Consider the following 114249-nt stretch of genomic DNA (forward strand, 5'->3'; position numbering starts at 1 on the left):
GCGAGGTCCCTTGCACCGAGCTTGCCCAGCCCTGCGGCGAGTTCCTCAGCCCGACCGGCACGCCCTGCCCAACCTTCGGGCCCGAGGAAGCTCGTCCCCACCACCGATGCCGCGGCGCCGGTAGCGATGCCCGGGTGCTCGCGTGCGTCCTTCCACCAGTCCTGCGCCGCGTCGCCCATCGCACCGAGCGTCTGCCCTGCCTGGCCCTTCGGGTTCACCGCCGCGTCGAACCATGCCATCGGGTCCACGAGCAGGCTGAACGCGACAGCGCCGTCGGCCGCACCCTTCCACGCCGACCCGAGGTTGCCCCAGCTCCAATCGCCGCTGTTGTCCCATCCACCCAAGTGCAGGAAGCCACTGAGGGTCTTCAGCAGATCGTCCGTGAAGCCGTCCTCGAACTGCTCGGCCCACGTCTTCCCCTCGGCTGTTCCGACGCGCGACCAGGGCAGGTCGACGCCTCGAGCATCGAGGTCGCTCTCGGACGGCGCCACGAAAGCCTTCTTGACGGAAGCACCCGCAGCCTTCTTGATCGCGAGTGCACAGTCCGCCTGCGCCGCCAGCAGCAACGCAACCTGTTCGTTGATCCGCTGGATCAGCTGGTCGTTCTCGTACCGGGTACCGATGTCCTCGTACCACGGCACCGTCTTCGACTGCGGGTGGGCTTCCTCAGGCTGGTACCCGTTCCAGGATCCGGACACCGGCGCTTCGGCCTTCGGCGTGAAGGCGGACTCGAACCGTGGAACGCCGTGCTCCACCTTCGCGACGAATGCAGCGGCCTCGACTCGCAGCTCGTCGAGCCTGCGCTTCGGCTCCGCTGCCACGGACGCGTAGGTCTCGAGCGCCGACGCGACCTTCCGTGCAACGGTCCCGATCGTGTGGACGTCGTCGGTCACGGGGTCCATCAGGGCGAACACCTGCTCGGACTCCGGCGACTCGTACACGCCGGACAGCCGCTGCCACTTCGACGGCAGGTCGTCTGCGACGGTCTTCATCGACTGGCCGCCGGCCTTGATGGTGCCGGCGCCGGAGGACACGGCCGTCAGGTCGAGGTCCGTGCCTGGGATGCCCTCCGGATCGACGAGCCCGTGATCGCCGTAGCCGACACCACTCACCGTCGCGCCTCCGCCGCTCGGATGAAGAACGACACGTCGTGGCTCTCGTGCGCCGACAGCCCGGCGCGCTGCGCGTTCGCCGCCATCTCGAGGTCCCCAGCACGGTAGGCGTCGACGGCGTTCGTCACACCCTGGACTCCGCCGATCAGCCGGTAGGTGACCTGGTCGACGTCGTCCTGCGTCTTCGTCAGGAACGCACCCAGTGCCTCGTTCACGAGGTCGCCCGCTCCGCCCGCGACCTCGGCCACGCCGCCCTGCACCGACCGCAGTGCACTCGCGGTGCCGTTCACCGACGTGCTGACGTCGTCCATCACGGCTTCGACCCCTGCCGGATCGATCCGCCACCTCGGTGCACCCATCACCGTCCCCCCGTACGGGTGCCATCGTGCCGGAGCCCGCCAGCCTCTCGCAAGTCCTCAGGATGCACAGCGTCCGCTTGCAGATCACGCAGGCCGCTGGCCAGCGCCGCAGCGCCGGACCAACGTTCCCGTTCCGTGCCGCCGAACCAGAAGACGAATCCCGGAGACGGACCCGGCCCGACCGCGTGGCCGCGGAGGGTCTCGGCCGCGCCCGCCAAGCCACGGGCGCGCGTCTCGCGCGCTCCGGAGAACACCCCGAGTGGGGTCGGCGGTCCCGAGGTGCCCGTGTCGACGACGCCGTCGACGCGCCCACGACTGGTCGAGAACCGCGCCGACCGCGGGTGGCGACCGAGCATGACGGAACGGAGGCCCGCCTCCAGGCCGTCTCGGACCACGCGGAGGTCGTCGCTCGCCTCCGGCAACGCGATCATGCACCGGAGCGTCTCGAAGACGGACCGGGGACCACGCTGGACGATCAGCACCCCGCCGAGTGCGCGCGAACCCGTGCCGGTGACGACGAAGGTGGCGTCACGTGGAGATCGGCGCTCGGCCATCGCCGTCAGGCGTGCCGGTGCGAGCGCGGACGAGCCCTCGGCGAGACTGCAAGCGAGGTCCGTCCCGAACGAACGTTCCATGAACCTCGCCGGCGTCACGGCAAGCACCAGTCCGGCGTGTGCGGCGTGCTCGATCGTGAGGTCGACGTGCAACCGCAAGCCTGTCGGGCCGGGCTCGACCGTGCTCGGGTCCTCCGGCGACCAACGGAACCCATGGGCGGCCAACAGGTGCAGCGCCGCCCAGGACACGACCGCACCGCTCGCCGTGTGCAGCGTCGCGCCGTCGCCGGCCTGCACCTCGGCGAGCAGCGCTGCGTCCGCGCGGATCACGTCCCCCATGCGCTCGACCCTACCGCCGGCCGGTGACATGCCGGATGTCCTCCGAACGACCCGCAACTGCTCCCCGCAACGACGAGTGCGCATCCCGACGCGACCGTGAGCGCCCCGAGCCCCGCGATGCCAGGATGGGCCCATGAACGACCGCGCCGGCACCCCCGCGACCGCAGACGACCTCGTCGACCTCGACGCCCTCCTGGCCGCGTACCACGAGCGTGTCCCCGACGTGTCGATCCCCGAGCAGGAGGTGGTCTTCGGCACCTCCGGCCACCGCGGGTCCTCGCTCGACACCGCGTTCAACGACACGCACATCGCCGCGATCACGCAGGCGATCGTCGAGTACCGCGCCGAGCAGGGCACCACCGGGCCGCTCTTCATCGGCCGTGACACCCACGCACTCTCCGCCCCCGCCGAGCAGACGGCACTGCAGGTCCTCGCCGCGAACGGCGTCCGGGTGCTCGCCGACGCCGAGGACGGCTTCGTCCCGACCCCGGCGCTCAGCCACGCCATCATCAAGTACAACCGCGAAGAGCACGGCGACACCGCCGACGGCATCGTCATCACGCCGAGCCACAACCCCCCGCGTGACGGCGGCTTCAAGTACAACCCCCCGCACGGCGGCCCGGCCGACAGCGACGCCACGTCGTGGATCGCCGACCGCGCGAACGCGATCATCGCCGGCGGGAACGTCGACGTCCGCCGCCTGGACGAGACCGCTGCCGAGGGCTACGACTTCCTCGGCTCGTACGTCTCGGACCTCGAGCACATCATCGACATCGACGCGATCAAGCGCGCCGGCGTGAAGATCGGCGCCGACCCTCTGGGTGGCGCATCGCTGCCGTACTGGGAGCGCATCCGCGACCACTACGGTCTCGACCTGACCGTCGTGAACCCCGAGGTCGACCCGACCTGGGCGTTCATGACCCTCGACTGGGACGGCAAGATCCGCATGGACCCGTCGAGCCCGTCCGCCATGGCCTCGGTGCTGGCCCACAAGGACGACTTCGACGTCCTGACCGGCAACGACGCCGACTCGGACCGGCACGGCATCGTCACGCCCGACGGCGGCCTGATGAACCCGAACCACTACCTCGCGGTCGCGATCGAGTACCTCTACGCACACCGTCCCGAGTGGCGCGACGACGCCGCGATCGGCAAGACCCTCGTGTCGTCGAGCATCATCGACAGCGTCGCGGAGTCGCTCGGCCGCCGCCTGTGGGAGGTCCCGGTCGGATTCAAGTGGTTCGTCCCGGGCCTGATCGACGGCTCCGTGGCGTTCGGCGGCGAGGAGTCCGCGGGCGCCTCGTTCCTCCGCAAGGACGGCACGGCGTGGACGACCGACAAGGACGGCATCATCCTGGCGCTCCTGGCGTCGGAGATCACCGCCGTGACCGGCAAGACCCCGTCGCAGCTCTACACCGAGCTCACGGAGCGCTTCGGCGCGCCGGTCTACCAGCGCGTCGACGCCGCGGCGAGCAAGGAGCAGAAGGCCCGGCTGTCGAAGCTCGACGGCGACGCGATCACCGCCGACACCCTGGCCGGCGACCCCATCACCGCCAAGCTCTCGAAGGCACCGGGCAACGACGCGGCCGTCGGCGGCGTCAAGGTCGTCACCGACAGGGCCTGGTTCGCCGCACGACCCTCGGGCACCGAGGACGTCTACAAGATCTACGCGGAGAGCTTCGTCGGCCAGGAGCACCTGGAGCAGGTCCAGCGCGAGGCGAAGGAGATCGTGGACGCCGCGCTCGGCGCGTAGTCACCGACGACCGACCAGGGGCGCCACCGGAACCGTCCGGTGACGCCCCTGGTCGTCTCCCCCGTCGCGCGCAACGGCGTCGCGCCGGGCTGCCTCTCCTGCACATCCGCCTGAGCACCCTGCCGATGTCCACAGGAACGAGGCGGATGGGAACAATCCGTTTGCGCTGGTTGTATTTTTGCAGTGCGCGCAACAACGCTCCCCCGCGCCCGGGTGCGAGCGACGCGCGAGCACCAGTACGCACGGGAGACCTGATGACCCAGACGGCGACCGCACCCGCGGCCCCCACCACGTCCTCGAACGCGGTGATGAACCACCGGCAGATCCTGCTCGTCATCTACGGGCTGATGGCCGGCATGTTCCTCGGCGCGCTCGACCAGACCATCGTCGGCACCGCCATCCGCACGATCGGCGACGACCTGCACGGACTCGACCAGCAGGCCTGGGTGACCACCGCCTACCTGATCGCATCCACGATCACGACGCCGATCTACGGCAAGCTCTCCGACATCTTCGGCCGACGCCCGCTGTTCCTCACAGCCATCGGCATCTTCATCCTCGGGTCGCTCGCCGCGTCGTTCTCGACCTCGATGCTCATGCTCGCCGGGTTCCGTGCGCTGCAGGGCCTCGGCGCGGGCGGTCTGATGTCGCTGCCCTTGGCGATCATGGGCGACATGCTCGCTCCGCGCGAGCGCGCCAAGTACCAGGGCTACTTCCTCGCCGTGTTCGGCATCTCCTCGGTCATCGGCCCGCTCGTCGGCGGTCTGTTCGCCGGTGCGTCCCAGATCCTGTTCGTCAGCGGGTGGCGCTGGGTCTTCCTGGTCAACGTGCCCGTCGGCATCGTCGCGCTGATCATGGTGACGACGTTCCTGCACCTGCCGAAGTTCGGCGACCGCGGGACGCCCCGCATCGACTGGTGGGGCGCCTCGCTGGTCATCGTGACCCTCGTGCCACTGCTCCTCATCGCCGAGCAGGGCCGCGAGTGGGGCTGGGACTCCCCCGGCGCGATCGCCTGCTACGCGATCGGCGCACTGGGCCTCGTGGCCTTCGTGATCGTCGAGCGCTCGATGGGCGACGACGCCATCCTGCCGCTCAAGCTCTTCGGCTCGCGGGTCTTCTCGATGGCCGCGGTGCTGTCCGTGCTCGTCGGCTTCGGCATGTTCGGCGCGATGCTGACGATCCCGCTCTACCTGCAGATCGTCAAGGGCGTCACGCCGACCGAGTCCGGCTTCGCGATGCTGCCGATGGTGCTCGGCCTGATGATCTCCTCGATCGCATCCGGCCAGATCATCTCGCGCACCGGACGCTACGGCGTCTTCCCGGTCACCGGCACGGCGTTCACCGCGATCGGCTTCACGCTGCTGACCTTCCTCACCGCGGACAGCCCCCTCTGGTTCCTCATGCTGGGCATGTTCGGCATCGGGCTCGGGCTCGGCCAGCTCATGCAGACGCTGACCCTCGCGGCGCAGAACTCGGTCTCGCCGCGGGACATCGGTGTGGCCACGAGTGCGGCGACGTTCTTCCGCCAGATCGGCGGCACCATGGGCACCGCGGTGCTCCTGTCGGTCCTGTTCACGCTCATGCCGACGAACATCACCGGCGCGATGCAGAACGAGACCACCCTGAAGTCGGCGCTGAACGCCGCGCTCACCCCATCGGTCGCGAGCGCGTCCGAGAACAAGGGCGTGATGGACCAGATCTGGTCCAAGATCGTCGACCCGGTGCAGCAGAACGTGCAGCAGGGCCTCGACAAGGGTGCCTCCGCCGCGAAGCAGGCTGCCGACCAGGCCGTGACGCAACGGGTCACCGCACAGGTGCAGCAGCAGGTCGCCGCCGGTGCGATCCCTGCCGCCTCCGCCGGCTCGGTCATCGCCGAGCAGGTCGCCGCGAACAAGTCGGCCGCCGAGCAGCAGGCGCTCGAGACCGCGGCGTCGAAGGCGAACGCCGAGGTCGTCGACGGCACGCTGCAGGTCGACTACAGCAACGCCGACCAGCGGAAGGCCGTGGTCGACGAGGTCGCCCCGAAGCTGATCGACCAGCTGAAGAGCGGCGACACGGCAGCGAGTTCGTCCGCCGGTTCGGCCACGAGCGACACGTCGTTCCTGAACGGCGCGGACCAGCGACTCACCCGTCCGTTCCTGGTCGGGTTCAGCCAGTCAGCCGTCGTCGTCTACTTCGTCGGCCTCGGCGTGATCCTGCTCGCCTTCGTCCTGACCTGGTTCTTCCGGGTCCCGCCGCTCCGCAAGGTGTCGGCGCTGCAGGAGCAGGCGAACGCCGCGAAGGGCGACTCCGACCGCCTGACGGCGGACGCGCAGCGGGTGGCGGCGAACACCGGGTCGCTGGTCACCCCGGACACGGGCTCGGTGCGGGCGGTCCCGACCTCGCCGGACGTCACGGTGCAGCAGCCGCAGGACCGGTCTGGAGGCACCGCCTCCTCCGCCGCACGGCGCACCTCCGACGCGGGTGCCGCCGACCGCACCGGTCACCACCCCGAGGCCGGCACGCGGGCCCCGCTCGCCGACGCGAGCACGCACGGCGCACACGCCGCAGCGGCACCGGTGGACGAGCCGCCGGCGACGACGTCGACCATCCGGACGCACCCGGCGCACGCGGCGACGGACGGGGCGCCTGCGCCGGCCGAGCACCACGGGCGGCACTCCGCGGAGTAGGCCGCCGGAGCCGCTGTGAGGCGACATCGCCGACGTCGTACGACGTCGACGATGTCGCCTTCGTCGTCCGAGCCATGACGAGCCCCGACGGGGTCGCCGCCGCTCAGCCCTGCCGGTCCGGTACCGACTCGACCGCCGCGTGCGGCAACCGCCGTCGCATCACGTCGACCGCAACCGGGTTGTCGTCCACGAGCACGAACCGCCGGCCCAGGTCACGAGCGACCGCACCGAGGGTGCCGCTCCCCGCGAAGAAATCGAGCACCCAGTCCCCCTCGCGCGACGACGCCTGCACCATGCGGCGGAGCACCCCCTCGGGCTTCTGCGTCGGGTAGCCGGTCTTCTCGCTGCCGGTCGGCGACACGATCGTGTGCCACCAGACGTCGGTCGGCAGCTTCCCGCGCTCCCGCTTCTCCGGCGTCACGAGCCCCGGCGCCATGTACGGCTCGCGGTCCACCGTCTCGGAGTCGAACCAGTAGCGCTCCGGGTCCTTCACGTAGACGAGGATCGTGTCGTGCTTCGTCGGCCAGCGCGAGCGCGACTTCGCGCCGAAGTCGTACGCCCAGATGATCTCGTTGAGGAACGCGTCACGACCGAAGAGCGCGTCGAGCAGCACCTTCGCGTAGTGCGCCTCGCGGTAGTCGAGGTGCAGGTAGAGCGTGCCGTCGTCGCTCAGCAGTCGCCACGCCTCGAGCAGCCGTGGCTCGAGGAACGCCCAGTAGTCCTCGAACCGGTCGTCGAACCGCATCAGGTCGCCGCGGATCCGTTCGTAGGTCCGACCCCGGAAGCCCGTGATCGTCCCGGCGTCACCGACGGTCCGGCGCTCGGCGGTCACCGCGTGGCGCCGCTGCTTCCGGCCGGTGTTGAACGGCGGGTCGAGGTAGACGACGGTGAACGATGCGTCGGGCAGCGTCGGCAGCACGTCGAGGTTGTCGCCCAGCACGACGAGGTCCGGGCTCCGGTCGTCGAGGCTGCGCACCGCCCCATCCTCCCGCACCGCCCCGCCCTCCCGCGGCGCGGCCTGCCGTCGGACCACGGCGCTCAGGACGCCTGCGTCGACCCGGTGTCCTCGGTCGCCCGGCAGGTGACGCCGCCCGCGACGACGTCCGACGCGTCACGTGTGCCGCCGACGAACACGTCGGTCGCCGTCCCGGCCCGCAGGGCGGTGACCACCGCGAGGTCGTGCGGCGCGTCCACGGTCCCGATCGCCGCGGCGACCCGGAACTGCACGGCCGCAGCGGCGCAGTCGGCCGGAGCGGTCACGGCGAAGGCGACGCAGTGCGCCTCGTCGCACCCCTCCGGCGCGTCCGCGTCGACGTGGTCCTCGGCCCGCTGCGTCGCGGTGACGCGGTCCGTGTCCGCCCCGCCGTCGGTGACGCAGGACACGTCGCCGACGTCGGAGAACGCTTCGTCGTGGTTCTCGACCAGCACGAGCGGCACGTCCGCCGTGAGCGTGACCGTCCGCTCCTCGACCCGGCTCGGTTCCTCGTCGTCCTCGCCCGCGAAGAACCCGACCGTGACGACCGCGGTGCAGCTCTCGTCGGTGTCGATCTCGTACGCATCGCAGTTCGTGGCGCCCGGCGTCGAGTCGCAGGTGCCCTCCCACTCGTCGTCGCCGGCCAGCCACGTCACGTTCGTGTGACCGTCGTCCGACGACCACTCCGGCACCTGGGCGTCGTCCGGCCCGCCGAACCCCGGGTCGGCGGAGCCGAACGCCGCCGCAGCGACGTCCTCCACGGCGGGGACGAGGGGCAGGAGCGACATCGAGGTCCCCGCCACGAGCACGGCCGCTGCGACCCCGGCGGTGACGGCGACCAGGGCACGCTGGACCCGGGGCACGACCCGGGAGGGCGGGCCCTCGACGAAGGGCCGGGCGGACGGCACGGACCACGCCTCGGCCGACCAGGCGGCGAGGGCTGCCGCCTGGCCCGGGTCCGCGTGGGCCGCGGCACCTGGACCGGACAGCGCCTGCGCACGACGGGCGGCGGACCGGTCGCGGACCCGGCCGACCGCTGCCACGACCCCGTCGCCGTGCCGGGAGGCGCCGACCACCCAGAGCGCGACACCCGCGATGAGCGGCGCCAGCGCCAGGACGGCCGGTCCGTCGGTGGCCCAGAGGACGGCGAGGACGAGGAAGGAGGCGAGCGCCACCGCTGCGCCGACCACCGTCACCGCGGTCGTGCCGCGGGACACCGAGCGACGCAACGGCCGCGTCGGCACCCAGAACACCCATCCAGCGGGCGCCGGCGGCAGGTCGTCAGCGGGGGTCCACCCGGTGGCGGGCTCGGCACCCTGGTACAGGTCGACCCACGCGGCGGACGGCGTCGGCCAGCCCGGCGGGGTACGGAAGCGGAGCGAGGGCGTCGAGTCGGGCACGAAGTGAGAGTAGTGCCCGCAGCGACGCCGCACGGCCCCTTGTTCGGGGCAGCCCCGGACGCCGGTCAGGCCCGCGGCGTACCGTCGCCGCCATGGCATCACCCGAGGTCCGCAACGACACCGACGCGCAGCAGTACTCCCTGGTCGAGGACGGCGAGGTCATCGGCTTCGCGGCGTACGAGGTCGACGGCGACGAGATCCGCTTCACCCACACCGAGGTCGACCCCGCCCACCGCGGTGGCGGCCACGCGTCGATCCTCGTCCAGCACGCGCTCGACGACGTCCGCGAGGGATCGCTCCGGGTCGTCCCGATCTGCACCTACGTGAAGGCCTGGATCGAGCGGCACCCGGACTACCAGGAGCTCACGACCCGCTAGCGCCGCGGGCGCGCCGGACTCAGTACGTCCGGTCGAGCGTGCCGGGTCGCGCCTCGTGCCGACCGGCCTGCCCGACCGACGGCACCCGGATGAGCACGTTCCCGCTGAGCAGGTCGTGGTCGTCGTCGGCGGGCGTCGGGGCCTCCTTCGGGAGGCGCGACTGCCGCTCGTACTCGGCCTGCGTCTCGTGACGGGTCGGGGCGAACACCTCGTCCATCATCGCGCCGACGCCGCCGGATCCGCCGGTGCGTGTGGCCTTGTTCGACAGGTCGATCCACCCCACGCGATCGGCGACCCACATCACGACGGCCGCCGCGGCCACCGCCCCCAGGAGGATCAACCAGTTCACGGACCCGACGCTACGTCAGTCGACCGGCCAGGACCTCCGCCGCGCGGATGATCCTGTCGATCCGACGGCCGATCAGGGGACCCGCTCGAGCCACTCCCGCGTTGCGAACTTCGTCTCGACGAGCTCCTGCGCCCGAGCACGCTCGGCCTCGGTCACGTGGCCCTCGTGCGCACCGTAGAGCTTCGTGAACGTACCGATCAGCCGGTCGATGATCTCGGCCCGGGTCAGGCCGGTCTGGGAGCGCAGGGGGTCGACGCGCTTGGCGGCCGAGGTCGTCCCCTTGTCGCTCATCTTCTCGCGCCCGATGCGCAGGACCTCGACCATCTTCTGGCCGTCCATGTCGTAGCTCATGGTGGCGTGGTGGAGCAGGGCTCCGGTGCCGAGGCGCTTCTGCGCGGCGCCGCCGATCTTGCCCTTCGTCGACGAGATGTCGTTGAGCGGCTGGTAGTACGCCTCGATGCCGAGGGACTTCAGGGCCTCGATCACCCACTCGTCCAGGTAGGCGTACGAGTCCGCGAAGGTCATGCCCTGCACGAGGTCGGTCGGCACGTACAGCGAGTAGGAGATGATCGCGCCGGCGTCCATGAACATCGCGCCGCCACCCGAGATGCGGCGGACGACCTCGACGCCGTACTTCGCCGCTCCGGCCGGGTCGACCTCGTTCTTCAGCGACTGGAACGACCCGATCACGACGGCGGGCTGGTCCCACTCCCAGATGCGCAGGGTCGGACCGCGGCGGCCGGCCCCGACCTCCTCGGTCAGGACCTGGTCGAGCGCGAGGTGCTCGTTCGGGCTGATCGGCCCCTCGTGGACGATCTCCCAGTCGTACTCCTGCCACGTCGACGCCCGTGAGAGCGCGCGACGGACGGCGACGCCGACCGACTCCGGGGTGAACCCGAGCAGCACGGCGCCCTCGGGCAGCGCGGCGCGGACCGCGGCGGCGATGCCGGCGGCATCGGTGGTCGCGGACAGGCCGTTCACGGCCTGGTCGATCAGCGGCAGCGCGTCGTCCGGTTCGAGGAAGAAGTCACCCGCCAGCCGGAACTCCTGGATGCTGCCGTCGACGACCTCGAGGTCGACGACGACCAACTTGCCTCCGGGGACCTTGTACTCACCGTGCACGGTCCGAGCCTACGCCGAGCCGGACGGGAGGCGCGGGTCGGCCCCGCCACGCGCCTCCCGTCCGGTGTGCGGTCGCCTCAGCCCGCGCTCGGCGACCCCGGGGAATCAGGTTCCGGACACCGCACCGTGGAACTGCGCGGTGCTGTGTCCGGAACCTGGTTCCGACAGCAGCGACCGACGCGTCAGCGACCGACGTGGCGGTCGAGCCACGCGACCAGGTCGGCGACTACCTCGTCGCGGTTCGTCTCGTTGTAGACCTCGTGCCGTGCACCCTCGTAGACGTGGACCTGCACGTCCGACAGCCGGCCGCGACGGCGGTAGGCCTGTGCGAGGCGCTCGACCGAGCGGGGTCCACCGAGGGTGTCGTCGGAGCCGACCTGCAGCAGCACCGGCAGGTCGTGCGGGACACGGCGACGCGGCACCCCGAGCAGCCGCAGTGCGTCCGCGATCCCGAACAGCTTGATCACGTCGGCCTCGACCGCGAGCGGGTCGGCCGCGATCGCCTCGATGACCGCCCGGTCGCGCGTGATCCACTCGTACTTCGTCGGTCCGGAGCCCGCGTGCCGGGCGTTCAGGTCGCCGCTGTTCATCCAGCCGGGCAGCCGGTACGCCGTGGCGGAGAGCACCACCCCGTCGTACCGCTCGGACGAGGTGTTCACGATCCGCTGCGCCATGAGCGAGCCCCACGAGTGCCCGAGCAGCACGAGGGGCAGGCCCGGGTCCTGCTCGCGGGCGACGACGCTCATCTGCTCGACGGCCGCGATCGCCGCTCGCAGACCTCCGGGGCCGAGTCGTCCGAGCTGCGTGTGGTCGCCGCCCCACTGCGCCAGCCCGGTCCGGCCGTGCCCGCGGTGGTCGTTCGCGTGCACGATGTACCCGGCCCGGACGAGGTCCTGCGCGAGCGGCTCGTACCGGAGCCCGTGCTCCCCGACGCCGTGCGCGATCTGCACGATGCCCTTCGGTCGCCCGGCCCGCCACGTCGAGTAGACGATCTCGACGCCGTGCGCGTCGGTGAACGAGGAGTCCCCTCGGGCGGCGGAGAAGGTGGGCACGGGACGATCCTCGCAGACGTGCAGGCGGTGCAGGTGATCCGTGGCGTGTTCATCCGGCGTTCACGCAGGCGGTTCGGAGCAGGCCTAGCGTCACGCCCATGGACGTCCTCGTCACCGTCGTGCTGGTGATCGTGGTGGCCCTCGTGTTCGACTTCACGAACGGCTTCCACGACACCGCGAACGCCATGGCCACCTCGGTCGCCACCGGGGCCCTGAAGCCCCGGACCGCCGTGCTCATCTCCGCCGTCCTCAACGTGGTCGGTGCGTTCCTCTCCACCGAGGTCGCCGAGACCGTCTCGCAGGGCATCATCCGCGAGGGTCAGGACGGCGTCCAGATCAGTCCGACCATGATCTTCGCGGGACTCGTCGGCGCGGTGCTGTGGAACCTCGCCACCTGGTACTTCGGCCTGCCGTCGTCGTCCACCCACGCGCTGTTCGGCGGCCTCATCGGGGCGTCGATCATCGGCGCCGGACTGCACTCGGTCGACTGGGCCACCGTCGTCTCGAAGGTGGTGCTGCCCGCGCTGCTCTCGCCCGTGATCGCCGGCGTCATCGCCCTCGTCGCGACATACCTGGCGTACACGCTCACGCGGAACGCGACCACGCACGGCGCTGCGACCGGCTTCCGGCACGGCCAGACGATCTCGGCGTCGCTCGTGTCGCTCGCCCACGGCACCAACGACGCGCAGAAGACGATGGGCGTCATCACGCTGACGCTCATCGCGGCGGGCTACCAGGCCGCGGGGACCGGACCGGCGCTCTGGGTGATCCTGGCCTGCGGTCTCGCGATCGGCCTCGGTACCTGGACGGGCGGTTGGCGCATCATGCGGACCGTCGGCAAGAAGATCTCCGACGTGCAGTCGCCGCAGGGGTTCGCGGCGGAGACGAGCTCGGCGGCGACGATCCTGGTGTCCTCGCACCTCGGTTTCGCGCTCTCGACCACCCACGTCACCAGCGGGTCGGTGATCGGCTCGGGCCTCGGCAAGAAGCTCGCCGACGTGCACTGGTCCGTGGTCGGTCGGATCGTGGTGGCCTGGGTGGTCACGCTGCCCGCGGCCGCGGTCGTCGGCGCCCTCGCGACCCTCGTGGCCTCGACGAGCACGGTCGGCCTGGTGGTCGTCGCGGTGCTCGCCCTGGTCGGGGGCCTCGGCTTCTTCCTCCTCGCGCGGCGGAAGCCGATCACGAAGGACACCGTCAACGACGAACAGCCGGCCACCGAGCCGGCCTCGGTCTAGGAGGCACCGTGGACATCGACCTCAGCAGCATCGGCATCGTCGCCGGCGTCGGGTTCGTCGCCGCGGTCGGCATCGTGCTCGTCTACACGCTCGGTCTGCGGCTGCTCGGGACCGGGCAGCCGCAGGACGGCGCAGGCGAGCGCACCGCCCACCGTGACGAGACCCCGCGGTCCGGCCACACCCCGCCGGTCGCACTGGCGGGGGCGATCGTGTGCTTCGCGGTCTGCGCGGCGGCGGTGCTCTACGGGATCTGGCTGACCATCCCGCAGTTCCACTGAGGCGGGGCGGCTGGGAGGATCGTCCGGTGACCTCCCACCGCCTCGATGCCTCGCTCGACACCGCCGTCGACGTCCTGACCGCCGAGCGCGCGCCCGTGCTCTGCGTGCAGGACGGCGACACCGTCACCGTCCGGACGCTGAGCGCCGCCGGCTACACGGAACGGCTCCCGTCGCCCGGTGCCGACGCCCCGACGCTCCTCGACGGCCGCCGCGGGCACTGCCTGGTCGGACCGATCGCGGTCGAGGGGGCGCGCCCGGGCCGGGTGCTCGCCGTGCGCTTCGACGCGCTCGTGCCCGACGACTGGGGCTACACCGGGTCCGGCGGGGTCGACACCCCCGTCAACCGGGCACTCGGGCTCGCCGACCCGGCGTCCCGCGGACCGCTGCTCTGGGACGTCGACGCGGCAGCGGGGACGGCGCGGAACCAGCTCGGGCTCGGCGTCCGGACGGCGCCGTTCCTCGGCGTGGTCGGGCTCCCGCCGGAACCGACCGGAGAGCACTCGACGATCCCGCCGCGGCCGCTCGGCGGGGGCAACATCGACTGCCGTGAGCTGGTCGCCGGCTCGACGCTCTACCTGCCCGTCACCGTGCCGGACGCGATGCTCTCGGTCGGGGACGGCCACGCTGCGCAGGGCGACGGCGAGGTCTCGGGCACCGCGGTCGAGTGCGGGATGACCACCACGATGACGCTCTCGTTGCTCGACGGCGCCCCGGTCGAGGGCATCCACGCCGACACCCCTGCGGGGCGGATCACGTTCGGGTTCGATGCCGACCTGAACACCGCGACGACCACCGCGCTCGACCGGATGGTGGACTGGGTCGCCCGGCTGCACGGGATCACCCGCGGCCAGGCGCTGGCGATGGCGAGCGTCGCGGTCAGCATGCGCGTGACCCAGGTCGCGAACCGCACCTGGGGCGTGCACGCGCTGCTCCCCCACGACGCGATCCTCGCGCCCGCCGCGCGCTGACGGGCGCGCGCGCTGACGCTTCGAGCCCATCGCCCCCGACCTGGGATGCCGAACCGCGCATCGGAGGCAAGAAGTTCCTGCTCCCGATGCGCGGTTCGTCCTCCCACGCGCGGAACGGCACTCCGCGTCCGCTCAGTGCGCGGAGTACCCGCCGTCCACCAGGTGGTAGCTCCCGCTGATGAACGAGGCCTTGTCGCTCAGCAGGAACAGCACGAGCGCCGCGACCTCGGCGTCGGTGCCGAGCCGCTTCGCCGCGTGCTCGCCCTCGAGCGCCGCGAGCTCCTCGGCCGACAGTGACGACCGCACGAGCGGGGTGTCGATGAACCCCGGGCCGACCGCGTTCGTCCGGACACCCTGCGCCGTGTACTCGAGTGCGGCGACCTTCGTCAGCCCGACGAGCGCGTGCTTCGACGCGACGTACGCGGCGTTGTGCGCGATCCCGACCGAGCCGAGCACCGATGCCATGTTGACGATCGCGCCGCCGCCGGCCGCCAGGATCGCCGGGATCTCGTACCGGAGCCCGTAGAAGACGCCGTCGAGGTCGACCGCGCGGACCCGGTCCCACGCCTCGACGTCGTACTCGCCGATGGGCTGCGGAGCGGCGCCGATGCCCGCGTTGTTCACGGCGAGGTGGAGCGCGCCGTACGTGTCCACCGCGTGCTGGACCATCCGCTCGTTGTCCCCGGCCACCGCGGAGTTCGCCTCGAACGCACTCGCCGTGCCGCCCGCGCCCTCGATCTCGGCGACGACGCGCTGCGCGGCCTCGGCCTGGATGTCGGTGACGACGACCTTCGCGCCCGCCGCGGCGAGCTCCTTCGCGATCGCGGCCCCGATGCCGCTGCCACCGCCGGTGACGACGGCGACCCTGCCCTCGAACTCGGACATGTCCTCCTGCTTCCTCGACGTTCCGTCGATCGTGTACTGAGCAACACCTGTTGCGCAATGAGCGTACACCTCGGACATCCAGTTCGTTCGCTGAACTAATGAGGTAGGCTAACGGCCATGCCCGACCCCTCCCTCGCCGCCGACCTGCGCGTCGCGGTGGCCCGGCTGTCGCGGACCCTCCGCGCGCAGAAGGTCGACGCGAGCATGACCGACGGACAGTTCTCGGCCCTCGCCCGACTCCACCGCGAGGGCGCCATGACCCTCGCCGAGCTCAGCCGCCAGGACGGCGTCACCCCGCCGAGCATGACGAAGTCGATCGCCGTGCTCGTCGACCGCGGCCTCGTGTCGAAGGTCGACCACGGCGACGACCGCCGCAAGGTGCTGCTCGCCGCGACCCCGGCCGGGGCGACCTTCGTGGAGGAGACCCGACGGCGCCGCGACGACTGGCTCTCCCCGCGCCTCGGCGACCTGACCGAGACCGAGCGACACACCCTGGCCGAGGCCACCGAGATCATGAGGAGGCTGGCCCAGCAGTGACCGCCGTCTTCCGCTCCCTGTCCGCCCGCAACTACCGCATCTGGTTCGCCGGCGCCCTGGTCTCCAACGTCGGGACCTGGATGCAGCGCACCGCCCAGGACTGGATCGTCCTGACGAAGCTGTCCGACAACGATGCGATCGCCGTCGGCATCACGATGGCGCTGCAGTTCGGCCCGCAGCTGCTCCTGCTCCCCCTGACCGGCCTCGCCGCGGACCGCTTCGACCGGCGCCGGATGCTCATGCTGACCCAGGGGCTGATGGGGGCACTCGGACTCGGTCTCGGCATCATGGTCCTCACCGACACGGCGACGCTCTGGTCGCTGTACGGCTTCGCCCTGGCACTCGGCATCGTGGCCGCCTTCGACACCCCGATCCGACAGGCCTTCGTCTCCGACGTCGTGCAGGGCGAACACGTGTCGAACGCCGTCGCCCTGAACTCCGCGTCGTTCAACGCCGCCCGGCTGATCGGCCCGGCGGTCGCGGGCGTGCTCATCGCCGCGATCGGGTCCGGGTGGGTGTTCGTCATCAACGCCGGCTCGTTCCTGGCCGTCCTCGTCGCACTCCGCTTCGTCGACCCGACGCAGCTCGCCGAACGGGTGCGGCCGAAGCGCGGCAAGGGGCAGATCATCGCCGGCTTCACCTACGTGCGGACCCGGCCGGACATCATCGTGGTGCTCTGCATGATCTTCGTCGTGGGGACCTTCGGCGTGAACTTCCCGATCTTCACCTCGACGATGGCGCGGGTCGAGTTCGGCAAGGGTGCCGGCGAGTTCGGCCTGCTCAACTCCGTCATGGCGATCGGCTCGGTCGCGGGCGCGCTGCTCTCCGCACGACGGGACCGCCCGCGGATGCGCACGCTCGTGATCGCCTCGGCCGGTTTCGGACTGGCGTGCACGGCAGCCGCGGTCGCCCCGACCTACTGGACCTTCGCGGTCGTGCTGGTGTTCGTCGGCCTGGCGTCGCTGACGTTCATGACCACGGCCAACGCGCTGGTGCAGACCACCACGAAGCCCGCGATGCGCGGCCGGGTGATGGCCCTCTACATGGCGATCTTCGCGGGCGGCACCCCGATCGGTGCGCCGATCGTCGGCGCGGTCGCCGACGCCTGGGGACCGCGCTGGGCGATCGTCGTCGGCGCCGCTTCCGGGTTCGTCGCGCTCGCGATCGCCCTGGTGTGGCTCATCCGCTGGGAGCACCTGCGCCTGCGGTACGACGCGGACGCGCGGCTGCACCTCGCGGTCACGCACGCGGTGCCGGTGGTCGGCACGCGGGCGTCCCGCGCCGCGGTGCGGCGCGACCTGGAGCGTGACGAGGCAATGGCGGACCGGTCCAGCTCGGTCTGACGGGCCGGGAGGCACGGGTCATCCCCGCCGTGTTCCCACCGCGACCACGTGCCGGCCGGGAGGCACGGATCACCCCGCCACGCACGCGCCGCGACCGCGTGCCGGCAGGGCGGGACGGGTCGACGTCACCACGAGCCTCCCGGCCGACCCGGCGGCGCCGCGCCGCAGTGTGTCGCAGGCCGCGTCGCCGGCCGCGTCGCAGGCCGCGTCGCCGCACGCGCGACGGCGGCGACGGCACTCAGTGCGTCGGGGCTGCGACCGCGAAGACGCGTGCCTCGAGCGCCTCGACGACGACGCCCACGGCGGCGGCGAGCCCCTCGGCCACGACACGGATCCCAGCCGGATCACCGACGTCCACTCGCCCGAGCGCCGACCGCGCGACCCGGAACGCCGCGACCTGGTCGTCCACGCACGCCGGCGCGACGTCGGACAGGCAGTCGTCCGCCCGCGCCGCGAGGAACGCGAGCGACCGCGGAGAGTGCGACTCGTGGAGCAGGAACCCGGCGGCCTCCTGCGGAGCGACGCCGCTGTGGTCGCGCCCTCGGCGGAAGGCCTCGCCCGCCCCGCAGGCCCGCAGCGCGGTGGTCCACGACGCCGCCGAGCCGGCATCCACGAGCGGGGACGCGAGCAGCCGCGCCGTCAGCCCGCACCGCAGCAGGGACCTGCCCAGGGTGAAGAACTCCCAGACCTCGTCGCGGCTGACGTCACCCTCGACGACACCGACCGCCAGCGCGCTGCGCTCCCGGACCCAGCCGAGGAACTCGTGCGCCCGGTCGACAGCCACCTTGCGGGGCATCCGCGAGCGGGTGACGTCGAGGCAGTCCCAGAGCTCCGTCGACACGACCTCGCGCGCTCGACGCGCGTGGTCACGCGCGACGCCGACGGCGTGGGCGACCGATGCCGGTTCGTGCCGGTCGAGTGCCAGCGACTCGACGACGGCCGCCCGGTCGCGACGACGCCCCGACGAGCGCGCCCCGACGACGCGGTGCAGCGCCGAGCCGACCACGGACTCGTCGTCGACCACGCCGGCATCGGGTCGGACGACGTAGACGTCGAGCATCCGCGCGACGACGTCTGCCCGTTCGACCGCGCTCCCGACGTGGAACACGCTCCCCGCGAGTCGGCTCAGCACGTCGGCTCCTGCATGCGGCGAAGCTACCGACCGGGCGTTGCGACAGTGTTTCGGAGCCGCGTCACGGGTGTTGCGACCACATCCGACAGCCGCGCTCCCAGCAGACGCTCGCTAGACAATCTAACTAGAGCGTCTAGCATTGTCCGTATGACGACCGAGGTGACGAACACCACCACGGGCTTCTGGTACGGGGCCGGTTCCAGGGTCGACGCGGTGGACGTACTGAACGCGCTCCGCAGGTACCGGAGCGCAGAGAGTGCCGCGCAGCGCCGAGCGCGCGAGGCACTGGGCATCGGGGAGAACGCCCTGCTCGGGCTGCGGATCCTGCTGGACGCCGAGTCCGAAGGGCGCTCCGTGAACGCGAAGGAGCTCGCCGACCGACTCGAGATCACGCCGGCGTCGACCTCGGCGCTCGTCGACCGGCTGGTCCGCAGCGGCCACGTCGAGCGGCACGCCGACCCCCACGACCGACGCGGAGTGATCCTGACGGCGTCGGGCGGATCGATGCGGCAGGTGCTCCAGGTGATCGACCAGCTCGACACCCGCGCGATCGAGGTCGCCGAGCACCTCCCGCAGCAGGACATGGGCGTCGTCATCGCGTTCCTCGAGGAGATGGCACGGGTCGTGGACCACGAGGACGACGAGACCGCGACGGAGCACTCCGCGTAGCCTCGGCACATGCGCAGCACGCCGGACGACCACGTGGGTGTGCCACCGCGCGGCCCGGAGGAACCGCAGCCGAGCGGACCGGTCGGCCACCACCCGCGCGACCCCGAGGACGACATGCCGCTGGCCGAGCTCGATGCACGCGCTCGGGCGGACGCCGCACTCCGGCGCATCCGGGACGGTGCCGACCCCGCTCGTGAGGCCTTCGACCTGGCGAACACGATGAACGACGAGGCGGTCGGGCGGCTGCGCGGAGCAGTCCTGCGCTGGTTCCGCCGCGGCTGACCCGTCGGTCCCCGGCCGGACCTCCGGTCCGGCGGTCGACGTCCGGTCAGTCGGTCGACGTCCGGTCGGTCGGTCCACGTGGGGTCAGTCGGTCGACGTCCCCTCGTCCGTGAACGCCGTACCGACGGCCGCGATGTCGTCCCCACCGTGGCCTGCGGCACTCGCCCGCCCGTAGACCCCGTCGAGTGCGTCGAGCAGGGTCGTCGACACACCTGCGGACCGAGCGGCCTCGCCGATCAGGCCGATGTCCTTCCGCAGGCCGTCGAGGGCGAACTGCGGCGCGAGGTCCCCGCCGATCATCGCGGCGCCCTTGGTGTGCGCGTAGGGCGAGTCGCTCGCGGTGCCGTCGATCGCGTCGAGGAACAGCTGCGGGTCGAGGCCGAGGGCTCGGGCGATCGCGAGCGACTGCCCCGTGGCGGCGGTGATCGACGCGATCCAGGCGTTGGCGGCGAGCTTCAACGCCGTCCCGTCGCCGACCCGCTCTCCCGCACGGACGGTCTTCGCACCGACGGCATCGAGCACCGGCTCCACGCGGTCGAGCACGTCCGAGGGGCCAGCGGCGAGCATCGTGAGCTTCCCCTGCTCCGCGGGGGCCTTCGTCCCGAGCATCATCGCCTCGACGAGGGTGATGCCGTACTGCTCCGCGAGCCGCACCACGGTCTCGGTGCCCGCGACTCCGACGGTCGACGCCTGCACCCACACGGCGTCCGCGGGAGCATCGCCCGCGGCGGCCTCGAGGACGTCGACGACCGCGTCGGTGTCGAAGAGGGTCAGCATGACGACCTCGGCGTCGGTGACCGCGGCGGCGGCGTCCGTCGCCACCGTCGCCCCGTCGTCACCCAGCGGACGAGCCTTGTCGGCGCTGCGGTTCCAGACGGTCACCTGGTGCCCGTCACGCAGCAGGGACTTCGCGACCCCTGCACCCATCGTCCCCGTGCCCAGCACCGTCACGCGCACCAGTGTCTCCGTCCTGCGTCCGGCACCCTGCCGACGACGACCTCGACGCTACGCCTGCGCGGGGAGGACGGGCCGTGCCGGACCGCTGGACCATGGATCACCGGGCAGGACGACGGCTCAGAACAGGCCGCGCGCTGCGAGCCAGGGCGCCGGGTCGACGGGTGCCCCGCCGATGATCACCTCGAAGTGCAGATGCGGTCCGGTCGAGATGCCGGTGCTGCCGACGGCGCCGACCTGCTCGCCGGCCGACAGCGACTGCCCGGGCAGGACGTCGATGCGCGACAGGTGCCCGTACCGGGTCTGCGTACCGTCCGGGTGCGCGAGGAGCACCTGGTTGCCGTACCCGCCGAGGGGACCGGCGGAGACCACACGCCCGGGCATCACGGCGACCACCGGTGTGCCGGCCGCCGCAGCGAAGTCGAGGCCGTGGTGGTTCGTCGAACAGGCGCCGCACCCGGCGACCTGGCGTCCGCCGAAGCCTCCGGCCGTCGGGATCGTGCCCGCGACCGGGCGGACCGCACCCGCGCCGGTCGTGATCTGCACCCCGCCGTGGCGGGCACTGCCCGCGCGGGTCTGCCGCACGTCGAAGCCGTCGCGGGTCACGGTGACGGTGACCCCGGACGCGACGCGGTAGTGCTGCTCCGGCGCGGGCGCGAGGTGCCGCGCGGGAGTGGGTGCAGCCGTCCGTGCGGCTCCGAGACCGAGCCCGGTCGGGTCGTCGAGTGCTGCGGCCGGCGTCGCTCCGGAGACGACCAGGCAGGCTGCGAGGGCGGACGCGGTCACCGGGAACAGGCGCGTCGTCGACCCTGCTCGTGCCGCCGGGAGCGCGGCGGGGCGCCGGGTCCGAGCTGCGACGACGGACCGACGAGGGCCGGGGACGTGCGGGAGCTCCGGGACGTGCGGGCCGGGTGCTCCACGCCTCCGGCGGCTGGCCGTGGTGCCCGGACGGAGGGCCAGGGCGCGCAGGCCGCCGCCGCGGAGGTCCGTCCGGCGCGGACCGCCGGAGGTGGCCGTCGACCTGCGGCGCTCGCGGAGCTCCCGACGGCGCGGCAGTGGTGCTCCGGACAGGGTGGGGTCGGGGGTGGGCACCGGGGCGGCGGCAGGGGGGACCGCCGCCCCGGTGGTCTGGTGGCCGACGCCGACGGGCCGTGCGACGGAGGCGTTCGCCGCCCGGCGGGCCGCTCCGCGGGGGCGGATCGGCGATGTCGCTGAGGGTTGTGTCGCGGTCGCGACGCGAGCGCTGTCGGTCGGGGTCATCGTGTCGGTGGTCGTGTCGGTGGTCGTGTCGGTGGTCGTGTCGTGACGGAGGTCGGGTCGGTGGTCGTACCGTGACGGAGGTCGTGTCGCGCCGGGTCGCGTCGTGATCGGGCGTTCCGTCGCTCCGACGTCCTCCGCCGGTGCCGTCGGTGTCCGCCGACTCAGCCGCGGACCACGCCGTCGCGGGTGATCCGCTCGAGCTCGCAGACGACGGCATCGACCACCGCGCGGGTGATCGCGTCCGTCACCGCCTCGACCAGGGCGAGCTGGTCGGGCGTCACGACGACCTCGTTCGGGAGCGCGGACCCGACCCGCTGCGGGATCTCGTCGATGGCGGCGACCAGGGCGGCCGGCACGAGGGCGGAGCGCATCGGGGGCACCGGGGCGGTCAGCGGCGAGGTGGGCGCGGGGACGACCCGGGTCCGTGCGGCGGTCACCGAGACGGCCGCGGCGGGGGCCGGCGGGGTCATCCGGGACCGCGACGACTGTTCCACCGCCGGGGGCTGGATCGGGGTCTGGCCGTGCGACGGCGTCTCGGCTCGGGCCGCTGCCGAGGCTGCCGCGGCACCGTGATGCGCGCGCTGCGAGATCGAGTCGAAGAGGGGCGTGGAGGACATGCTGCTTGCCTTCCGGTCAGTGGTGGATCGGTCCGTCCTGGGCGGTCCGACTGGGCTCGTGCCTCGGGCACGAGCACGATTCAACCACTGATATGCAGAATGTGCAATAGCGCGTGCGAGATCAGTCCGGTTCGACCGCCTGTGTCGGGTCGTCGCGCCGGAGCACCTGCTTCACCCGCTCGACGATCGTCGACGGCGGGTTGTTGTAGGCGTTCGCGGGCTCCTGCCCGCTGAGCGCCTGGATCGCCTCCATCACGGCGTCCGTCGCGTGTCGCCGGGCCCGTCCGGACGATGCCTCGCCGAAGTGGGACAGGTCCATCGGCGCTCCGAACTCGATGGTGACCCGGGCCAGCCTCGGCAGCCGTGACCCGACGGGCTGCACGTCCTCCGTGCCGGTGAGCGCGACCGGCACGACCGGTGCCCGGCTCGTCAACGCCAGCCATGCCACGCCGGTCCGTCCCCGGTAGAGCCGACCGTCGAGGGACCGGGTGCCCTCCGGGTAGATCGCGAAGGCTTCGCCCGCCTGCAGTCGCTCGAGCCCGAGGTCGAGGGCGTGCTGCGCGGCCGCTCCGGCCCCGCGTTCGACGCCGATGGCACCGATGCCGCCGAAGAACGCCCGCGAGACCGCGCCGCGCAGCCCGGTGCCGGTGAAGTACTCCTGCTTCGCCAGGAACGACACCTTGCGAGGCGCCATCAGCGTGATCGCCGGGGAGTCGATGAACGAGCGGTGGTTGCTCGCGAGGATGACCGGCCCGTGCTTCGGGACGTTCTTCCGCCCGACGATGCGCGGACGCCAGACGAGACGCGCGAGCGGTGTCACCACCGCACGGCTCATCGTGGTGGCGAACTTCGTCGTACCGGGCACCGGGCCTCCTCGTCGTGGGAGGTTCCGAGTGTAGTGAGCGCCGTCGGGACCACATTCCGACTGCGGAATGCGTCTGCGGTGACTGCCGCGGGCACCCGCTGCGGGAGCGTCAGCCGTGCGCGGCGACGACGTCGAGGACGGCTCGTCCGTAGCGCTCGAGCTTCGCCCCACCGATGCCGGAGATCTCGCTCAGGGCGTCCTCATCCGCGGGCTTCACCGCGGCGATCCCGCGTAGCGTCGCGTCGTTGAACACCACGTACGCCGGGACCCCCTGCTCGCGGGCCTGTGCCGCACGCCATGCACGCAGCGCCTCGAACAACCCCATCGCCTCCTGCGGAACGTCCGTGACCGCCTGGCGTCGGGCTCGTGAGGTCCGCGGAGCCTTGACCGGGTCACGGCGCATCAGCACGCGCGTCCGGCCGCTCAGCACCTCAGCGCTCGTCGGGCTGAGGACCACCGTGCCGAAGCCGTCGCCGGACACCGCGGCGTAGCCCTGCGCCAGCAGCTGCCGCGCGACGGCGCGCCACTCCCCCTCGCCCAGGTCGTTTCCGATGCCGAACGTGGCGAGCGAGTCGTGTCGGAGCTCCTGCACGCGCGGCGACTGCTTGCCGACCAGGATGTCCACCAGGTGCGCGACGCCGTACCGCTGGCCGCGCTCACGCTCGAGGCGCACCACCGTCGACAGGAACTTCTGCGCGGGCACCGTGCCGTCCCACGGCTCGGGCGGCGCGATGCACGTGTCGCAGTTGCCGCACGCCGTCGACTCCTGCCCGAAGTACGCGAGCAACCGGACACGGCGGCACTCGATCGTCTCGCAGAGCGCGAGCATGGCGTCGAGGTGGGCGCTGAGCTGTCGCCGGTGCGCCGCGTCGCCCTCGGACTGGTCGATCATGCGGCGCTGCTGCACGACGTCGTTCAGCCCGTACGCGAGCCAGGCCGTCGACGGCAGTCCGTCGCGGCCCGCGCGGCCGGTCTCCTGGTAGTACCCCTCGACCGACTTCGGCAGGTCGAGGTGCGCCACGAACCGGACGTCGGGCTTGTCGATGCCCATGCCGAACGCGATCGTGGCGACCATGACGACGCCGTCCTCGCGCAGGAAGGTCGACTGGTTGCGCTCGCGGACCTTCGCGTCGAGCCCGGCGTGGTACGGCAGCGCCGGGATCCCCTGGTCGGCGAGCGCCGCCGCGGTGCGCTCGACCGAGTTCCGCGACAGGCAGTAGACGATGCCGGCGTCCCCGCTGTGCTCGGTCTTGATGAAGGTCAGGAGCTGCTGCAGCGCGCCGGTCTTCGGCTCGATGCGGTACTGGATGTTCGGCCGGTCGAAGTCAGCGACGAAGTGCGCGGCGTCGTCGAGCCCGAGTCGGCCGGAGATCTCGCGGTGGGTCTGTGGGGTCGCCGTCGCGGTGAGGGCGATGCGCGGCACCGTCGGCCACCGCTCGTGCAGCACGCTCAGCTCGAGGTAGTCCGGCCGGAAGTCGTGCCCCCACTGGGCGACGCAGTGTGCCTCGTCGATGGCGAACAGGGCGATGCGCGCGCGGTCGAGCAGGGAGCGCGTGGACTCGAGCCGCAGCCGCTCGGGCGCGAGGTAGAGCATGTCGACCTGGCCGGAGACGACCGCCCGCTCGACCCGGGAACGCTCGTCGGGGCCCTGCGTGGAGTTGAGGAAGGCGGCGCGCACGCCGTTCGCGGCGAGGGCGTCGACCTGGTCCTGCATGAGGGCGATGAGCGGCGACACGACCACCCCGACGCCGTCGCGGACGAGCGCGGGCACCTGGTAGCAGAGCGACTTGCCGCCACCGGTCGGCATGAGCACGAGCGCGTCGCCGCCCGACACCACCTGGTCGATGATCGCGGCCTGCTGCCCGCGGAAGGCGTCGTAGCCCCACACACGGTGCAGGACGTCGAGCGCGGCAGCCCGCGACGGCGAGGTCGTGGTCGTCGTGCTCATGCACCCAGCCTACGAGCGCGGGGCGACACCCACCGCCTCGTCCACAGGCGCAGCGGCGGACGCACCGGCCACGGTCGTCGTCCGGTCCGTCTCGCGACCGCGAGCCGGCGTGACCGCCCAGCCCGTGCCTCCCGGCCGGGTCCACTGCCGGCCCCCTGCCCAGACCGGGACCGGACCGCGGAAACGGGGTGCCTCGTGTCCCGGGAAGCGACGATCGAGCTTCCGCCACGACGCGAGGAGCTCGATCAGGCCCCAGAAGACGAGCGACGTCGCGAACGAGAAGACGAAGCTCTCCGGCGTGCTGTTCGAGGAGTCGAGGTCGATCTTCGACCACCCGGGCGCCTGCAGCACGAAGATCATGATGTTGTTGAAGGCGTGCTGCAGGACGGTGGCCTCCATGCCGCCGGTGCGCAGGACGATGATCGCGGCGATCAGGCCGAACGAGCCGACGTCGAGGATGCCCCACACGTTGTAGCCGTTCGCGATGTGCCCCGCGGCGAACACCACGGTCGAGACCGCGACGGCGATGACGACGCCGACCACCCGGACCGGGATCCATGACGCGATCGTCTGGATGAGGAACCCGCGGAAGACGTACTCCTCGGCGGCGCCCTGGAACGGGACGAGCACCAGGACCATCACGATCGTGAACGTCAGGGTGGCGGGTGAGACGGTCGACTGCCCGATCGCGTCGTGGTCCCAGCCGAAGCCGCCGTCGAACGAGAACATCCCCCACGTCTGCAGCAGGAACATCGGGATCGCGATGACGATCGTGGGGAGCAGGCACCACAGCGTCCAGCGCCAGCGCACCCGGAAGCGCGTCGACGACAGGATGCCAGCAGGGCCGATCCGGGCGATCTTCACCGCGAGCAGGACACCGGGCAGCAGCACCACCAGGGAGAGCAGGGTCAGCGACAGGATGAGCGGGTCGGTAGGGTCGAGCGCACCGCTCGTCAGGTCGTCCTGGAAGCTCGTCAACCCCGCGGCGCCCTGGGTCGCACCGATCGGCACGAAGTACGCGAACGCGAGGACGACCTGGGTGGCGATGTAGTACCCGACCAGGAACGCGAGCGCGACGAGCGGACGCCACCAGCGCCAACGGGCATCGACGCGGGGCAGGCGGTGGTAGGGAACGCTCACCCGCGCAGGCTACCGGCCCGGGCAGGATGGGAGCCGTGCTCTCCGTCCTGCTCGGCCTGACCGGCGCGGTCGTGTACGGGGCGGCCGACTTCCTCGGTGGCCTCGCCGCCCGCCGGATCCGGGCCGTCACCGTCGCGGCCGTCGCGGCGGCGGTCGGGCTGCTCCCGCTGGTGCTCGGCGTGCCGGTCGTCGGGGCGGCCCTCTCCGGCGCGGCCGTCGCAGCCGGGGTCGCCGCGGGCGTCTCGGGGTCCGTGGCGGTGCTGCTGCTGTACCGCGCGCTGGCCGTCGGTCCGATGAGCGTGCTGTCCCCGCTGACCGCGGTGTTCGCCGCGGTCACCCCGGTCGCGGTCGCACTGCTCGGCGGGACGGTGCTGTCGCTCGCCGCGTCGGTCGCGCTCGTGGTGGCGGTGGTCGCGGTCGTGCTGGTCGCGGCCGTGCGGGACACCTCGGGAGCGCGGGTGACGGCGGTCGGGGTCGTGACGGCCGCGGTGGCGGGGTGCGGGTTCGGCGGGATCGTGCTCGCGTACGACGCGGCGCCGGCGGACGCGGGCGTCGCGACGCTCCTGGTCGGTCGGGTGGTGCAGACGGTGCTGCTCGGGGCGGTGGCGGTCGTGGTGGCGGTGCGGTCGGGAACGGTCCGGACGGGAGGCGCGGACCACGTCGCCCCGTCGGCGTCCGCCGGACGGCCTGCCGCGGGCGGTCCCCGTGGGCAGCGGCGGCAGGGCACGTCGCGGTGGTCGGGCCGATCGCGCTGGTCGCGGTGGTCGGGCCGGTCGCGCTGGTCGCGCTGGTCGGGCCGGTCGCGCTGGTCGCGGCGGACGGTGGTCGCCGTCGTGGCCTGCGGGGCACTCGACGCCCTGGCGAACGCGTGCATCCAGGCGGCGCTGCACGTCGGCTCGGGCGACGCTGCGCTCCCGGTGGTGAGCGTCCTCAACGCCCTCTACCCGATCGGCACGGTGGCGCTCGCGGGCGTGGTGCTGCGCGAGCGGCTGACCGCGGTGCAGTGGACCGGGATCGTGCTCGCCTTCGTCGCCTCGATCGGGTTGGCGCTGGCGTAGCGGAGGGTGCTGAGCCCGAGACCCGGCACGACCCGACCGTTTCGGGCTCCGACCCGGCTCAGTCGTCGGCGATGAGGCGCTTGCCGAGCGAGACCGCGCGGTCCGGGGCGTACCCGAGCGAGGCGTAGAAACCGAGTACCTGCTCGTTGCCCTCGCGGACCTGCACGTTGACCTTCGGGCACCCGCGCTCGGCCAGGAGTCGTTCGAACGCCGCCATGAACGCTCGTCCGAGCCCGGAGCCCTGCAGGTCGGGGCGGACCGCCAGGTAGTTCACCCAGCCGCGGTGCCCGTCGTAGCCCGCCATGCCGACACCGACGACCTCGGTGCCGTCCACGCCGTCGGGCTGTTCGGCGACCAGGAAGAGCTCCGGCTGCTCGGCGATCTTCCGCGCGATGTCCCGCCGCGGGTCGTTCCACGGCCGCAGCAGTCCGCAGGCGTCCCAGAGGGCGACGACCGCCTCCGTGTCGTCGGGGCGGAACGGGCGGAACACCGGGGTCATCCCGCCACGCTAGCGGGACACGTGTGCATCCACAGGTCCGAGGACTCGTCACCTGCTGGTCGCCGTGGTCTGATAGACCTGTCCGACCACCTCATCCGGATCAGGAGCACCGTGACCGCACACGACACCGCCCCGACGCGCCGGTCGGCGCGCGAGGACGAGGCCACGCGGCCGCCACGGCGCACCAGGCCCCGCCAGACCGTCGGCGGCGCACTCGTCTCGCTGCTGGCCGAGTTGCTGATCATCGCCGGTGCCGGTACCGGTCTCTACGTGGCGTGGACCGCGTGGTGGACCGACGTCGTCGCCGTGAACGAGCAGACGAAGCTCGTCGACGACCTCGGGCAGCGCGCGGCGCCGAAGGTCGAGGGCTCCGAGCACCGCGGCGAGGCCCCCGTCCTCCCCGAACCGCCGGACGTCACGAGCGTCTTCGGCACGATGCAGATCCCCCGCTTCGGTGCGGACTACCTCCGACCGATCGGCGAGGGCACGGACCGAGAGCGTGTGCTCAACACGATCGGTCTCGGGCACTACCAGGACACCGCCATGCCGGGCGCCGAGGGCAACTTCGCGGTCGCGGGACACCGCGTGACGTACGGGAAGCCGCTCAACCAGATCGCGGACCTGAAGACCGACGACGCCATCGTCGTCCGTGTGACGGACAAGGAGAAGGACTTCGACGTCTGGTACGTCTACAAGGTCACCGACTCGCAGATCGTCACGCCGGACAAGATCGAGACGATCGCACCGGTGCCGAACCAGCCGGGTGTCACGCCGTCGGCCCAGGACCGCTGGCTCACCCTGACCGCGTGCCACCCGATGTGGTCCGCCAAGGAGCGCTACATCACGCACGCCAAGCTCGACTACTGGATGCCCGTCTCGGAGGGCACCCCCAAGGAACTCTCGGAGACGCCGCAGTGATCTTCCCGTTCGTCTGGCGGATCCTGCCCGGACCCGCCGCCCTGAAGGTCCTCGAGCTGCTCGTGCTGCTCGCCGTGATCGTGTACGCGCTCTTCACGTGGGTGTTCCCGTGGATCGCGGCGGACATCCTTCCGCCGCCCGACGGCACGGTGGACGCACCACCGTCCCCCTGACCACGGTCGACAGCGGCCGAGGGGCCCGGACGACGCCGGTCGTCGGCCCGCGGTCCGTGCGGGTCGTCAGACGGTGGTCGTGACCCGCGAGCCGCCCTCGGCGGTGCGCCGCACGGCGATCCGCTCGGGGATGCGCTGCTTGAGCTCCTCGACGTGGCTGACGATCCCGACCTGACGTCCGCCGGCGGTGAGGCGGGCGAGCTGACCGATGACGTCGTCGAGGGTCTCGGGGTCGAGGGTGCCGAAGCCCTCGTCGACGAACAGGGTGCCGAGCGAGACGCCGCCCGCCTCGGCCTGCACGACGTCGGCGAGCCCGAGCGCCAGGCAGAGCGACACCGTGAAGGTCTCGCCGCCGGACAGGCTCCCCGGTGCGCGCCGGGTGTCGGTGGTGTGGTCGTGCACCGCGAGCGCGAGGCCGGTCCGTCGCGCCCGAGAGCCGACCTCACGCTCGTCGGAGGTCTCGAGCGTGAACCGCCCGCCGAGCATCCCCCGCAGCCGGTCGTTCGCGGCCGCGATGACGTCCTCGAAGCGCCGCATGAGCACGTAGGTGCCGAGGGTGATGCCGCTCGGGTTCACCGCGGTGGCGCCGTTGGCGACGTCGGCCAGGCGCACGATCGCCCGGCTCCGGGCGGACGTGTCGTCGCGGGCCCGGACGGCGCGGTCCACCTCGACGGCACAGCCGGCCGCGGCCTCGGCCCGGTCGGACGCCGAGACCGCCGAGCGCACGGCGTCGTCGGCCCGCTCGGCCGCGGCGACGTGGGCTGAACGAGCCGCGTCCAGGTCGAGCGCGGTGTCCGGCCCGGCGTCGAGGTCGTCGGCGGCAGCGACCACGGAGGGTTCCGCGAGGCCCGCGTCGACCACGGCGCGTTCTCGGTCGGCCGCGGCGACCTCGGCCTGCAGTGCGGTCGTCCGGTCGGGCGGGAGCAGCGCGGCCCGCGCCGCGTCGACCGTGTCGAAGCCCTGTTCCGCCAGCGCGCGGGCGACCTCGGCGGTCCGTTCGACCACGGTCTGCGCGGCCGTCGCCGCCTGCGCCTCGGCAGCGGTGACCTCGACGGCCCGGGCGGCGAGGTCGTCGAGCTGCCGCACCGCCTGCGCGAGCCCGCGGTCGTCCGGTGTCGCGGATCCGTCGGCCGGCACCCAGGGGCTGTCCGCGAGCGACGCTGCACGGACCCGCGCCTCCGTGACGGTGGCGGTGTCGTGGTCGAGCCGCTCTCCCTCGGCCGCACTCGTCCCGACGAGGACGGCGTGCTCGGCCTGCACCGTGGTGTGCTCGCGTTCGAGGGCCCGGGTCTCGTCGTCGTGCGCCGTGCGGCGCCGCTCGATCTCGGCGACACGGACGGCCGCGGCCCGAGCGGCCTCGACGCGCGCGGCGGCGACGGCGGCCTGCTCAGCGAGGGCATCGGCGTCCGTTCCGCCGACCGCGGCGCGCAGGCGGTCGAGGTCCGCCCGTTCGACCGCGAGGACCGCCGCTGCCTCGGCGAGGGCACCGTCGGCGGCACGCGTGGCGTCGGCGGCGGCGTCCACGGCTGCCGCATCCGGGTGGTCGTCCTGCGGCACGGCGACGTCCGGGTGCTCGCTCGCGCCGCAGACCGGGCAGGGATCGCCCGGGACGAGCGCTGCGCCGAGTTCGCCGGCGAGCCCGGCGATGCGTCGTGCCCGCAGGGCCTGCTCGGCACGCAGGAGTTCCTCGGCCCGGACCCGGCGGTCCGCCACCGTCCGTTCCGCCCGACGCACGGCCTCGGTCGCGGCGTCCCGAGCATCGAGGTCCGCACGGACGCGACGGAGGCGTTCGACCTCGGTTCGGGCGGCCTCGCCGTCGCCTGCTGCGGCGGCGGCGGTCCGGGCTTCCTCGACGAGGGCCGCCCGTCCGGCGGGACGCGCTCCGAGCACGCGGTCGAGCTCCGCCACCCGGTCGACGAGCAGCGCGGCCCGATCGGCGGCATCCGCGTGCGTCCGGCGGCGTTCGTCGAGCGTGGCCTCGACCGCGACGAGGTGTCGGACCGACGCGGCACACGCCGTCAGGTCGGCGAGCCGTGCAGCGACGTCGACGCCGGTGGGGACCCCGAGGCGCGTCCGGAGGTCGAGCGCCCGGCGGTGGTGCTCGTCCGCACGGACCCTGGCGGCATCGAGACCGTCGGCCGGCGTCGTGACCCGGGCGGCCCGGTCGGCGAGGGCGAGCCGGTCGCGAGCGACCTCGACCCGGGCTGCACCGGCGTCGAGGGCGCGGCGGCGTTCGAGGAGGGCCGCACGACGCGATCGTGCCTGGAGCCGCGCGGCCACGTCGTGCTCGTGCAGGCGCGCACGGTCCGCCGCCGCGACCGCCTCGGCGCGACGCGCTGCGGTGTCCTCGGCCCGGACCCGGAGCGCGTCGAGGGTCCCCGCCACCGAGGGCTCGGTCGCTTCCGACTCGCCGGCCGCCTGGGCGAACCGGTTGAGCGCGTCCCGGACCCGGGCGTCGGCAGAGTCGACCTCGGCCTGGACCTCGCGCCGGCGGGCGGCGAGCTCGTCGGCGGTGCGGTCGTAGACCTGGGTGCCGAAGAGCGACTGCAGGAGCTTCCGGCGGTCCTCGCCCGGCGCGCGGAGGAACCGGGCGAACTCGCCCTGCGGCAGCACGACCGTCTGCAGGAACTGCGCGCGGTCGAGTCCGACGACCCGCGTGACCTCGAGCCCGATCTCCGGGATGCGCGAGGACACCGGTTCGCCCACGGCGTCCGCCGGGCTCGCGAGCCGGAAGAGCTGTGCGGACGCCTGCTGCCGGACCGTGCCGGCACCACGTTGCTTCGGTCGGTCGTACTGCGGCGTCCGACGGACCCGGAACACGCCGGCCCCGGTCTCGAACACGAGCTCCACGAAGGGTTCGACACCGGGGTCCGCGTGCTGGCTGTGCAGACGGTCGTGCGTCGAGCCCTCGCCCGCGAGGCCGCCGTAGAGCGCGAAGACCACGGCGTCGATGATGGTCGACTTGCCGGACCCCGTCGGCCCCTCGAGCAGGAACACCCCGGAGGCGGCGAGCGCCGCGAAGTCGATCGAGACGAGCTCGGGGTACGGCCCGATCGCACGGAGGTCGAGTCGGTGCAGGTACATCAACGCCCCCGGTCGTCGTGCAGGGTGAGGACGGCGGCCTCGTACGCCTCGGTCAGGACCGCGCGGTCGTCCTCGGTCGGCGCCGTGCCCGTGGCGAACGCGACGAAGTCGGCGGCGACCTCGACCGGGTCGGAGGTCGCGGTCACCGCACGGGCGGTCTGCCGTTCCGGGCGGTCGGCCGGCTCGTGGGTGATCGCCAGGGCGTGCGGGAAGTGGTCCTTCACGCGGGCGTACATCCGCTCCGGGTGCACGGTGTCGGTCACCGCGACGCGGACCCACGCGTCGGCGTCGCCACGGTGCTCGCCGGCCTCGACCGCCGCGAGGGTGGTGCGGACGTCGACCAGGCGACGCGGCACCGGGGCGGGCACGAGCTCGACCGAGACCGCGCCGTCGGCGTCGAGGTCGACGAGGGTGACGCTCTTGCGCTGGTGCCGCTCCCCGAAGGAGAACGCCAGCGGTGAGCCCGCGTAGCGGATGCGGTCGCCGGTGCCCACGCGCTGCGGCCCGTGGAGGTGCCCGAGCGCGACGTAGTCGATGCCGTCGAACACCGACGCCGCGACCTGGTCGACCCCGCCGACGCGGATGTCCTGCTCGCTGTCGCTCGGTGCGGCGCCGCTGACGAAGGCGTGCGCGACGACGACGCTGCGGGTGCCGGGGCGCGTCGCGAGGTCGGCGCGGATGCGTCCGGTCGCCGCCCCGACCACCGCCTGGTGCGACCGGGCGAGGGGTTCGTCGGGCACCTCGGCCAGGGCGTGACGCGTCAGGTCGGGGTGCAGGAACGGGATGCCGTACACGGCGACCGGGCCGTCGTCGTCGGTCAGGAGCACCGGTGTGCCGATGCCCGCGGGCTCCGCCAGGATCCGGACGCGGTCGTGCATGACCCCCGCGCCGAAGCCGAGTCGGGCGGCGGAGTCGTGGTTGCCCGGCGTCAGCACGACCGTCGCCGTCCCCGCCAGGCGTTCGAGCGTCCGCGAGAGCAGCCGGACGGCGTCGACCGGTGGGATGGCCCGGTCGTAGACGTCACCGGCGATCACGACCAGGTCGACCGAGCGCTCGCGGACCGTGTCGACGAGGAAGTCCGCGAAGACCGACTGGTGTCCGAGCAGGTCCGCACCGAGCAGCGTGCGGCCGAGGTGCCAGTCGCCGGTGTGGAGGATCCGCATGCCGTCACGGTAGCGGCGGCCGGGGACATCACCGGCGACCCCGTGCCGCCCTGTGGAGGACCGGAGGCCACGGCGTTCCTGTGCAGGGCCGTCAGCGCACGCAGGTCGTGCCGGACCCGAGCCCGGCGACGGACGTGTACTGGATCGCCACCGGTGCGCTCTGCGCCGAGGTCCAGCTGCCCGGTGCAGCGGCGTTGGTCTGCACCTGCACGCTGCGCTGGGTGCCGAGGGCGAGCGCACCGGTGAGCCTGACGGTCGCGCTCCGCGCCTGCCCGTCGGTCGTGGTGACGAGCACGGCTCCGGTGTCGTCGGTCAGGGTGAAGGACTTCGGCCCGTCGCCCGAGTAGGCCCAACCGATCACGACCGAACCGCTCGCGTTCGTGCACGACAGCGACGTGACGACCGGTACCGTGGCGGCCGCGAACTGGACGGCCGTGCTCGTGGTCCGACCGAACGGAGCCGCCTCCGCATGCACGGTCGGCAGCAGCACGCCCCCGCCTGCGACGACGGCGACGACGGCGAGGACTCCGGGCGTCCCGCCTCGCCGGACCCGACGGACGCGCTGGACGGCGGCGCCGGGCAGGGAACGGCCGTGCACCTCGACCTGGCGCGCGACGGGACGGGGCGACCGGCGGTGCGGACCGGCCGTGCTGCCGACCGCAGGGGACGGGGCGGGGGCGAGCCGCGCCTCCCGGCCGTCGCCCGTCCGCCCGCGACCGCCGCTGCCCGCGGCCGGACCGTCGCCACGGTGCCGGGGGCCGCGGCGTCGGAGCGGAGCGTCGACCGTGCAGAGCAGCAGCACGGCGACGAGTGCGAGCGCGGCGGTCCCGACCTCGACCCAGCGACCCTCGCGGATCCAGAGCACCGGGGTGGCGACGGACGGCACCCGCAGGACGGCGACCCCGTGCACGGCGGACCGCTCGATCGGCGTCGAGTCCGCCTGCGGGTTGGCGTCGCCCTTCGTGACGACGGTGCCGTCCGGACCGGGTTCGACGAACCGGTGCATCCGCAGGTGTCCCGGCTGGTCGGGGTCGTCGGCGAGCAGGACCTGCCCGGGACGGATCTCGGCCGGCGTGACCGGGCGCGACACCACGACGTCCCCTGGCAGGAGCCGCGGGGCCATCGAGCCGGTCATCACCGTGGTCGGGTGCCAGCCGACGAACGCGGGGGCGGCCGCCCACAGCGCGAGTCCGAGGAGCGTGGCCACGACCGCCCTGGCCGCCGTGGCGACGGCGACACGCCCCCAGTCGACGGCGTCGTGCAGCACGTCGTGCGGGGTGTGACCACCGTGCACTGCGATGCTGACCATGACTGCCTTCGACCGGGGGCGTGCGTTCGGGCGGGACGTCCCGCTAGTTGTTCTGGGCCTCCCAGGTGAGGCCGATCGACGCGGTGGTGCCCTGCGCCGTGTTCGGGGTGTTCGCGGACACCGTGTACGTGACCCGGTAGACGCGGGTCTCGCTCGCGGCGCCGGTCGTGGTCCAGGCGCCGAGGCCCGACGCGAAGTTCGTCGCCTGCGTGCCGAGGGTCGGCAGCGTGTTCTCGAAGAGGGTCCCGCCGGTCGCCGCCGGGGTGAAGCCCGAGCACGAGGAGAACCCGCCGCCGGTGCCCTGCTCGATCTTGACCGTGGTGTTCTGCGCGAGCACGGACGAGGTGGACGGCGAGGTGGTGTACAGCTTCACGGTCGACGGCAGCGAGCCGGTCGAGGTCACGGTGATGCACTTGCTGTCGGTCGAGCCGGGCTTGAGGTTCGCGGCGGTGAAGAGCGCGGTGTTCGCGTCGTCGTCGGTCAGTGCGACGGTGCCGGCCGTCCAGTTGCTGGTGGGGTTGGTGGTGGTGGCCGAGAACGCCGAGTACGAGGCGGTCGACACGACGACGCCCGAGGCGACGAGGGCGGCGGGCACGGCGATCCAGGCGGCGAGACGAGCGGCGCGAGGGGACACACGGGACATGGTTGTCCTCCAGAGGAGAGAGATCCTGATCGGTGGCGGCTCCGGACCCGCGGTGGTTGGTCGCGCTGCGGTGCCTGTTTGGTACGACGATCAAGCTACTTGCTCGCCGTGATGATGACAAGTGAAGAAGTACCCCCTCTGTTGGGGGTAGCTTGATGGTCGAGACACCTGTTGCCTGGGACCGAGCACGAGGACCCCTGACCCGGGTCCGCTCACCACCCCCGACCGGCCCACGGTCACCACCCGAGAAGAGCACCCGTGACGGACACCTCCCCCGCACTGCCGCCGCTGACCCCGTCGCCGCTGGTACTGCCGCCCGCACCCGTCTCCCCCGACGTCGAGGTGACGGCTCCGGTCGAGGACGTCGACGACCCCGGCGTGGCCCGGCTGCTCGAAGCCTTCCGCGTGCTGCAGGTGCAGCACGGACGGGTGCTCGCGCACGAGAGCGCGACGAGGGGCCTCGGGACCACGGACACGCGCCTGCTGCTGCACCTCGCCGCCGCGGAGCCGGGGGGCACCACGCCGAAGCAGGCCGGCGAACAGCTCGAGCTGAGCACCGGTGCCACGACCTCACTGCTCGACCGGCTCGAGCGCCACGGGCACCTGGAGCGCCGCCCGAACCCCGACGACCGCCGGAGCATCCTCGTGCACCTGACGCCGTCGGGCACGGCGGTCGCGCGTGAGGTCGCGGCCACCTGGGCCGCGGCGTTCCGCGACGCCGTGGCGCCGGCCGCACGAGCGGGTGTCGCACTCGCGCTCGAGGGCGTCGGCGACGCCCTCGAGCGGCGTCACCGGGCGGCCACCGCGAGCTGAGCCCGCGTAGCGTCGGCCGCATGACCCCAGCGGAACTCCTCGCCGAAGCGTTCGCCCGCGTGCCCGAGACCGTCGAGCGCGCGGTCGACGGCCTGTCGACCGAGCAGCTCGCGACCCGACCGGCCGCCGGCGCGAACACCCTCGCCTGGCTCGCATGGCACACCGCCCGCGGACAGGACGCGCAGGTCGCGGACCTCGCCGGCACCGAGCAGGTCTGGACCGCCGACGGCTGGGTCGAGCGGTTCGGCCTGCCGTTCCCCGCCGACGCGCTCGGCTACGGGATGTCGAGCGAGGACGTCGGACGGGTGCGCGCCTCCGCCGAGCTGCTGACCGGCTACCTGCGGGCCGTGCACGAACGCACGGTCGCCTACCTCGGCACGCTCGCCCCGGAGGACCTCGACGAGGTGGTCGACGAAGCGTGGGACCCGCCCGTCACGCGGGGCGCCCGTCTCGTCAGCATCCTCGACGACTGCACGCAGCACGCCGGCCAGGCCGGCTACGTGCGCGGACTGCTCTTCTTCTCGCGCTGACGCGTCGCGTCCGGACGACGGACGGGAGGCGCGGTGCCAGCCGACACCGCGCCTCCCGTCCGTCCCGGCGTCGCCTTCAGGGCACGGCGAGACGCTGCCGGTTCCGCCGGACGCCGCCGGTCTCGCCAGACGCCGTCAGGTCCGGGGGCGTCTCAGGTCGACGGGGGCGTCTCGCGGAGACGCCCCCGTCTCTCGCGGAGCGAGACGGGGGCGTCGACGTGCCGGCGGTCAGCGCGCGGCGAGCTCCGCGACGATGCCGTCACCGGGGGCGGCGTCGACGAGTTCGGCCTCGATCTCGGCGTTCTCGAGGATGCCCTCGATCTTGCGGCGACGACCACGCGGCACGAGCGTGACGACGGTGCCCTCCTTGCCGGCACGACCCGTCCGGCCCGAGCGGTGCAGGTACGCCTTGTAGTCGTCCGGGGCGTCGGCCTGCACGACGAGCGACACGTCGTCGACGTGGATGCCGCGGGCGGCGACGTCGGTCGCGACGAGGACGTTCACCCGGCCGCTCGTGAGTAGCTGCAGGTTGCGCGTGCGGCGCGACTGGTTGAGGTCACCGTGCAGCGAGGTCGCCCGGATGCCGGCGTCCTCGAACTGGTCGGCCAGGCGCTCGGCGTAGGCGCGGGTGCGGGCGAAGACGATCGTCTTGCCGTCACCGGCGACGAGCTCCTCGAGCACCTGGTCCTTCTGGCGCTGCTCGACGACCAGCACGCGGTGGTCGATGGTCGAGGATGCCTGGTCCTCGCCGGCGACCTCGTGGACGCTCGGCTCGTGCAGGAACTCGGACACGAGCGACGCGACCTGGGCGTCGAGCGTGGCGCTGAACAGGAGCTTCTGCGCGCGGTCGCCCTGCGGCGTGACCTCGGCCGTCGCGGAGAGGATCTCCCGCACCGGCTCGAGGAACCCGAGGTCGCACATGTGGTCGGCCTCGTCGAGCACGGAGACGACGACCTCGCTGAGGTCGAGCTTCCCCTTGTTCATGAGGTCCTGCACGCGGCCCGGCGTGCCGACGATGATGTCGACGCCGCGCTCGAGCGCGCCCTCCTGTCGGCCGTAGGGCACGCCGCCGTAGATCTGCGTCGTGAAGAGGCCGACCGAGCGGGCGATCGGCTGCACGGTCCGGTCGATCTGCAGGGCGAGCTCGCGGGTCGGGGCGAGGATGAGCGCACGGGGGGCGCGGCCCATCCTGCGCTTCGTGCCGCCGCCGTGCTCCATGAGCTTCTCGACGAGGGGCGCACCGAACGCGATGGTCTTGCCGGAACCGGTGCGACCACGGCCGAGGACGTCCTTGCCGGACAGCACGTCGGGGATCGTCGCGGCCTGGATCGGGAACGGGCTCGTGGCGCCCATCTCGGCCAGGGTGCGGGAGATGTTGCCGCCGATGCCGAGGTCGGCGAAGGTCACGCCCTCGACGTCGGCCGCGACGGTCGCCTCGGCCTGGAGCTTCTCGAGCTTGACGTCGTCCGCGGGGACGTAGGCCGGACGGGCGTCCTCGCGGTCGCGACGGGGGGCGCGGTCGTCGTCGAAGGAGCGACGCTGTGGGCGGTCGTCGCGGTCGAACGAGCGACGCTGCGGGCGGTCGTCGCGGTCGAAGCGGCGGGCACCGCGGTCGTCACGGTCGAAGCGACGCGGGGCGCGGTCGTCATCACGGCGCGGGGCGCGCTCGTCACGGTCGAAGCGACGGGCACCGCGGTCGTCACGGTCGAAGCGACGCGGGGCGCTGGGCCCCTGCGAGCCGGTTCCGGCGCGACGCGGAGCCTGCGAAGCGTCGGGACGGCCGTGCGAGTAGGGAGCGTCACGGTCGAACCGACGAGCACCACGGTCGTCGTCCCGACGCGGGGCGCGGTCGTCGCGGTCGAAGCGACGGGCGCCACGGTCGTCGTCCCGACGGGGGGCACGGTCGTCACGGTCGAACCGTCGCGGGGCACGGTCGTCGTCACGGCGCGGAGCACGGTCGTCGCGGTCGAACGAGCGACGCTGCGGGCGGTCGTCCCGGTCGAAGCGACGGGCACCACGGTCGTCGTCGCGGCGCGGAGCACGGTCGTCACGGTCGAACCGACGCGGCGCGCTGGGCCCCTGCGAGCCGGTTCCGGCGCGACGCGGAGCCTGCGGAGCGTCGGGACGGCCGTGCGAGTAGGGAGCGTCACGGTCGAAGCCGCGTCCACCGCGGTCTCGGTCGAAGCCGCGCCCGCCGCGGTCGCGGTCGTACCCGCGTCCGCCGCGGTCGTCACGGCGCTGGCCGCCGTCGCGCGGCTCCCAGTTCGGACGCGCAGGGCGCTCGCCCTGTGCGGAACGCCCACGGCGCTCCTCGGCGTCCCAGCGCTGCTTCTGACGCGGCTGCGACGGATCCGCGGCGCGGTAGCCGCGGTGCTTGCTGCTGCGCGCGGCGGGGGTGCCGTTCGCGTGGCGGACTCGGTCGTCGGCACGCTGACGCGCGCCCTTGTCGTACGGGGCCATTGCTACTTTCCGGGGTGCAGACGTCCGCGCGCCCGGCAGCGACATCGGCGGGGGCTCTGAGGCGGAGAGGGGGTTCTTCCCGTCGCGGTCCGACGTGAATCCAGCCCTCGAGCGCACACACACCCAAACGAATCCCGCGGTCACGATGCCGCGGTGCCGAAGGCCGACCGAAGGAGTCTACGCGACACGGACGCGCCTGGCCAGCCCCGCGGCGGAGTGGGGCGACGGGGCGGAGGGGTGTCGTGCCTCCAGGCCGGAGCGGTCGTCAGGACTCGGCGAGCCGCCGACGCTGCTCGGCCACGTCGAAGTCCGCGGCGGGCCAGGTGAGCTGCATGTCCTCGAGCGCGCGGAGCAGGAGCTGCTGCACGGCGAGCCGGGCGTACCACTTGCGGTTCGCGGGGACGACGTACCAGGGTGCCCGGGCGGTCGAGGTGCGGTCGAACACCGTCTGGTAGGCCTGCTGGTACTCGTCCCAGAGCAGCCGTTCGTCGATGTCGCCGGGGTTGAACTTCCAGTGCTTGTCGGGGCGGTCCAGGCGGTCGCCGAGCCGTTCGCGCTGCTCGTCCTTCGAGATGTGCAGCATGACCTTGACGATCGTGGTGCCCTGCTCGACCAGCCGGTCCTCGAAGTCGACGATCGCGCCGTACCGGCGTTCGATCTCCTCGGGCGAGGCGAACGCGCGCACCTTCTGGATCAGGACGTCCTCGTAGTGGGACCGGTCGAACACCCCGAGCTGCCCGGCCGCGGGGAGCTGCCGCTCGATGCGCCAGAGGAAGTCGTGCGCACGCTCCTCGGCGGTGGGCGCCTTGAACCCCGCGTAGTGGACGCCGTTCGGGTCGACCGCGCCGACCACGTGCGAGACGATGCCACCCTTGCCCGCGGTGTCCATCGCCTGCAGCACGAGGAGCACGCGACGCTGGTCACCGGCGGTGCTCGCGGCGAACAGGCGCTCCTGCAGCGCGGCGAGGCGGTCGGCCCCTGCGGCGAGGGACTCGAGCCCGTCGATCTTCCGGCCGGGGAAGCCCGGCGTGCCGTCGGGGTCGACGCGGTCGAGGCGGAAGCCCTCCTCGACGCGGAGCAGCGGTTCGGGGTCGGTGTTCCAGGCCTTGCGACGGCTCACGGGTCCTCCTGCGGGTGTCGTGCCCATCCTGGCACCCGGCGGCACCGGACGCGGGGTGCGGACGCGCGAGGTCGCCGGGCGCTTCCGGGCGTACCTGCACCGCACTCGCTCCGGGGAAGCGCGGCGTCGAGCGGGCGGGGTTAGCGTGGACGGCGATGAGGTCCGGCCGCCGCACGCTGCTCGCGCTCCTCGCCGCGGTCGTGGCGACGGGTGCCCTCGGGTCGTGCAGCGGTGCCCCGGCGGCCGACCGCGACGACGTCGTGACCGCCGACCCCGTGATCTACCCGCTGTCGCTGCGCTACCCCGGCATCGAGGTCGTGGCCGACGTGCCGTACGGCCGGGAGCCGCTGCAGCGCCTCGACGTGTGCCTGCCGCCGGACAGCGCACCGGACACCACGGCGACCCCAACGGCGACCCCGCGCCCGTCGCCGTCGGGGTCCGTGTCGGACGTCGCGACCGAGGAACCGACCGAGGAACCGACCGACGGTGGTGCTGGTCGGGACGCCCGGGCCGACCGTCCCCGCGACGGCCGACCCGCGGTGATGCTCGTCCACGGCGGGAGCTGGTCGCACGGCGACAAGGCCACCGCGGCGTACCGGGCGGTGTGCCAGTACCTGGCGTCCGAGGGGTTCGTCACCGTGAACATCGACTACCGCCTCGCGCCGACGGACCCCTTCCCGGCGGGCCTCGACGATGCCCGACGGGCGCTCGACTGGGTGTTCCGACCCACGACGCTGCAGACGTACGACATCGACCCGGACCGCGTGGGGCTCTTCGGCGGCAGCGCGGGCGGCAACCTCGTCGCGATGCTCGCGGTGACCGACCACGAGTCGGCTGCGTGGGCGGCCGGGGATCGCATCCGGGCGGTCGTCGACCTGAGCGGTCCGACCGACCTCACGACGCGGTCGACCGAGCCGGACGGAGTGTCGGCCTCGTTCCAGCGCAAGCAGTTGCTGTACCTCGGCTGCCGGAGCTACGAGGACTGCCCGGCCGCACGGGCCGCCTCGCCCGGCCACCACGTCACCGACAGGACCGCACCGTTCTTCGTCGGCCACTCCATCGCCGAGTTCATCCCGCTGTGGGAGTCGCAGGAGTTCGTCGCCACGCTCCGCGAGCACGACGTCCCGGTGACGTTCGTCGCGGTGGAGGGGACGGCGCACTCGATCGCGCAGCTCGACCGGGCGATGAGCGAGCGGGTGGTGGGGTTCCTCCGCGACCGGCTCCGGTGACGGCCGACGGGACACGGTCGGGCCGTGCCCCGTGCGGGTGGCACCCGGACTCGGGTGTGCGGGGGTCGAGCGGCGACCGCAGACTCGGAGTGTGACCGACACCACGACCCGCACCGCGCGCCCCGTCACCGAGTGGCCCGCCCGGACGTCCGTCCGGACCTACGCGGAGCTGCTCCTCGGGCTGTCGTTCACCGCTGCCGTGGCCTTCGGCGGCTACTCGGCGGTCACCGGTCACATGGCGATCGCCGCGCAGGGCGCCGCGATCGTGTTCCTCGTCACCCTGACGTGCGTGCTCGTGTCGTGGTTCCGTCAGGTCGAGGCCGAGGAGTCCGGCAGCCGCGACTGACGGCAGCCGAAGAGCGGGTCGGCGGCCGCGCCGATCCGCGCGACCGCGACCGCCTCAGTGCTCCGTCGCGGCCTCCCGCTCCGCCTTCCGGTCGGCCCGACGCTCCCGGAAGCCCTCGACCACCGAGTACAGCGCCGGCAGCACCACGAGGGTCAGGAGCGTCGAGGACACCAGGCCACCGATGACGACCAGCGCGAGCGGCTGCGAGATGAACCCCGACTTGCCGGTCAGCCCGATCGCCATCGGCAGCAGCGCGAAGATGGTCGCGAGTGCCGTCATCAGGATCGGCCGGAGTCGACGGGTCGCGCCCTCGATCAGCGCCTCGCGGACGCGGAGCCCGCGGCGGCGGTACTGGTTGACCAGGTCGATGAGCACGATGGCGTTCGTGACGACGATGCCGACGAGCATCAGCAGACCGATGAGCGAGGCGACCCCGAGCGGGATGCCCGTCACGATCTGCAGGAGCAGCGCTCCGGTGGCGGCGAACGGCACCGACAGCAGCAGCAGGATCGGCTGGAGCAGGCTCCGGAAGGTCGCGACCATGATCACGTACACGATCAGGATCGCGACGAGCACGGCGAGCAACAGCTGGCTGAAGGCGGACGACTGGCTCGACGCCACACCGCCGATCGTCGCCGACGCGCCCTTCGGCAGATCGAGGGCGTCGACGGCCTGCGTCACGTTCTGCACGGCCTGACCGAGGTTCGTCGAGTCCGGCGTCACGGTGATCGTCGCGGTGCGCACGGCGTTCGACGTGGTGATCGTGGTCGGCCCGTCGGACTGCTCGACCGTCGCGACGTCGGTCAGCGGGACCTCGCCGCTCGCGGTCGGGATCGACAGCGACCTCAGCGCGTCGATCGTGGTCGGCGGCTGCGGGTCGGCGATGTACACGTCGAGGGTGGCGTCGTCGATCTCGACGCTGCCGGTGTCCCGCGGTGAGACCGCGGCCGCGACGATCCCGCCGACCTGGGTCTCGGTGAGCCCGCGCTCGGCGGCCTTCGTCCGGTCGACCCGTACCGCCAGGTACGGCTCGGCTGCCGACAGGTTGCTCGTCGCCGAGGTGGTCCCGTCGACGTCGCGCATCGTCGTCAGGACCTGCTTCGCCGCCGTCTCCAGCTCGGACTGGGTCGGTGCGGTGACGTCGACCTCGATGTCGCTCGACCCGCCGAATCCGCCGCCGGCGCTCGACAGGCTGACCTCGCCCACGCCGTCGATCCGCTCGATGCGGTCGCGGGCGGTGGACTGGATCGTCGTCTGGTCGGCGCCGGCGTCGGTCGTGACGTTGTACTGCACGGCCGCCGAGGCACCCCCGCCGAACGCAGCCTGGATGGACTGGCCGCTCGAGCCGATCGTGGTCTGCACGGTCTCGACGCCGGAGACGTCCTGCAGCACCCGCTCGACCTTGCGTGCGGCGTCCGACTGCTCGTCGAGGCTGGTGCCGGGCTCGAGGTCCTGCGTCACGGTGAAGGTGTTCTGCCCCGAGTCACCGAGGTAGTTCGTCTTGACGAAGGGCACGGCGGCAGCGGTGCCGCCGAGGACGACCAGGGCGAGCACGAGGACGAGCGCCGGACGGCCGACCGCCCAGCGGAGGACGGGCAGGTACCCGCGACGCAGCCGGTCGGACGTGCCGGCGTCGTGCAGGTCGTCGGCCGACGCCAGCGCCCCGGTCGACGATGCAGCCGCGGGTGACGCAGCCGTCGGCGACGCCGGCGTGCCCGACGACGCCGTCGGCGTCGACCCCGTGGTCGGCGTCGCCGCGTGCCGGTGGGTCCTCGGCGCCCGGAGCCACCAGTAGGCGAGCACCGGCACGATCGTCAGCGACACGAACAGCGACGCGAGCAGCGCCATCGTCACCGTCAGCGCGAAGGGCCGGAACAGCTCGCCGACGAGCTCCGCGACGAACGCGACCGGCAGGAAGACCGCCACGGTCGTGAGCGTCGAGGCGGTGACGGCCCCGGCGACCTCGCGCACCGCGTCGAGCACCGCCCGCCCACGGTCGACGCCGGGTTGCAGGTGCCGCTTGATGTTCTCGATGACGACGATCGAGTCGTCGACCACTCGGCCGATCGCGATGGTCAGCGCGGCGAGCGTGATGATGTTGAGGGTGTACCCGGCGGCCTGCATGCCGATCGCGGCGAGCAGCACCGACGTCGGGATCGAGATCGCGGTCACGAGCGTCGAGCGCCAGGACAGCAGGAACACCAGGATGACGACGACCGCGAACCCGAGGCCGAGCAGCCCTTCCTCGGCCAGGGAGTCGATCGACTGCTGGATGTAGGGCGCCTGGTCGAACACGACGGTGAACTGCGGGTCGCCGGTGACCTTGGCCTCGATGCCGGGCAGGGCGTCCTTCACGGTCTCGGAGACGTCGACCGTGTTCGCCTCCTGCGTCTTCGTGATCGCGATGGTGAGCGCGGTCTTGCCGTCGACGCGGCTGATCGAGGTGCGCGGCGACTCCTCGATCTGCACGGTCGCGACGTCACCGAGCGAGGTCGGCGTGGAGGCCGTGCTCGCGCCCGTCCCGCCCGTCACGGTCGTCCCGGTACCGCTCGCACCGGTCTGGCCCTGACCTGCGGCCGTCCCGCCCGCGGCCGTCCCGCCGCCCGGCGACCCGGACGAACCTGAGGAGGCCGACGAACCCGATCCGCTCGACGCTGTCAGGGGCAGCCCGCGGATGTCGTCGAGCGATGCGATGCGCTGCCCGGTCTGCACCGAGAGTGTCTTGCCGTCCTGGGTGATCGTGCCGCCGGGGATGAGCGTGCCGTTGTCGTCGAGGGCGTCCGAGATCGACTGCGTCGTGAGGCCGCGCGCCGCGAGCTCGTCCTCGTTCGGCGTGATCACGATGCGGCGCCCCGGGTTGCCGAAGACGTCGGCCTGGCGCACGCCGTCGAGCTTCTCGAGGTCGGGCACCGCCGTGGCGTTCAACCGGTCGACGAGCTGCTCCTGGTTGCCCGAGGCCGTGACGGCGAGCTGCAGCACGGGCAGGTCGTCGAAGGACCCGGTGACGATCTGGGTCTGCACGGTGTCCGGCAGCGACAGGGCGTTCACCGCGGTCTGGATCTTGTCCTCGGCGCTGGCCAGGTTCGACCCGTAGTCGAACGAGGCCGACACGACGCTCTGGCCGGTCGAGGACGTCGCACTCGTCGACTCGAGGTTCGGCACCACCTGGATCGCCTGCTCGATCTTCGTCGACACGTCGTTCGACACGACCTCCGGCGTGGCACCGGGGTATGCGCTGACGATCGCCACCTGGGGGAACTGGACGCTCGGGATGAGCTCCTGCTTGAGGTTCGTCAGCGCGACGCCGCCGAACACCGCGACGACGATCGTGACGAGCGCGATGAGGGCCCGGTTGCGGAGGCTGAAGACCGAGAGGAGGTGCACGACGCCGATCCTCGCAGTTCCACCTGCGAACCACACCGCCGGACGCGGATCCGTGGACGGACGTGCGACCGGTCAGACCACCGCGGCGAGCGACCCCCGGGTACCCGCACCCTCGCCGCCGATCCGCGACCATGCACGCCCGAGCACGTCGACCAGGCGCTCCCGGTCGGTCGGGCCCATCGTGAACGGCACGCGGAGGAACCGTTCGAACCCGCCGTCGGGACCGAACACCCCGCCGGAGGCGAGCACCACCCCCTCGGCCCGCGCCGCGAGCACGAGTGCGCTCGACACCGGCCGCCCGAGTCCGACCCACGTCGTCAACCCGCCGGCCGGTGACGGGACGTCCCACTCGGGCAGCCGCTCGCGCAGGCCGGCCACGAGCTCGTCGCGACCGGCGCGCAGGAAGGTGCGCCGTGCCTCCAGGACGGCCGCCGTCCGCGGGAGGAGCTCACGCGCGACGAGCTGGTCGAGGACCGGCGTGCCGAGGTCGCCCGTCGGACGGGCGAGCAGCAGGCGCTGCAGGAGCTCGGGGGCTGCCCGGACCCAGCCGATGCGCAGGCCGCCCCAGAAGACCTTCGCGGCCGACCCGATCATGACGACCGAGGCGCCCGACGGGTCGGCCACGGCGAGCGGGGGCGCGGGCTCCCCGTCGATGCGGAGCTCACCCATCGTCTCGTCGGCGACGACCGTCGTGCCGGTCGTCGCCGCGACGTCGAGGAGCAGCCGTCGGGTGTCGGCCGTCATGGTCGCCCCCGTCGGGTTGTGGAGTTCGGGCATGACGTACGCGACCGCCGGGGCCGTCCGGCGCAGGGTGGTCTCGAGCGCGGCCGCGTCCCACCCCGCGCGGGCGTCGACGGGCACGCCGACGAGGCGCGCGCCGGCCTCCCGGAAGGCCTCGTGCGCGTGCGGGTACGTCGGCGACTCGACGAGCACGGTGTCGCCGCGGCGGACGAGCACACGGGCGAGCAGCGCGATCGCGTGCTGGGCGCCGATCGTGACGACGACCTGCGAGGGGTCGGTGGGCAGCCCGCGCTCGGTGTAGCGCGCGGCGACGGCGGCGCGCAGCCCGGGGTCGCCGACGGTGTCGTACCCGATGCCGGCGAGTGCGGCGGGCACGTGCCGGACGGCCCGCTCGACGGCCTCGGCGACATCGGGTGCGGCGTGCAGCGCAGCCTTCCGCAGGTCCAGCAGGTCGCCGGGCACGACGCCGCCGAGCCACTCGGGGTCCGGGCGTCCGGCCAGGTCGCGTGGCAGGTGCACGACGCTGCCGGAGCCTCGCAGCGACACGACGAACCCGTCGTCCCGCAGCCGGGCGTACGCGTTGGCGACGGTCGTCCGCGAGACCCCGAGGGCCTCGGCCAGCCCGCGTTCGGCGGGGAGGCGGACGCCGAGCGGCACCCGCCCGTCGATGACGAGCACGCGGACGGCGTCGGACAGCGCCTCGTACGCGGGGGCGTCGGTGCCGTCCCGCCAGTCGGCGAGCAGCAGGGCGGCGGCGCGGGCACTGAGGGAGACCGGGGGCACGGAGCCACGCTAGCGCGATTGGCTCTCGACGGCCATGCCAATCTGGGCCCAGCATCGGGTCATGCCCCGATCCACCGCCCTCGTGCTCCGCTTCGTCCAACTCGCCGTCGGACTCTTCCTCTACGGCGCCTCGACCGCGCTGCAGGTCCGCGCGGTCGTCGGCGTGGGCTCGTGGACGGTGCTCACGCAGGGCCTGGAGAACGTCCTGCCGTGGTCGTTCGGCGTCGTCACGGTCGTGTCGAGCGTCGTCATCCTGCTGCTCTGGATCCCGCTCCGCCAGAAGCCCGGCATCGGCACGCTGTGCAACGTGCTGGCGATCGGACCGTCCGCCGACCTGGTGCTCTGGCTCGTGCCCGAGCCCGACGGCCTGGTCCCCCGCGTCCTGCTGTTCGCCGCGGGGCTCGCGCTGCTCGCGGTCGCGACGGCCTGCTACATCGGCGCCGGGCTCGGTGCCGGCGCACGGGACGGACTGATGGTCGGCGTGCACGAGCGGTTCGGCTGGCCGCTCTGGCTCGCGCGCACCGTCATCGAGGTCACCGTCGTCCTGGTCGGGTGGCTGCTCGGTGGCGACGTCGGGGTCGGCACGGTGGTCGCGGCGTTCGCGATCGGGCCGATGGTGCAGCCGCTCATGCCGCTGTTCCGCCGACTGCCGTGGTCGCCGACACGGACGGACGACGGGACGACCGGCTCCGTCCACGGTTCCGGGACGACCCCTGGTGGCGACGAGACCGCTGCCGCTAGGGTCGCGCCATGCGACTCGGAGTCTCGTCCTACAGCTACGCCCGCTCGCTCCAGCGCGGTGCGCTGACGATCTTCGACGTCGTCGACCGCGTCGCGGCGGCCGGCGGCCAGCACCTCGAGATCGCGGCGGGCGGGTTCGGCGACGACCTCCCCCGGCAGCCCGAGCTCGTCGACCGGCTGCGTGAGCACGCCGCCGCGCGCGGGATCGGGCTCGCGAACCACGTGATCGGTGCGGACTTCTCGGACCCGGCGACCGTCGACGCCGAGGTCGCCCGCGTCCACGAGCACCTCGACGTGGCGCACCGACTCGGCATCACGCACCTGCGCCACGACGTCGTCCCGTGGGCCTGGCGGGACGCCGACCACGCGGAGTTCGAGCGCGTGCTCGCGCAGGTCGTGCCGGTCTGCCGCGCGGTCGCCGAGCACGCCGCGACGCTGGGCATCACGACGATGGTCGAGAACCACGGCTTCGCCTTCAACGACAGCGAGCGCATCCTGCGGCTCGTGCACGAGGTCGACCACCCGGGCTTCCGCGCCCTGCTCGACGTCGGCAACTTCGTGTGCCTCGACGACGACCCGCTCCGCGCGGTGCAGCGGGTGCTGCCGGTCGCGGCGGTCGTGCACCTCAAGGACTTCCTGGTGCGCGAGACCCCGCCCGCGGCGGACGGCTGGCTCACCACGCTGGCCGGTCGCGCGGTGCTCGGCACGGTCGTCGGGCACGGTGACCTGCCGCTCGGCCGGATCGTGGAGCGGATCGTCGCGAGCGGGTTCGACGGACCCGTCTCGATCGAGTTCGAGGGGCTCGAGGACGACGTCGACGCCGTCGAGCGCGGACTCGCGAACGCCCGCCGTCTGTGGGCGGCGGCCGGCGGTTCCTGAGTCGGTCACTCGACGGACGGGAGGCGCGTGGCGGGGCCGCCACGCGCCTCCCGTCCGTCTTCGGTCGGGTCAGACGGACCGCACCCGCACCGTCTCGCCGGTCGCGGCCGACTCCTGCGCCGCCAGCACGATCGCCAGGGTGCGCAGTCCGACGGCCGCATCGGGCTGGGGCTGCTCGCCGGAGCGGACCGCACCGACGAAGGTGTCGAGCAGTGCCGCGTCGAAGTCCGGTCCGTACGGCAGGACGACCGAACGCCCGGTCGCCGCGTCGAGACCCCGCACGCTCGGCCGGAAGAAGTCGACGTCGACCGATCCCTCGGTCCCGACGACGGTGAGCGCGAGCCCACCCCACGTCGGCGAGGTGTCCGGACGGCTCCACGAGCAGTCGATCGCCGCGATCGTACCGTCCGCGTAGGTGATCGTGACCAGGCCCGCGGTCTCGGCCTGCGCGCGCTCGGCGTGCAGCACGCGGTTCGTCACGGCGGTGACGGTCTCGGCCGGCGTACCGTCCAGCAGCTCGTCGAGCAGGTCGGCGATGTGCACCACGTGGTCGACGATCGCGCCGCCACCGGACAGCTCCGGCTCGGTGAACCACGAGCGGGTCAGCGGCAGCATGCCGTTGTTCGCCCCGCGGACCGAGAAGACCTCGCCGAGACGGCCGGACCGCTTCGTCGCGGCGAGCCGGGCGAACGTGCTCGCGAACCGGACCGGGAAGGCGACCATGAGCAGCACACCCGCGGCCTCGGCGGCGGCGCGCATGGCGAGCCCGTCCTCCCACGTCGTGGCCAGGGGCTTCTCGCAGAGCACGTGTGCCCCCGCGGCGGCGGCCTGTTCGACGAGCGCACGGTGCCGGGCGTTCTCGCTCGTGACCACGACGGCGTCGACCCCGCTCGCCAGGAGTTCCTCGACGGTGTCGACGTACGCGACCCCGAGGGCGTCGGCGAGCTCGCGACCGCGCAGGTCGACGAGCTCGGTGCCCGTCGAGGTGCCGTCCGGGTCGGTGCCGACGACCTCGACGTCGAGCATCGCCTGCAGCGCCGACAGGTAGGACAGCGCGTGCGTGTGCGCGAACGACAGGACGCCGATGCGCAGGGCGCTCATGCCGTCGCCCCTTCGTGCGTCCCGGTGGCCCGGACGGGCTCGAGGTCGACGGGCTGCCCCGTCGCGACCGACCGCAGCGCGGCGTTGACGATGCGGACCGCGGTGGCGCCGTCCTCGGCGGAGACGCGGGGCACCGCGCCGCCCCGGAAGGCACCGAGGTACTCGCGGATCTCGAGGAAGTACGGGTCCTCGGCGGGGTCGAGCTCCGGCAGGTCCCCGCCGACCCCCGCCTCGTCGAGGAGCTCGGCGGTGTAGTTCCGCTCCGCTCGGGAGTCGTGCGACAGGCTGCCGAGCGTGCCGGTGGCGGAGAACTCGGTGACGAACGGCAGGTGCGCCGGGCCCCAGATGCCGGCGACGTGGCTGATCGCGCCGGACTCGTGGGTGAGCAGCACGTGCGCCGCCTCGACGGGGTGGTCGACGGTGCCCTTCCGGACGTGCACGGCGCTGACCCGGACGACGTCGCCGGCGATCCACCGGGCGATGTCCAGGTCGTGGATCATCTGGTCCATGATGATGCCGCCCGACAGCTCGGGGTCGGCGAACCAGGCGGACCGGGTCGGGAACGCGCCGGAGCGGACGAAGCGCAGGACGGCCAGTTCGCCGAGCTGCCCGGCCTCGACCGCGGCCTTCAGCCGGACGTACTCCGGGAAGTAGCGGACCACGTGCGCGGGGTAGAGCTGGCGACCGGTCTCGTGCGCCAGCCGGACCAGGTCGTCGGCGTCCGCGTCGGTGCGGGCGAGCGGCTTCTCGCTGATGACGTCCTTGCCGGCGGCGAGCGCGGCGCGCACGACCTCGGCGTGGGCGTACGTGGGGACGACGACGTCCACCACGTCGACACGGGCGAGGAGTTCGTCGAGCGAGTCGACCACCTCGCCGCCGTGTGCTGCGACGAGGTCCTCGGCGCCGACCTCGGAGTAGACGACGACGTCCCCGGTGCGGAGCAGGTTCGGCAGGTGCGCGTGGGCGATCACCCCCGCGCCGACGAGTCCGATCCGGAGTCGCTGAGCGGTCATGGGGTCCTCCTGGTTCGTGGGTGGAGCGGTGTCCGTGGTCATGGGGTGGGGTCCTGTCCGGCGGCGGGGCTCGACCCCGCGGCGGTGCGTGCGAGCAGGCCGGCTCCCGCCAGACCGGCGCCGGAGCCCGCGAGGGACTGCTCGATGCGGGGTGCGGGACGCCACCCGAGCCGGGCGTCCACCGCGGTGCGCAGCGGGGCGAGCAGGCGCTCCCCGGACTCACCGAGTCCCCCGCCGACGACGACCACGGCCGGGTCGAGCACGGCGGACAGGATCGCGATGCCGGCGGCGAGCGCGTCGACCGCGTCGTCCCACACCGCCGCGGCGACCGGGTCGGTGTCGACGGCGGCGACGATCTCGTCGGTCGCCCCGTCGATGGTGCCGCCGCCCTCGCGGTAGCGGCGCCGGATGTTCCGTGCGGAGGCGTACACCTCGACGCAGCCGCGCTGCCCGCACGTGCACTGCTCGCCGCCCGGTCGGACGCAGACGTGCCCGACCTCGCCGGCACCGCCCGCCGCGCCGACCACCAGGCGACCGTCGACCACCAGGCTCGCGGAAACCCCGGTGCCGATCGGGATGAAGACCATCTCGGCGACGTCCCGACCCGCTGCGGTGCGGGCGGCGATCTCGGCGGTCGCGGCGGCGCGGGCATCGTGCGCGACGGCGACGGGGACGCCGTACCGGTCGCGCAGGAGTGCGGCGAGCGGCAGGTCGCGCCAGTCGAGGTTGACGGCGACGAGCACGGTCCCGGTCTCGGCGTCGACGACCCCCGGCGTACAGAGGCCGATGGCGGCGAGCGGGTTGCCCGCGGCTGTGGCGGCCGCGGCGAGGCGGTCGACCACGGCGGTGACGGCGGCGAGCGCGGGGCCACCGACGGCGTCGGCGTGGTCGACCGGCCCGAGGGTGGGCACGACCACGCGGTCGAGGACGACCTCGCCGACCCGCACCATCCCCTTGACGGTCGTCCCGCCGACGTCGACGGCCACGATCGCCCCGGACTGCTCCGGGCTGCCGGGCCGCGCTGCGCTCGTCGCGCGCTGCGCTTCGCTCGTCACGCGCTGCGCCGGGTTCGTCGTGCGCTGCGCCGGGCTCCTCGGGCGACGCGCCGGGCTCGTCATGCGCTGCGCTCCGCCGCCGCTCGGGCGAGCTCGTCGATCCGCGCCGGTGCGAGGACCTCGTCGATCGCGAGCACCGTCGCACCACGGATGCCGGCGTCGCGCGGCGAGGCACTCGCCCGGACGTCGAGGGCGTCCGCCACCATCGGCAGGCACGACCGGTAGAGCTCGCCGCGGATCGTCGCGACCAGCACGGAGGACGCCGACATCGCACCCGCGAGCACGACCTCGCTCGGGTTGCAGAAGTTCACGATGCCGGAGAGCACCCGGCCGATGTGCTCCCCCGCCCGGCGGAGTTCGTCGAGGACGACCGCGTCGCCCTGCGCCGCGAGCGCGAGCACGTCGCTCGTCCCGCTCACCTGCCGTCCGGCCGCGCGCAGCCGGGCGACGATCGCGCCACCGGACGCCACCGACTCGAGGCAGTCCGGCACGCCGCAGGTGCAGCCGATCGCGGCCTCGCCGTCGACGGGCGTGTGGCTGATCTCGCCGGCGGCGCCGCTCACCCCGCGGTGCAGTCGCCCGTCGAGCAGCACACCCGAGCCGATGCGGGTGCCGAGCTTCACCGCGACGAGAGTGCCCGTGCGGTCGGGACCCGGACGCTCGGCCAGGGCGATGAGGTTCGCGTCGTTCTCCACGAGCACCGGGGCGTCGGTGTGCTCGGCGAAGAGCTCGGGCAGCACGGCGCCGTGCCACGACGGCTCGAAGGACGGTGTCGCGATGCTGCCGCCCGGGTACGACACGGGTGCGGGCACGCTGATCGCGGCACCCCGGAAGCGGGTCGTGTCCAGGCCGCTGTCGCGGGCGAGCTCGACGAACCGGTCCCACAGCGCGGCGACCGAGGCGCGCGGCCCCGCGGCGACCGGCACCGTCGCTGCGCCGTGCTCGAGCGCGTCGGTGTCGGCGACGATCCGGCCGGCCAGGTCGGTGAGCACGATGCGCACGTGGTGGGCGCCGAGGTCGGCCGCGGCGACGAAGCCGGCGTCCGCGACGAGTTCGAGGCGGCGAGCGCGTCGACCACCGCGGGACCCCTCGGCGCCGCTCTCGCGCACGAGTCCGAGCGCGGTCAGCGCGTCGACCCGGGCCGAGGCGGTGGAGGGGGCGAGACCGGTGCTCCTGGCGATGCTCGAGCGCGAGGTCGTGTCCGAGACGCGGATCAGTCGGAGGACGTCCCCGACGGACCCCGGACTCCGGTCCATGTCCTGGAAGTGCTGCTCGTGCATGCCGTCACTGTAGCGAGGAAACGGTCGATTGCCGAACGAAGTCGTTGCAGATTCGACTATTTACTTTTGGTGATCGAACGGTAATCTGCTCGAAACAGCCGATTCCTAGCGTTCAACGACGAGCCAAGAGGAGGTCCGCATGACGAGTGCGGTTCAGAACCCGACCAGGGTGCGCGTTCCCGGTCGACGGTCGTCCACCGCGGACGCGAGCCGGATGGAACGACGCGAGGGCAGGGCGGGCTACGTGCTCATCGCCCCGACGACGGTGCTGCTGGCGCTGTTCTACCTGTACCCGCTGGCGCAGACGGTCTACTACTCGTTCACGGACTGGAACCCCGCGTCCGGCGAGACGAACGGCTTCGTGGGCCTGTCGAACTTCACCGGGCTGTTCCAGGACGGCGAGTTCCTGCGGGCCGCCGGCAACACCGCGCTGTACGTGGTGGTCGTGGTGCCGATCACGATGGCGCTCGGGCTGTTCTTCGCGGCACTGCTCGCCCAGCCGTTCCGCGGCCGCGGGGTCTACCGCGCACTGCTCTTCGTGCCGTACATCGCCCCGATCGTCGGCAGCGCGCTGATCTTCAGCTTCATCCTGTCGCCGCTCGGCGGCCTGGTGAACGGTGTCGTGACCGCGCTCGGCGCACCCCCGATCGGCTTCCTGACCTCGGAGCCGTGGGCGCTGGTCTCGGTGATCGTGTTCTCGATCTGGCAGGGCGTCGGCTACACGATGATCATCTACTCGGCCGCGCTCACGAACATCCCGGCCTCCTACATGGAGGCCGCGACGCTCGACGGCGCCGGCCCGATCCGCCGCTTCTTCCGGATCTCGCTCCCCCTGGTCGCGCCGACCACCGGCTTCCTCGCCATCACCGGGGTGATCGGTGCCCTGCAGGTCTTCACGCAGGTCTACGTCCTGACCCAGGGCGGCCCGATCAACTCGAGCGAGACGATCCTCTACTACATCTACAACCAGGGCTTCGTGTTCTTCCACGGCGGCTCGGCCAGTGCCGCCGCCGTCCTCCTGCTCATCGTCGGCATCCTCGTCGCGGTCGTCCAGCTGCGGGTCATCAACCGCCGCGACCCCATCGAGCTGAACTAGGACCGCCACCGTGACCCAGATCGCCTCCCGTGCTCTCCCGTCGGACGCGCGCCGCGCCTCCCGTCCGCACCGCAGCCGCCCGTTCGGCGTGCTGTTCCGCAAGCACTCGCCCGCCGTCCTGCGGCACGTCATCCTGCTCGTCGCGGTCGTGCTGTTCTTCGGCCCGTTCCTCTGGATGCTGCTGACGAGCTTCAAGTCCTCGGAGGAGGCGCTCGCCTTCCCGCCGACCTTCCTGCCGCGCCAGTGGGAGCTGTCGAACTACACCGACATCTTCACCGTCGCCCCCTTCGGGCTGTACTTCTTCAACTCCACCGTCGTGGCCATCGCGACCACGGCCGGGCAGATCGTGACGAGCCTCGCCGCGGGCTTCGCGTTCTCGCGGCTGAAGTTCCCGGGCAAGAACATCGTGTTCGTCGTCCTGCTCGCGGCGCTCCTCGTGCCGTTCGAGGTCGTGTTCACGCCGCTCATCACCCTGCTGTCGTCGCTGCACTGGCTGAACAGCTACCAGGGCCTCATCGTCCCGAACATCCCGTCGATCCTCGGCACCTTCCTGTTCCGGCAGTTCTTCACCTCGTTCCCGAGCGAGATCGAGGACGCCAGCCGGGTCGACGGTGCCGGGGTGTGGCGGCGGATGTGGTCCGTCGTGACGCCGATGGCGACCCCGATGATCGGGTCCTTCGCGGTCCTGTCGTTCGTCTACAACTGGAACAACTTCTTCTTCCAGTTCCTCGTGGCGTCGCGCACCGAGTTCTTCACGGTCTCCGTCGGCCTCACGCAGCTGCAGTCCGCGAACGCGAGCCAGAGCTTCAACCTGCTGATGGCCGGCTCGACGCTGGCGATCCTGCCGGTCTTCATCGTCTTCATCATCTTCCAGAAGCAGATCGTGTCGGCCATGGCCGGCGGACTCCGCTGATCCCGTTCCACCCTTCCCGCACCACCCCTCGCTCCACTCCTCCTCATCACCCTTCGCTCCACCCGAAGTCCGAGAAAGGACGACTCATGCGCAAGCGACTGCTCGGTGCCACGGCCCTCGCCGTGGGCGCCGCACTGGCCCTGTCCGGGTGTTCCGGCGGCTCCGTCACCGGCAACTCCGGCGGCAGCGGCGGCAAGACCACGATCACGGTCTGGCACAACTACACGGGGCCCCAGGCCACCGAGGTGAAGAAGCTCATCGACGAGTACAACTCCTCGCAGGACGAGATCGACGTCCAGCCGCAGTACGCAGCCTCGTCCGACCAGTTCGACGCGAAGCTCATCAACGCGCTGAAGAACGACACCGGCCCCGACATGGTGCTCGGCGACAGCACGCCGCAGCAGACCGGTGAGGTCATCCAGACCGGCAAGGTCCTGCCGCTCGAGGACTACCTGTCCAGCGGTGACGTCACGAAGGACAGCTTCACCGAGGGCATGCTCTCGACCGGCGAGTTCGACGGCAAGCAGTACACGCTGCCGACCGACATCGGCGACTACGCCGTCGTCTACAACAAGGAGATGTTCAAGGAGGCCGGGATCACCGACACCCCGAAGACGTGGGCGGAGTTCCAGGACGACGCGAAGAAGCTCACGAAGGGCACGACCCAGTACGGCGCCTACCTGCCGATCGGCACCGGTGAGTGGCCGGTCTTCACCTGGCAGTCGATGCTCTGGGGCGCCGGCGGCGAGTTCCTCAACGAGGACAACACGAAGGTCGAGTTCAACAGCGACGCGGGCGTGAAGGCGCTCACGGCGTGGACGGACATGCTGCAGGACGGCTCGGCCTACCCACAGTCGCTCCTGACCACCTCGACGAACGGCGCCGTCCCCGCGCTCACGTCGAAGAAGGCCGCGATGGCGATCACCGGCGCGTACGACCTGTCGACCATCGACAGCACGCTCGGCAAGGACAACGTCGGCGTCTTCGCGCTGCCCGGCATCGAGCAGCCCGCGATGAACCTCGGCACGAACAACTCGTACATCATCAAGACGACCTCGGCGAAGCAGGACGCCTCGTGGAAGTTCCTGCAGTGGTGGCTCAGCCCGGACACCCAGGCGAAGTGGGACATCGCGACCGGCCTGCTCCCCGCGAACCAGGCCACGGCGGACAACGCCACGTGGAAGAAGTACCTGGAGGAGAACCCCCGTCTGAAGGCCTTCGCCGACGAGCTCGAGTACGCCAAGGCCCGCCCGTCGATCACCGCGTACGGCGAGGTGAGCGCCGCCCTGTCGACGCAGCTGCAGTCCGCGATGCTGCTGAAGACCAGCCCGAAGGAGGCCCTCGACGCAGCGGCGGAGAAGGCCCAGGCAGCACTGGACGACGCCGCGAAGTAGGCCCTGGCCACAGGACGGCCCCGCTCCCGACCGGGAGCGGGGCCGTTCCGCGTCCCGACCCGGTGGCGACCGGCCGTTCCGCGCCTTGACCCGGTGACAACTCGCGGAACGCGATGTATCGTGACTTCCACACGCGATACAACGCGAGTTCGAGGAGGCAACATGGCCCAGGAGAAGTGGCTCGTCGAGGAGCCCAAGGTGATCGACACCGGCATCGTCCGCGCCCTGCGCGTCGGACTCGCCGGCGGACAGGTCGACGTCGTCGCCCACGACGAACCGACCGCCCGGGTCGAGGTGCACGGCGTGTCCGGCAAGCCGCTCAAGATCGAACTGGACGGCGACACGCTCACCATCGACCACCCGCAGATCCGGTGGGACGACCCGCTCGGGTTCCTGAAGTCGTTCCGCGGCCGCGCCACAGCCGACGTCAGCGTGCTCGTCCCCCGCGACGCCCGCGTCACGATCGGCGTGGTCTCGGCCGGCGTCCTGCTCTCCGGCACGAACCGCGGGGCGTCGCTGAACACCGTCTCGGGCGACGTCGTCGTCGACGGGCTCGCGGGCGACCTCGCCGTGCACGCCGTCTCCGGGTCGACCACGGTCCGCGACCTCGACGGCGCGCTGACCCTCCGCACCGTGTCCGGCGACGTCGTCGCGACGGGAGCGATCCCCCGCTTCACGGCCGACGGGGTGAACGCCGACGTGGTGCTCGACCTGCAGGGCACCCCCGACGCCGCCCGCATCAACACGGTGTCCGGCTCGGTGAGCATCCGGCTCGAGGACGGCGTCCCCTACCGCTGCACCGTCAGCACGGCGTCCGGCAAGCTGCAGTTCGACGACTCCGAGATCCGCGGGGTGCGCGGCTCGTACGTCAAGCAGGGCGGGGAGCTGTCCGGGCAGTGGCTCGACCTGAAGGTCAACTCGGTCTCCGGCGACATCGCGGTCCTGCACGCGCCGCCCGTGTCCGCGACGGACGGAGCGACCGCGCCGACCGGCCCGACCAACAACGACGACGAGACGGTGGTGCCCGAATGAGCCCCGTGTTCGCGCACGGCCACCTGCGCCTGTCGCTGCTCGCCATGCTCGCCGACCGTCCGATGCACGGCTACGAGCTCATCCAGGCCCTCGGCGAGCGCTTCGGCGGCGCGTACGTCCCGAGCGCCGGCACCGTGTACCCGCGGCTCGCCAAGCTCGAGTCCGAGGGGCTCGTCACGAAGACCGTCGACGGCCGCAAGACCGTCTACGCCGTCACCGACGCCGGTCGCGCCGAGCTCGACGCCCGCGCCGAGGAGCTCGCGGCGGTCGAGTCCGGGGTCGCCGACTCCGTGCGGTCCCTGGCCGACGGCGTCCGCGCCTCGGTCGGCGAGGCCATGCGCTCCCTCCGCGCGGACCTCGCCGCGAGCGCGCAGGCCCCGCGCGGGCAGACCGCCGACGAGCCGGTCGACGTCCCGACGGAGGGCTCCCGCGCCCTGCGCGAGGTGGAGATGGCGATCGCGGCGTTCCGCCAGCAGGTCCGGGCGGACCTGCGTCGCCGGGCGACGCGCGGGACCCTCACCGAGGACACCGTGACGCGCCTGCGGGACGGTCTGGAGGCCCTGCGCCGCTCCGTCTGACGGCCGCCGGCGGACGGGTGGTGGCGATCCGCGCCTCCCGTCCGCTGCTCCGTCCGCTGCACCGTCGGCGCACGCCCGTCGCGCGGGCGGTACCGCCTGTCCGTTCCCACAGTGTTGACTCGGGCGCGCAACTGAGTAGGTTTGCCGCTCGTGACGAACGAGATCCGGTCGCTGAAGGCGCGACTGATCGGGGATCCCCTGCCCTCCGAGAAGCTCGAGGGACAGCTCCTCCCGAAGCACCTGGCGCTGCCGATCTTCGCGAGCGACCCACTGTCGAGCGTGGCGTACGCGCCACAGGAGCTCCTCATGATCCTGCTGCTCGGCGGGATGGCGTTCCTGACCTTCGCGCCGTGGGTGGCCGCCGTGGTCGTGCTGCTGCTCGTCGTCGTGGTCGCGTCCTACCGGCAGCTCGTCAAGGCGTACCCGTCCGGCGGCGGCGACTACGAGGTCGCCCACCGGAACCTCGGCGAGAAGGCCGGTCTCGTCGTGGCGAGCGCCCTGCTCGTCGACTACGTGATGACCGTCGCCGTGTCGGTGGCCTCCGGCGTGGACAACATCATCTCGGCGCTGCCCGGCCTCGACCCGTTCCGCATCGAGATCGCGGTCGCCTTCGTGGTGCTGCTCGCCGCGGTGAACCTGCGCGGCGTCCGTGAGTCGAGCAAGGCGTTCGCGGTACCGACCTACCTGTTCGTCGGCTCGGTGTTCGTCATGGTCGTCACCGGCCTGGTCCGCACCGCGGTCGGGAACGCCCCCGTCGCCGAGTCCGCCGCGTACACGATCGACAACGTCGAGCACACGACCCAGGCGGCCTTCGTGCTGCTGCTCCTCCGCGCGTTCGCGTCCGGCTGCTCCGCCCTGACAGGCGTCGAGGCGATCGCGAACGGCGTGCAGGCCTTCCGGCGGCCCAAGATCCGGAACGCCCAGACGACGCTGGTGCTCATGGGCTCGATCGCGATCGTGCTGTTCGTCGGACTCATCACGCTCGCACTCGTCTCCCGCGTGCACTACGCCGAACACGCCTGCGACCTGCAGGGCTTCACCGCGTGCGCGACCACACCGCAGCGCTCGCTCATCGCGCAGATCGCCGCCGCGACGTTCGGTGACGGCAGCATCCTGTTCTTCGTCGTGCAGGCGACGACGGCCGCCGTGCTGCTCCTCGCGGCGAACACCGCCTTCAACGGCTTCCCGCTGCTCGGCTCGATCCTGGCGCGGGACTCCTACGCGCCGAAGGCCCTGTCGACCCGCGGCGACCGGCTCATCTACTCGAACGGCGTCATCGTGCTCGCGCTCGTCGCGGTCGCGCTGCTCGTGGTCTACCGGGCGAACGTCACGAGCCTCATCCAGCTGTACATCATCGGCGTGTTCGTGTCGTTCACGCTCGGGCAGAGCGGCATGGTCCGGCATTGGTCGCGGCTGCTCCGCGCGGACCGCGACGGCACCGCCGACGGGCCCGTCGACCGGGGCCAGGTCTGGCGTTCGCTGACCATCAACTCGATCGGCGCGACCTTCACCTTCGTCGTGCTCGTCATCGTCACCATCACGAAGTTCACGCACGGCGCCTGGCTCGTGTTCGTGATCATGCCGGTGCTCTTCGTCCTCATGCTCGGCGTGAACCGGTACTACCGCGACGTCTCGCACGAGATCGAGGCCGACGTCGACACGCAGTTCGGCGCGACCGGCGACCACGCGATCGTCCTCGTCAACACGCTGCAGAAGCCGGTGCTCAAGGCGATCGACTACGCCATCGCCGCGCAGCACGCCGGACTCGAGGCCGTGCACGTCGCGATCGACGACGCCGAGGCCCGACGACTGCAGCAGCAGTGGGCCGAGCACGGCATCGAGGTCCCGCTCACCGTCGTGCCGAGTCCCTACCGCGACATCTCGATGCCGCTCATCCGCTACATCAAGGCGCACCGGGCCGAGCACGGGTCCGAGGTCGTCACCGTCTACACGCCGGTGTTCGTCGTCGGGCACTGGTGGGAGACGCTGCTGCACAACCACCGCGGCCGCCGCATCCGCAAGAAGCTGCTGCTCGTGCACGGGGTGACCGTGGCCCTGGTGCCGTGGCTGCTCGACTCGTCCGAACTGCTGTACGGCCGGCGCTCCAGGCCGCTGCCGGGCCAGGAGCGCCGCGGCGAACCGATCCGTCCGGCGCTCCGCCGCTCGCCGGAGGGCGTGTTCCACCACGAGGCGCAGGAGGACCGGGTGCTCCGTTCGGTGCAGCGGAACAGCCTGCAGCCCGTGCTGCGCGACGGCGCCCGGGCACGGCGCGCGATGCGACCAGCCGGGCCCGCCGAGGGCGTCGACCAGACCGAGTGCACGGGCGAGATGCGCCTCCTCGTCCCCGCACCTGCACGCCGTGACGGCGGCCGGTCGTAGCATCGTCGGCGACATGACGATCTCCGACCTGCGCACCTTCGCGACCTTCGACGGCCACGGCGGCAAGGTCTCGAAGCGCGTCGAGGTGCTCGACCACGAACCACCGGCGGCCGGCCCGTACGCCGGACTCGTCGCCGTACGGGGGGAGCACCCGCTCGGCGCCCTCGACGAACGACCCGCCGACGACGGTGCCGACCTCGCCCGCGGGGTCGCCAGCATCGGCTGGGTGGACCCCGCCACGCTCCGCGACTGGTACCGGCCCGACCGCGTCGTGGTCACCCGGCTCGAGGCACGCCGGTCCGGGCTCGAGCCCGGCCTGTACGCCGACTCGCGGGGCCGCGGTCGCGTCCGGATCGACGGTCTGGAGGCGCGGCTCGCCCCCGACGGTCGGCCCGCCTTCCGCGCGCTGGCCGGCCCGGTCGACGCCCCGGTCGTCGACGTCCCCCTGCCCACCGACCAGGCGGTCCGGCTGGTCGCGGTGCGCGCGGTCGAGGACGGACTCGAGGTCGTGACCACGCCGGTGTCGCCGTTCCTCTCCCCCGGCCTGCACGCCGCGTACGACGCGGACGTGGTCGGGCTCCCGCCGCGCGCGTCCACCGGGCGGGTGTCGGTGCGGGCGGCGGTGCTGCTCGACGGGTCGCTGCACGAGGTGGTCCGGATCGACGAGCAGGCGGCGACGATCTGGATCCGGCAGGGCGACGCCGAGGTGCCGATCGCGACGAGCGGCGTCGGGCCGGACCTGGTGCGGTACACGGCGACGCCCGCCTGAGCGTCCACGGCTGCCTCGGAGGGGTGCTGCCTCGGCAGGGCGTACTCGCAGCGGGGCGTCCTCTCTGCGGGGCGTCGCGTCGGCGGGGCGCCCGCCGCGGGGCGTCGTCCCGGCGGGGCGTCGTCCCGGTTGCTCGGCCCGGGTCCTCCGGGGGACGCCGTCGCTGCGTGTCGTGTCCGCCGTCGCGCGTAGGTTCGGCGCCATGACCGACGCAGCAGACCAGACCCCCGACGAGTCGCACCAGGGCGAGACCCTGGGCGGCGAGCGTCCCGACCCCTCGACGACCGCGAGCAAGGACCCCGAGCAGTGGGTGACCGGCGACGAGCCGATGACGGGTCCGCAGCGCAGCTACCTCGACACCCTCGCGCGTGAGGCCGGCGAGGAGCTGCCCGCAGACCTCACCAAGGCCGAGGCGTCCGAGCACATCGACCGCCTGCAGCAGCAGACCGGGCGCGGCGCGGACTCCTGACCCGCCGCCTCCCGCTCGCCCGACGCCGGTCCGCACTGCTGCGGACCGGCGTCGGTCGTTCCTGAGCACCGGTCCCCGCTTCGGTGGACCGTCGTCTGGACGACCCCTGGTGGAGTCCGGTCAATCCACCGAGGCCGCCAGGTCGATGACACGTCACCGCCTACCGTCGGCGTCATGCGAACGACATCGACCTCCATCGGCCTGACCGCGCTCCGCATCGTCCTCGGCGTGGTGTTCATCGCCCACGGCGCCCAGAAGTTCGCCCAGGGCATCCCCGGGGTCGCCCAGGGCTTCGCCGGGATGGGCGTCCCGCTCGCCGAGGTCGCCGCCCCCGTCGTGGCCGGACTCGAACTCGTCGGCGGTGTCCTGCTCGTGCTCGGTGTCGCCACGCGCGTCGCCAGCCTGCTGCTCGCCGTCGACATGGTCGTCGCGGGCCTGCTCGCCCACGCCACGGCGGGATTCTTCGCCCAGGACGGCGGCTTCGAGTACGTACTGGTGCTCGCCGTCGCGTCCCTCGCCGTCGCCTTCACCGGGCCCGGGCGGTTCTCGGTCGACGCCCTCGTGCTCCGGTCCGCACGCCGGAAGCGCGGCGTCCGCGAACCACTCCCGGCCTGAGTCCTGATCAGGTCTTCGGCCGACCCGCGGGTGACGCCGACGGGCAGGTGGGGAACGGGGTACATGGTAGAGTGATCGGCAGATTTCAAACCACGAACCGTTCGGTTCCCCGGGTGGCAACCACGCACCCGCCAGGACCGGACCAGAGCCGATCACGAGGGGGTCACGCATGGGGCGCGGCCGTCAGAAGGCAAAGCACACCAAGGTCGCCCGGGAGCTGAAGTACTTCAGTCCGGACACGAACTACGGTGCGCTCGAACGCGAGCTCTCCGCCGGGCAACACTCGGACGAAGACTCCTACGTCGACCGCTGGGCTGACCAGTACGGTGAGGAACCGGGCGACGACGAGGACGAGTTCGAGCCCCAGCAGGACCAGAACAAGTCCGCCTGACCTGGACCGTCGACGCCGCGCACCCCTCGGGGCCGCGCGGCGTCGTCGTGTGCGCGGGCGCCCGGACGTGGGTACGTCCAGCTCCCGCCACCCTGCGCTTCTGGTCGCACGACTTGCCGCTCAACTCCGAAGTGAGCGGCAGTTCGTGCGACCCGAACGACCGCACGCGGCAAGTCGTGCGACCCGAACGCTCACGCCGCCGACGGAGGGCGAGGTCGGCGGCCCGCCCGGATCCGCTCGACCCAGCAGCCCCCTCGGACGCGGCCGAGGCTCCTGGTTGCAAGACTTGCCGCTCAGTTCCGAAGTGAGCGGCACGTCGTGCGACCGGGACGACGGCGCGCGGCACGTCGTGCGACCGGAAGGGTCACGCCGCCGGCACCGCGATGGTTCGTGCGACCGGAACGACGGCGCGCGGCACGTCGTGCGACCGGAAGGGTCACGCGGCGGCGGCAGCCCTCAGCCGGCGTAGGAACCGACGAGCCGCACGGCCCCGCCGTCGACGCCCTTGGCACCCTGCTCGAACCCCGCCAGCTCCCGCACCGAGGTCGACACCGTGCCGACCGTCCACGCGGGCAGCCCCGCGGCACGCAGGTCCTCGAGCACCGCCGACGCCGAGGCCGCATCGACCACCGCGAACATCCCGATGCCGAGGTTCCACGTGCCCTCGGTGTCCTCGACCGGCGTCCCCGCCATGTCCGCGAGCACCCGGAACACCGCCGGGGGCGTCCAGGTCGAGCGGTCGACCTCGACCCAGGTGCCGACGGGCAGCACCCGCGCCAGGTTCGCGGCGATGCCACCGCCGGTCACGTGGGACAGCGAGTGGACGGCACCGGGTCGGGCGTCGAGCAGGTCGAGCAGCGGCGCGGTGTAGAGCCGGGTGGGCTCGAGCAGCGCCTCGCCCACGGAGACCCCGGCGCCGAACTCCGGCAGCTGGTCGGTGTAGCCGACGCCCTTGCCGGACAGGATGTGCCGGACGAGCGAGTACCCGTTCGAGTGCAGACCGGAGGACTCGATCGCCACGACGACGTCCCCGTCCTGCACCAGGTGGGCACCGAGCTGCCGGTCGGCCTCGACGACACCGGTCGCAGCGCCGGCCACGTCGTAGTCGTCCGGCCCGAGCAGCCCCGGGTGCTCCGCGGTCTCGCCGCCGACGAGCGCGGTGCCCGTCGCCGAGCAGCCACGGGCGATCCCGGCGACGATGTCGGCGATGCGGTTCGGCACGACGCGACCGCAGGCGATGTAGTCCGTCATGAAGAGCGGCTTCGCGCCGACCACGACGATGTCGTCGACGACCATGCCGACGAGGTCCTGGCCGATGGTGTCGTGCTTGTCGATCGCCTGCGCGATGGCGACCTTGGTGCCGACGCCGTCGGTCGAGGTCGCGAGCAGCGGGCGGTCGTAGTCCTTCAGGAACGAGACGTCGTAGAGCCCGGCGAAGCCCCCGACACCACCGAGCACCGAGGCGTTGTGCGTCGCCGAGACGGCGGACTTCATGAGCTCGACGGCCAGGTCACCGGCGGCGGTGTCGACGCCGGCGGCAGCGTACGGGTTCGGCATGCGTGGTCCTCCGCGGAGCATGGCAGACTTGTTCGGTACCACCCGATCCTACGGTCTGGAGCACTCCGCGAATGTGCGGCATCGTCGGCCTCGTTGCGCAGGGGCCCGTCAACCAATCCATCTACGACGCCCTGCTGCTCCTGCAGCACCGGGGCCAGGACTCGACGGGCATCGCCACGGTCGAGGGTCGCGTCCACCACATGCACAAGACGCGTGGGCACGTCCGAGAAGCCTTCCGCACCCGTGACATGCGTGCCCTGCTGGGCACGATGGGCCTCGGGCACGTCCGGTACGCCACGAAGGGTGCCGCGAGCAACGAGGAAGAGGCCCAGCCGTTCTACGTGAACGCGCCCTACGGCATCGTGCTCGTCCACAACGGCAACCTGACGAACACCCGCGAGCTGACCCGCGAGCTGTTCGACATCGACCGCCGTCACCTCAACACCACGAGCGACACCGAGCTGCTGGTGAACGTCCTGGCGCACGAGCTCCAGGGGCAGGTCCGCGGCAGCGAGCTCGACGCGGGCCAGGTCTTCGACGCCGTCGAGCGCGTGCACGAGCGCGTCGAGGGCTCCTACGCCACGATCGCGACCATCGCCGGGCACGGCCTGCTGGCGTTCCGCGACCCGTACGGCATCCGGCCGCTCATCCTCGGGCACAAGTTCGACGAGGCCGGGCAGCCGGAGTGGGTCGTCGCGAGCGAGTCCCTGGTGCTCGAGTCGGGCGGCTACGAGATCGTCCGCGACATCGCGCCGGGCGAGGCCGTCTTCATCGAGATGAACGGCCAGATGCACGCCCGGCAGTGCGCGAAGGACCCGCGCCTGGTGCCGTGCTCGTTCGAGTACGTCTACCTCGCGCGTCCCGACTCGGTGATGAACGGCATCTCCGTGTACGACGCCCGTCTCCGCCTCGGCAACCGCCTGGCCGACACGATCGCGCAGTACGCCCCGACCGGGGACATCGACGTGGTGATGCCGATCCCGGACTCGAGCCGGCCGGCCGCCATGCAGGTCGCGCAGAAGCTCGGCATCGACTACCGCGAGGGCTTCTTCAAGAACCGCTACGTCGGCCGCACGTTCATCATGCCGGGACAGGCCGAGCGCAAGCGTTCGGTGCGGCAGAAGCTCAACGCGATGTCGTCCGAGTTCAAGGGCAAGAACATCCTCATCGTCGACGACTCGATCGTCCGCGGCACGACGAGCCGCGAGATCGTCGAGATGGCCCGCGCCGCCGGTGCCAACGAGGTCACGTTCACGAGCGCCGCTCCCCCGGTGCGCTACCCGCACGTGTACGGCATCAACATGCCGACGCGCGCCGAGCTCATCGCGCACGACCGGAAGATCCCGGAGATCAACCGCGTGCTCGGCAGCGACCACCTCATCTACCAGGAGGTGGCGGACATGCGCGACGCGATCATCGAGGGCTCGGACGTCACCGACCTCGAGATGAGCTGCTTCACCGGTGAGTACGTCACCGGCACGGTGACGCCGGAGTACCTGGCCTGGGTGGAGGCGAACCAGCTCAGCTGAGTCGCGTCACGACGCGAGACGCATCGGACGGGAGGCCCGGTACCAGCTGGTACCGGGCCTCCCGTCCGTCGTGTGGTGGCGACCGTCAGCGGTCGGTGCGCTCCACGGGTCCGGTCGCGTCGCCGTGGTCCTCGACCTCGCCGTCCACGGTCTCCTCGGCCGGCTCGACCTCGACGCGCTCCGCCGTCAGGCGGGCGGCGCGACGGGCGAACACCCGGTCGAGCACGATCGCGACGACGGCGCCCGCGAAGGCGCCGATCGTGACGCCCCAGAGCGAGAAGTAGCCGACGAGCGTGCCGAAGCTCGCGTCCTGCTGGTCACCGCGGTCGATGTCCATGGTGAGCGTCACGACGAGCAGCGTCGCGAGGAAGCCGAGCACCGCGCCGCCGACGATGAACACGCCGAACTTCGGTGCGCGTCGGATGGTGACCTCGTCCGGCGAGCTGACGGCGCTCGGAGCCGGTGTCGCGGCCGGCGCTGCCGGGCGGTCTTCGGGTCGGTCGGTGTCGCTCACCGGACCATTGTCCCCCACTGTGGGACGTGCCGTGGCCTGTTGCGCGTCGGCCGATCCAGGGCATGATGTCCCTACCGGTCGGTATCCACGGAACGCATCCCGTGCGACACCGACCGCCCGGTCGAGGACGATGTCGGAGCCCGGGAACGGGATCCGTGAGCCGGGGGGAGCAGACGGACGACCAGGATCGGGAGGTGACGGGGTGCACGAGCAGTCCATCCGCGGGCGTCGCCGACCCCGCACGCCCGCACGTGTGCCGTGGCCGATCGTGCAGCGCCGCGAGGAGGACCGCGCGGTCTCCGTCGTCGCCGAGCATCGCTGGAGCGTCGCGATCGTCGGCGCGCCGGGGCTGGGCAAGACCTCGACCGCCGCTCGGGTCACCGACCGGGTCGCCCGCCGCGACACCACCGGCCGCACCGTCGTCGTGCCGATCACCGCGGTCGCAGCGGGCCGCTCGATGCCGTTCGGCGCCGTCGCGGACCGCTTCGGGGAGCTGCCGGCCGCCCTCGCCGAGCTGGTGGACGACGCTGCCGCCGCCCAGCGGCTGCGCGAGACCGACGACCTGGCCGACCGCGACGTCGTGCTGCGTGTCGACGACGCCGACCACCTCGACGCCATCTCGGCGCGCTACGTCGCCTGGCTCGTCCGCGACCAGGGCGCCCGGCTCGTGCTGACCTGCCGCGACTTCACCGCGCTGTCGGACCCGCTCCGCGCGCTGTGGCAGGACGACCTGCTCGAGCGGATCGACCTCGCACCGCTCGACCTGCACGAGACCGGCGAGGTCGTCGCGCAGGCACTCGGTGCGCAGCTCGAGACCGCGTCGACCGAGCGCGTGCACCGCGCGACCGCCGGCAACCCGCTCTACCTGCGGGAGGTGGTCCGGGCCGCGCTCGCCTCGGGTGCGCTCGACCAGACCGCGACGGGGTGGTACTGGCGTGGCCGGATCACGGCGTCGAACAGCCTGGCGGACATGTACCGCACCGAGCTCGGCACGCTGCCCGAGGACCTGCGCGACGTCGTCGACATCGTCGCGCTCGCCGATCCGATCCCGCTCGCCCGCCTGCTCGGTCTGGTGTCCGGCGGCGACGTCGACCGGGTCGTCGCGCTCGGACTGGTCGCCGTCGACTCCGCGGAGGACGGCACGAGCATCGTGCGGCCCTCGCACCCGCTCGTCGGCGAGGTCGTCCGCGGCCTCGTCCCGGTCGCCCGGCGCACGGCGCTGTTCGCCCGGGCCAACGCCTTCCGGACCACCCGGCCCGAGGGGGCACCGCCCGCCGCCCGGCTCCGCGCCGCGCTCTGGTCGCTCGAGTGCGGCGTGCTGCCCCCGGTCGGCCAGCTGCTCGACGCCACCCAGGTCGCCGTCCGGCTGCAGGAGCACGAGAGCGCCGTCGCCCTGGCCTCCGCCGCGCTCCGCACCGCGCTCTCGGCCACCGAGCGGGTCACCGCCCACTGCCTGCGGTCGCTCGCGCACTCGTACAGCACCGGGCGCGAGGCCGGACGCGTCGACGCCGAGGCCGCCTGGGACCTCGCCCGGAAGCGTGCCGGCGAGATCGACGACGCGGTCGTGGTCGAGGCGTGCGAGACCCTCGCGAACATCCGCCAGTTCCACGATGACGACGTCGACGCCGCGGTGGCGCTCTCCGAGGAGCTGCTGCCGCTGGTCGGCCCGGAGACGGCCGAGCACGTGCGGCTCCTCCGGCTCGCGCACCTGGGCTGGGGCGGACGGTTCGCCGAGGTCCGCGAGGAGATCGAGCGGTCCCGCATCCTGCAGCAGCCGACCGTCCCGGTGCCGTTCCTCTGCGTCGCGCCGTGCGTGACGATGGCCCTCGCCACCGAGGGTCGGCTCGAGGAGGCCGCCGCGTTCGCCCGTCGGGCGATCGCCACCGCGGTCGAGCACGTCGAGGTCGCGCCCTGGGGCGTCGGCGAGAACGTCTCCGTGCTCCACCAGGTCCAGGTCTGGCGCGGGGACATGGCCGACCTGGTCACCGAGATCCCGGTCCGGCGGGGCAGCCCGTTCCTGAAGTACGACTTCACGCTCGAGCTCATCGGGCTCGGCAACCACGCGATCGGACAGCGCCGGTGGGACGACGCGATCGCCGCGTTCTCGGCCGCGTGCGAGCGCTACGACGTGGCCGACCACGGCGGCTTCGCGGCGTACCCCTGGGCGCGCCTGGCCATGGCGTACGCCTACGCCGGGGACACGGAGCGCGCTGCCGAGGCCCTCGAGCGCGCGCGCACGACACCGGGCCGCGCGATGCGGATCACCGGCGAGCAGGTCGCGGTCTCGATCGCCTGGACCGAGACCGTGCTCGGCAACCCGGCAGGACTGCGGCACGCCGACGAGATCATCGAGCGCAGCACCCGCGAGGGCTCGTGGTTGCACGTGATGTACGCGGTGACGCAGCACTACACGCACGACATGACGACCGGACGGGACACCGCCGCGTCGCTCTCGCGGATGCGGGAGGCCGCAGCCCGCGTCGACGGTCCGCTCGCCGGCGCGATCGTCGAGTACGCCGACGCCGTGCTCGCCGACGACCGGTCGCGGATCGTCGCGGCGCAGGGGGTCCTCGCGTCGCACGGGATGGCGGTGTCCGCCGGACGCGTCCGTGCGCCGCTGACGAACCGGGAGTACGAGGTCGCCGGACTCGTGGCGCAGGGCCTCAGCAACCGACGCATCGCAGAGACGCTGAGCCTGAGCGTCCGGACGGTCGACGCGCACGTGTCGCGGATCTTCGCGAAGTGGGACGTGCACGCGCGGTCGGAGTTGGCGGAGCTGCTCGGCGCTCGCTGACCAGGGGCACTCCCGCGCGTGGGAACCTGACGTGCGATCAGGAAAGGTCCCTCGAGGGACCACGATCGTTGCGGTTTGCAGCACGACTCGCCGCACCGGTTGACAACGAACGCAGTATGTCGCGTACCTTTGACCCTGTCGCCGGGTTCGGACCCGTTCGGGTCGGGTCCGAATCCCGGCGACTTCCACGCTACGGGGGTGGACCTACCGACCACATCGGTAGGACCTACCTAAGTCGGTGAGCCAGGCTGCACGACCGCGCAGGCTCGGGGTGTCAGGCCACGGTGCGGACCGGCAGGAACGCCGTCAGGTCGGCACGCGAACCGGATGCACTGACGCGTGCCGCCGCGAGGGCCTCGTCCCACCGCAGCTCCCCCTGCGCCAGCGCCAACCACGTCACGGCGTCGGTCTCCACCACGTTCGGCGGGGTCCCGCGGGTGTGCCGCGGCCCGGGCACGGCCTGCACCGCCGCGAACGGCGGGACGCGGACCTCGACGCTGTTGCCGGGGACGTCGTCGGCCAGACGCTGCAGGGTCCACCGCACCGCCGTCGCGACGTCCGACCGGACCGACGACCCCGCGCGCACGGCGGCGAGCGCTGCGCGCCCCTCGGCGTCCTCGATCCTCTTCGGCGGCATGTCCACAGGCTAGCCCTCGCATCGCGGGCGGCGTGTCGCGCTCGGTAGGCTTGCCGGGTGCGAATCCTCGTCCTCGGTTCCGGTGCCCGCGAGCACGCGATCATCACGGCCCTCCTGGCGGAGCGAGCCGGACACGTCATCACGGCGGCCCCCGGCAACGCCGGCATCGCGGCCGACGTCGAGACCGTGTCGCTCGACCCCACCAACGGCGAACTGGTCGCCGAGTACGCGATCGAGAACGGCGTCGAGCTCGTCGTCGTCGGGCCGGAGGCACCCCTCATCGCCGGCGTCGCCGACCCGCTGCGGACACGGGGCATCCCGGTGTTCGGGCCGAGCCGTGCCGCCGCGCAGCTCGAGGGCTCGAAGGCCTTCGCCAAGCGCATCATGTCCGAGGCCGGGGTGCCGACCGGGCGCCCGGTCTACGCCGGCACCGTGGACGAAGCCGTCGCCGCGATCGACGAGCTCGGCGCCCCGTACGTCGTCAAGGCCGACGGGCTCGCCGCGGGCAAGGGCGTCCTGGTGACCGAGGACCGTCAGGCGGCGATCGACCACGCCACCTACTGGCTGCAGCACGGCCGTGTCGTGGTCGAGGAGTTCCTCGACGGCGAAGAGGTCTCGCTGTTCTTCCTCAGCGACGGGCACGACGTCCGTGCGCTCAGCCCCGCGCAGGACCACAAGCGCCTGGGCGACGGCGACACGGGTCCGAACACCGGCGGGATGGGCGCGTACTCCCCGCTGCCGTGGCTCGCCGACCGGTGGGAGTCCGAGCAGGCCTTCGTCGCCGAGGTCACCGAGCTCGTCGCACTCCCCACCGTCCGTCGACTCGAGCACGAGGGCACGCCCTTCATCGGCCTGCTCTACTGCGGGCTCATCGTGACCGAGCAGGGCGTGCGCGTGATCGAGTTCAACGCACGCTTCGGCGACCCGGAGACCCAGGTCGTGCTCCCCCGTCTGACCACGCCACTCAGCGGCCTGCTGACCGCGGCGGCGACGGGCCAGCTCGGCTCGGCGCCGCAGCCGACGTTCAGCGACGACGTCGCGGTGACGGTGGTGCTCGCGAGCGAGGGCTACCCGGAGAACCCGCACACCGGCCGGGTCATCACCGGCATCGACGCCGCCGAGGCGCGCGAGGGCGTGTCCGTCGCGCACGCGGCGACCGCGGTGCTCGACGACGACCTGGTCGCGACCGGCGGCCGCGTGCTGAGCGTCGTCGCGACCGGTGCCGACTTCGCCCAGGCCCGGGAGCGCGCGTACGCCGGGGTCGGCGACATCGCGCTCGAGGGCGCGCAGTACCGTACCGACATCGCCGCGAAGGTCGCCCGGTGACCGCCCCGCAGGAGCTGCCCGGCTGGCGGCACGTCTCGTCGGGCAAGGTCCGCGAGCTCTACGTCCCCGCGGGTGTCGACGACGTCGCGAGCGCATCGGAGCTGCTGCTCGTCGCCTCGGACCGGGTCAGTGCCTACGACTTCGCGCTCGAACCGCCGATCCCCGGCAAGGGCGAACTGCTGACGCGGCTGTCGCGGTTCTGGTTCGACCGGATCGCCGACGTCCCGAACCACCTCGTCGCGCCGGACACGGACGGGACCCCGGTGCCCGAGTCCGTCGCGGCCCGTTCGATGCACGTCCTGCCGCTCGCCATGTTCCCGGTCGAGTGCGTCGTCCGCGGGTACCTGGTCGGCAGCGGCTGGGCCGAGTACCGCGAGACGCAGAGCGTGTGCGGCGTCCCCCTGCCCGCCGGGCTGTCCGAGGGCGACCGTCTGCCCGAGCCGATCTACACGCCGGCGTACAAGGCGCCGCAGGGCGAGCACGACGAGAACATCTCGTTCGAGCAGACCGTCGAGCTCGTCGGTCGGGACGACGCCGAGGCCCTCCGCGAACGCTCGCTGCGCGTCTACGGCGAGGCAGCGGCGATCGCCCTCGAGCACGACGTCGTGATCGCCGACACGAAGTTCGAGTTCGGGCGGGACACGGACGGCACGATCCGGATCGCTGACGAGGTCCTGACCAGCGACTCCAGCCGCTACTGGGACGCCCGGTCCGGCAACCGGACGGACTCGTTCGACAAGCAGATAGTGCGCGACTGGCTCAGCGCGAACTGGGACCGGCAGGGCACGCCGCCGGTGTTGCCGCAGGAGATCGTCGAGCGGACGGCCGCACGCTACGCGGAGCTCATCGAGCGCCTCGGCGCCTGACCCCCACGGCGTCCGCAGCAGGGCGCGACGCGACCGCGTGACGGACGGGAGGCGCGTGGCGAGACCGCCACGCGCCTCCCGTCCGTCGGCCCGTCGCGTCCGGCGGCCGTCGCGTCCGGCGGCCGTCGCGACCGGCCGCAGACGCGTCAGTCGCGCGCGAGCACGACGACCGTCAGGTCGTCACCGGGATCGTGCTCGAGCGCGCGGGCGCGCACCCGGGCGAGGAACGGCTCGATCTCGGGCTCCTCACGCCACATGGCACCGAGCCGCGACAGCGAGGTCAGGGTCGAGTCCCAGAGCTCGAGCGCCCCGTCGCTGACGATCACGAGGACGTCGCCGGGCTCGAGCTCGAGCGACCCCGACGAGCGGGCGAACCCCGCGGGGTGCAGCCCGATCGGCAGGTCGCTCGACAGGAGGGTGCGCTCGCGACCGTCGGCACGCATCTGCAGCACGAGCCCGTGGCCGGCGTCTACGAAGTCCATCCGCCCGCTGCCCGTGTCGAGCCGACCGTGGAACATCGTCGCGAACGACTCGGCGCGGCCGAGGTCCGGCCCCACCTGCTCGTCCAGCGCGGCGACGACCTGCTCCGGGTCACCCGCCGGGCGGGCGAGGAGCGCACCGCGGATCGTCGCCGCCAGCAGCCCGGCGGACATGCCCTTGCCCATGACGTCGGAGACGGTCAGGTGCAGGGCCTCGCCGGTCAGGTGCCACTCGTGCAGGTCACCGGAGACGACGCCGTGCGGGACGGACATGCCGCCGATCCGGTACCCGGGCACCGTGACGGGTGCGGGCTGCAGGCCGGCGAGCACACCGCGCAGCCGGTCCTCGTCGGCGCCGGCGGCGAGTTCGCGCTCCGCCCAGACGCCGAGTTCCTCGAGGAGTGCCAGGTCGTCCGGTTCGAGCGTGCGGGGCTGCGGGTCGACGAGGCAGAGCGTGCCGACCTTGACGGAGTCGTCGCCGACGCGGAGCGGGACACCCGCATAGAAGCGGACGTTGGGGTCCTCGACCACCATCGGCATGTCCGCGTAGCGGTCGTCGGCCCGGGCGTCCGGCACCACCACCGGGCCAGCCTGGTCGAGCGTGCGGCCGCAGAAGGTGTCCTGCAGCGGGATCGTCGGGCCGAACACGGCGTCGCTCTGCTGCGACTTGATGGTGAGGACCTCGGCTCCGGCGAGGTTGAGGAACGAGCCCGAGACGCCGAACGCCTCGCGGGCGATGCGGGTGATGCGCTCGAAGCGCTCCTCGGGACCGCTGTCCACGACGTCGAGCGCCGCGACGAGGGCCGCGCGGCGCACGGCTGCTGGCGCTGATCCGGCGGAGGTGGGTGAGGTCCCCTGGTGCATGAGTCCACGGTACTGGCAACGCCCAGGAGCGCCCGTCCCCCGAACGGTGGACGTCGGGCCACGTCACCGGGGGCGCGTACCCTCGGCACGGTGATCCGTCGTGTCCCGCTCGTGCTCGTCCTCGGCGCTGTCGCCGCACTCTCGCTGACGGGGTGCGGCGCCCACGACTCGACCGGGCAGATCTCGGTCACCGTGTCCTCGAACGCGGCCGACCGTCCCTACGAGGTGAAGGTGTTCGCCGCGACGGGCAAGCTCTCCGAGCACCAGCGGGTGTTCCCCGGTGGGACCGCGGACTTCGCCGGGGTCCCGCTCGGCGACGTCACCGTGCGGGCGGGCGACCTGTGCCCGGCGAAGGCGACGGTCTCGAACGACGACGTGACACGGGTGACGCTGAGCACGACCGGCTGCTGACCACTCACGCTGAGCACGACCGGGCGCTGACCGACCGGCCCCACTGCGGCTCGACACGACCGGCTGCGCCCTGCGGGCTCACCGCGGGTCGGGCACCGCGTCCCACTCGTCGCCGTACCGCCCGAGCACGCCCCACCGCGTCACCGGCCAGGTGACGACGAACGCCCGCCCGACCACGTCCGCCGTCGGCACGGTCCCGTGGATCCGCGAGTCCGCCGACTCGTACCGGTTGTCGCCCATCACCCAGATGCGACCGGCCGGCACGGTGACGTCGAAGTCCTCCGCCGAGACCCGGTCCACGTCGGCGGGCCGCACCACGTACGGCTCGTCGACCGCGTGCCCGTTCACCGAGAGCCGCCCCCGCGCGTCGCAGCACGACACGTGGTCGCCCGGCAGCCCGATCACCCGCTTGATGAGGTCGTCGCCCTGCTCCGCCGTGAGCCACCCGCCCGGGTCGCGGAACACCACCACGTCGCCGCGGCGGAGCGGCACGACGCCCGGCACGAGCTCGTTCACCAGGACGTTGTCCCCGATGAGCAGCGTGCGCTCCATCGACCCGGAGGGGATCGAGAACGCCCGCACCAGGTAGGCCTTGACCAGGAACGACGCGAGCAGCGCGACGACCACGATGACCGCCAGGTCGCGCAGGAACCGCCACCCGGACCTCGATGGGCGCCCGGATCGGGACTCGTCCGTCTGCTCGCTCAATGCGTCAACACCACCTTCACCAGGCCGATCACGAAGGCCAGGGCCGCCAGCACGATGCCGCCCCAGAGCCCGAGGAAGGAGGGCCGCCGCCCGCTGAAACGCTGCAGGAACACCCCGACCAGCCCGATGCGGACGACGAGGATGACGATCGCCGCGGTCTGCGCCCACTGCGCCGGCAGCCAGTCTGCCCACGCCACGGCGTAGAGCACCGCCGGGATCAGGCCCGAGGTCGCGATCGGGTTCGCGTCGCGCAGGATCGCACCGAAGGTCTCCCGGTGCTCGGCGTCGTCCCCGGTGTCACCGATGGTGTGCGCGACGAGGTGCGAGAGCACGTGCGCCAGGTACGTCAGCACCGCCGTCGCCAGCACTGTCAGCACCGCGGCACCGTGCTCGATCTGCTCCGGCCCCACCGCGATCGCGACGGCGAGCACGGTGATGTTGCCGTAGATGTACGAGGACATGCGGTCGCGCAGGCGGTCGACGGGGAACGTCGCCAGGTCGGGTCGGCGGGAGCGCGGCATCCTCCCATCCTGGCCCTGTGCCGCCGTGCCGCGCCGACAGGACACCGGGTGCGATGCCATCCTGGTCGGGTCGGCGCACGGTCGCGCCGTCGGACGGGAGGCACGACCCATGACCCACGGACACCCCACCAGCGGGGCGGCCACCACCCGACCCCTCGCCCTGGTGACCGGCGTCGGTCGCCGTGCCGGTATCGGTGCGGCCATCGCCTCGCGGCTGGCGGCCGACGGCTGGGACCTCGCGCTGTCCTGGTGGGGGCCCTACGACGAGCGCGTGCACGGTGCGGCCGACCCCGACGGGGTGGACGCGGTGGTCGCGGAGGCCGAGCGTGCAGGGGCGCGGGTGACGCGCCTCCCGGTCGACCTGGCCGACCCGGAGCAGGCGGCCGCACTCGTCGGCCGCGCCGAGGCCGAGGCGGGCGCCCCGGTGACCGCCGTGGTGATGTCGCACTGCGAGTCGGTGGACTCGGACTTCGCGACCACGACGGTCGAGTCGTTCGACCGGCACCTCGCGGTGAACGTGCGCGCACCGTTCCTGATCGTGCAGGCGTACGCGCGGCGGCTGCGCGAGGGTGCCGCCGCATCGGAGGACCGTCGTCGCGTCGTCGCGCTCACGAGCGACCACGTCGGCTTCAACCTGCCGTACGGCACGAGCAAGGGCGCCCTCGACCGGCTGGTCGTCGGAGCCGCGATCGAGCTCGGGGACGTCCGGGTGAGCGCGAACCTCGTCAACCCGGGGCCGAACGACACCGGGTGGATGACCGACGAGATCCGCGAGGCGGCCGTCGCCCAGACCCCGCTCGGACGGCCCTCGATACCGACCGACACCGCGGCGCTCGTCGGGTTCCTGCTCGGACCGGACGGCGGATGGGTGAACGGGCAGCTCCTCAAGACGGACGGCGGGTTCAGCGCTCGCTGACGGATTTGGTTGACGCGTCAACCATTCGGGCGCACACTGGGGACATGCACACGCAGGACCTGCTCGCAGCCGACACCGGGATGGGCGCCGTCACGCTCCGGGTCGCCGACCTCGACACGATGGTCGCCTACTACCGGGACGGCGTCGGGCTCTCGGTGCTCACGAACACGGGCGGCACCGCCGTGCTCGGTCGCGGGACGACGCCGATCGTGGTCCTCGAGCACGCCCCCGCGATGCGGCACGCCGCTCCGCACGAGGCCGGCCTCTTCCACACCGCGATCCTCTTCGACACGCGGGCCGACCTGGCTGCGGCGCTGTACTCGGTCGCGACGAAGTACCCGCGGACGTTCACGGGCAGCGCGGACCACCTGGTGAGCAACGCGTTCTACTTCCAGGACCCTGAGGGCAACGGCGTCGAGCTGTACTGGGACCGCGACCGCACCGAGTGGTCGTGGACGCACGGCATGGTCGACATGGCGACGATCTACGTCGACCCGAACGCCTTCGTCCAGGAGCACCTGACCTCTTCGGCGCTCGAGTCGGCCAGCACACGCCCCGGCCGGGTCGGCCACGTGCACCTGTCCGTCGGGGACGTCGCCACCGCGAAGGCGTTCTACGTCGACCGGCTCGGCTTCGCGACGACCGCAGCGATGGGCGACCAGGCACTGTTCGTCAGCGCGGGCGGCTACCACCACCACATGGCGATGAACACGTGGAACTCCCGCGGTGCCGGGCGACGGCAGCAGGCCCTCGGGCTCGGGCTGGTGCGGATCGAGGTGCCGGGGTCGGACGACCTCGGGGCACTCGTGGCGCGGATGCACGACACCGGGGTGCAGACCGCGGACGACGGCCGGACCGTGGCGTTCGAGGACCCGTGGGCGAACCGCATCGAGGTGACGGCGCCCGGTCGCGGCTAGCGGGCCGCCGGCGCTGTGGCGAGACTCGGGCCGAGCGACACTCCTCGGGCTCGGTGGCACGAGAACGGTCGCTGCGCGCGAGACTCGGCCTGCCCTGTCGCACGTGGAGGCGCACCCGGCAGGATGGAGCTGTGAGCGAAGACATCCGGTGGGAGGTGGTCGAGGAGAGCGCACTGACGCTCCCCGACCACGAGGCGATCGCAGCGATGCTCGGGCAGGCGTTCCCGAGCTGGTCGCACTGGTACGTGGGCGGCCGTGACTACGCCGGCATGCAGCCCGAACGCCGGGTGGTCGGCTGGGGTGCGGACGGCACGGTCCTCGCGCACGTCGGCATCCGCCGGATGTTCATCACGGTCGGCGGGCAGGACGTCCTGGTCGGCGACACCGGCATCGTCGCCGTGTCACCGAGGCTGCAGGGCTCCGGCGTCGGCCGGGAGCTCCTCGTGCGCACCCACGCCGTCCTCGAGGGACTCCGCGTCCCGTACGGCTTCCTCGGCGCCGGCGAGGACCGCATCCCCTTCTACGCCCACATGGGCTGGCACGAGGTCGACGGCGCGGTCGGCACGTTCTCGGCCTTCACGGCCGACGGGGTCGGCGTGAACGAGACGGAGCAGGGCGGCTGGATGGTCCTGCCGGTCGAGGCGCAGCTGGAGGACTGGCCGACAGGCGACATCATGCTGAACGGCCAGCAGGTCTAGGAAGCACCGAACGACGGACGGGAGGCCCGGTACCAGCTGGTACCGGGCCTCCCGTCCGTCAGATGCTGGCGACTACGCCTCGACCGCGACCTTCTCCGGGTCCTCGTTCGAACCCGGCGCGCTCGGCGCGACCGCGGCGCGCACGCGCGCACCCAGGTCGGCGTCGACGCTCGTCCAGTACGCGAACACGCGCTCGCGGAGGTCGTCACGCGTCACCTTCGAGACGTGCCCGGCGATGTTGCCGACCAGGCGCTCACGGGCGGCGTCGTCGAGGACCTCGCGGACGAGGGTGCCCGCCTGGCCGAAGTCGTCGTCCTCGGGGTGCAGCGTCGCGGCAGCGCGCTGCAGGGCGCCGTCGGACTCCCAGCCCGGCACGTCGTCCGTCGCGGCCGGGTCGGCGTGCGCGCCGCCCTGGGTGTTCGGCGCGTACACCGGCACCTCGGCCTTCTGGAAGTCGAAGCGCATGGCGCCGTCCTTCGAGTACGAGTGGACCTCGTTCTTCGGGGCGTTCACCGGGAGCTGTGCGTGGTTCGTGCCGACGCGGTAGCGCTGCGCGTCCGCGTAGCTGAAGATGCGCGCGAGGAGCATCTTGTCCGGGCTCGCCGCGATGCCGGGCACGAAGTTCGACGGCGCGAACGCGGCCTGCTCGATCTGCGCGAAGTAGTTCTCCGGGTTGCGGTTGAGCTCCATCGTGCCGACCTCGATGAGCGGGTAGTCCGCGTGCGGCCACACCTTCGTCAGGTCGAACGGGTTGAAGCGGTAGCTCTCGGCGTCCGCGTACGGCATGACCTGCACCTTGAGGACCCACTTCGGGAAGTCACGGCGCTCGATGGCCTCGTAGAGGTCGCGGATGTGGAAGTCGGCGTCCTCACCGGCGATGCGGTCGGCGTCCTCCTGCGTCAGGGTCTTGTGGCCCTGCTGCGTCTCGAAGTGGTACTTCACCCAGAAGCGCTCGCCCTCGGCGTTGATCCACTGGTAGGTGTGCGAGCTGAAGCCGTCCATGTGGCGCCACGACGACGGGAGCCCGCGGTCACCCATGAGCCACGTGACCTGGTGGGCCGACTCCGGGGAGAGGGTCCAGAAGTCCCACTGCATGTCGTGGTTGCGGAGGTGGCTGCCCGGCAGGCGCTTCTGCGAGCGGATGAAGTCCGGGAACTTGATGCCGTCGCGGATGAAGAACACCGGGGTGTTGTTGCCGACGAGGTCGTAGTTGCCCTCCTCGGTGTAGAACTTCAGCGCGAAGCCGCGGGGGTCGCGCCAGGTGTCCGGGGAGCCCTGCTCGCCGGCGACGCTCGAGAAGCGGGCGAGCATCTCGGTCTGCTTGCCCGGCTGCAGGAAGGCGGCGCGGGTGTACTGCGACACGTCGTGCGTGACGGTGAAGGTGCCGAACGCACCGCCGCCCTTGGCGTGGACGACGCGCTCCGGGACGCGCTCGCGGTTGAACTGGGCAAGCTTCTCGACCAGGTAGTGGTCGTGCAGGGCGAGGGGGCCGTCGGCGCCGACACCCATCGAGTGCTGGTCGCTCGAGACGGGGGCACCGCTGTTGGTCGTGGTGGTGGGGGTGCCGGCCGGCTTGCCGGTCGTCGTGTTCTGGTCGGACACGGTTCCTCCTCAGGTGGAACGGTTGGTTCGGTCAGGATGGTTCGGGTTGCTCGTGGGGCGCGCCGGGTGGTCGTGGCGCGCCGGGGCGGGTCCGCGTGGTCGGGGCCGCACGGGGCCGTCGGGGTCAGGCGGTGACGGCCTCGGTGTCGTCGCGTTCCGCCGCTGCGCAGCGCTCGCAGATGCCCCAGTAGGTGACCTCCGCGGTGGTGACGGCGAAGCCGTGGGTCTCCGACGGGGTCAGGCACGGGGCGTGACCGACCGCGCAGTCGACGTCCTCGACCGCGCCGCACATCGTGCAGACGATGTGGTGGTGGTTGTCCCCGATGCGCCGTTCGTACCGCGCAGGACTGCCGGCGGGTTCGATGCGGCGCACGAGACCAGCCCCGGTCAGGGCTCCGAGGACCCCGTAGACGGCCTGGTGGCTCGTCGTGGGCAGCTCGGCCGAGACCGCGGTGAGGATGTCGTCCGCGGTCGCGTGCGGCATCGATCCGGAAGCGCGCAGGACCGCCAGCCGCGGCGTCGTCACCCGCAGGCCGGCGGACCGGAGCAGGTCGGCGTCGGCGTCCATCGGTCTCTTTCTCTTGCATCGGTCAAGACAAGGTCCACCGTACACGGTCGTCGGGCCGGAGCCCAGGGGGCTCGTGGACTGCGCGTGTCGGATCGCCGTTGCTCCGTCCGCCGGTGCATTCCGCTGGCGGCATGCGATGTGTCACGATCCGCTGGGACGACGCTGATCCCCGCGGTCCGGCGCTAGCGTCACGGCATGTCCACGAAGCAGGGGCCTTCGTCGCGGGTCGACTCCGCGCCGGCCAGCAGCGCTCAGGACGTCCGGGGGATCATCGCGCAGCGGGACCTGGTCGTCGACCTCATCCGGACGGCCTGCGTCGTCCTCGTCGTCGTCGTGCACGTCACGATGGTCGGGGTGGCGGTGTCATCCGAGGGCATCGGCGTCACGAGCCCGTTGCAGGAGTCGTCCTGGTACGTCCCGGCGACGTGGGTGGGCCAGGTCATGCCGCTGTTCTTCGCCGTCGGCGGGTTCGCGAGCGCGGTCGGGTGGCGGAGCACGGTCGCCCGGGGAGGCGGCGCCCGCGACTTCGTGGCGACACGGCTCGTGCGGCTCTTCCGCCCGTCGATCCCGCTGTTCGTGGTGCTCACGATCGGCCTCGGCATCGCGACCGCGCTCGGCACGCCCGCTGACCTGCTCGCCGAGGTCGCCTTCGGCATCGGCTCCCCGCTCTGGTTCCTCGCCGCGTACGGCATCACGCAGTGCTGCGTCCCGGTGATGGCACGCCTGCACGAGCGGGCACCGTTCCGCACCCTCGGCGTCCTGCTGCTCCTCGCGGTGGCGGTGGATGCGCTCCGCTTCGCCACCGGGACGGCGGAGGTCGGACTGCTCAACCTCGGCCCGGTGTGGCTGTTCGCGCAGCAGCTCGGGTTCCTCTGGGCGGACGGCTGGTTCGCACGCCGCTCGAGGGCGCTGCTGGCGGTCGTCGCGCTGGCGGGCTACGCGCTCCTCGTGCCCCTGACGTCGGTCGGGCTCTGGGCGCCGGACATGCTGCAGGACCTCAACCCGCCGATGCTCCCGTTGGCGCTGCTCGCGGTGTCGCAGGTCTGCCTCGTGCAGCTCGTGCACCGGCCCCTCACCCGGCTGATGCAGACCCGACCGGCGCAGGCGACGGTCTTCGTGCTCGGTCGTGACGGCATGGCGATCTACCTCTGGCACCTGCCGCTCTACATCGCGCTGAACGGTGTCGCGCTGCTGCTCGCAGTCCCGTTCCCCGACCCGGGCTCGACGACGTGGTGGGCGACACGGCCGATCGCGGTCGTCGTCGTGCTGGCCGCTGCGATCGGCGTCGCCAGGGCGCTGCGCCGGTGGGACCGTCCGCTCGCCCGGCTGTCCGACGGTGTGGACCGCCCCGGATGGCCGGTCGTGGCCGTCGCCGTGGTCTGCACGATCGGTCCCGCGTTCGTCGTCATGCAGTGGCACCTGTCGTTCGGTGTCGCGTTCCTCGGTGCGGTCGCGGTGCCGATCGGCGTGTGGTTGCTCGGCCGGACCAGGCCCGTCGCGGGCGCTCCGGTCGCTCCGGGCGCTCCGGGCGCAGGGCGGTCCGTGCACAGCTGAGTCGATCCTCACCGCTGCCGCCGCTGAGCGGGGTCGTCGCGGGGGCGAGTGGGCGGAGGATGACGGTGCCGGGCGGTCCCGCCCGGCCGCGCCGTGCCGCCCGGCCGGCCCGTCGCGCTGGTCCTGCGCGTCCGGCCCGTCCCGCTGGTCCGGCTCGTCCGGCTCGTCCCGCTGGTCCGGCTCGTCCGGCCCGTCTCCTGGAGGTCCCCCACGCCCGAACCCGCCGAGTTCTGGAGCACCTGGCACGTCGATCCCCTGGCCGCGGTGCAGCTGGCGATCGCCGTGGTGACCTACGGCTGGTGGCTCGTCGGTGCCCGACGCCGAGGTGCCCGGTGGTCCACCTGGCGCTCCCTGTCGTTCCTGGTCGCGCTGGTGCTCTTCGCCGTGCTGCAGTTCGGCATCGTCGGCCGGTACGACCAGGAGCTCCGCTGGGCCTTCACGCTCCGGCTCGCACTGCTCTTCTTCGCCGTCCCGACGTTCGCCGCCCTGGCCGCTCCGGTGTCGCTGCTCCGGCTCGGCGGCCCCGCGCGGTGGTCCGCCGCCGCCGACCGGGTGATGCACTCGCGTCCGGTCCGGGTGCTCGGCAACGCGATCGTCGCGCCCGTCGTCGGACTGGTGCTGTTCGCGGTGCTGCTCACCCCGCTGTCCGCGGGCATCCGGGAGTCGGGCGTCTGGGCAGCGCTCATCACGGTGCTCGTGCCGGCGCTCGGGTTCACCGTGCTCGGGCCACTGTCCGAGCCAGGGGTGCTGCGGAGTTCGACCTTCGTGACGGTCGAGTTCCTGCTCGCCTTCGTGGAGCTGCTGCTCGACGCGGTGCCCGGGATCGTGCTCCGGGTGTCGAACCACGTGCTCGACGGGTCGCTCGTGCACGCCGTCGGGCAGCCGTGGTTCCCGTCCCCGCTGCGCGACCAGCACCTGGCGGGCGACCTGCTGTGGTTCATCGCCGAGGTAGCCGACGTCCCGGTGCTCGTGATGCTGTTCGTGCGGTGGCAGCGGACGGACCGCCGCGAGGCCCGCTCGGTCGACGCCCTGTCCGACGAGGAGATGGCCGAGCTGACCCGGGCGCACCTGCAGCGCCGCGGGTGACGCGGGGCCGCGCTGCAGCGCCGCGGGTGACGCGGGGGCGCGCTGCTGGCGCGGCGCGGGGCGGTCGACGTCCTGCGACAGAACCGCTGTCGTACGACAACGCCTCTGTCGCGCTACTCGCGTCCGGACACCCTCCTTCCCCGAGCCGCGACGAGAACGACGAAGCCGCTGTCGTACGACAGCGGCTTCGTCGTCCTGCAGCATGACACCACGCCAGCGGCGCACCGAGGACGTGGCGACGGCCACGGCAGCGCCGCAGCGTCAGCAGCCCGGCCTCAGCGCGCGGCGGCCTCGGGCTCCGCTGCGCCCGGCTGCGTCTCGACCGCGCCGGTCTGCTTCCACGCCGTCGTCTGCTTCGGCTTCGCCAGGAACAGTGCCGCGACGATGGCCGCCACGAGCACCACGGCCGGCAGCACGAGCGACTGCCCCATCGCCGTGGCGAACGGCTGCTGCAGGAACTCGGGCAGTGCCCCGACCTGCTGCTCCGCACCGCCACCCGAGCCGGTGCCGGCACCGGACGGGAAGTTCGCCGTGATGCGCGCCTCGATCAGCGCCGCGATGCCGGCGGAACCGAGCACCGCACCGATCTGCCGCGTGGTGTTGTAGACGCCCGACCCGGCACCCGCGAGCGCCGGCGGCAGGTTGCGCGTCGCCGACACCGAGAGCGGGCCCCACATGCAGGCGTTCGCGAGCCCGAGCAGCGCACTCGGCAGCAGGGTCCAGCCCCAGCCGGCGCCCGACCAGAGCAGTGCGCCGAACCAGAACAGCCCGCCGGAGAAGCACGCGAGGCCGAACGAGCCGACCCAGCGCGGGTTCCACTTGTTGAGGTTCTTGCCCACGAGCGGCGCGAGCGCGGCGGACAGGACGGCCTGCGGCACGAGCAGCAGCGCGGCCTGGGTCGGCGAGAAGCGCAGCACGTCCTGCGCCCAGAGCATGATCGGCAGCGCGAACGACGAGATCGCCACGCCGACCGCCGTGATGGCGATGTTCGCGAGCGTGAAGTTGCGGTCCTTGAACAGGCCGAGCGGCAGCAGCGGCTCGCCCTTCTGCACGCCCTGCCACACCACGAACGCGGCGAGCACCACGATGCCGGTGATGATCAGCGACCAGACCGAGATCGGGCCCGTGATGGTGCCCCAGTCGTAGGTCTCGCCCTCCTGGATGCCGAAGACGAGCAGGAACATGCCGACTGCGCTGAGCACGATGCCCAGGTAGTCGAAGCGGTGTCCGTGCCGCTCGAAGCGGGGGACGAAGCGCTGCGCGAGCACGAACGCGACGACACCGACGGGGACGTTCACGAAGAAGATCCACTCCCAGCCGAAGCCGTCGACGAGCAGCCCGCCGACGATCGGCCCGACGAGCGAGGCGACACCGGCGACGGCACCCCAGAGCCCCATCGCGGCGCCGCGGTTCTGCGGCGGGAAGATGCGCGTGATGACCGCCATCGTCTGCGGCGTCATCATCGCGGCACCGAGGCCCTGCACGACGCGGGCGACGATGAGCACCTCGATCGACCCGGCCAGGCCGCACCACAGGCTCGCGAGGGTGAACACCACGAGACCCGTCTGGTACAGCACCTTCGGGCCGAAGCGGTCACCGAGCCGTCCGGTGATGAGCAGCGGCACCGCGTAGGCGAGCAGGTACGCGCTGGTGACCCAGATCACGGCGTTGATGTCGGCGTCGAGCGCCTGCGCGATCGTGGGCGTCGCGACCGACACGATGGTCGAGTCGACGAGGATCATGAAGAAGCCGACGACGAGTGCCCAGAGCGCGGGCCACGGCTTCTTCCCGTGCTGCAGGTCGGCGGACGTGGTGGAGGTCATCGAGTGGTGTCCTGGTCCTTCTGTGGTGCTGGGTCGGGGACGGCGGGGCCGTCCCAGGGGATGTCGCCGCTCGCGATCCGGTCGGCGGTGGCGGTCAGCCACTCGATCTGCGCGGTGAGCATGCCACGGACGTACGACACGTCCAGCCAGTAGCGCTCGGCGAGCTGCTTGGCCTGGAGGCCCGTGGCGGCCTCGTCGTACCCCGCGCGTTCCGCACGGAGCGCCTCGGCGCGGGCGCGCAACGCGGTCACCGCGTCGGTCGCGGTCAGGTTGTCGACGTGGGAGACCGCGAGCTGGAACTCGGGGTACTCGTCGGCGGGCTCGGCGATCATGCGGCGGAGCCCGGCGTCGAGCTCCGCACGGCCGTGGTCGGTGATGGCGTAGGTGGTGCGCTCGGGACGGTTGCCCTCGCGCGCGGTCCCGAGGGCCTCGGCGTACCCGAGGTCGACGAGCCGTCCGATCTGGTGGTACAGCGTGCTCGGCCGGACCTTCACGTTCTGGTCCTCGTGCCGGTGGAGCATCGTCTGGAACATCTCGTACGGGTGCATCGGCGCCTCGGCGAGCAGGCCGAGCGCGGCGAACGCGAGGGGCGTGAGCGACGCCATCGGTGCCTCCAGACCATGTTCGCGTGCGACTATTCGACTTGGAACATACGCCTTCGACGACTTGTCCACAAGCGGGCTCGGTGCGCCGCGCGCGGCCCGTAGACTGGTGCCGTCCCACCCAACCCACCCAAGCGCTGGAGTGAACACGTGCCAACCATCGTCGTCGAGGTCATGCCCAAGGCAGAGATCCTCGACCCCCAGGGCAAGGCGGTGGGCAACGCCCTCGCCCGTCTCGGCAAGGCCGACCTGACCGACGTCCGCATCGGCAAGCGCTTCGAGATCGCCGTCGACGGCCCGGTCGACGACGCGAAGCTGGCCGAGGTCCGCGACATCGCGGCGGACGTCTTCTCGAACGCCGTGATCGAGGACGTCGTCTCCGTCACCGTGCAGGACGCGTGACGCGCATGCGCATCGGCGTCATCACGTTCCCGGGCTCGCTCGACGACCGCGACGCCCAGCGTGCGGTGCGCCTGGCCGGAGCCGACCCCGTCGCACTCTGGCACGGCGACCACGACCTGCAGGGGGTCGACGCGATCGTGCTCCCCGGCGGGTTCTCGTACGGCGACTACCTGCGTGCCGGCGCCATCGCGGCGAAGGCCCCGATCATGGCCGAGGTCATCGACGCCGCCGGCAAGGGCATGCCCGTCCTCGGCATCTGCAACGGCTTCCAGATGCTCGCCGAAGCACGGCTCGTCCCCGGCGCGCACACCCGCAACGCGCACCAGCAGTTCATCCGGCGCGACCAGAAGCTGCGGGTCGAGACCACCGGTACCGCGTGGACCTCCGGGTTCAGCGCCGGGCAGGAGATCACGATCCCGCTGAAGAACGCGGACGGCCGGTTCGTCGCCGACGCCGACGAGATCAAGCGCATCGAGGACAACGGACAGGTCGTGTTCCGCTACGTCGGCGTGAACCCGAACGGGTCGATCGACGACATCGCCGGCGTCTCGAACGAGCGCGGCAACGTCGTCGGGCTCATGCCGCACCCCGAGCACGCGACGGAGCCCGGGTTCGGCCCGGACACCCCCGCGGCGATGGCCTCCGGCACGGACGGCCTCACCTTCTTCACCTCCGTGATCGAGTCGACGCTCGTCAAGTGACGACGACGCCGACTCCAGTGACAGGGAACGACACCACCGTGACGAACAACGTCCGCCCGAAGCCCGACACCGTCCAGGACGCCGCCGCGACGCCCGACAAGGAGCAGCCGTACGAGGCACTCGGGCTCAAGGCCGACGAGTACGCGAAGATCCGCGAGATCCTCGGGCGCCGCCCCACCTCGGGCGAGCTCGCGATGTACTCCGTGATGTGGTCGGAGCACTGCTCGTACAAGTCGAGCAAGAACTACCTCCGTCAGTTCGGCAAGAAGGTCACGCCGGAGATGACGAAGAACCTGATGGTCGGCATGGGCGAGAACGCCGGTGTCGTCGACGTGGGCAACGGCTGGGCGGTGACCTTCAAGGTCGAGTCGCACAACCACCCGTCGTACGTCGAGCCGTACCAGGGCGCCGCGACCGGCGTGGGCGGCATCGTCCGCGACATCATCTCGATGGGTGCACGCCCGGTCGCCGTGATGGACCAGCTCCGCTTCGGCGCGATCGACCACGAGGACACGGCGCGCGTCGTGCACGGCGTGGTCGGCGGCATCTCGTTCTACGGCAACTGCCTCGGCCTGCCGAACATCGGCGGCGAGACCTACTTCGACCCGGTGTACCAGGGGAACCCGCTCGTCAACGCGCTCGCGGTCGGCGTCCTGCGACACGAGGACCTGCACCTGGCGAACGCGTCCGGTGCCGGCAACAAGGTCGTGCTCTTCGGCGCCCGCACCGGCGGTGACGGCATCGGCGGTGCGTCGATCCTGGCATCGGACACCTTCACCGAGGGCGGCCCGACCAAGCGGCCGGCGGTCCAGGTCGGCGACCCGTTCGCCGAGAAGGTCCTCATCGAGTGCTGCCTCGAGCTCTTCCAGAAGGAGCTGGTCGAGGGCATCCAGGACCTCGGCGCCGCGGGCATCTCGTGCGCGACGAGCGAGCTGGCGTCGAACGGCGACGGTGGCATGCACATCTCGCTCGACGACGTCCTGCTGCGCGACCCCACGCTCACGGCAGAGGAGATCCTCATGTCCGAGAGCCAGGAGCGCATGATGGCGGTCGTCCGCCCCGAGAAGCTCGACGAGTTCCTCGCGGTCGTCGGCAAGTGGGAGGTCGAGACCAGCGTCCTGGGCGAGGTCACCGGCACCGGTCGGCTCGTCATCGACTGGCAGGGCCAGGAGATCGTGAACGTCGACCCGCGCACGGTCGCCGTCGACGGTCCGGTGTACGACCGCCCGGTCGCCTACCCGTCCTGGATCGACGCGCTGCAGGCCGACACCGCCGCCTCGCTCGAGCGTCCGGCCGACGGTCCGGCGCTCAAGGCGCAGTTCCTGCAGCTCCTCGGGTCGCCGAACCTGGCGTCGAAGAACTGGGTCACGAACCAGTACGACACCTACGTGCTCGGCAACACCGCGCTCTCCTTCCCCGACGACGGCGGCATGATCCGCGTCGACGAGGAGACCGGCCTCGGCGTCACCGTCGCGACCGACGCGAACGGCCACTACTGCCAGCTCGACCCGAAGCAGGGCGCACGCCTGGCGCTGGCCGAGGCGTACCGGAACGTCGCCGTCACCGGCGCCGTCCCCGCAGCGGTCACCGACTGCCTGAACTTCGGCTCGCCGGAGAACCCCGAGGTCATGTGGCAGTTCTCCGAGGCCGTCGAGGGCCTGGCGGACGGCTGCATGGAACTCGGCATCCCGGTCACCGGCGGCAACGTGTCGTTCTACAACCAGACGGGCACGACGCCGATCCACCCGACCCCCGTCGTCGGCGTGCTCGGCATCATCGACGACGTCGCCCTGCGCGTGCCCTCGGGCTGGCAGGACGACGGTCACAACGTCTACCTGCTCGGCACGACGAGCCTCGAGCTCGACGGCTCGGCGTGGGCCGGCACCGTGCACGGGCACCTCGGCGGTCGTCCGCCGGCGGTGGACCTCGCGCAGGAGAAGGCCCTTGCGGACCTGCTGTACGCGGCCTCCGGCGAACAGCTGCTGACGAGCGCCCACGACCTGGCGGACGGCGGCCTCGGCCAGTCCCTCGCCGAGTCGGTGCTGCGCTTCGGCATCGGCGTGCGTGTGGTGCTCGACGAGCTCGAGGAGCGTGACGGTGTCGACACGGCAACCGCGCTGTTCTCCGAGTCGACGGGTCGCGTCATCGTCACCGTCCGCCGCGAGGACGACGTACGGTTCCGCGGGCTCTGCGAGGGCCGGGGCTTCCCGGTGCTGCGCATCGGTGTGACGGACGCCGCGTCCGGCACGCTCGAGGTGCAGGGCGCGTTCGAGGCGTCGATCGACGAGCTGCGCGGTACGCACGACGCGACGCTGCCGGCGCGGTTCGGTGACGTCATCGTCGAGGACGTCACCGAGGGCTACGTCGGGCGCGGGCCGCTCGACGACCACGGCTCGTTCTCGCCGCGCACCGACAGCTGACACCGCCAGCAGACGGCTGACACCCGCTGCCGGCCGACCGCCGAGAGCGGGCAACCGGAAGCCGACAACACCCGCCGACGGCGGTCAGCGTGAGCTGACCGCCGTCGGTCCGTCACGACACCTCAGGAGCACCCCGCGCGCATGCCGATCGTCACCCTGCCCTTCGCGGACCTCGTCGACCGGTTCGGCCCGGTGCCGGACGGCGTCGAGCTCGACGTCTGGGACGTCGAAGGCCCCTACGACCGACCCGACGACGTGGCGATCACCCTGCTGCCGTTCTACTTCGCCGGCCGGCACCGGTGGCAGTTCGTGCACGACCTCCCGAACCTCCGGCTCCTGCAGCTCCCGAGCGCCGGGTACGAGCACGCGCTGCCGCACGCTCCGGCGCACGCCCAGGTCGCGAACGGCCGGGGCATCCACGACGACGAGACGGCCGAGCTCGCGGTCGGGCTCGCGCTGACCTCGTTGCGCGAGATCCACACGTTCCAGGCCGACCGCACGGCCGGGGTGTGGGACGTCCGCACCACCCGCTCCCTCGCCGATCGTCGGGTGACGGTCGTCGGGTACGGCGCGATCGGGGCCGCGATCGCCACCCGGTTCGAGGCGATGCGGTGCGACGTCACCGTCGTGGCACGCTCAGCGCGGGAGCAGGACGGTCGACACGTCCACGCCTTCGGGGATCTCCCGGAGCTCGCGGCCCACACGGACGTCCTCGTGCTCATCACCCCGCTCACCGACGAGACCGAGCACCTGGTCGACGCCGACCTGCTCGCCGCACTGCCCGACGGCGCCCTCGTGGTGAACGTCGCACGCGGGCGGGTCGTCGACACCGACGCCCTCGTCGCGGAGCTCGAGCGCGGCCGACTGTCGGCAGCGCTCGACGTGACCGATCCGGAGCCGCTCCCCGCCGGGCACCCGCTCTGGACGACCCGGAACACCGTGCTGACGCCGCACGTCGGTGGGAACACGGACCTCAGCGTGCCGCGGACCCTCGAGCTCGTGCGGCGGCAGGTGTCCTCGCTGGCTGCCGGTCACCCGTTCGCCAACGTCGTCCACGGCTGACGCCCGGCTCCGTCAGCGCAGCGGCAGCGCCATCCCCAGGCTCGGCGCGACGTCCTCGAACCCGAGTGACCGGTAGAGCCGCTGCCCGGGCGGATCCCCGACGAGCGTGATGTACGCCCCCTCGGGCGCACGGGACCGGATGTCCGCCACGAGCCACTCGACGACGGCCCTGCCGAGCCCTCGGCGCTGATGGTCCGGGTCGGTCGCGATGTCCGCGATGTGGAAGTACCACCCGCCGTCGCCGATCGTACGACCCATCGCGACGGGGACGTCCTGGCCGTCGACCACGTGCACCGCGGACCAGCTGCCGGCGATCGCCCCCGCGCCCTGCTCAGCGTTCTTCGGCGACAGGCCGGAGTCCCGCCGCAGGCGCAGGTAGTCCTCGAGCGGCGGCGGTCCGACCACCAGCCGGTACCCGTCGGCGAGCACCGCGGACACACCCGTCCCAGGCCCAGCCGCAGCGCCGGCCCCGGCCCCGGCCTCGGCCTCGGTCACGACCGCGCGCCCTCCGGCACCGGCACGATGCACGCGGGCGACCCGACGGCGATCTGGGCCACGGCGTCGCCCGGTACACCGTCGTCCCCCACGGGCAGCACGGCGATCGCGTCGGACATCTGGTTCGCCACCAGCAGGTACCCGGGCACCTGCGCGAAGTGCCGCGGCCAGACACCGCCGCACGACGTCGACCCGACGACCGTCAGCCCGTCGTCCGCGGTGTCGAGCACCACGATCAGGTCCCGCCCGCGGACGGCCACGACGACGCGTCCGGCCTGGTCGACCTCGACGTGGCTGAGGAGCGACTCCCCGACCTCACCCTCGAAGACCGGCGCCGAGGCGATCGGCCGCAGGGTCCCGGAGTCGTCGCGACGCAGGCGGTACACGCGCCCGTCGAGCTCCCCCGCGACGACGAGATCGGCCCCGTCCCCGGCACCGGCACCCAGACCGTCCCCGGCACCCGCACCGGCACCGGCACCGGCACCAAGACCGTCCCCGGCACCCGCACCCGCACCGGCACCGGCTCCGGCACCGAGCCAGGCCATGTGCCGCGGCCCGACCCCGGGTCCGAGGTGGTGCACGCGGACGAGGTCGATCGCCGGCTCCGCCGTCACCCGGAACTCGTGGAGCGCATCACCGCCGAGGTCCGCCACGAGCACGGTGCCGTCGGGCGTCGCGATCGACTGGTGCGCGTGCGGCCCCTCCTGACGGTCCTCGTCGGGACCCTCGACGTCGGGCAGCACGCCGGTGACGACCGCCGACTCGGGGACGACGACCCGGTCCCCGCTGCCGTGCGCGCCGACGACGCCGTCGCTCGCGGTGACCGATGCGGCATGGGACTCCGCAGCCTCGAGCGACACGGCGGTCACGGTGCCGGAGACGTAGTTCGTGACGACGAGCGCACCGGAGGGGTCGACCCGCACGTGGCAGGGGGCGTCACCGCCGGCGTCCGCGTCCCACCGGTGCTCGAGCGAGCCGCCGGCGTACCGGAAGGCCGAGACGCTGCCGTCGGCCGTCTCGGACACCGCGTAGACCCGGTCGCCGGACAGGGCGAGGAACGACGGGTCGTCCATGACGGCGACGGTGGTGGCCGTCGATCCGTGCACGACCGAGATGCCGGTCGCGTTCCCGCCGCCCGTCGCGGTGTACGACCCGACGAGCAGGTGCAGGTCGGCGAGATCGATCGGGAACCCGTCGGCCGTCGCGGCCGTGTCCCCGCTCACCGCTCGCCGCCGGCGATGCGCTCGTGGTGGTGGATGACCTCGGCGACGATGAAGTTCAGGAACTTCTCCGCGAACGCCGGGTCGAGGTGCGACTCGGCGGCGAGCTGTCGGAGCCGCGCGACCTGCACCTGCTCGCGACCCGGGTCGGCGGCCGGCATGCCCGCACCGGCCTTCAGGTACCCGACCCGCTGGGTGTACTTGAAGCGCTCGGCGAGCATGTGGATCACGGCGGCGTCGATGTTGTCGATGCTCTGCCGGATGCTCGCCAGCTCGGCGACCGCATCGTCGTGGACGGGCGTGGACTCGTCGGCACTCATGGCCCGAGCCTACCGGCGACACTCCGCCGCGAGGGCTCCGTGACGGGCGGACACGAGCACGGCTCCGGGGCTGCGAGAATGGAGGCCATGTCGGTCCTGCTCGTGATCTCGGGCGTGTGTGCGGTCCTCGCGGGCCTCGTGCACGTGTACATCTTCTTCCTCGAGTCCGTTGCGTGGACGAGTCCTCGCGTGCGCCGCGCGTTCGGCATCGCCTCGGAGTCCGAGGCGCAGGCCACCCGCTCCCTCGCCTTCAACCAGGGCTTCTACAACCTGTTCCTCGCCATCGGTGCGATCCTCGGTGTCGTCCTGGTCCTCGCCGGCAACGGTGCCACCGGCTGGACCCTCGTGGTGTTCTCGACGGCGAGCATGCTCGGTGCCGCGGTCGTCCTGGCCGGTACCGGCCGCCGCTACCTCAACTCGGCCTTCGTGCAGGGCTCGCTGCCGCTGATCACCCTGCTCTTCGCCTTCATCGGCTCCACCTTCACCGCCGCGTAGCCCCGCCACAACCTCCCGAAGCGCGGCGTTCGAGCCCATCACGCGTGCAATGGGATGACGATCCGCGCATCGGAAGCAGGAAGAACCTGCCTCCTACGCGCGGACCAGCCCCCGAGGCGCGGAACAGCCCCCTACGCGCGGAACGGCACCCGACGCGCGGAACGGGACCCGGCACCGGACGGGAGGCGCGGTACCGGCCCGCACCGCGCCTCCCGGCCGACGGTCGGTCACCGCTACCCCGTGCGAACGCAGCAGACGCCGGGTCGCGAACCGCGACCCGGCGTCTGCCGGACTCCCCCTGTGGCGGTCGGTCAGCCGACCTTCTTCGCGAACTCGTCCGGCAGGCGGTCGAGCGCCCACTCGATCGCGGCGGTCGTGCCGAGCGAGAACGCGTTCGACACATCGGCGTCGTCCACGACGATCGAGTGGCCCTCCTGCACCGACGGGACCTTCTGGAACAGCGGGTCGGACTCGGCCTTCGACGCGTCGACGAAGATCGGCAGGATGACCGTCAGGTCGGCGTTCAGCAGGTCGAGGTTCTCCTCGGACAGGCTCACCGAGAAGGCGTCACCGGCCTGCTGGTCGATGGCCTTCGGGATGGTGAAGCCGAGCTGCTGCATGAAGGTGGACCGGCTGTCCTTCGAGGCGTACGCGCCGAAGCCGTCCGCCGTGTAGGCGCCGACGACGGCGGTCTTGCCGTCGAACTCGGGGTGCGCCTTCCGCGCCGCGGCGTACGCGTCGTCGAGGTCGGTCAGCAGCTTCTTGCCCTCGGACTCCTTGCCGAGCGCACGCGACACGAGGTCGACCTGCTGCTCGGTGGTGGTGAGGTAGTTCTCGCCGCCCTTCGGGATCGCCACGGTCGGCGCGATGGCGGAGAGCTTGGCGTAGCGGTCCTTGTCACCCGAGCTCTTCGTGTCGAGGATCAGGTCCGGCTTGAGCTTCAGGATCTGCTCGTAGCTCGGCTCGAGCGTCTGGATGATCGTCGGCTTCTTCGTGTAGGCGTCCTTCAGCCAGGGGCCGACACCGTCACCGCCGAAGCCGAGCCAGTCGCTCGCGCCGACGGGCTGCACGCCGAGCTCGAGCGCGGTCTCCGCGTCACCCCAGCCGAGGGCGACGACGCGCTTCGGCTGCGAGGGGATCTCGGTCGTGCCGAGCGCGGTCTGGATCGAGACGGGGAACGCGCCGCCCGAGCTCGAGGCGCCGTCGGACGCGGCGGGCGACGAGGAGCCGGAGGTGCACCCGGCGAGGACGAGGGACGCGGCGACGACGGCGCCGGCGGCCGCGAGCACGCGGCGGACGCGGCGCGCTGAGGGGGAGGTTCGGATCACACAGGTAAGGCTACCCTAAGAACCGCTCCGGCGGACGCGGAACGGCTAGGCTCCGGACGTGGAGTTCACCGATCCCGACCGGACCCGGCTGGCCGTGCTGGGCTCCCCCATCGCGCACTCGCTCTCCCCCACGCTGCACGCGGCGGCCTACGACGTGCTCGGGCTGCCGTTCACGTACGGGAGGCACGAGGTCGCCTCCGGTGGGCTCGACGCGTTCGTCGCGGGGCTGGGTACCGACTGGCGCGGGCTCAGCCTGACCATGCCGCTCAAGCGGGACGTGCTGCCGATGCTCGACCGCACGACCCCGCTCGTCGACGAGCTCGGGGTGGCGAACACCGTCGCGTTCCGGCAGGAGGGCGACCGGGTCGTGCTGGCCGGCGCGAACACCGACGTCGAGGGCATCGTGCGTCCGGTCGAGGCGCTGGGGCACCTGCCGGGCGAGGCCACCATCGTGGGCGGAGGGGCGACCGCGGCGAGCGCCATCGCGGCTGCGGTGCGGCTCGGGGCCGTCGACGTGCGGCTCTTCCTGCGCGACACCGCGAAGGCCGGGCCCCTGGTGGAGCTGGCGGTGCGGCTCGGGGTGACGCTCGAGGTGCTGCCGATCGACTCGCTGCCCGGCACGACGCACGGGTTCCTCGTGTCGACCCTGCCCGGTGGTGCTGCGGACTCGCTCGAGCTCGTGCCCTCGGGGCCGGACGCGGTGCTGTTCGACGTGGCCTACGAGCCGTGGCCGACGGCGGCGGCCGGACGATGGGCTGCCGCCGGGGGCCGGGTGCTCAACGGGCTCGACATGTTGACGGAGCAGGCGATCGGGCAGATCCGGTTCTTCGTGAGCGGCGACGAGTCCGAGCTGCTGCCGGACGAGGCCGAGGTTCGGCGGGCGATGCGGCGGTCCGTGGGGCTGCCGGACGCGATCACGGGCTGAGCGCTCCTGGCCCCACCCCTGAACGAGTCCGCACCTCGCCGGCCCCGCACCACACCGATCTCCCCGAGGGATGTGGCCACCATGACGGTCACCGACACCCCGCCCCTCGGCGTCGGCGCGACGATGCCGCGCCGACGCCGCGCTGACGGCTGACCCACCGGAGATCTCGTGACCGACCCCTCGAACACCGCGGCCCGCTCGGCCCGCGCCGCCCACCGCCGCGGTCCGAGTCGCGCGCAGGTCCTCCGCCGCCGGACGTTCACCGTCGTCACCGCGGTCGCCGCCCTCGCGCTGGTCGGCGGCGGGGTCGCGGTCGCGCGGACCGTCGTCGACCTGGACACCGGCATCCACCGGTCGGACATCCACCTGCCTGTCGCCGGAGCATCATCGAGCAGCAGCGCGGTGCCGCAGGCCCAGGGGGAATCGAACATCCTGGTGATGGGGCTCGACAGCCGTCGGGACGAGGACGGCAACGTGCTGCCGGCCGCGACCTACCAGGCGCTGCACGCCGGGGACGGCTCGGACGGCGGGTACAACACGAACGTCCTCATGCTCATCCACATCCCCGCAGGCGGTGGACCCGCGATCGGCATCTCGATCCCCCGCGACGACTGGACGACGCTCCCCGGCGCTCCGGACGGCAACGCCACGGGGAAGATCAAGCAGGCGTACGGCTACGAGCTCGACCAGACGCTGCGGCACATCGTCAACACGGAGCCCGGGGTCACGCACGACGACGCCTACCAGCAGGCCCGGTCGGCCGCGCGGCAGGAGGAGATCACCACGGTGTCGCAGTTCCTCGGCGGCGTCCCGATCAACCACTTCATCGAGGTCACCATGGCGGCCTTCTACGACATCGCCCAGGCCGTGCAACCGATCCAGGTCTGCCTGAACGAGACGACCTCGGACACGTACTCCGGTGCGGACTTCCACCAGGGGCTGCAGTCGCTCGACGCATCGCAGGCGCTGTCGTTCGTCCGGCAGCGGCGCGACACGAGCGGTTCGGGCGTCGAGCTGACCGATCTCGACCGGGAGCGCCGCGAGCAGGCGTTCATCGTCGCGCTCGCGTACAAGCTCCGGCACGAGGACGTGCTGACGAACTTCCCGCTCGTGCAGCACCTGATCGACACCGCGAAGCAGGACATCGCGCTCGACTCCGGGTTCGACCTGCTGTCCTTCGCCGGGGACGCGCAGCGGTTCGCCGGCGGCGGCATCACGTTCCAGACGCTCCCGATCGTCCGGTACGGAGTCGAGGACGGGCAGGACGTGAACATCGTCGACCTCGCGCAGATCCGCTCGACCACGGCAGCGCTGATCGCTGCGTCCGACCACCCGGGCACGACCGCCTCGGCGACGCCGACCACGGGTGGGACCGCTGGCGGCGGGACGACGACCGGTGGGACGACGACCGGCGGGACGGGCGCCAGCGGGACCAGCGCTGGGAGGACGACCGCGGGCGGAACGAGCGTCGGCGCGTCGACCGCGGGCGGCACGACCCCCTCCACGACCACGACGAGTGCCGCGCAGCCCCTCGCCTCCGGCGGGATCCCCTGCGTCAACTGACCGGGGACGGGCGGTCAGGCGACGACGCCGTCCACGTAGAACCACCTGCCCTGCTCGCGGACGAATTCGCTCGTCTCCTCGAGCGTGCCGCGGTCGTCGTCGGTGCGCCACCACGCGCGGAAGGCGACCTGCCCTGCGGAGTCGAACGGGCCTCCCGACCGGGTCGACACGATGTCCAGCCGCGTCCAGCGCTGCGTCGGGTCGAGCGTCAGCTCGTCCGGCCGGGTGCGCGGGTGCCAGGTGAGCAGCAGGTACTCCGGCAGGCCGAGGGTGAACGCGGTGAACCGGGAGCGCATGAGCCGTTCGGCGGTCGGGGCCGCGGCGCCCGCGTGCAGGGGCCCACAGCACTCGCCGTAGGGGTTGCCGCTCAAGCAGGGGCAGCGCTGTTCGTCGTCCACCCGGGCACGGTAGCAGCGACCGATCCTCGCAGCATCGCCGGGTAGAAGGAACACGTGTACCGGCTCGGATGGCAGGTGTTGCGCGGGCGCCTCGGGGACGTCCTCGACCGCGGTCGTGTGCGCCGTGCCCTCTGGATCGCCGCCGGGATCGCTGCGATCGCACTCGTGGTGCTCGTCGCGACCGAGCTGACCTGGGACTGGGCCGGACCGGGCCCCCTCCGGCCCATCGCCGCCGTCACCTTCGCCACACTCGGTGTCCTCGCGATCGCGTACTCGTGCTTCCCGACCGCTCGCGAGCCGAGGCCCGAACGAGGCATCGACGACCGGCAGGTCCGACCCGACCGGCAGCTGTCCGTCCGGTGGTCGGTGCAGCCCTACATCGGCCGGCGGGCGCAGCCTGTCGCGCCCGAGGACCGCGAGGACGTCCTGCACGACGTCCCGCTGCTGCAACAGGGCCTGGTGCGACGGCTCTCACGGCTGGGTCCACTCCTGGTGGGCGCGGCTTCCGGCGGGCTCGCGGCGCTCGTCTCCGGGCAGGTCGAGGTCTTCGTCGTCCTCTGGCCCTTCGTGTACCTCTTCACGCTGCCGAACATGGTCCGGCAGCTCGGCACCGCCGAACGCGCCCGCCTCGCGGCGCTCGACACGGCTACACCGACCCCGAAGCACCGTCCGCTCTGGCGTCGGCACCCGCACGGGTCGACGGTCCGCCTGCCGGACGAGTGACCGCCGCGGCCTCGCACCACTGTCGGCAGCGCCGGGCACACTGGGCGCATGTGTGGAAGGTTCGTCGTTTCCGACACCACGGCCGATCTGCTGCCCGAGCTCGTGGGTGAGCTCGCCGCGCGCACCGAGCACGTCGACGAGGAGACGGGCGAGGTGCACGCCGGCCTCGCCCCGAGCTGGAACGTCGCACCGACCGACCCCGTGTACGCCGTACGGCAGCGCCACGGGCAGCGCGAGCTCCCGCAGATCAGCTGGGGCTTCGTGCCGAGCTGGGCGAAGGACTTCCGGAAGCAGCGGCCGAAGCCGATCAACGCCCGCATCGAGACGGTGGCGACGAGCGGCATGTTCAAGCGGGCGTTCGCGACGAACCGCTGCATCGTGCCCGCCCTCGGCTACTACGAGTGGGTCGTCCGCGAGGACGGCAAGGAACCCCACTTCGTCCACGAACCCGGCGGTGCGCTGGCGATGGCGGGCATCGTGAGCGCCTGGCCGGATCCGATGAAGCCCGAGGACGACCCGGAGAAGTGGCGGCTGTCGCTCGCGATCATCACCCGCGACGCGCACGTCGCCCCCGGTGAGGTCCACGACCGGATGCCCGCCTTCCTCACCCCGGACGGCTACGGCGACTGGCTCGACGGGGACCTCGGCTCCGACGACCTGCTCGCGCTGCTCGACCACGAGTCGCTCGCGGTCGCGGCCGGGCTCGAGCAGTACGAGGTCTCCCGCGCGGTGAACAGCGTGCGCAACGACGGCCCGCAGCTCATCGAGCCGATCAGGTGAGCGCTGCGCGCCACGGACCGCTCCCCTGACCGGAGGACACTGCGACCCGACGAATGGGCGACCCGAGGACACGGCGACCCGACGTCGGGTCGCGACCACGGACGACGGACGGGAGGCCCGGATCACGTGCGCCTGTCGGCTGACGTGGTCCGGGCCTCCCGTCCCGTTCGTGTGGTGCTGTCGTCAGGACCCGCTGCGGCGGCGCGTCCCCGTCACGACCGTGGCGCCGCCACCCCGGCGTCGGACCACCAGGAACAGCCCGGCCAGGACCATCGCGACGGCCGCCAGGCCGAGCCCGACGAGTCCGGTCGTGCCGGTGAAGGCGAGCTTCGCGATGTGCGCCGCGGCGGCGAGGCCGGTCGGGAAGGACACCTCGATGGTGGCGCGGACCATCTGCGCGGCGCTGTCGAGCACCGTGTAGTCGATCGAGGTGCGCGCTGCCCAGCCGTGCTCGGGGGTGAACACGACCGTCCCGTCCTGGACCTGCCAGGTCCCCATGCCCTGCACGACGACCCGGTCGGTCGGCGCACCGCTGGCGGGGTCGACCAGGTGCAGCGTCGACGGCACGAAGTGCGCTCCGCCGCTGGCGTGGTCGTTGTCGATCGGACGGATGGTGACCGGGTGGTCGACCGCACCGACCGCCGAGTCGTCCGTGGCGGTGGCGGCCGCGACGACCGTCATGACCGCGGTCGCCGTCGTCGTCTGCCCGGACGCGTCGGTCACCGTGTAGGTGAAGCGGTCGGTGCCGGTGAACCCGGTCGTGGGCGTGTAGACGTACGAGCCGTCGGGGCGGACCGTGACGGTGCCGTGCGCGGGCCCCCGGTCGAGGGCGGCGGTCAGGCCGGTCCCTCGGTCGTTGCCGAGCAGGCCGTGCTGCGCGTCACGGGCGATCGCGGTGCCGGCGACCGTGCTGGCGCTGTCGTCGGCGGCGGCGATCCCGACCGTGATGGTGACGAGGGCCTCGGCGTGCTGCCCCTCGGCGTCGACCACTTCGTAGGTGACGGTGTCCACGCCGGAGAAGCCGGCCTCGGGCGTGTAGACGAACGTGCCGTCGGCGGCGATCGTCACGGTGCCGTGCTGCGCACGGCCGACCGACGCGACACGGAGTGCGGAGCCGCGGTCGTTGCCGAGCACGCCCGGACCGCGCACCGTGACCGGCGTGCCGGCGGTGGTGCGTGCCGCGTCGGCGCCCGCGGTCGGGGTGACCGTGATGGTGACGAGGCCGGTGGACGTCTGCCCCTCGGCGTCGGTCGCCGTGTAGGTGAAGGTGTCCGTGCCGGAGAAGTCCTCCGCCGGCGTGTAGACGTACGAGCCGTCCTTCGCCAGGTCGACCGTGCCGTGCTGCGGCTTCCGGTCGAGCGTCGCCGTGAGTCCGGTGCCGGAGTCGTCGGCGAGCACACCGCGCTCAGCGGGGACGGTCAGCGTGCCGTTCGTCGTCGTGGTGCCCTGGTCGGGGGTCGCGACGGCGCCGACCAGGACCGTCACCGTGGCGGTCGCGGTCTGCCCGGAGGCGTCGGTGACCGTGTACGCGAAGGTGTCGGTGCCCGACCAGCCCGTGGTGGGCGTGTAGACGAGCGTGCCGTCGGCCGCCTTCGTGACGGTGCCGTGGCGCGGCTCGGTCGCACCCGTGACGGTGAGGCCGGAGCCCGTGTCGTTGCCGGTGAGGGTCTCCGGCGAGATCGCGAGCGAGGTGTTCGCGGGCGTCTGCAGGACGTCGTCGCCGGCGGTCGGGGTGACCGTGACCGTGACCGTCGCCGTGGCGGTCGAGCCGGTGCCGTCCGTCACCGTGTAGGTGAAGGTGTCGGTGCCGGACCAGCCCGCTGCGGGCGTGTAGGTCACGCCGGTGTCGGTGGTGCGGACGGTCCCGTTCGCGGCGGTGCCGACCCCGGTCACCCGGAGCGCGGTGCCCTTGTCGTTCCGCAGGACGGGGACGTCGACCGGGGTGTCCGTCGTGGTGGTCACGGCGTCGTCGACGGCCTTCGGTGCGACGGTGATCGTGACGGTACCGGTGGTGGTGTTCCCGGAACCGTCGGTGATCGTCACGTCGAAGGTGTCCTTGCCGGAGTACCCCGGCTCGGGCGTGTACGTGTACGAGCCGTCCTTGCCGACCTCGACCGTGCCGTGGCCCGGGTCGGTGTTGTCGGTGACCGCGAGGTCGGTGCCGGTCGCCCCCGCGAGCACGCCCTTGTCTGCGGGCACGACGAGGGTGCCGTCGGCGGTGGCGTCGGCGTCGTTCGCGACGACCACGGGCGTGATCGTCACCGTGACGGTGCCCTCGGCCGTGTTGCCGTTCGCGCCGGTGACCCCGTACGGGAACGTCGCCGTGCCCGAGGTGCCCGGAGCCGGGGTGTACGTGATCGTGCCGTCGGCGTTCAGGACGACGGTGCCGGCGCTCGGCTGCCCGACCGAGGTGACGGTGAGCCCGGAGCCGTGGTCGTTGCCGGTCAGGTCACCCGAGGTCACCGTGACGGGCTGGTCGGCCGCGGTGCGGATCCGGTCGTCCTCGGTGCGGGGCGTGACCGTGATCGTCACGAGACCGGTGCTCTTCTGACCGGACGAGTCCGTCGCCGTGTAGGTGAAGCGGTCCGAGCCCGACCAGTCGGCGGTCGGCGTGTAGGTGTACGAGCCGTCGGCGGCCAGGTCGACCGTGCCGTGCAGCGGCTCCTCGTCGAGCGTCGCGGTCAGGCCGGTGCCCTGGTCGTTCGCCAGCACGCCCTTCGCCTCGCCGACGGTCAGCGTGGTGGACGCCGGGACGGTCGCGGTGTCGGCGGTCGCCTGCGGTCCGACGATGACGACGACCCACGAGGACGCCGTTCCGCCGGAGGCGTCGCGCACGTCGTACCAGAAGGTGCCGGTGCCCGAGAAGCCGTCGGCCGGGGTGTACACGGCGTTGCCGTCCGCGTCGAGCGCGACGGTGCCGTCGGTCGCCCGGCTCACACCGGTGACGGTCAGGCCGGCGCCGGAGTCGTTGCGGAGCAGGGTCGACGCGGGGACGGTGACCGGGGTGCCGGCGGTGGTCGAGGCATCGTCCGACCGCGCGATCGGCGCGACGGTGATCGTGACGGTCGCCTGGGCCGAGCTGCGTCCGCTCTTGTCGACGACCTGGTAGGTCAGGGTGTCCGTGCCGGACCAGTCGGTGGTCGGGCGGTACTCGATCCGGCCCTGGTCGTCGACCGCCGCGGTGCCGTGTGCGGGCTGCGTCGCGATCTGGGTGCCGAGACTGGTGCCGAGGTCGTTGCGCTGCACGTCGACGGTGACCGGGGTGTTCGCTGCGGTCGACGCGGTGTCGTCCTTCGCGGTCGGCGGCACGACGACGGTGACGGTGGCTGTCGCGACGGTGCCGGCGGCGTCGGTGACCGTGTACTGGAAGGTGTCCGTGCCGGAGAACCCGGTGGCGGGCACGTAGGAGTAGGTGCCGTCGGGGTTCAGCGTGAGCGCACCGTGGGCCGGCTGCGTGTTCCCGGTGACCGTCAGGCCGGTGCCGCGGTCGTTGCCGAGCAGGCCGTCCTGGCGCGTGGTGGTGGTGAGGGTCTCACCGGCGCGCGTGGTCAGGGTGTCGTCGTTCGCGGCAGGGCGCACGAGGACGGTCACGGTGACGGTGTCGGACTTCCCGTTGCCGTCGGTGACGGTGTAGTCGAAGGAGTCGTTGCCCGAGTAGCCGTCGGCCGGGGTGTACGTGTACGAGCCGTCCGACCCGACGGTGACCGTGCCGTGCGCGGGCTGGGTCGATCCGGTGACGGTCAGGTCGGTGCCCTGGTCGTTGCCGAGCAGGCCCGGAGCGCCGACCGTGGTCGGCCCACCGGCGGTCACGGTGATCGAGTCGGCGGCCGCCGCGGGCGTGACCGTCACGGTGACGGTCGCGGTCGTGGTGGCGCCGTTGCCGTCGGTCGCCGTGTAGGTGAAGGAGTCGGTGCCCGAGAAGCCGGGTGCCGGGGTGTACCGGTAGGACCCGTCCTTCCCGAGCTCGAGGGTGCCGTGCGTCGGGTCGGTGTGGCTCGTGATGGTCAGGTCGCTGCCGCCGTCGTTGGCCAGGAGGCCGTTGGCTGCGTCCGCGGACGCGGTCCCGCCGGCGCGCACCGAGAAGGCGTCGTCGGTGCCCTTCGGCGTGACGGTCACGGTGACGGTGCTCGTCGCGGTCTGCCCGGAGGAGTCCTTCGCCGTGTAGGTGAAGGAGTCGGTGCCGGAGAAGCCCGCGGCGGGCGTGTAGGTGTACGAGCCGTCGGGACGGACCGTCGCGGAGCCGTGCGCGGGCTGCGTGTTCGAGACGACGCTCAGGCCGGTGCCGCTGTCGTTCGCGAGCACACCGTCGGCGGCGCTCTTCGTCACGGCGGTGCCCGAGGTCGTGGTCGCGGTGTCGGCGGTGGTCGCGACGTGCGTGGCCTTCACGGTGTTGGCGAACGTGACGACGACGTCGGTACCGTCGGCGCTCGTGGCCGCGGGGAAGTCGAAGGCGGCCGTGTTGCCGTCGCCCTGGGCGATCACCGCACCCGAGTTGATGTTCTCGGCGCGCCAGGTCGTCGCGTAGTTCGCGAGGTCGGTCGTGCCGGCTGCCTTCTGCGTCGCCGTGTACCGGTTCTTCGGCGTGGTCAGGACCGCGCCGGCCTTCTGCGACTGCACGCCGTCGGTGGAGTCCGCCGTGGTCGCGGTGTTGCCGGTGCTGACGCCGCCGCCGGTGACCTCGAGGGCGAACTGGTCACCTGACGCCCAGCGGTGGTCGACGCTCGACTGCGCGGAGAGCGTGTTGGCGTAGTTGCACGTGGCGAGGTCGCTCGGCGTGTAGCCACCGGCGATGGTCACCGGGTCACCGACCTGCTTGCCGGAACCCGGGTCGATCTTGTAGACCGTCGACCCGACCGACGCGAACAGGTAGCCGTCGGCGGAGAAGCCGATGCCCGGGCTGCCGGCGGTGCTCGCGTCGATGGGCAGCGTCGCGACGAGCGTGCTGGTGAGCGCCGTGGTGCCGGCCGTGGTCGGGACCGTGTCGCCGTCCACGCGGCGGATCTGGTTGCCGGTCACCACGAAGAGCAGACCGCGGGTGCTGAACGCCATGTCGCCGTTCTTGCCCGTCAGCAGGTTGCCGATCGTGCCGACCTGGCCGATCTTCGTGCCGGTCTTCGTGTCATAGGCGCCGAGGTAGGCGGGGTTGGCGCCGCTCGCGTAGTAGTAGATGCCCGTCGCCGGGTTGATCGCGCCGCGGAGCAGCTGGTGGTTGCCGCTCGGGTCCGCGTTGGTGACGTCGGGGTTCCGGACGCCGTTGACCGCGTCGTACGAGGTGATCGTGTTGCCGTTGTTCACCGCGGCGTAGGCGGCGACACCGTTGCGGGCGACCGCGAGGGCGTTGTCGGCCGGGTCCATCCGGGTCACGTTCGTCACGGCACCGGTGGTCGCGTCGATCGCGGCGAGCTGGTTCTGCGCCGTGTTGATCGCGTAGAGCGTGTTCTGGTCGCACGACAGCGCCGTCGCAGCAGCGGCCGGATCGGCGACGACTGCCTGCGTCACGCCGACGGCGCCGAGCAGGGCGACGCCGAGCATGGCGACGGTACGGATACCGGGTCGTGGGCGCGCGTGGACGCGTCCGGGCACACGGGTGCCCTGGTGCACAGGCAGCATGAGTCACTTTCGGGTCGAGACGATGCTGACGCCGAACTGACGTGACGGTCCGTGCATGAGGGACCGTCAGTGGCGTCGTCCCGATCCTGGCAGGACTCTGAGTGTCGAGGGGGGCAACAGTGGTCCCCAGTGTGGGGGACCCTCCTCGAACTGGGGGTGCGCCGCCGAGCCATGCCGGTCGGCGATCGTGATGTGCACGCAATGACGGGAGGCCCGGATCACGTCCGCCGTGTGGCGGAGGTGATCCGGGCCTCCTGGTCGGATCGTGGTGCGGTCAGAGCGTGCGGCGCACGTCCGGCAGCAGGTCGTGCAGGCGCTCGGCCAGGCGGTCCTGGGCCTCGTGCAGCGAGCGGAAGTCGCCGACGTACTGCCCGAAGGTGTCGGAGACGAAGAAGTGCGCGCCCTGCTGGTCGATCACGCCGCCGTAGTAGCCCCCGTAGTTCGCCGCCCAGAGCCCCGTGTCGGCCTCGGACCAGACGACGTGCGCCCGGGCCGGTGCGTCGGGGGACACGACGCCGGCAGCGATGCCGGTGATGACCTCGATTGTCGCCGTGTCCACGGTCACCTCGGCCTGGTGGCTGTTGGCGACGCTGGTGCTCATGGTGGTGCTCCTCGTGCTGCTGTGGTGCTGGACGGTGCTGGTGGTTCGGGTGGCGCTGATCGTTCGGGTCGAGCTGATCGTGCTGGTCTGGCTGGTGGTGCCGACCGCGGTCGGCGCCGGATGGTCGTCGGGCACTACGCGACCGGACGGATGACGGACGGCAGCATCACGTGGAGCTGGTCCGCGAGCTTGGCCTGGGCCTCTTCGAGGGTGGCGAAGTCGCCGACGACGAGGCCGAAGGTGTCGGAGGCGACGTAGCGGCCGTCACGCTTGTCGACGCTGCCGCCGAAGTAGCCGCCGTAGTTGGCGATCCACTCGCCGTCGTCCTCCTGCGTCCAGGTGGTCTTGGCGCGCGCCGCGCGGCCCGAGTGCTCTGCCTCGGCCTCGAGGATCGCGATGACGTCGACCGTCTCGGTGTCGAGGGTGACCTCGCGGGTGTCGGTGGTGACCGTGGTGCTCATGTCGCTCTCCTTCGCGATCCGGGGTACATCTGCTGACGGGACAACCGTACGAGAACGTCCCCCGGTCACGCCAGCGATGCCCGCCCTTTCACGGGTTTCGTGCATGCGCGTCGGGGGACAGCCCCGGATTTCCGGGCCAGGGGGACATGAGAACGGGGTACAGGGGGATGATCGGGGTACTCGTTTCGTGGATGAACTGCTTCGGTCGCATTCTCGAGTCGTCCTCGCGTCTCGTCCGGCCGGGAGGCACGGCCCACTACCGTCGATCCCGATGGACACCGCGACCAGGACCACGATCGTGCGCAGCGGGATGATCGCTGCGGTCGTGCTCGTGGGCGCGGTCCTGTTCGTGCCCGGCCTGGCGGACCGCGTGCGGTCCGCCTTGCTGCACGTCGTGGGCGCGCTGCGCGCGCTCGGGCACGGCACCCTGGCCCTCGGCGACGGGTTCGTGACGGCGATCGGGGTGACCCTGGTGACCGCCCTGCTGCCGGTGCTGCTGGCGGGGGCGAGCAGGGCCTCCAGGCCGGAGGGGGTGCGTCGACGCGCGCTGGTGAGCGCGGTCGTCGTGCTGGTGGTCGCCGGGGCCCTGGCGGCGCAGTCGTCGACGCCGGGTGGGCGGTTCCGGTCCGTCGCGCTCGCGGGACTCGTCGGGGTCGCGATCGGGTCGCTCGCCGACGCGGCCTTGCACGCGCGGCACCGGGCCGCCCACGCGTCGGGACGGTCTCGTCGGGTGGCGTGGACGCTCGCGGCCGTCTACGCGCTCCTGGTGGTGCTCGTGGCGACGGCAGGCTCCCCCGTCGACGGCGGGATCCACCCGTTGTTGGTGCGGGCGATCGCGGTGGGGCAACGGCTCGGGGCGCCGGGGTGGCTCGGGTACGACGCGGTCGAGTTCACGGCGAACGTGGTCTTCTTCGTGCCGTTCGGGTTCTTCGTGCTGCTGCTGTTCGGGGCGCGGGCGTGGTGGGTCGGCATGCTCGGCGGGTTCCTGGCGAGCTGCGCGATCGAGACGGTGCAGGCGTTGTTCCTGCCGGCGCGGTTCGCGTCGGTGGACGACGTGGTGGCGAACACCTCCGGGGCGGTGTTGGGGGTGCTGGTGGGGGTCGTGGTGCTCGGCCGAGCTCGCGTGAGTGCGGCTCATGGACTTCCACGCGACGCTGCATGAAGATCTGGAGAAATTCGGACCATTCCGCCACTCTGCGACCTACTGTCAGCGCATGGACCCGAACCCGAATCGGAAGCAGCCTCGTCCCTACCAGCAGCCCTCGATGTTCCCGTGGTGGCTCTGGATCGTCGCGCCGCTCGCCGTGATCGCCGTCGTGGCGGTCGCCCTCCTCGTCACCTGATCCGAGCCACTCCCCCCGGAGCCAACCTCGGCATCCGCTCTGGCTCCGTCCTCGGCTCCGGACACGACGGAACCCCCGGCACCGAGGCGCCGGGGGTTCCGTTCGGTTCAGTCGAGCTGCACTCAGGCGGCGTCGCGCTGACGACGGACCGACTTGCGGACGACCAGCAGGCCACCACCGAGGGCGATGGCACCGCCAGCAGCCCAGAGGCCGAGCGTCGAGATGGTGCCACCGGTGAAGGCGAGCTGGCCGGGGGTGCCGGAGCCGCCGGTCGAGCCGACGGTGCCCGCCGCACCAGCCGGAGCGATGGTGAAGAAGCCGGTTCCGGGCACGCCCGAGGTGGCGCCGGTGGCGGTCAGGTTGTAGGTGCCCGAACCGCCGGCCGGGAACGTCACGCGGACGGTGAGCGCACCGGTCGACGTGGCCGTGTAGTCCTTCGACACCGTGGTGACGGGCAGCGCGCCGAGCGTGACGGCACCGGCGCCGGTGACCTGGACGCGGACGGTCTCGTTGGGCGTGAAGACGCCATTGGAGAACGAAGCGACCGCGGTGCCGCCGGGGGCAAGGGTGCCCGAGACGGTCCCGGCCGACTGCGGGGCGTACCCGGTGGCGGCGTTGGCCGCGGTCGGGACCGCGACGAAGGCTGCACCCGCGATGAGGGCAGCGGCGATGAGCTTCTTCATGAAGTGTTTCCCCTAAAGATCTGATCCTGCAGACCCTGACACCCAGAGCCCGTTGGCACTCCCCCCTGGAACGTGCCGCGAAGGAGCAAGCGGTCGCTATGGCGAAGTTCCCTCAATCTATCCGGAATCCTCAGGATGTTGCCACCTGAGACGAAAGTTTTCGCAAATGTCAGCTCGACGGCCGCATGCGCAGGACTCCGATCGCCGATGCTCCCCGGTCACAGAATCCGATCGAAATGCGAAAACCCCAGTTCAGGACCCATGCTGTCAACACGTCCTGCAACCTGCAGGCCTCATCTGACCACGCTCGTTCATGTGATCGAATCTCTCAGGAACGCTCGGCACCCCCATTCTGGGGAGACCTGCGGTCGCGCCAGGCGGATAAACACGACGCCTACATCCACCACCGGGGGGCGGACTCGCCGTACGGTCCGCGCTGCTCTCAGTCGGCCGGCGTCGGGTCCGCGCAGTCGAACCGCAACGGCAGCACCTTGCTCTGCTTGGCTCCCGGCGTCGACAGGACGTCGACTGCAGCCTTCGCTTCCTTCTGATCACCGAGGAACGCGACCCGGAACGTCGTGCTCTCGCCGGGGGCGAGCAGCGTCTGAAGCTGGACGACCGGGTGCTCGCCGTCCATCACGGTCTGCACGGGAGCCTGCCTGCCGTCCTGCGTCGAGCCGAGGTAGATCGATCCCTCAGGGGCGTAGACTGCGACCAGCGTCTTGATCTTGCCGGGCGCCGTTCCCGAGAGCCCGCCACCGGTCACGTACTCGGGCAGGCTCGTTGCAGCGTCGGCTGGAGCGCTGTTCGTGATCGTTACCTCGACCGCAGAGGTCGGGCGGCCATCTGCGCGGCAGACCGAGGCGCCGACGGACACCGTCTTCTCGAGGTAGTAGTCCATCTTCGAGGCCGTGCCGTCGTTGAGGTAGACACCGAACTGTCGGAGCGACGTCGTCGCGACCGGCAGGTCGCCCGCGAGCGGTGTGCCCTCGAGCTGCGCCTGCTCGGCCTTCGTCGCGCTCCACAGCCGGAGGCGACCTTCCTGTTCTCCCTGCGTCAAAGCGCTGACGAACTGCTTTGCGTCGAACGACCCGGTCGACACCTTGTCGAAGACCGCGCTGGCGGCCGACGCGAAGAAGAGGTCCTGCACGCTCGGGTCGGGGTACTTTGCGTACACGTCGCTGAGCAGGAACTGCACCGCGTTGTCGGCTGTGAGCCTGTCACCGGTCGGGAGCTGCACCGGCCCGGTCGCCCGCAGGATGTAGCTCAACGTCACCGGATCGACCGCAAGGACGCCGTCGACCTGCTGCCCGAACTTCTGCTTCCACATCTCGCGAGTGAGTTCCGCGGACAGGTCGAAGCGGGGCGTGAGCGTCACGTCCTGCATGTAGCGTCCGGTGATCTCGCCGTACAGCGTTCGAGTCCCTGGGTCGAGCGGCAGGACGGACTCGTCGTAGGGGCCGAACGACGATCCGGCCGCCTGGTCGCCGAGCGAGATCGCACCGTCCTGCACCTTCAGGAGCGCCACGGCCCCCGGGATACCCCCGCCAGCGCGCAGCTCGGCGTTGTTCTGGAACAGCAGGACGTAGTTCCGCTCGCCCTCGTTGCCGAGCATGGCCGGCGCGAGCTGCACCACGCGATCAGCGGTGTCCACCTCGTCGGACGCCGAGCGCAGCGCGTTCCGCAGCTGGTTCACCGCGGACGTGACCGGAGAGAGTGTGTCGCTGGTGTCGATCGCACTCGCATCGCGTTCGGCCCGCGCCACGGTCTTCGCTGCCCGAGCAACAGCAGGCTGCGCCTTCACCAACGGATCGAGGTCGACCTTGCCACCCTTCGGCGTGAACGCGTCCGTACTCAGGCCCCCGATGACGTCGGCCACCGGACTGACAGCTCCAGATGCCACGTCGTCGACGACGACCGAGACGCCACGTACCGCGCGGAGGTTGGCTCCGAAGAACGGAACGTACTGGGCAGCGCTCCAGACCGGATCGCCGGTGAGCGACCGCGCCGCCGACGCCTCGCTCTGCAGATGCTCCGCGGTTCGTTGAGCCTTGGCCGTGTCAGCGTTCCCCAGCTGCGACCGCAGGGTGCTCACATCAACCACAGCGCGCTCGAGGTGACCCTTCGCGAGCGCGCCTCGCACCCCCACCCATGCGACAGCGAGGATCAGCAGAAGGACGACGGCGAGCACGATCCACAGCACGGTCCGGGCCCTGTTCCCCCGGCGTACAGCAGTGCGTCGCGACTCGGGCTGGTCGGACATGAGGGCAATCCTACGGTCCCTCATGTCCCGCGTGAGGCGCGGTGTCCTCCGTTTCGACTGCGTCGGAACCGTCTTCGTGTCCTCCAGCCGTCAGCGACAACCTTCGCCTCGTCGTGGTGAGCGAAAGCCTCACGTTTGTTATGGTCATCCTGTTGCGCGCGGCCGCTACCGGAAGAAGCCGCGGAACTGAGGGGACCGTTGCGGACAACAAGGGCGCGATCCGTCGCGATCATCGGCACCAGGGGTTACCCGAGCCACTACGGAGGATTCGAGACGGCGGTGCGCCATGTTGCACCTCGTCTCGCTGATGACGGCTGGCACGTCACGGTCTACGGACGCGGGGGCCTTCCACGAGAAGGCGTCGAAGCGGACCCACGGATCGAGCGGATCGACACCCCTGGTATCGAACGACGGTCGATCAGCACGCTCACCTTCGGGCTCACGGCCGCCCTCCATGCGGCAATCCGGCGTCCTGACGTTGCGCTCGTCATGAACGTGGCGAACGGCTTCTGGCTTCCTCTCCTCGCCGCCCGCGGTGTGCCGACCGTCGTCAACGTGGACGGCATTGAATGGGAACGCGCGAAGTGGGGTCGACTCGCGCGGACAGTATTCCGTCTCGGAGCTTGGTTCACGGCCAAGTTCGGTACGGCGCTCGTGGTCGATGCCCGTGCACTCGGCGACTTCTGGCGCGATCGATTCGGACGCTCGAGCACCTTCATCCCCTACGGAGGAGAGCCCTCGATCTCAGACTCGGCGACGAATCCGTTCCGACCGGGTGAGTACGTGCTCTTCGTCGCGCGGTTCGTGCCGGAGAACTCGGTCGAGGAGTTCTTCGCCGCCGCTCTCGAACTGGCTGCCGATCACGACGTCGTGCTCGTCGGATCGTCGGGCTACGGCGGCGCGCTCGACGATGCCGCTGCCTCGCTGAGTCGGGAGCACGAGCGGATCCACTGGCTCGGACACGTCCGTGACGACGCGCTCCTCCATCGGCTCTGGCGTGAGGCCGGCGCGTACTTCCACGGCCACAGTGTCGGCGGCACGAACCCCGCGTTGGTGCAAGCGATGACCTCCGGGGCCGCAACGGTAGCCCGGGACACCGTCTTCAACCGCGAGGTGTTGCAGGACAACGGACTTTTCGTCCCACCGCAGCCGGGCGTCATCGCTTCCGAGATCCGACGAGTCCTGGACGATCGAGCGTTGCGCGAACGTCTCGTGAGGGGTGCCCGAGAGCGGGCGGGCGCTGTCTACACGTGGCAGCGCGTGAGCGCTGGCTACTCGGACCTCCTGGAGAAGGTGCGGAGGAAGAGCCGATCGTGAAGGTCGTCATCGATGGGTACTGGCTGCTGAACGGCCCCCCGTCAGGCCGGATGGTGGTCAAGGAGATCATCCGCGCCTGGGGACGACTCCACCCGGAGGACCAGCTCACCGTTCTCGTGCCTCGTCGAGATCGAGCGGCGGTGCAGCTGGACCATCCGACCGTGGAAGTGCGAGGCACCCGGGCGCCGGTCCACCTGCTCGCAGCCGCAATCGCCTTGCCGGTCCTCGCTCGTCGCGTCGGTGGGGACCTCGTGGTGAGTCAGAACTTCACGCCGCTCTTCGGTGCTGCTCGATCCGCTGTGTTCGTGCACGACGTGCTTTTCCAGAGCAATCCGTCCTGGTTCACGCGGCTGGAGCGCGCTTACCTCTCACTCATCCCCGCACTGCTACCGCGCGCTGATCGTGTCCTGACGAGCTCCTCGACCGAGACCCGCCGCATCCGCGAGCACAATCCACGTGCACATCAGATCGTCCCGACCGGCCTCGGGATCTCCCGTGCCATGCGACACGACGCGCCGTCGCGCCCCGTCGACGGATTGCTCGCCGGGCAGTTCCTGCTCACGGTCGGACGCCTGAACGTCCGCAAGAACCTCTCGACGACGATCGAGGCGGCGGTGGCCTCGGGCCGAGTGACCTGCGACCTTCCGCTCGTGGTGGTCGGCGAACCTTCCGGCCGCTCGGAAGCGCTGTCGAGCAGCGCACGGGAGGCCGAGTCAGCTGGCTCTGTCCGGTTCGTCGGAGGCGTCGCCGACGACGAGCTGCGGTGGCTCTACGAGCACTGCCGGCTCATGCTGTTCCTCTCGCTCGACGAGGGTTGGGGGCTCCCCCCGATCGAGGCGGCCAACCTCGGAGCCCGGGTCTTGGTGAGCGATCGGCCTGTCTTCCGCGAGACGCTCGCGGGAGATGCGACCTTCGTGGACTCGAACGACGTGGATGCCGTTGCTGAACACATCAGGCTCGAACTGGACACTGACCATCAGAAGCCTCCCCTGACCGACACTGATCGGCAGCGATCGAGCTGGTCCGGCGTCGTCGCGGCAGCGCGCGCCACGACGGAGAAGTGACATGCCCGTTCTCGCACGACTCTACGAACGCCTCCGAGGACGACCGCTTCCGGCGGATCTGCCGGTGTCCGCGCTGCAACAGTTCGCGCTCCGTCGCGCAGTCGAACTCGTACGGGGACTGTCGCTGCCACGCCGAGGAAGCGCTGCAGTGCTGCTGTTCCGCGGTCCGGGGGTCCGGATACGCGGCCGGGCGCAGGTCACGCTCGGAGCGGGCACAGCGTTGGGTGAAGGCGTGGTCATCGAGGCTTTCAGCCGCTCCGGCATCAGCTTGGGGGAGAACGTCACAGTCGGACCCAACGCCCGGCTGCTGGCAAGTGGCGTCATCAGCGAACCCGGCGAGCACATCCGGGTCGGTGACCGGACTGCGGTCGGCTCCGGCAACCTCCTCTGGGGGCAGGGAGGAGTGACGATCGGAAGGGACTGCCTGCTGGGACCCAACGTGACCTTCATCAGCGAGGACCACGTCTTCGACGACGCCGACACCCCGATACGACAGCAGGGGTCACGGCGAGCCCCGATCGTCGTCGGCGATGATGTGTGGATCGGTGCAGGTGCCACCGTCCTCCGCGGCGTGACCATCGGTGACGGCGCCGTCGTCGCTGCCGGCGCACTCGTGACGAAGGACGTCCAGCCGTTTGCAGTCGTCGCTGGAGTACCGGCGACGGAGCGCCGATCACGACGCAGGGACGAGGGACAGGATGTCTGAGGCCGATCACGAGGGGCTGCCGGAACTCTCAGTGGTGCTCGTCACCTACAACAGCGCGCACGTCGTCGGCGCAGCGCTCGACGGGTTGGGGACCGACCCCTCCATCGAGATCGTCGTCGTCGACAACGGGTCCAGCGACGAGACCGTTCAGCTGGTCCGCCAGGCGCATCCACACGTGCTCGTCGTCGAGAGCGGGGGCAACCTCGGGTTCGCGAAGGGGGTGAACCTCGGAGTCGAGCGGTCACGCGGGTCGTTCGTCATGCTCCTCAACCCGGATGCGATCATCTCCTCGACGAGCGTGACCCTCCTGCTCGACGCTGCTCGACGCGACCCGGACTCCGTGTTCGCTCCCTTCATCGAGCAGCCCGCTCCTCAGCGCATCTTGTCGGCGGGTTGGATGCCGACGACGTGGAGGATGCTCACCCACTACAGTGGCCTTTCGCGGCTCGGACGCTCGGCGCAGTGGGCCCAGGGACACTACCTGCTGCCGGATCAGGTCACGAAGCCGACCAACGTCGAATGGGCGACGGGCGCCTGCCTCCTGTTCTCCCGCGCCGTCTGGGTCCGCCTCGGTGGCCTCAGCGAGCGGTGGTTCATGTACGCCGAGGACGTCGAGTTCTGCTTCCGTGCCCGCCGGTCCGGGCACGACATCTGGCTGCTACCTGAAGCGCGGGCTGAACACATGGTCGGTGCCAGCGACGGACATCGCGACGGTACGGTCAACTCCGCTTGGGTCCTGAACCTGCGGGAGTTCCACGCCTCGAGCCTGGCCCACGGTCGAGCCTCGACACAGCGTTGGACCGCCGTCGTCGCCGCTGGCCTTGCTTCCCGAGCGGTACTCGCGGCGCTGCTGAAGGGACCGCGATCGGAATCCGCTCGGCGCTTCGCCGCCTACAGCACCGCTCTGGTTCGGAGTCGCAGATGAGTGCGGTCCGGGCGAACACCGTCGTGATCACTGCGTTCGCCTGCGACCCGCGGCTCCCGAGTGAGCCGACCATCGGTTGGGAGTACCTGACGACGTGGCTCGAGATAGCGGGTGACGAGGATCTGCGGATCATCGCGGTGATGAACGAGCGGTCGCGCAGAGCCACACTGGATCAGCTGCGGAGCGAACGACGTGACATCAGCCGCTTGACGGTCGTGGCTCCGCCCGAGCACCGAGCGCTCAAGGTCCTGCGGCACCATCGCCTCACCCGCCTCGAGCACATCGTCTGGGGCTGGCTGACGCCACGGGCAGTACGACGTGTCGCTCGTCGTGACGAGGTCCTGCTCGCCCGGCACGTGACGTTCGCGAGCGAGCTGCTCCCCGCGCCGATCACGTGGCTCCGTGGCCCTGCGTTAACCGTGTGGGGCCCTGTCGGTTCGACCGGACGCGCGGATGCGTACCGCTACGAGCCTCGCCCGAGGGACTGGCGGAAGCGTTACCTCGTCCAACGGCTTCGGGACCTGCTGAGCACGTGGTGCGCACGGCGAACGGGGCGACGTGTGGACCTGTCACTCGTCACGTCTCCGATCCTGGCCGCTCGGCTCGAGTCCGACGGCAGTGCGGCGACCGTGTTCCCGAACACACGTCCGATTAAGCCGAGCCAACAGCCCGAACGCCCAAAGGCCGACGGACAAGGCCTGCGGCTGCTGTGTGTCGGGCACCTCGTCCCCCTGAAACGCTTCGAGCTCGCGATAGCGGCGCTGACCCGTCCAGCCTTGGCGGCGGCACGTCTGACGATCGCCGGCAAACCGGCACCTGGTCTCGGCAATCACCTCCTGGACCTCGCCCACGCCCTGGGTGTGGCTGATCGGGTCAGCTTCCTCGGGCAGGTAGATCGGGGTCGGGTGATCGCAGAGATGCAGGCGGCGGACGTCCTCGTGCATCTCTCCGCCCGTGAGGGCGGTTCGGGGGTCGTCGGTGAGGCAACGGCCGTCGGGCTGCCGGTCGTCGTGTTCGCCGGCACGGGCGCTGATGCTGTCCTCACCTACGCTGGTGCATCCGGTGCACGCATCCCCGCCGGCACCGCGGACGATCCGGACGCCGTCGCGGACGCCGTCCTCCGAGCATCAGAGCAGCCGCGGCTGCCGAGCAACACCTGGACCAACGAACGCCTGAGCGACATGGAGCGGGCCCTCCTCGCCCGTGCTCGGATGCGGCGCGAAGCATGATGATCTGGGATCGGGTCCAGGCCGCCGCACGGAGCAACGTGATCCTCCGACTCGTGGACCAAGGGTCCTGGTCCGCAGCGTTCTTCTTGTTCACGCTGTCCAGCAGTCACGTCCTGCCGCTCCGTGAGTTCGCGAGCCTCACCGTGGTCACGAGCATCGGCGTGATCGCAGCCGCTTGCGCCCGCGCCTTTGCGATGGACGGCAGGATCGTCGCCGGCACACGCCTGAACCTCCGTGTCGACGAGGCGCTCTCGAGCTCCGCGGTCCTGCTCACATCGATGGCGTTCGCCCTGCTCGCAACGGTTGCGAGCGCAGTCTGGCTCACACTCGGACAGACGGATGCGAGTCTCCTGCCGACGGCGGTGGCGGGGCTCATCGTCCTCGCTGACGGGCCGCACTACCTGCTCACACTCCGGAAGCGCTTCGCAGCCGCGATCGTCGGAGCGTTGCCCTACGCAGTAGGAGCGATCGCGGTCGCGCTCAGCGCCGTCTTCGGGTTGGGCGCGGACGTTCTCCTCTTGTGGATGACGAGCCTCGCGGTGTCTCTGGGCGTCTCCTGGTGCACGATCGGCACGATGCCGCAGACAACTCGGGCTGTTCCCGGCGTACTCGGCACGTCGGTACGCATCTCTGCCGAAGCGCTCTACTCCGCTCTCGGATCGCAGCTGGGGATCCTGATCATCTACCTCGTGGCATCGCCGACGGCGACTGCCGGCATCCGCCTCGCGTACTCGATCATCTTCGCGCCTGTCTTCAGCATCATCCAGGCGCTCACGCCCTTGTTGCTCGTCAAGATGAGCGAACTCGATGCCGCTGGCGCGACCGCGCAGGTGCGCCTTGCGGGCAAGTGGCTGGCGGGCGGTCTCGCAGGAGTCGTCCTCTCCGGCCTGGTGGGTTGGTGGGTTTCAGCAACAGGTGTCGCGGGAGCTGCCTACGACCACATCGGACCGTTCCTCGTCCCGATCGGTGCCGCCCTGCTCGGGAACCTCGTCCTGGACACCGCGCTCCTCGTGCTTCGATTCCGGGCCGAGCCGAAGACGCCGCACCGCATCCGGCTCATGATCGTGTCCGGCGACATCGCTGTCCAACTGGCACTCACGCTCTGGTTCGGCC

Annotated in this window: 106 protein-coding genes (2 of these 106 cut by a window edge); 57 read left to right on the forward strand and 49 right to left on the reverse strand. The window is 72.0% G+C overall.

Annotated elements, in window-relative coordinates; translation table 11 throughout:
* The 3 genes in view from QUG98_RS02600 to QUG98_RS02610 are tightly spaced (each overlapping or abutting the next) and all read right to left on the reverse strand, a layout consistent with a single transcriptional unit that may run on beyond the window.
* Nucleotides 1-1112, reverse strand: partial view of an RNase A-like domain-containing protein gene (locus tag QUG98_RS02600; RefSeq protein ID WP_289469066.1) — the 5' portion only. The gene continues 655 nt to the left of window position 1, outside the view; the window shows 1112 of its 1767 coding nt (coding positions 1-1112); the start codon lies at nt 1110-1112; its stop codon lies off the left edge, out of view.
* On the reverse strand, nt 1109-1471 hold the full coding sequence (locus QUG98_RS02605) for a DUF6507 family protein (RefSeq protein WP_289469067.1): 363 nt from the start codon (nt 1469-1471) through the stop codon (nt 1109-1111). The genes QUG98_RS02600 and QUG98_RS02605 overlap by 4 nt, the downstream gene beginning before the upstream one ends.
* The gene (locus QUG98_RS02610; protein ID WP_289469068.1) at nt 1471-2364 is read right to left on the reverse strand and encodes a DUF6177 family protein; all 894 of its coding nucleotides are present in this window, start codon (nt 2362-2364) and stop codon (nt 1471-1473) included. The genes QUG98_RS02605 and QUG98_RS02610 overlap by 1 nt, the downstream gene beginning before the upstream one ends.
* A gap of 133 nt (nt 2365-2497) precedes the next feature.
* Here QUG98_RS02610 and pgm point away from each other — a divergent pair, with 133 nt between their 5' ends.
* Nucleotides 2498-4117 carry a phosphoglucomutase (alpha-D-glucose-1,6-bisphosphate-dependent) gene (gene pgm, locus QUG98_RS02615; RefSeq protein WP_289469069.1) on the forward strand — a complete coding sequence of 540 codons (1620 nt, stop codon included), beginning with the start codon at nt 2498-2500 and terminating at the stop codon, nt 4115-4117.
* 254 nt (nt 4118-4371) lie between these two features.
* Complete coding sequence (locus QUG98_RS02620) at nt 4372-6786, forward strand: DHA2 family efflux MFS transporter permease subunit (RefSeq protein ID WP_289469070.1); 2415 nt, start codon at nt 4372-4374, stop codon at nt 6784-6786.
* Between the two features lie 103 nt (nt 6787-6889).
* Here the strand turns inward: QUG98_RS02620 and QUG98_RS02625 are convergent, their stop codons facing one another.
* Together QUG98_RS02625 and QUG98_RS02630 are read right to left on the reverse strand one after the other, a co-directional pair.
* Entirely contained in the window at nt 6890-7762 is an 873-nt protein-coding gene (locus tag QUG98_RS02625) for a DNA-methyltransferase (RefSeq protein WP_289469071.1), read from the reverse strand.
* Nucleotides 7763-7824: 62 nt separating this feature from the next.
* Complete coding sequence (locus QUG98_RS02630) at nt 7825-9159, reverse strand: hypothetical protein (protein ID WP_289469072.1); 1335 nt, start codon at nt 9157-9159, stop codon at nt 7825-7827.
* Between the two features lie 92 nt (nt 9160-9251).
* Here QUG98_RS02630 and QUG98_RS02635 point away from each other — a divergent pair, with 92 nt between their 5' ends.
* A complete protein-coding gene (locus QUG98_RS02635; RefSeq protein ID WP_058728523.1) occupies nt 9252-9536 on the forward strand; it encodes a GNAT family N-acetyltransferase in 285 nt (94 codons plus the stop codon).
* Between the two features lie 19 nt (nt 9537-9555).
* Here the strand turns inward: QUG98_RS02635 and QUG98_RS02640 are convergent, their stop codons facing one another.
* The 3 genes from QUG98_RS02640 to QUG98_RS02650 form a co-directional block, all read right to left on the reverse strand.
* Complete coding sequence (locus tag QUG98_RS02640) at nt 9556-9885, reverse strand: hypothetical protein (protein ID WP_289469073.1); 330 nt, start codon at nt 9883-9885, stop codon at nt 9556-9558.
* A 72-nt stretch (nt 9886-9957) separates the two neighbouring features.
* On the reverse strand, nt 9958-11007 hold the full coding sequence (gene lplAB, locus QUG98_RS02645; RefSeq protein WP_289469074.1) for a lipoate-protein ligase LplAB: 1050 nt from the start codon (nt 11005-11007) through the stop codon (nt 9958-9960).
* A gap of 182 nt (nt 11008-11189) precedes the next feature.
* Nucleotides 11190-12059, reverse strand: coding sequence for an alpha/beta hydrolase (locus tag QUG98_RS02650; RefSeq protein WP_289469076.1), 870 nt, complete (start codon nt 12057-12059; stop codon nt 11190-11192).
* Nucleotides 12060-12157: 98 nt separating this feature from the next.
* Here QUG98_RS02650 and QUG98_RS02655 point away from each other — a divergent pair, with 98 nt between their 5' ends.
* From QUG98_RS02655 to QUG98_RS02665, 3 genes are read left to right on the forward strand one after another with little or no spacing between them, the layout of a single operon-like run.
* A complete protein-coding gene (locus QUG98_RS02655) occupies nt 12158-13294 on the forward strand; it encodes an inorganic phosphate transporter (protein ID WP_289469077.1) in 1137 nt (378 codons plus the stop codon).
* 8 nt (nt 13295-13302) lie between these two features.
* Complete coding sequence (locus tag QUG98_RS02660) at nt 13303-13572, forward strand: hypothetical protein (RefSeq protein ID WP_289469078.1); 270 nt, start codon at nt 13303-13305, stop codon at nt 13570-13572.
* A 26-nt stretch (nt 13573-13598) separates the two neighbouring features.
* Nucleotides 13599-14540: an acetamidase/formamidase family protein gene (locus QUG98_RS02665; RefSeq protein ID WP_289469079.1), complete on the forward strand. Its 942-nt coding sequence runs from the start codon at nt 13599-13601 to the stop codon at nt 14538-14540.
* Nucleotides 14541-14672: 132 nt separating this feature from the next.
* Here the strand turns inward: QUG98_RS02665 and QUG98_RS02670 are convergent, their stop codons facing one another.
* The gene (locus tag QUG98_RS02670; RefSeq protein ID WP_289469080.1) at nt 14673-15425 is read right to left on the reverse strand and encodes an SDR family NAD(P)-dependent oxidoreductase; all 753 of its coding nucleotides are present in this window, start codon (nt 15423-15425) and stop codon (nt 14673-14675) included.
* Between the two features lie 117 nt (nt 15426-15542).
* Here QUG98_RS02670 and QUG98_RS02675 point away from each other — a divergent pair, with 117 nt between their 5' ends.
* A complete protein-coding gene (locus QUG98_RS02675) occupies nt 15543-15962 on the forward strand; it encodes a MarR family winged helix-turn-helix transcriptional regulator (RefSeq protein WP_289469081.1) in 420 nt (139 codons plus the stop codon).
* Nucleotides 15959-17305, forward strand: a complete 1347-nt coding sequence (locus tag QUG98_RS02680; RefSeq protein WP_289469082.1) for an MFS transporter — start codon at nt 15959-15961, stop codon at nt 17303-17305. The genes QUG98_RS02675 and QUG98_RS02680 overlap by 4 nt, the downstream gene beginning before the upstream one ends.
* A gap of 238 nt (nt 17306-17543) precedes the next feature.
* On the opposite strand, the gene QUG98_RS02685 is transcribed toward QUG98_RS02680, so the two are convergent.
* Nucleotides 17544-18437 (reverse strand): alpha-E domain-containing protein, encoded by an 894-nt coding sequence (locus tag QUG98_RS02685; RefSeq protein ID WP_289469083.1) that lies wholly within the window; start codon nt 18435-18437, stop codon nt 17544-17546.
* A gap of 147 nt (nt 18438-18584) precedes the next feature.
* On the opposite strand from QUG98_RS02685, the gene QUG98_RS02690 reads away from it, so the two are divergent.
* Together QUG98_RS02690 and QUG98_RS02695 are read left to right on the forward strand one after the other, a co-directional pair.
* Entirely contained in the window at nt 18585-19106 is a 522-nt protein-coding gene (locus QUG98_RS02690; protein ID WP_289469085.1) for a MarR family winged helix-turn-helix transcriptional regulator, read from the forward strand.
* Nucleotides 19107-19115: 9 nt separating this feature from the next.
* Nucleotides 19116-19388, forward strand: a complete 273-nt coding sequence (locus QUG98_RS02695) for a hypothetical protein (protein WP_289469086.1) — start codon at nt 19116-19118, stop codon at nt 19386-19388.
* A gap of 84 nt (nt 19389-19472) precedes the next feature.
* On the opposite strand, the gene QUG98_RS02700 is transcribed toward QUG98_RS02695, so the two are convergent.
* The 6 genes from QUG98_RS02700 to QUG98_RS02725 all read right to left on the reverse strand — a co-directional run bounded on the left by QUG98_RS02700 (nt 19473) and on the right by QUG98_RS02725 (nt 26172).
* Nucleotides 19473-20339, reverse strand: coding sequence for an NAD(P)-dependent oxidoreductase (locus QUG98_RS02700; protein WP_289469087.1), 867 nt, complete (start codon nt 20337-20339; stop codon nt 19473-19475).
* Between the two features lie 123 nt (nt 20340-20462).
* The gene (locus QUG98_RS02705) at nt 20463-21128 is read right to left on the reverse strand and encodes a M23 family metallopeptidase (RefSeq protein WP_289469088.1); all 666 of its coding nucleotides are present in this window, start codon (nt 21126-21128) and stop codon (nt 20463-20465) included.
* A gap of 635 nt (nt 21129-21763) precedes the next feature.
* Entirely contained in the window at nt 21764-22219 is a 456-nt protein-coding gene (locus QUG98_RS02710; RefSeq protein ID WP_289469089.1) for a hypothetical protein, read from the reverse strand.
* Between the two features lie 121 nt (nt 22220-22340).
* A complete protein-coding gene (locus QUG98_RS02715; protein WP_434533408.1) occupies nt 22341-23084 on the reverse strand; it encodes a lysophospholipid acyltransferase family protein in 744 nt (247 codons plus the stop codon).
* Nucleotides 23085-23193: 109 nt separating this feature from the next.
* The gene (gene recQ / locus QUG98_RS02720) at nt 23194-25032 is read right to left on the reverse strand and encodes a DNA helicase RecQ (protein ID WP_289469090.1); all 1839 of its coding nucleotides are present in this window, start codon (nt 25030-25032) and stop codon (nt 23194-23196) included.
* 9 nt (nt 25033-25041) lie between these two features.
* A complete protein-coding gene (locus QUG98_RS02725; protein ID WP_289469091.1) occupies nt 25042-26172 on the reverse strand; it encodes a CPBP family intramembrane glutamic endopeptidase in 1131 nt (376 codons plus the stop codon).
* Nucleotides 26173-26207: 35 nt separating this feature from the next.
* Here QUG98_RS02725 and QUG98_RS02730 point away from each other — a divergent pair, with 35 nt between their 5' ends.
* The gene (locus tag QUG98_RS02730) at nt 26208-27230 is read left to right on the forward strand and encodes an EamA family transporter (RefSeq protein WP_289469092.1); all 1023 of its coding nucleotides are present in this window, start codon (nt 26208-26210) and stop codon (nt 27228-27230) included.
* A gap of 58 nt (nt 27231-27288) precedes the next feature.
* On the opposite strand, the gene QUG98_RS02735 is transcribed toward QUG98_RS02730, so the two are convergent.
* A complete protein-coding gene (locus QUG98_RS02735) occupies nt 27289-27729 on the reverse strand; it encodes a GNAT family acetyltransferase (RefSeq protein WP_289469093.1) in 441 nt (146 codons plus the stop codon).
* A gap of 111 nt (nt 27730-27840) precedes the next feature.
* Here QUG98_RS02735 and QUG98_RS02740 point away from each other — a divergent pair, with 111 nt between their 5' ends.
* Together QUG98_RS02740 and QUG98_RS02745 are read left to right on the forward strand one after the other, a co-directional pair.
* Nucleotides 27841-28647 (forward strand): class E sortase, encoded by an 807-nt coding sequence (locus tag QUG98_RS02740; RefSeq protein ID WP_289469094.1) that lies wholly within the window; start codon nt 27841-27843, stop codon nt 28645-28647.
* Nucleotides 28644-28820, forward strand: coding sequence for a hypothetical protein (locus tag QUG98_RS02745; RefSeq protein WP_158407726.1), 177 nt, complete (start codon nt 28644-28646; stop codon nt 28818-28820). Before QUG98_RS02740 ends, QUG98_RS02745 begins: the two co-directional genes overlap by 4 nt.
* 66 nt (nt 28821-28886) lie before the next feature.
* On the opposite strand, the gene QUG98_RS02750 is transcribed toward QUG98_RS02745, so the two are convergent.
* The 4 genes from QUG98_RS02750 to QUG98_RS02765 form a co-directional block, all read right to left on the reverse strand.
* The gene (locus QUG98_RS02750) at nt 28887-31904 is read right to left on the reverse strand and encodes an AAA family ATPase (protein WP_289469095.1); all 3018 of its coding nucleotides are present in this window, start codon (nt 31902-31904) and stop codon (nt 28887-28889) included.
* Complete coding sequence (locus QUG98_RS02755) at nt 31904-33067, reverse strand: metallophosphoesterase family protein (RefSeq protein WP_289469096.1); 1164 nt, start codon at nt 33065-33067, stop codon at nt 31904-31906. The genes QUG98_RS02750 and QUG98_RS02755 overlap by 1 nt, the downstream gene beginning before the upstream one ends.
* Before the next feature lie 91 nt (nt 33068-33158).
* Nucleotides 33159-34376: a S26 family signal peptidase gene (locus tag QUG98_RS02760; protein ID WP_289469097.1), complete on the reverse strand. Its 1218-nt coding sequence runs from the start codon at nt 34374-34376 to the stop codon at nt 33159-33161.
* 43 nt (nt 34377-34419) lie between these two features.
* Complete coding sequence (locus tag QUG98_RS02765; RefSeq protein WP_289469098.1) at nt 34420-35019, reverse strand: hypothetical protein; 600 nt, start codon at nt 35017-35019, stop codon at nt 34420-34422.
* Between the two features lie 258 nt (nt 35020-35277).
* Between QUG98_RS02765 and QUG98_RS02770 the strand changes: the two genes are divergently transcribed.
* Both QUG98_RS02770 and QUG98_RS02775 read left to right on the forward strand, forming a co-directional pair.
* Nucleotides 35278-35832 carry a MarR family winged helix-turn-helix transcriptional regulator gene (locus QUG98_RS02770; RefSeq protein ID WP_289469099.1) on the forward strand — a complete coding sequence of 185 codons (555 nt, stop codon included), beginning with the start codon at nt 35278-35280 and terminating at the stop codon, nt 35830-35832.
* Between the two features lie 20 nt (nt 35833-35852).
* Nucleotides 35853-36362: a mycothiol transferase gene (locus QUG98_RS02775; RefSeq protein ID WP_289469100.1), complete on the forward strand. Its 510-nt coding sequence runs from the start codon at nt 35853-35855 to the stop codon at nt 36360-36362.
* Between the two features lie 228 nt (nt 36363-36590).
* On the opposite strand, the gene QUG98_RS02780 is transcribed toward QUG98_RS02775, so the two are convergent.
* Nucleotides 36591-38822, reverse strand: a complete 2232-nt coding sequence (locus tag QUG98_RS02780) for a DEAD/DEAH box helicase (RefSeq protein WP_289469101.1) — start codon at nt 38820-38822, stop codon at nt 36591-36593.
* A 265-nt stretch (nt 38823-39087) separates the two neighbouring features.
* Nucleotides 39088-39942, reverse strand: a complete 855-nt coding sequence (locus tag QUG98_RS02785) for a PPK2 family polyphosphate kinase (RefSeq protein WP_289469102.1) — start codon at nt 39940-39942, stop codon at nt 39088-39090.
* 155 nt (nt 39943-40097) lie between these two features.
* On the opposite strand from QUG98_RS02785, the gene QUG98_RS02790 reads away from it, so the two are divergent.
* Together QUG98_RS02790 and QUG98_RS02795 are read left to right on the forward strand one after the other, a co-directional pair.
* Nucleotides 40098-41171: an alpha/beta hydrolase gene (locus QUG98_RS02790; protein WP_289469103.1), complete on the forward strand. Its 1074-nt coding sequence runs from the start codon at nt 40098-40100 to the stop codon at nt 41169-41171.
* A gap of 91 nt (nt 41172-41262) precedes the next feature.
* The gene (locus QUG98_RS02795) at nt 41263-41517 is read left to right on the forward strand and encodes a hypothetical protein (protein WP_058728551.1); all 255 of its coding nucleotides are present in this window, start codon (nt 41263-41265) and stop codon (nt 41515-41517) included.
* Between the two features lie 54 nt (nt 41518-41571).
* Here QUG98_RS02795 and QUG98_RS02800 read toward each other — a convergent pair whose 3' ends face one another.
* Both QUG98_RS02800 and yczR read right to left on the reverse strand, forming a co-directional pair.
* Entirely contained in the window at nt 41572-44901 is a 3330-nt protein-coding gene (locus QUG98_RS02800) for an efflux RND transporter permease subunit (RefSeq protein ID WP_289469105.1), read from the reverse strand.
* Nucleotides 44902-44973: 72 nt separating this feature from the next.
* Entirely contained in the window at nt 44974-46425 is a 1452-nt protein-coding gene (gene yczR / locus QUG98_RS02805; RefSeq protein WP_289469106.1) for a MocR-like transcription factor YczR, read from the reverse strand.
* A 61-nt stretch (nt 46426-46486) separates the two neighbouring features.
* Here yczR and yczE point away from each other — a divergent pair, with 61 nt between their 5' ends.
* Together yczE and QUG98_RS02815 are read left to right on the forward strand one after the other, a co-directional pair.
* Nucleotides 46487-47233, forward strand: a complete 747-nt coding sequence (gene yczE / locus QUG98_RS02810) for a membrane protein YczE (RefSeq protein ID WP_289469107.1) — start codon at nt 46487-46489, stop codon at nt 47231-47233.
* Nucleotides 47176-48045: a sugar phosphate isomerase/epimerase family protein gene (locus QUG98_RS02815; RefSeq protein ID WP_289469108.1), complete on the forward strand. Its 870-nt coding sequence runs from the start codon at nt 47176-47178 to the stop codon at nt 48043-48045. The genes yczE and QUG98_RS02815 overlap by 58 nt, the downstream gene beginning before the upstream one ends.
* 69 nt (nt 48046-48114) lie before the next feature.
* Here QUG98_RS02815 and QUG98_RS02820 read toward each other — a convergent pair whose 3' ends face one another.
* From QUG98_RS02820 to QUG98_RS02835, 4 genes are read right to left on the reverse strand one after another with little or no spacing between them, the layout of a single operon-like run.
* Entirely contained in the window at nt 48115-49146 is a 1032-nt protein-coding gene (locus QUG98_RS02820; protein ID WP_289469109.1) for a Gfo/Idh/MocA family protein, read from the reverse strand.
* Nucleotides 49143-50159, reverse strand: a complete 1017-nt coding sequence (locus QUG98_RS02825; protein WP_289469110.1) for a Gfo/Idh/MocA family protein — start codon at nt 50157-50159, stop codon at nt 49143-49145. Before QUG98_RS02825 ends, QUG98_RS02820 begins: the two co-directional genes overlap by 4 nt.
* 38 nt (nt 50160-50197) lie before the next feature.
* Nucleotides 50198-51277 carry an ROK family protein gene (locus tag QUG98_RS02830; RefSeq protein ID WP_289469111.1) on the reverse strand — a complete coding sequence of 360 codons (1080 nt, stop codon included), beginning with the start codon at nt 51275-51277 and terminating at the stop codon, nt 50198-50200.
* Complete coding sequence (locus tag QUG98_RS02835) at nt 51274-52494, reverse strand: ROK family transcriptional regulator (protein WP_082687703.1); 1221 nt, start codon at nt 52492-52494, stop codon at nt 51274-51276. Before QUG98_RS02835 ends, QUG98_RS02830 begins: the two co-directional genes overlap by 4 nt.
* A 139-nt stretch (nt 52495-52633) precedes the next feature.
* Between QUG98_RS02835 and QUG98_RS02840 the strand changes: the two genes are divergently transcribed.
* The 10 genes from QUG98_RS02840 (at nt 52634) to QUG98_RS02885 (ending at nt 62130) form a co-directional block, all read left to right on the forward strand.
* Nucleotides 52634-53590, forward strand: a complete 957-nt coding sequence (locus QUG98_RS02840) for a carbohydrate ABC transporter permease (RefSeq protein WP_082688224.1) — start codon at nt 52634-52636, stop codon at nt 53588-53590.
* A 10-nt stretch (nt 53591-53600) separates the two neighbouring features.
* Complete coding sequence (locus QUG98_RS02845; RefSeq protein WP_289469112.1) at nt 53601-54503, forward strand: carbohydrate ABC transporter permease; 903 nt, start codon at nt 53601-53603, stop codon at nt 54501-54503.
* 86 nt (nt 54504-54589) lie between these two features.
* The gene (locus tag QUG98_RS02850) at nt 54590-55897 is read left to right on the forward strand and encodes an ABC transporter substrate-binding protein (RefSeq protein WP_289469113.1); all 1308 of its coding nucleotides are present in this window, start codon (nt 54590-54592) and stop codon (nt 55895-55897) included.
* A 162-nt stretch (nt 55898-56059) separates the two neighbouring features.
* Nucleotides 56060-56929 (forward strand): DUF4097 family beta strand repeat-containing protein, encoded by an 870-nt coding sequence (locus QUG98_RS02855; protein ID WP_289469114.1) that lies wholly within the window; start codon nt 56060-56062, stop codon nt 56927-56929.
* The gene (locus tag QUG98_RS02860; RefSeq protein WP_289469115.1) at nt 56926-57507 is read left to right on the forward strand and encodes a PadR family transcriptional regulator; all 582 of its coding nucleotides are present in this window, start codon (nt 56926-56928) and stop codon (nt 57505-57507) included. Before QUG98_RS02855 ends, QUG98_RS02860 begins: the two co-directional genes overlap by 4 nt.
* 141 nt (nt 57508-57648) lie before the next feature.
* Entirely contained in the window at nt 57649-59886 is a 2238-nt protein-coding gene (locus QUG98_RS02865) for an APC family permease (RefSeq protein WP_289469116.1), read from the forward strand.
* Nucleotides 59887-59899: 13 nt separating this feature from the next.
* Nucleotides 59900-60655, forward strand: a complete 756-nt coding sequence (locus tag QUG98_RS02870) for a hypothetical protein (RefSeq protein ID WP_289469117.1) — start codon at nt 59900-59902, stop codon at nt 60653-60655.
* Between the two features lie 202 nt (nt 60656-60857).
* Nucleotides 60858-61124 (forward strand): DUF3072 domain-containing protein, encoded by a 267-nt coding sequence (locus tag QUG98_RS02875; protein WP_058727430.1) that lies wholly within the window; start codon nt 60858-60860, stop codon nt 61122-61124.
* A 174-nt stretch (nt 61125-61298) separates the two neighbouring features.
* Nucleotides 61299-61739: a DoxX family protein gene (locus tag QUG98_RS02880; protein WP_289469118.1), complete on the forward strand. Its 441-nt coding sequence runs from the start codon at nt 61299-61301 to the stop codon at nt 61737-61739.
* A gap of 169 nt (nt 61740-61908) precedes the next feature.
* Nucleotides 61909-62130, forward strand: coding sequence for a DUF3073 domain-containing protein (locus QUG98_RS02885; protein ID WP_058727428.1), 222 nt, complete (start codon nt 61909-61911; stop codon nt 62128-62130).
* A gap of 456 nt (nt 62131-62586) precedes the next feature.
* On the opposite strand, the gene purM is transcribed toward QUG98_RS02885, so the two are convergent.
* Nucleotides 62587-63687 (reverse strand): phosphoribosylformylglycinamidine cyclo-ligase, encoded by a 1101-nt coding sequence (gene purM / locus QUG98_RS02890; protein WP_289469119.1) that lies wholly within the window; start codon nt 63685-63687, stop codon nt 62587-62589.
* A gap of 71 nt (nt 63688-63758) precedes the next feature.
* Here purM and purF point away from each other — a divergent pair, with 71 nt between their 5' ends.
* Nucleotides 63759-65216 (forward strand): amidophosphoribosyltransferase, encoded by a 1458-nt coding sequence (gene purF, locus QUG98_RS02895; protein WP_289469120.1) that lies wholly within the window; start codon nt 63759-63761, stop codon nt 65214-65216.
* A gap of 85 nt (nt 65217-65301) precedes the next feature.
* Here the strand turns inward: purF and QUG98_RS02900 are convergent, their stop codons facing one another.
* On the reverse strand, nt 65302-65730 hold the full coding sequence (locus tag QUG98_RS02900) for a hypothetical protein (protein WP_289469121.1): 429 nt from the start codon (nt 65728-65730) through the stop codon (nt 65302-65304).
* A 202-nt stretch (nt 65731-65932) separates the two neighbouring features.
* On the opposite strand from QUG98_RS02900, the gene QUG98_RS02905 reads away from it, so the two are divergent.
* A complete protein-coding gene (locus tag QUG98_RS02905; RefSeq protein WP_289469122.1) occupies nt 65933-68524 on the forward strand; it encodes a helix-turn-helix transcriptional regulator in 2592 nt (863 codons plus the stop codon).
* Nucleotides 68525-68798: 274 nt separating this feature from the next.
* On the opposite strand, the gene QUG98_RS02910 is transcribed toward QUG98_RS02905, so the two are convergent.
* A complete protein-coding gene (locus QUG98_RS02910) occupies nt 68799-69161 on the reverse strand; it encodes a sterol carrier family protein (protein WP_289469123.1) in 363 nt (120 codons plus the stop codon).
* Nucleotides 69162-69218: 57 nt separating this feature from the next.
* Between QUG98_RS02910 and purD the strand changes: the two genes are divergently transcribed.
* Nucleotides 69219-70487, forward strand: coding sequence for a phosphoribosylamine--glycine ligase (purD, locus tag QUG98_RS02915; RefSeq protein ID WP_289469124.1), 1269 nt, complete (start codon nt 69219-69221; stop codon nt 70485-70487).
* Complete coding sequence (locus QUG98_RS02920) at nt 70484-71353, forward strand: phosphoribosylaminoimidazolesuccinocarboxamide synthase (protein ID WP_289469125.1); 870 nt, start codon at nt 70484-70486, stop codon at nt 71351-71353. The genes purD and QUG98_RS02920 overlap by 4 nt, the downstream gene beginning before the upstream one ends.
* A gap of 146 nt (nt 71354-71499) precedes the next feature.
* Here the strand turns inward: QUG98_RS02920 and QUG98_RS02925 are convergent, their stop codons facing one another.
* Nucleotides 71500-72696 (reverse strand): SpoIIE family protein phosphatase, encoded by a 1197-nt coding sequence (locus QUG98_RS02925; protein ID WP_289469126.1) that lies wholly within the window; start codon nt 72694-72696, stop codon nt 71500-71502.
* 90 nt (nt 72697-72786) lie between these two features.
* Between QUG98_RS02925 and QUG98_RS02930 the strand changes: the two genes are divergently transcribed.
* Nucleotides 72787-73107 carry a hypothetical protein gene (locus QUG98_RS02930; RefSeq protein WP_289469127.1) on the forward strand — a complete coding sequence of 107 codons (321 nt, stop codon included), beginning with the start codon at nt 72787-72789 and terminating at the stop codon, nt 73105-73107.
* A 78-nt stretch (nt 73108-73185) separates the two neighbouring features.
* On the opposite strand, the gene lepB is transcribed toward QUG98_RS02930, so the two are convergent.
* Nucleotides 73186-73815 (reverse strand): signal peptidase I, encoded by a 630-nt coding sequence (gene lepB, locus QUG98_RS02935; RefSeq protein ID WP_289469128.1) that lies wholly within the window; start codon nt 73813-73815, stop codon nt 73186-73188.
* Nucleotides 73812-74336 (reverse strand): hypothetical protein, encoded by a 525-nt coding sequence (locus tag QUG98_RS02940; protein ID WP_289469129.1) that lies wholly within the window; start codon nt 74334-74336, stop codon nt 73812-73814. Before QUG98_RS02940 ends, lepB begins: the two co-directional genes overlap by 4 nt.
* 109 nt (nt 74337-74445) lie before the next feature.
* Here QUG98_RS02940 and QUG98_RS02945 point away from each other — a divergent pair, with 109 nt between their 5' ends.
* The 3 genes from QUG98_RS02945 (at nt 74446) to QUG98_RS02955 (ending at nt 76867) form a co-directional block, all read left to right on the forward strand.
* Nucleotides 74446-75252: an SDR family oxidoreductase gene (locus QUG98_RS02945; RefSeq protein ID WP_289469130.1), complete on the forward strand. Its 807-nt coding sequence runs from the start codon at nt 74446-74448 to the stop codon at nt 75250-75252.
* Nucleotides 75253-75296: 44 nt separating this feature from the next.
* On the forward strand, nt 75297-76169 hold the full coding sequence (locus tag QUG98_RS02950; RefSeq protein WP_289469131.1) for a VOC family protein: 873 nt from the start codon (nt 75297-75299) through the stop codon (nt 76167-76169).
* A gap of 131 nt (nt 76170-76300) precedes the next feature.
* Nucleotides 76301-76867: a GNAT family N-acetyltransferase gene (locus QUG98_RS02955; RefSeq protein ID WP_289469132.1), complete on the forward strand. Its 567-nt coding sequence runs from the start codon at nt 76301-76303 to the stop codon at nt 76865-76867.
* Between the two features lie 72 nt (nt 76868-76939).
* On the opposite strand, the gene QUG98_RS02960 is transcribed toward QUG98_RS02955, so the two are convergent.
* Both QUG98_RS02960 and QUG98_RS02965 read right to left on the reverse strand, forming a co-directional pair.
* Entirely contained in the window at nt 76940-78469 is a 1530-nt protein-coding gene (locus QUG98_RS02960) for a catalase (protein ID WP_289469133.1), read from the reverse strand.
* 124 nt (nt 78470-78593) lie between these two features.
* On the reverse strand, nt 78594-79037 hold the full coding sequence (locus QUG98_RS02965; protein ID WP_289469134.1) for a Fur family transcriptional regulator: 444 nt from the start codon (nt 79035-79037) through the stop codon (nt 78594-78596).
* A 195-nt stretch (nt 79038-79232) separates the two neighbouring features.
* Between QUG98_RS02965 and QUG98_RS02970 the strand changes: the two genes are divergently transcribed.
* Together QUG98_RS02970 and QUG98_RS02975 are read left to right on the forward strand one after the other, a co-directional pair.
* On the forward strand, nt 79233-80591 hold the full coding sequence (locus QUG98_RS02970) for an acyltransferase family protein (protein ID WP_289469135.1): 1359 nt from the start codon (nt 79233-79235) through the stop codon (nt 80589-80591).
* A gap of 93 nt (nt 80592-80684) precedes the next feature.
* Nucleotides 80685-81677 (forward strand): cytochrome c oxidase assembly protein, encoded by a 993-nt coding sequence (locus QUG98_RS02975; RefSeq protein ID WP_289469136.1) that lies wholly within the window; start codon nt 80685-80687, stop codon nt 81675-81677.
* Nucleotides 81678-81952: 275 nt separating this feature from the next.
* Here QUG98_RS02975 and QUG98_RS02980 read toward each other — a convergent pair whose 3' ends face one another.
* The gene (locus QUG98_RS02980) at nt 81953-83500 is read right to left on the reverse strand and encodes a DHA2 family efflux MFS transporter permease subunit (protein WP_289469137.1); all 1548 of its coding nucleotides are present in this window, start codon (nt 83498-83500) and stop codon (nt 81953-81955) included.
* Nucleotides 83497-84105, reverse strand: coding sequence for a PadR family transcriptional regulator (locus tag QUG98_RS02985; RefSeq protein ID WP_224442415.1), 609 nt, complete (start codon nt 84103-84105; stop codon nt 83497-83499). Before QUG98_RS02985 ends, QUG98_RS02980 begins: the two co-directional genes overlap by 4 nt.
* A 147-nt stretch (nt 84106-84252) precedes the next feature.
* On the opposite strand from QUG98_RS02985, the gene purS reads away from it, so the two are divergent.
* From purS to QUG98_RS03005, 4 genes are all read left to right on the forward strand, one after another.
* Nucleotides 84253-84504 (forward strand): phosphoribosylformylglycinamidine synthase subunit PurS, encoded by a 252-nt coding sequence (gene purS, locus QUG98_RS02990; RefSeq protein WP_066652126.1) that lies wholly within the window; start codon nt 84253-84255, stop codon nt 84502-84504.
* 5 nt (nt 84505-84509) lie between these two features.
* The gene (gene purQ / locus QUG98_RS02995; RefSeq protein ID WP_137768625.1) at nt 84510-85205 is read left to right on the forward strand and encodes a phosphoribosylformylglycinamidine synthase subunit PurQ; all 696 of its coding nucleotides are present in this window, start codon (nt 84510-84512) and stop codon (nt 85203-85205) included.
* Nucleotides 85206-85243: 38 nt separating this feature from the next.
* A complete protein-coding gene (gene purL / locus QUG98_RS03000; RefSeq protein ID WP_289469138.1) occupies nt 85244-87625 on the forward strand; it encodes a phosphoribosylformylglycinamidine synthase subunit PurL in 2382 nt (793 codons plus the stop codon).
* Nucleotides 87626-87766: 141 nt separating this feature from the next.
* Entirely contained in the window at nt 87767-88687 is a 921-nt protein-coding gene (locus QUG98_RS03005; protein WP_289469139.1) for a 2-hydroxyacid dehydrogenase, read from the forward strand.
* 12 nt (nt 88688-88699) lie between these two features.
* On the opposite strand, the gene QUG98_RS03010 is transcribed toward QUG98_RS03005, so the two are convergent.
* From QUG98_RS03010 to QUG98_RS03020, 3 genes are read right to left on the reverse strand one after another with little or no spacing between them, the layout of a single operon-like run.
* Nucleotides 88700-89182, reverse strand: coding sequence for a GNAT family N-acetyltransferase (locus QUG98_RS03010; protein ID WP_353067819.1), 483 nt, complete (start codon nt 89180-89182; stop codon nt 88700-88702).
* A complete protein-coding gene (locus QUG98_RS03015; RefSeq protein WP_289469141.1) occupies nt 89179-90405 on the reverse strand; it encodes a lactonase family protein in 1227 nt (408 codons plus the stop codon). Before QUG98_RS03015 ends, QUG98_RS03010 begins: the two co-directional genes overlap by 4 nt.
* Nucleotides 90402-90722, reverse strand: coding sequence for a chorismate mutase (locus tag QUG98_RS03020; RefSeq protein ID WP_058729807.1), 321 nt, complete (start codon nt 90720-90722; stop codon nt 90402-90404). The genes QUG98_RS03015 and QUG98_RS03020 overlap by 4 nt, the downstream gene beginning before the upstream one ends.
* Before the next feature lie 87 nt (nt 90723-90809).
* Here QUG98_RS03020 and QUG98_RS03025 point away from each other — a divergent pair, with 87 nt between their 5' ends.
* Nucleotides 90810-91217 carry a DUF1304 domain-containing protein gene (locus QUG98_RS03025; RefSeq protein ID WP_289469142.1) on the forward strand — a complete coding sequence of 136 codons (408 nt, stop codon included), beginning with the start codon at nt 90810-90812 and terminating at the stop codon, nt 91215-91217.
* A 311-nt stretch (nt 91218-91528) separates the two neighbouring features.
* Here the strand turns inward: QUG98_RS03025 and QUG98_RS03030 are convergent, their stop codons facing one another.
* Nucleotides 91529-92545 (reverse strand): iron-siderophore ABC transporter substrate-binding protein, encoded by a 1017-nt coding sequence (locus QUG98_RS03030; RefSeq protein WP_289469143.1) that lies wholly within the window; start codon nt 92543-92545, stop codon nt 91529-91531.
* A 58-nt stretch (nt 92546-92603) separates the two neighbouring features.
* On the opposite strand from QUG98_RS03030, the gene QUG98_RS03035 reads away from it, so the two are divergent.
* Both QUG98_RS03035 and QUG98_RS03040 read left to right on the forward strand, forming a co-directional pair.
* Nucleotides 92604-93470 (forward strand): shikimate dehydrogenase family protein, encoded by an 867-nt coding sequence (locus QUG98_RS03035; RefSeq protein WP_289469144.1) that lies wholly within the window; start codon nt 92604-92606, stop codon nt 93468-93470.
* Nucleotides 93471-93638: 168 nt separating this feature from the next.
* Nucleotides 93639-95033, forward strand: a complete 1395-nt coding sequence (locus tag QUG98_RS03040; protein WP_289469145.1) for an LCP family protein — start codon at nt 93639-93641, stop codon at nt 95031-95033.
* A gap of 14 nt (nt 95034-95047) precedes the next feature.
* On the opposite strand, the gene QUG98_RS03045 is transcribed toward QUG98_RS03040, so the two are convergent.
* The gene (locus tag QUG98_RS03045; protein ID WP_289469146.1) at nt 95048-95431 is read right to left on the reverse strand and encodes a YchJ family protein; all 384 of its coding nucleotides are present in this window, start codon (nt 95429-95431) and stop codon (nt 95048-95050) included.
* 54 nt (nt 95432-95485) lie between these two features.
* On the opposite strand from QUG98_RS03045, the gene QUG98_RS03050 reads away from it, so the two are divergent.
* Nucleotides 95486-96154 carry a hypothetical protein gene (locus QUG98_RS03050; protein WP_289469147.1) on the forward strand — a complete coding sequence of 223 codons (669 nt, stop codon included), beginning with the start codon at nt 95486-95488 and terminating at the stop codon, nt 96152-96154.
* Between the two features lie 48 nt (nt 96155-96202).
* On the forward strand, nt 96203-96934 hold the full coding sequence (locus QUG98_RS03055; RefSeq protein ID WP_289469148.1) for an SOS response-associated peptidase: 732 nt from the start codon (nt 96203-96205) through the stop codon (nt 96932-96934).
* 183 nt (nt 96935-97117) lie between these two features.
* Here QUG98_RS03055 and QUG98_RS03060 read toward each other — a convergent pair whose 3' ends face one another.
* Entirely contained in the window at nt 97118-102466 is a 5349-nt protein-coding gene (locus QUG98_RS03060; RefSeq protein ID WP_289469149.1) for a beta strand repeat-containing protein, read from the reverse strand.
* 352 nt (nt 102467-102818) lie between these two features.
* Nucleotides 102819-103145: a hypothetical protein gene (locus tag QUG98_RS03065; RefSeq protein ID WP_137766469.1), complete on the reverse strand. Its 327-nt coding sequence runs from the start codon at nt 103143-103145 to the stop codon at nt 102819-102821.
* Here QUG98_RS03065 and QUG98_RS03070 point away from each other — a divergent pair.
* The gene (locus tag QUG98_RS03070; protein ID WP_289469150.1) at nt 103144-103299 is read left to right on the forward strand and encodes a hypothetical protein; all 156 of its coding nucleotides are present in this window, start codon (nt 103144-103146) and stop codon (nt 103297-103299) included. The two genes, QUG98_RS03065 and QUG98_RS03070, sit on opposite strands and share 2 nt — an antisense overlap.
* Here QUG98_RS03070 and QUG98_RS03075 read toward each other — a convergent pair.
* On the reverse strand, nt 103280-103606 hold the full coding sequence (locus tag QUG98_RS03075; RefSeq protein ID WP_058729818.1) for a hypothetical protein: 327 nt from the start codon (nt 103604-103606) through the stop codon (nt 103280-103282). The genes QUG98_RS03070 and QUG98_RS03075 overlap by 20 nt on opposite strands.
* Before the next feature lie 271 nt (nt 103607-103877).
* Here QUG98_RS03075 and QUG98_RS03080 point away from each other — a divergent pair, with 271 nt between their 5' ends.
* Together QUG98_RS03080 and QUG98_RS03085 are read left to right on the forward strand one after the other, a co-directional pair.
* Nucleotides 103878-104768, forward strand: coding sequence for a VanZ family protein (locus QUG98_RS03080; RefSeq protein WP_289469151.1), 891 nt, complete (start codon nt 103878-103880; stop codon nt 104766-104768).
* Nucleotides 104769-104820: 52 nt separating this feature from the next.
* Nucleotides 104821-104949, forward strand: a complete 129-nt coding sequence (locus QUG98_RS03085) for a hypothetical protein (protein ID WP_289469152.1) — start codon at nt 104821-104823, stop codon at nt 104947-104949.
* A gap of 122 nt (nt 104950-105071) precedes the next feature.
* Here the strand turns inward: QUG98_RS03085 and QUG98_RS03090 are convergent, their stop codons facing one another.
* Together QUG98_RS03090 and QUG98_RS03095 are read right to left on the reverse strand one after the other, a co-directional pair.
* Nucleotides 105072-105632, reverse strand: coding sequence for a sortase (locus tag QUG98_RS03090; RefSeq protein WP_289469153.1), 561 nt, complete (start codon nt 105630-105632; stop codon nt 105072-105074).
* 442 nt (nt 105633-106074) lie between these two features.
* The gene (locus tag QUG98_RS03095) at nt 106075-107511 is read right to left on the reverse strand and encodes a DUF4012 domain-containing protein (RefSeq protein WP_289469154.1); all 1437 of its coding nucleotides are present in this window, start codon (nt 107509-107511) and stop codon (nt 106075-106077) included.
* A gap of 582 nt (nt 107512-108093) precedes the next feature.
* On the opposite strand from QUG98_RS03095, the gene QUG98_RS03100 reads away from it, so the two are divergent.
* From QUG98_RS03100 to QUG98_RS03125, 6 genes are all read left to right on the forward strand, one after another.
* Complete coding sequence (locus QUG98_RS03100) at nt 108094-109212, forward strand: glycosyltransferase (protein WP_289469155.1); 1119 nt, start codon at nt 108094-108096, stop codon at nt 109210-109212.
* The gene (locus QUG98_RS03105; protein WP_289469156.1) at nt 109209-110276 is read left to right on the forward strand and encodes a glycosyltransferase family 4 protein; all 1068 of its coding nucleotides are present in this window, start codon (nt 109209-109211) and stop codon (nt 110274-110276) included. The genes QUG98_RS03100 and QUG98_RS03105 overlap by 4 nt, the downstream gene beginning before the upstream one ends.
* 232 nt (nt 110277-110508) lie before the next feature.
* Complete coding sequence (locus tag QUG98_RS03110) at nt 110509-110982, forward strand: acyltransferase (RefSeq protein WP_289469157.1); 474 nt, start codon at nt 110509-110511, stop codon at nt 110980-110982.
* Nucleotides 110975-111907: a glycosyltransferase family 2 protein gene (locus QUG98_RS03115; RefSeq protein ID WP_289469158.1), complete on the forward strand. Its 933-nt coding sequence runs from the start codon at nt 110975-110977 to the stop codon at nt 111905-111907. Before QUG98_RS03110 ends, QUG98_RS03115 begins: the two co-directional genes overlap by 8 nt.
* Nucleotides 111904-113136, forward strand: a complete 1233-nt coding sequence (locus QUG98_RS03120) for a glycosyltransferase (protein WP_289469159.1) — start codon at nt 111904-111906, stop codon at nt 113134-113136. The genes QUG98_RS03115 and QUG98_RS03120 overlap by 4 nt, the downstream gene beginning before the upstream one ends.
* 143 nt (nt 113137-113279) lie before the next feature.
* Nucleotides 113280-114249, forward strand: partial view of a hypothetical protein gene (locus QUG98_RS03125; RefSeq protein WP_289469160.1) — the 5' portion only. Its footprint extends 116 nt past the window's final position; 970 of the gene's 1086 nt are visible here — the first part of the coding sequence; the start codon lies at nt 113280-113282; the stop codon falls past the right edge of the window.

The organism is Curtobacterium subtropicum, assembly GCF_030362975.1.
Classification (GTDB): domain Bacteria; phylum Actinomycetota; class Actinomycetes; order Actinomycetales; family Microbacteriaceae; genus Curtobacterium; species Curtobacterium subtropicum.

Excerpts from the sequence above, each read along its gene's own strand:
- QUG98_RS03005 (WP_289469139.1), top strand. The coding sequence starts at position 87,767 with ATGCCGATCGTCACCCTGCCCTTCGCGGACCTCGTCGACCGGTTCGGC.
- QUG98_RS02750 (WP_289469095.1), bottom strand. The coding sequence starts at position 31,904 with ATGTACCTGCACCGACTCGACCTCCGTGCGATCGGGCCGTACCCCGAG.
- QUG98_RS02620 (WP_289469070.1), top strand. The coding sequence starts at position 4,372 with ATGACCCAGACGGCGACCGCACCCGCGGCCCCCACCACGTCCTCGAAC.
- QUG98_RS02605 (WP_289469067.1), bottom strand. The coding sequence starts at position 1,471 with ATGGGTGCACCGAGGTGGCGGATCGATCCGGCAGGGGTCGAAGCCGTG.
- QUG98_RS03075 (WP_058729818.1), bottom strand. The coding sequence starts at position 103,606 with ATGAGCACCACGGTCACCACCGACACCCGCGAGGTCACCCTCGACACC.
- recQ (WP_289469090.1), bottom strand. The coding sequence starts at position 25,032 with ATGAGCACGACGACCACGACCTCGCCGTCGCGGGCTGCCGCGCTCGAC.
- QUG98_RS02695 (WP_289469086.1), top strand. The coding sequence starts at position 19,116 with ATGCGCAGCACGCCGGACGACCACGTGGGTGTGCCACCGCGCGGCCCG.
- QUG98_RS02860 (WP_289469115.1), top strand. The coding sequence starts at position 56,926 with ATGAGCCCCGTGTTCGCGCACGGCCACCTGCGCCTGTCGCTGCTCGCC.
- QUG98_RS03065 (WP_137766469.1), bottom strand. The coding sequence starts at position 103,145 with ATGAGCACCAGCGTCGCCAACAGCCACCAGGCCGAGGTGACCGTGGAC.
- QUG98_RS03055 (WP_289469148.1), top strand. The coding sequence starts at position 96,203 with ATGTGTGGAAGGTTCGTCGTTTCCGACACCACGGCCGATCTGCTGCCC.
- QUG98_RS02830 (WP_289469111.1), bottom strand. The coding sequence starts at position 51,277 with ATGACGAGCCCGGCGCGTCGCCCGAGGAGCCCGGCGCAGCGCACGACG.
- QUG98_RS02835 (WP_082687703.1), bottom strand. The coding sequence starts at position 52,494 with ATGCACGAGCAGCACTTCCAGGACATGGACCGGAGTCCGGGGTCCGTC.
- QUG98_RS02850 (WP_289469113.1), top strand. The coding sequence starts at position 54,590 with ATGCGCAAGCGACTGCTCGGTGCCACGGCCCTCGCCGTGGGCGCCGCA.
- QUG98_RS02690 (WP_289469085.1), top strand. The coding sequence starts at position 18,585 with ATGACGACCGAGGTGACGAACACCACCACGGGCTTCTGGTACGGGGCC.
- QUG98_RS02765 (WP_289469098.1), bottom strand. The coding sequence starts at position 35,019 with ATGTCCCGTGTGTCCCCTCGCGCCGCTCGTCTCGCCGCCTGGATCGCC.
- QUG98_RS02880 (WP_289469118.1), top strand. The coding sequence starts at position 61,299 with ATGCGAACGACATCGACCTCCATCGGCCTGACCGCGCTCCGCATCGTC.
- QUG98_RS02870 (WP_289469117.1), top strand. The coding sequence starts at position 59,900 with ATGACGATCTCCGACCTGCGCACCTTCGCGACCTTCGACGGCCACGGC.
- purF (WP_289469120.1), top strand. The coding sequence starts at position 63,759 with ATGTGCGGCATCGTCGGCCTCGTTGCGCAGGGGCCCGTCAACCAATCC.
- QUG98_RS02710 (WP_289469089.1), bottom strand. The coding sequence starts at position 22,219 with ATGTCCTCCACGCCCCTCTTCGACTCGATCTCGCAGCGCGCGCATCAC.
- QUG98_RS02820 (WP_289469109.1), bottom strand. The coding sequence starts at position 49,146 with ATGAGCGCCCTGCGCATCGGCGTCCTGTCGTTCGCGCACACGCACGCG.
- QUG98_RS02755 (WP_289469096.1), bottom strand. The coding sequence starts at position 33,067 with ATGCGGATCCTCCACACCGGCGACTGGCACCTCGGCCGCACGCTGCTC.
- QUG98_RS02825 (WP_289469110.1), bottom strand. The coding sequence starts at position 50,159 with ATGACCGCTCAGCGACTCCGGATCGGACTCGTCGGCGCGGGGGTGATC.
- QUG98_RS02670 (WP_289469080.1), bottom strand. The coding sequence starts at position 15,425 with ATGTCCGAGTTCGAGGGCAGGGTCGCCGTCGTCACCGGCGGTGGCAGC.
- QUG98_RS02655 (WP_289469077.1), top strand. The coding sequence starts at position 12,158 with ATGGACGTCCTCGTCACCGTCGTGCTGGTGATCGTGGTGGCCCTCGTG.
- QUG98_RS02780 (WP_289469101.1), bottom strand. The coding sequence starts at position 38,822 with ATGGCCCCGTACGACAAGGGCGCGCGTCAGCGTGCCGACGACCGAGTC.
- QUG98_RS02815 (WP_289469108.1), top strand. The coding sequence starts at position 47,176 with ATGCGACTCGGAGTCTCGTCCTACAGCTACGCCCGCTCGCTCCAGCGC.
- QUG98_RS02885 (WP_058727428.1), top strand. The coding sequence starts at position 61,909 with ATGGGGCGCGGCCGTCAGAAGGCAAAGCACACCAAGGTCGCCCGGGAG.
- QUG98_RS03020 (WP_058729807.1), bottom strand. The coding sequence starts at position 90,722 with ATGAGTGCCGACGAGTCCACGCCCGTCCACGACGATGCGGTCGCCGAG.
- pgm (WP_289469069.1), top strand. The coding sequence starts at position 2,498 with ATGAACGACCGCGCCGGCACCCCCGCGACCGCAGACGACCTCGTCGAC.
- QUG98_RS02910 (WP_289469123.1), bottom strand. The coding sequence starts at position 69,161 with ATGCCGCCGAAGAGGATCGAGGACGCCGAGGGGCGCGCAGCGCTCGCC.
- QUG98_RS03025 (WP_289469142.1), top strand. The coding sequence starts at position 90,810 with ATGTCGGTCCTGCTCGTGATCTCGGGCGTGTGTGCGGTCCTCGCGGGC.
- QUG98_RS02840 (WP_082688224.1), top strand. The coding sequence starts at position 52,634 with ATGACGAGTGCGGTTCAGAACCCGACCAGGGTGCGCGTTCCCGGTCGA.
- QUG98_RS03060 (WP_289469149.1), bottom strand. The coding sequence starts at position 102,466 with ATGCTCGGCGTCGCCCTGCTCGGCGCCGTCGGCGTGACGCAGGCAGTC.
- yczE (WP_289469107.1), top strand. The coding sequence starts at position 46,487 with ATGCCCCGATCCACCGCCCTCGTGCTCCGCTTCGTCCAACTCGCCGTC.
- QUG98_RS02760 (WP_289469097.1), bottom strand. The coding sequence starts at position 34,376 with ATGGTCAGCATCGCAGTGCACGGTGGTCACACCCCGCACGACGTGCTG.
- QUG98_RS03070 (WP_289469150.1), top strand. The coding sequence starts at position 103,144 with ATGGTGGTGCTCCTCGTGCTGCTGTGGTGCTGGACGGTGCTGGTGGTT.
- QUG98_RS02775 (WP_289469100.1), top strand. The coding sequence starts at position 35,853 with ATGACCCCAGCGGAACTCCTCGCCGAAGCGTTCGCCCGCGTGCCCGAG.
- QUG98_RS02855 (WP_289469114.1), top strand. The coding sequence starts at position 56,060 with ATGGCCCAGGAGAAGTGGCTCGTCGAGGAGCCCAAGGTGATCGACACC.
- QUG98_RS02940 (WP_289469129.1), bottom strand. The coding sequence starts at position 74,336 with ATGCCGCGCTCCCGCCGACCCGACCTGGCGACGTTCCCCGTCGACCGC.
- QUG98_RS02970 (WP_289469135.1), top strand. The coding sequence starts at position 79,233 with ATGTCCACGAAGCAGGGGCCTTCGTCGCGGGTCGACTCCGCGCCGGCC.
- QUG98_RS02735 (WP_289469093.1), bottom strand. The coding sequence starts at position 27,729 with ATGACCCCGGTGTTCCGCCCGTTCCGCCCCGACGACACGGAGGCGGTC.
- QUG98_RS02980 (WP_289469137.1), bottom strand. The coding sequence starts at position 83,500 with ATGACCTCCACCACGTCCGCCGACCTGCAGCACGGGAAGAAGCCGTGG.
- purQ (WP_137768625.1), top strand. The coding sequence starts at position 84,510 with ATGCGCATCGGCGTCATCACGTTCCCGGGCTCGCTCGACGACCGCGAC.
- purM (WP_289469119.1), bottom strand. The coding sequence starts at position 63,687 with ATGCCGAACCCGTACGCTGCCGCCGGCGTCGACACCGCCGCCGGTGAC.
- QUG98_RS02610 (WP_289469068.1), bottom strand. The coding sequence starts at position 2,364 with ATGGGGGACGTGATCCGCGCGGACGCAGCGCTGCTCGCCGAGGTGCAG.
- QUG98_RS02925 (WP_289469126.1), bottom strand. The coding sequence starts at position 72,696 with ATGCACCAGGGGACCTCACCCACCTCCGCCGGATCAGCGCCAGCAGCC.
- QUG98_RS02985 (WP_224442415.1), bottom strand. The coding sequence starts at position 84,105 with ATGGCGTCGCTCACGCCCCTCGCGTTCGCCGCGCTCGGCCTGCTCGCC.
- QUG98_RS02635 (WP_058728523.1), top strand. The coding sequence starts at position 9,252 with ATGGCATCACCCGAGGTCCGCAACGACACCGACGCGCAGCAGTACTCC.
- QUG98_RS02875 (WP_058727430.1), top strand. The coding sequence starts at position 60,858 with ATGACCGACGCAGCAGACCAGACCCCCGACGAGTCGCACCAGGGCGAG.
- QUG98_RS02965 (WP_289469134.1), bottom strand. The coding sequence starts at position 79,037 with ATGGACGCCGACGCCGACCTGCTCCGGTCCGCCGGCCTGCGGGTGACG.
- QUG98_RS03090 (WP_289469153.1), bottom strand. The coding sequence starts at position 105,632 with ATGAAGAAGCTCATCGCCGCTGCCCTCATCGCGGGTGCAGCCTTCGTC.
- QUG98_RS02945 (WP_289469130.1), top strand. The coding sequence starts at position 74,446 with ATGACCCACGGACACCCCACCAGCGGGGCGGCCACCACCCGACCCCTC.
- QUG98_RS02675 (WP_289469081.1), top strand. The coding sequence starts at position 15,543 with ATGCCCGACCCCTCCCTCGCCGCCGACCTGCGCGTCGCGGTGGCCCGG.
- QUG98_RS03080 (WP_289469151.1), top strand. The coding sequence starts at position 103,878 with ATGGACACCGCGACCAGGACCACGATCGTGCGCAGCGGGATGATCGCT.
- QUG98_RS02790 (WP_289469103.1), top strand. The coding sequence starts at position 40,098 with ATGAGGTCCGGCCGCCGCACGCTGCTCGCGCTCCTCGCCGCGGTCGTG.
- QUG98_RS03085 (WP_289469152.1), top strand. The coding sequence starts at position 104,821 with ATGGACCCGAACCCGAATCGGAAGCAGCCTCGTCCCTACCAGCAGCCC.
- QUG98_RS03120 (WP_289469159.1), top strand. The coding sequence starts at position 111,904 with ATGAGTGCGGTCCGGGCGAACACCGTCGTGATCACTGCGTTCGCCTGC.
- QUG98_RS03115 (WP_289469158.1), top strand. The coding sequence starts at position 110,975 with ATGTCTGAGGCCGATCACGAGGGGCTGCCGGAACTCTCAGTGGTGCTC.
- QUG98_RS02950 (WP_289469131.1), top strand. The coding sequence starts at position 75,297 with ATGCACACGCAGGACCTGCTCGCAGCCGACACCGGGATGGGCGCCGTC.